This is a genomic window from Aeromicrobium phoceense, assembly GCF_013868155.1.
Lineage (GTDB): Bacteria > Actinomycetota > Actinomycetes > Propionibacteriales > Nocardioidaceae > Aeromicrobium > Aeromicrobium phoceense.
The window spans coordinates 2,312,188-2,423,766 of record NZ_JACEOG010000001.1 but is presented as its reverse complement, the minus strand read 5'-3'; the positions used below and the strand labels follow the sequence as shown (position 1 = coordinate 2,423,766).

Genomic DNA, 111,579 nt, shown 5'->3' with positions numbered 1-111,579 from the left:
GTGAAGGCCTCCGACGTCGTCATCACGATGGGCTGCGGCGACGAGTGCCCGTACTTCCCGGGCAAGCGCTACGAGGACTGGGTCCTGGAGGATCCGGCCGGTCAGGGCATCGACGCGGTGCGCCCGATCCGTGACGAGATCCGCGGCCGCATCGAGGAGCTCATCGCCTCCCTCGCGCCCGAGGAGTCGAACCGTGTCTGACGTCCGCAGTCTCATCATCATCGGCTCCGGCCCCTCGGGGTACACCGCTGCCATCTACGCCGCGCGTGCCAACCTCAAGCCGCTCGTGTTCGAGGGCTCCGTCACCGCTGGTGGCGCCCTGATGAACACCACCGACGTGGAGAACTTCCCCGGCTTCCCCGACGGCATCATGGGCCCGGCCCTGATGGACAACCTGCGCGCCCAGGCCGACCGCTTCGGCGCCGAGCTGGTGTCCGACGACGTCACCTCGGTCGACCTCACCGGCGACATCAAGACCGTGGCGCTGGCCAACGGCAACACCTACCGTGCCCACGCGGTGATCCTCGCGATGGGCTCGGGCTACCGCAAGCTCGGCATCCAGGGCGAGGACGCGCTCTCGGGCCACGGCGTCAGCTGGTGTGCCACGTGCGACGGCTTCTTCTTCCGCGGCAAGGACATCGCGGTCGTCGGTGGCGGCGACTCCGCCGTCGAGGAGGCGCTGTTCCTCACCCGCTTCGCGGACAAGGTCACGCTGATCCACCGTCGCGACGAGCTGCGGGCCAGCAAGATCATGGCCGACCGCGCCTACGCCAACGGCAAGCTCGAGTTCGCGTGGAACAGCGCCGTCGACCAGATCCACGGCGACGGCATCCTCGAGGGCGTCACGCTGCGCGACACCGTCACCGGGGAGACCCGCCGGCTCGACGTCAGCGGCCTGTTCATCGCGATCGGCCACGACCCGCGCTCGGAGCTGCTGACCGGACAGGTCGACCTCGACGACGAGGGCTACGTCCTCGTCCAGCCCGGTTCCACCGCCACCAACCTGCGTGGTGTCTTCGCCGCGGGCGACCTCGTCGACCACACCTACCGCCAGGCCATCACGGCCGCGGGCACCGGCTGCCAGGCCGCCCTGGACGCCGAGCGCTTCCTCGCCGACATCGAGGCGGGATTGGTGAACGCCTAGGCGTCAGGCGTCCAGCGCGCGGGCGAGAGTCGCCATCGCGCCGGGGACGAGGGCGTAGAAGGACCACTGCCCGCGCTTCGTCCGGGTCAGCAGTCCGGCCTTGACGAGGATCCCCAGGTGGTGGCTGACCGTCCCCTGGCTCAGGTCGAGCGACTCGTTCAGGTCGCAGACACACGCTTCACCCGTCTCGGTGGCGGCGATGAGGGACAGCAGCCGCAGGCGGCTGGGGTCGCCCATCGCCTTGAACCGGGCGGCGAGGCTCGTGGCCTCCGCATCGCTCAGGACGCCGCCGGTGACGGGGGAGCAGCAGCTCGTCGAGACCGGTTCGAGCACGGTGAGTTCGGTGGCCATGCCACTACCCTAGATCGTTCATTGACATTCTTCAATGAGGCGCTACAGTCGAGGCATCGACAATCGTCAATGTACGCGAGGAGCTTTCTGATGTCTGAGCTTTCCGACCTACCCGTCGTCGTGATCGGTGCAGGCCCCGCCGGCCTTGCGGCCGCCGCCCACCTGCGTGGCCGTGGAGTGGACTTCATCGTCCTGGAAGCGGGCGACGCCGCAGGTGCGGCCGTCCGGGAGTGGGGCCACGTGCGGCTCTTCTCCGCGTGGTCCGAGCTGATCGACCCCGCGGCCGAGAAGGTCCTGGCCGACGCCGGCTGGACCCCGCCTGACCCGAAGCGCTACCCCACGGGCGCCGACTGGGTGGCCGGCTACCTCCAGCCTCTGGCCGATGCGCTCGGTGGCTCGGTCCGCTTCAACACGACGGTGACGGCCGTGGCCAAGCAGTCGCGCGACCGCTTGGTGAGCTCGGGTCGCGACGAGGCCCCGTTCACCGTCCACGTCACCACGCCCCTCGGGGCCGAGCACCTCACCGCCCGTGCGGTGATCGACGCCTCCGGCACCTGGAGCGGTCCCAACCCGCTCGGCGGGGACGGCGTCCCGGCCATCGGTGAGCACGAGACAGCGGACCGCATCTCCTACCGGATCCCGAACCTCGGCAACGCTGGAGAGCTCGACCGCTACGCCGGAAAGCATGTCGTCGTCGCCGGGACGGGCGCTTCGGCGAAGGGTGCGCTGATCGGGCTCACCGCCCTGGCTAGGACGGCGCCCGAGACACGCATCACCTGGCTCGTCCGGCGCGCGAGCGTGGGGGAGGCGTTCGCCGGCAGCGGCCAGGACGAGCTGCCGGCGCGGGGTGAGCTCGGTCAGCAGGCCCAGGCGGCAGTCGAATCCGGACCCGTGACGACGATGAACGGCTTCCGGACATCGCGCGTCTCTCGGCAGGACGACGACAGGCTCACCATCGAGTCCTTCGACGGACAGATCGTCACCGACGTGGACGAAGTGGTCGTCCTGACCGGGTTCCGCCCCGACCTGCAGATGCTGTCGGAGATGCGACTGGACCTCGATCCGGTGCTGCAGGCACCTCGCGAGCTGGCGCCGCTGATCGACCCGAACGAGCACTCCTGCGGCACCGTCTACCCTCACGGCGCCAAGGAGCTCGCCCAGCCCGAGAGCGGGTTCTACCTGGTCGGCATGAAGTCCTATGGTCGTGCGACGTCCTTCCTCGCGCTGACGGGCTTCGAGCAGACGCGTTCGGTCGTCGCGGCCATCGCCGGCGACCACGAAGCCGCGGAGCGGGTGGAGCTGACCCTTCCCGACACCGGCGTCTGCGGTGGTGCCGGACTGTTCGACGAGGAGAGCGCCGAGGGCGGGAGCTGCTGCGCCGCCCCGGCTGCGCCTGAGCTCATCCAGCTCGGCAGCGCGACCACCTCATGAGCCAAGGAGACAGGACAGTGGACCCGTCGCACGAGTTGAACCGAGAGGCGATTGCGGCGGAGATCGCCTACGAGCACCAGGGCACGTTCTCACTCGACGAAGTCAGGGAATTCGTCGACCGCGCAGCCGAGTCGCTGTTGACCGACGCGAAGATCGCACGGCACGTCCCGCTGCTCGTCAGCCGCTACGCGCGCGAGCTCTTGGCGGCCTCGGCCCAGACGAAGGGACTGATTGCGAAGAAGGTTCCCGAGCTCCTGTTCGTCTGCGTGCAGAACGCTGGACGCTCACAGATCGCCGCCGCCATCGCCGCGCACCTGGCGCCGGGCAAGGTGCACGTGCGTTCGGCCGGGTCCCGGCCTACGGGCGAGGTCAACCCTCTCGCGGTCCAGGTGCTCGCCGAGCGCGGCATCGAGCTGGCCGAGGCGTACCCGAAGCCCCTCTCCGACGACGTGCTGCACGCTGCGGACGTCATCGTCACCATGGGCTGCGGCGACGAGTGCCCCTACTTCCCCGGCAAGCGGTACGAGGACTGGGGCGTCTCGGACCCCGAGGGCGCCACGCTCGAAGAGGCACGAGACATCCGGGACGACATCCAGCGTCGCGTCACGGATCTGCTCCGTGACCTCGCCGTCTGAGAGCCGAGGGGAGCCTGTCAGCGGCCGGTCTCGGGCCGCGGGTCACCATGGGGGAGTGAGAGACGACATCGCGATCCTCGGGATGACTCCCGAGGACTGGCCACAGGTGGAGGCCATCTACGCAGCCGGCATCGACGCCGGACACGCGACCTTCGAGTCAGTGGTCCCGATCTGGGAGTCGTTCGACTCCTCGCGGCTTCCCGACCACCGTCTCGTGGCGGTGCACGCCTCCGGGGCGGTGGCCGGATGGGCCGCCTGCTCGCCGGTGTCCAGCCGACCCGTGTACGCGGGTGTGGTTGAGCACTCGATCTACGTCGCGCCGCAAGCGCACGGCGGCGGGATCGGCGGTCTGCTCCTCGAAGCGCTCATCGAGTCCACGGAGGACGCCGGCATCTGGACCATCCAGTCGAGCATCTTCCCCGAGAACACGGCGAGCCTTCGCCTCCACGAACGCCACGGCTTCCGGACCATCGGCACCCGGACCCGCGTCGCGAAGGCCGTCGTCGGTCCCGCCGCAGGCAGGTGGCGGGACACCGTCCTGGTCGAGCGCCGGAGTCAGGTCGCGGGCATCGACTGAGCGACGGTCAGGCCGGCCGACGGTCGTTCGCGCGGTGCCGGTGATGGCGGCCGCTGCCGACCGAGCCGTGGGGCCGACGCCGGCAGTTGCCGAGGCTGGTCCGGTCCAGTCGCCGTACCCCACCACGAACAGTTGCGGCTCGCCGATCGCCTGCGTCCCGGAGGTGCCTCCGACAGCGATGCGTCCACCCTCGAGGCGCAGGCCCAACGGTCGCAGGTGACGGAGCTCCGGTCGGAAGCCGGTGCACCACATGACCGCGCTACACGGGAGAACCCGGCGGCGCGCTGCTACGCGAGTCGGGACCAGGTGTCACCAGCGTCCGTCGATTCGAAGATGACACCTTCCGCCGCCGCGTACCATCCAGCCGATGTCACCGTGAGCGCTTCGGGGGCACCCGGGAGCGAACCCTTCTTCGTCCACGACTGGCCAGCATCCCGGCTCACATGAACCTCCCCGGCGGCTGAGAGTCCCACGACGAGGTCCTCAGGAGCCCACTCGATGTACGCCAGTGGTGGCGCGACGACGGTTCTGGCGCGAGACTCTCTGGCTCCCGTGTACCGGAGGAGTTCGCCAGTGGGTGTCGTCGCGAGGTAATCGCGCGAACCTGGCGCCGACGCAACGTCGATAATCGGGCGCTGATCTACGGTCGACCAGCTCTTCCGGTCGCGTGTCACCAGCAGTCGACTGCTCACTCCGTTGTAGCCGACGAGGAACGTCTCGGTGCCATCGAGCGCATGGAAATCGGCTTGTCCTGCAAGAGAGGCGGGTGTCCAGGTCACTCCCGCGTCAATGGACTCAATCAGGCCGAGGTGCTTGGGAAGATCGCTTGCGAGATCGGGATGGCCACTTGCAACGAAGTGGCTCGGTCCAATCACGAGGAAACCCATCAGGTCGTGCCACGCCTCGCCGACCCGCCGCGGAGCGCCGTTCTCCACACGAAACAGGCCCAAGTGAGACGCTGCATACAGGGTCCCGTCGGAGGGATCGACGCCGAGCCCGTGAATGTGCCCCATCGCGGATCCCGACTTGGACTCGATTTGCGGTGACTCCTGACTACAGGCGGCAACAGCCATCAGGAGAAGAGCGCTTGTCGCGACTGTGCCCACTATGTGGCGGGGATGCGTCACTTGCTCCCACCGCGATGGTCGACGACATCAGAGAGTGCGCCTCGGGCGCTGCCAGCTTGGGGCGTCATTCAAGTCATCTCCTCGGTTCCTGGGCCAATACTTGGAAGTCAATACGAGGCAAGTAATGGTCCACCTGAGGTGCGATGAAGTTTCGCTCAAGCTTTTTGGTCCGTTCGACGCTTGATTTCGTCTGCAAGCGGAAGCCGCACCGCGAACGTCGCGCCACGGCCGACTCCGTCGCTGTGCACGGCGATGCTGCCGCCGTGTGCCTCCGCCAGCGCCCGCGCGATGCTCAGACCAATTCCGCTGCCCCCGTGCTGCCTGTCGCGCGCCGTGTCGACCCGGTAGAACCGATCGAAGAGGTGCGCCAAGTGTTCCGCTTCGATTCCCACACCGTTGTCAGAGACCGCGTACTCAACCCAGTGGCCTTGGCGGGTGCAGGTGAGGGTGACCTCCCCACCCGTGGGGGTGTGACGAAGCGCGTTGTCGAGGAGATTTCCTAGGACCTGGCCGATACGCTCTGCGTCCGCTCGGACCGTCACGTATGGGTCCGTCTGGGAACGCAGCCCAACGGACTTGGCGGCGTACTGGTCGGCAACCAGCTCGATGGCGTCCCGAGCCAGTACCGCCCCGTCGAGAAGGCGAGCTCTGATCTTCAGGTGCCCTTCCTGCGCGCTGGAGATCGTTCCGATGTCTTCGGCAAGACGGTGAAGTCGGCGGGTGCTGCGACGGAGGGTGTCGAGAGTGGGCGCGTCCAGTGCGCGGACGCCGTCCTCCACCGCTTCGAGGTGGGCGTCGATCGTAGCCAGAGGAGTGCGCATCTCATGGGCCAAATCAGACAGCATGCGGCGGCGCGCTGACTCGACTGCGTCGAGTCGTTCCGCCAGAGCATTGAAGGTTGCACTCAACATCGCGAACTCTCCACCCAGGCCTGGGTCGGGCACTCGTGAGTCGTACTTTCCTCCGGCAAGGTCTGCAGCCGATGCCGCCACAGGAGAGATTGACCGTCGGACCCGACGGCTGAGGTACCAAGAAACGGCCAGGGCAGCGATGAACGCTGCCATCAGAGCCACCACCAGGGAGATCAGCAACGCGGAAGCGAAGGCTTGCTCGACATGGTCTGTCTCTTCGCTCGCGTGACTCACACCGGCCTGTTGGAGATGGTCGTGGAAGATGCTGGGGGCGATCGCCGCGGCAACCAGCCAGGTCGTGAGTGCGCTGGCGATGAGGACGAGTGCTTGCGCCGCCATGAGCCTTCCGGCGAAACCGGCACCGGCACCGCGAGACGCGCGCCTGCTTCGCTTCAACCGACGTGTGAGGACCATTAGCCGGTCCCCATGCGGTAGCCCACCCCGCGGACGGTCCGGACGTACTTTCCCTCGCCCGGGTCGTCGCGCAGTTTCCGGCGCAGGTGCCCGATGTGGACGTCGACCAGGTGTTCGTCTCCGACCCACGTCTCTCCCCACACCTCCTCAATGAGCTGCCGTCGACTGAAGGCCATCTTGGGACGTCCCGAGAGGGCGGCGAGCACGTCGAACTCTGTCCTGGTCAACGCCACGAGTTCTCCTTCGAGCCAGACGTCACGACCAACCGGATCCACGCGAAGGGCCCCAAAGGTGCGTGCACCCTCGGATGTCTGCTGTCCTCCGAAGCCTCTCGGACGGCGCAGCATGGCTTGGATGCGCGCCGACAGCTCTCGAGGACTGAACGGTTTGGTGACGTAGTCGTCGGCTCCCACCGAGAGGCCGACAAGTGTGTCGACCTCGTCGGTACGAGCAGTGAGCATGACGAGGTAAGCATCGGAGAACGTCCGCACCTGTCGGCAGACCTCCACGCCGTCGAGCGAGGGCAGGCCGAGATCGAGGACGATGACGTCAGGGTCGACTTCACGCGCAGTCTGGACTGCTTCCACCCCATCGTGAACCACGACGACCTCGAAGCCGTCTCGTTGCAGGTAACCGCACACGATGTTCGCCAACTCGACCTCGTCCTCGACGACCATCGCCCGACGACCGGACATGGGTCGACTGGGGTTGGCGTCTGCAAGATGCGACCGGCTGCCCACCAACCCGTGCTCATTCATACACACATCGTCTCAGCCAAGGCGACGTCCCCGCGGTTCTCGTTCTGCCGCGGAGAGAACTTCAGGGAACCTTCATCAGATCGGCACCGTGGAAGTGGGGCAGGGAGCGGAGGCTGGTGTTGGCTTTCAAGAGCGGAGTTCATGATGATCGGGTTCAACGGCAAGTCCGCGTGGTTCCTTGCTGCGGGCGCGGCAGTCGTGGTCGTGGCATTCCTGATGGGCGCGCCGCCCCAGGGATTCCTGCTGATCCTGCTGCTCGCCTGCCCTCTGATGATGATGTTCATGATGCCGGGTATCCACGGGCGCGATGATTCGCACGGTGCAGAGAAGGACCCGCCGAAGCACGGCAAGTATGGTCGCGAGTGATGACACCTGGGGCGACTGAAGGGCCTAACCAGCGCGCCCCCGAGAACTGCTGAATCGCGTATCACGGGATTCGACCGGTGATCGTCCTTCTTTGACCTCCCGGACCATCATGTCGGTCTCTCCGTGGCGGGCACCCAGGACGGGATCGCAGCCGGCCGCTGCATCCTGCCGGTGGCTGCCGTGAAAGATCGCCATGATCCCGAGGACCGGGAGCGTCCAGAACACAGCCATGACGACGAGCATCGAAAGCCAGACGTCCCACCCGGAACCCGCGTGGCCATACCAGTCCATCATGGAGCTCATCTCCTTGTCACTCTTGCCATTCCAGTGTTTCTGGCCCATCCATCGATATCGGAGTCGATCAGATGAAGGTTCGCTCAAGAAGTGCCGGGACGCCGGGACCGAGCTCGGCCCTGCGATGTCCTGAAGGTTTGATGAAGGGTCTTCGAACACCCTTGTCAGATACCCCCCGGGGGTAAAGGATGGGATGGTCAGCAGATGCTGGAAGGCGGGTTCCGACGAAGGAGGGACTGTCCTGACACCGTCTTGGTGGCGCCCGTGGTTCACATCCCGAAGGCGAACCGTGGCGATTCGAATCCTCCCCAAGGAAAGCAGGACGATGACGATGCACACCCATTCCGCGCACGAGGGGCGCCGCCCACCGGCGCGCGGCGACGATCGCCGCAGCACCAGCGTGGTCCTGCAGATGGCCGGCGTCCGGTGGGCCAGCAGCAAGAGCGTGGCCGAGGCCACGCTGCTGCGTCAGCCCGGCGTTTTGGCTGTCGATGCCAATCCCGCCGCGCAGACGGTGACCGTCCGCTACGACCCCACCCGGACCACGCTCAGGGAGTTGCGCGACTGGATTCGAGAGTGTGGTTATCACTGCACGGGTCAGTCGGTGCCTCACCACATCTGTGAGCCGATGACCGAAGCGGAACATCCCCACGGTGCCGTCCACGGGGCCGGGGGACTTCCGTCGCATGACCACGCCAACGGGCACGACGGCCACGACGGCCACGACGGCCACGACGGGCACGACCGGCACGACCGGCACGGTGAGCACGCGGGCATGGGCTCGCCCAAGGCATCCCCGCATGACGCCATGGGGCACGGCGGGCATGGCTCCATGTCCATGGCGGACATGGTGCGCGACATGAGGAATCGATTCCTCGTCGCCGTGCTGTTCACCGTGCCGATCGTGCTGTTCTCGCCCATGGGCCGTGACATGCTCGGGTTCGATGTCCCGGCACCCTTTGGCATGCGCGACGACGTCTTCACCCTGATCCTGTCGCTTCCCGTCATGTTCTACTCGGCGTGGATCTTCTTTGACGGAGCTTGGCGGGCCTTGCGCGCACGGACCCTCGACATGATGGTCCTGGTTGCGGTCGCAGTCGGCGCGGGGTGGTTGTACTCGCTGGGAGTCACACTTACCGGTGGTGGCGGCGACGTGTTCTACGAGGCCGCTGCCATGCTCACCGTGTTCGTCCTGCTCGGCCACTGGTTCGAGATGCGAGCGCGAGGTGGCGCCAACGACGCCATCAGGACCCTTCTCGACCTGGCCCCACCCATGGCTCTGGTGATTCGGGATGGGGAACCGATCGAGATTGCCACGTCGGAAGTCCAGGTCAACGACCTCCTCCTTGTTCGTCCCGGAGCAAAGATCGCGACCGATGGCGTCGTCGAGGAGGGCAACTCACAGATCGACGAGTCGATGGTCACGGGCGAGAGCTTGCCAGTCGAGAAGGGTCCCGGTGATGCGGTCATCGGCGCCACGGTCAATGCCAGTGGAACGCTCCGGGTGCGGGCCACCAAAATCGGAGCTGACACAGCACTCGCCCAGATCGTCGCTCTGGTTCAGCAGGCCCAGAACTCCAAAGCGCCCGGACAGCGTCTGGCCGACAAGGCAGCTTTCTGGCTCGTTCTGGTCGCCCTCATTGGCGGCGTCGGGACATTCGTTGTGTGGCTGGCGGTCGGCGCATCCGTCCAGACAGCTCTCCTGTTCGCCATCACCGTCGTGGTGATCACCTGCCCCGATGCACTGGGTCTGGCCACCCCGACCGCGATCATGGTCGGCTCGGGACTTGGAGCCAAGCGAGGAATCCTCTTCAAGAACGCCACGGCAATCGAGACCGCCGCGCGTATCGACACCGTGGTCTTCGACAAGACAGGCACCCTGACCAAGGGGGAGCCCGAGATCACCGACGTCGTCGTCGACGGAATGGACCGAGACAGGGCATTGGCTCTCGCAGGCGCAGCCGAACGCGAATCTGAACACCCGTTGGCTCGCGCTGTGGTGAACTACGTCGACGCGGCAGATGTCCCCCGACTGCGGGCGACCGCGTTCCGCAATGTCACCGGGATCGGTGCACTCGCCGAGGTGGACGGCCACCACGTGGCCATCGGGAATCGGCGACTCATGGAATCGGAGAACATCGAGGTCGGCGAGCTCGGACAGCGCCGCGACCAGATCGCGTCCGGAGGCCGGACTGCCGTCTTCGTGGCGGTCGACGGTCGAGTCGTCGCCGTGCTCGGCATCGCCGACGCCGTCCGAGAGACCTCCGAGGCGGCGATCAGGGCCCTGCACGAGTCCGGGGTGGAGGTGGTGATGCTGACCGGCGACAACCGTGCCACGGCCGAGAGAATCGCCGCCGAGCTCGAGATCGACACGGTCATCGCCGAGGTGTTGCCCGAGGACAAGGCGATGGAGATCAAGAAGCTCCAGGCCCAGGGGCGCACCGTCGCCATGGTCGGAGACGGCGTCAACGACTCACCATCGCTCGTGCAGGCAGACGTGGGCATCGCCGTGGGTGCAGGTACCGACGTGGCCATCGAAGCCGCCGATGTCGTGCTGATGAGGTCCGATCCGCTCGACGTGCCAGTAGCCCTCACGATCGGACGCGGAACGCTGCGGAAGATGCGTCAGAATCTGGGCTGGGCCGTCGGATACAACACGGTCGCGCTACCCATCGCAGCGGGAGTGTTCGAGCCTGCGTTCGGCTTGGTACTTCGTCCCGAGATCGCAGCGCTGTCCATGTCCGGATCGAGCTTCCTGGTCGCAGTCAACGCGTTGCTCCTCAAGAAGCTGCGGCTGCCGACCCAGCCGGCTTCGGAGGAGCCGGTGCGAAAGGGCGCCGTGAAGGCGGGTGCGTGAATCGGGGCAGCAGCGCTACCCGGCGTGGCGCCGCTGACCCGTCAGGTTGTTTGACGATCGTCAACGCCGGCCAGCGGTGGCGGGCCACGGGTTCGGCCTGCACCCGTCGAGCGACTTGGTCTGTTGGAGCATGACAGGAGCCGGCGCGCCTGCCTTGGAGCAGGCCGCATGCGGAAGCCCGAACGCATGCCCCACTTCGTGGTTGATCAGGTAGCGGCGGTAGCCACGAAGATCCTTCTCGTAGGTTTGCGCTCCATTGACCCAGCGCCATGCGTTGAGAACGACCTTGTCCTTGTTGCGGCAGGAGAGCCGACCACCGGTGCCGAGCGGGGCACACAGGTCATCGGTCGTCCTCGGGGACGCGAGCAGGATTCTCACCTCGGCCGGGCCGTCCACCCGCTTCAGCTCATGCCCCACCGAGGCCCAGCTGCGGGGGTCGCCGAGCGTGTCGTCCACGATGCGCGCGACGGACTCTGGCTCGAAGGGCAGGCCCTGTTCGACCTCCACCCGGTAGGTGGTCCTCGTGGCCGAGAGAGGTCTCGCAGCCGCCAGGGTGGGGACGATCGTGAAGCGGCCAGAGGCATGCTCTGGGACCTGGACGCGATCGGCCGCGGCCGTACGTCGGCTGGCCGAGGGTCGTTCGAGCGGTGTATCAGAAGCGCGTTCGGTGGTTGGGAGCCGAGGCAAAGCGGTCGATTCCAGTCGAGCAGGGTCCGACGCGAGCGGGGTCTTCGGAACACCCGCGTCCAGAACAAGGACCGCAGCAGCGGACGTGAGCGCCGCAACGGCCAGCTTCGGGAGGTGAAGTGAGGACGGTCCTCTACGACGATTCTTGATTCTGGAACCTGTCACGGCCTCGCTCGATCTGGAACGGCGGCGTGCCGCCGGGCTGAGAGGGATGGATGACCCAGCGGCACGCCAGTCAACTGCCGTCGCCGTCGGTCACGGGCGGCTGAACTGCAGGGCCAGTTGTGGAACGGCGCCTCAAGAACCGAGGAGCTTCTTCATCTGATCGATCTCGGACTGCTGATCGCTGATGACCTTCTCCGCCATGGCGATCGCGTCTGCGTTCTCGCCGTCCTGCACCTCGGTCTCGGCCATCTCCACAGCACCCTCGTGGTGCTCGATCATCATCTGCAGGAACATCCGGTCGAAGTCGGCTGCAGACTCGCTCATGAGATCTTCCATCTGCGTCTCGTTCATCATTCCGGACATTCCGGTGTCATCACCGGATCCATGATTCATGTCCCCGTGATCCATCTCACCGCTTGGAGCATCCTCGCCCCACTCCTCGAGCCAGCCCTCAAGGGTCTGGATCTCCGGGCCCTGCGCGGCCTCGATCTCCTGCGCGATCGTCTTCACCTCGGCGCTCGAGGCACGCGTCTCAGCCATCTGGGCCATCTCGATCGCCTGCTCGTGGTGGGGGATCATCTGTTGAGCGAAGGTGACATCAGCATCGTTGAACTCGGCGGTGCTCTGGCTCGACGACGTGCCCTCGCCGTTCGCCTTGCCGCTCCCGGAGTCATCGCTGCACGCGCTCAGCGAAAGACTGACAGTCGTGAGCAGGGCGAATGCCGCCAGCTTCCTCTTCATCGGGTTCTCCATTCCTGGGCCGTCGTGGGTACATGAGTGAGTTTCCTTCACGGGCATGAAGATGGCCGGGCCCGTCTGCTCAAGATTCTCTGAAGACTCTCGGCACTGCGGTGAGTTCGACAAGCTTGGTAGACGGCATGAAGGGCGTGCATGCTCTCGGCGTACCCGGGTACCCATAACGCAACGATGCGGGCGCCGATCGGAGAGAGGGACGATCCCGCCGGAAAGGAAGTCATGACTCACGAAGAGATGCTCAAGGCCCACCCCAAGGAGCTGAGCGGATTCGACCTGGAGAAGTTGGCGGATTGCATTGCCGCCTGCTTCGAGTGTGCCCAAGCGTGTACGGCGTGTGCCGACGCGTGCCTGAGCGAGGGCATGGTCGCTGAACTGGCCACGTGCATTCGCACCAACCTTGATTGCGCCGACGTCTGCGTCACCACCGGCAAGGTCCTCTCGCGGCAGACCGGGTCTGACAAGACGGTGATCAAAGCGGTGCTGGAAGTCTGCGCGACGGCCTGCCAGGCTTGCGGAACCGAGTGCGCCAAGCACGCGCACATGCACGAGCACTGCCGCATCTGCGCTGAGGCTTGCAAGCGATGCGAGGAGGCATGCCGAGAGCTGATCGCGAGCCTCTGACCTTGTGGGTGGCACGAAAACCGGGGTGTCAGCCGGTCCAATCAGGCAATGAAGCTGTACTGACTTCCCCGCTGCTGATCGGGTCGAGAGCGCCGTTCCACTGACGGCCTTCTACCGACCGAACTGGCACGGGATACGTCGTGCAGAGCCGGAAATCGATCTTTGTACGTACTCATCGAGGTGCAGCCGATTGTCCTGGCGACGTCAGGCACGGGAACCCGCGACGCGGTCAGCGCTTAGTCTGCGGTGGGTCGATCTGCGGTGGTTCGGTCTCAATCAAGGATCTCATCGTCGTCACGAGGGATGACGAACTGGGCGAACTCGGTGGGGTGGGGGTACGGAAGAACGGACCAACGGAGATCTTGGACTGAGTCGATAGCCGCCGCGTCGGGCGCGTCCTGCTGCCGTGGGTCATCGATGGAGATGCATCTCGATGCACTGGGCTGCCTCGACGAGGAATTTAGCGACGCCCTAGGAATATCCAAATGCGACAGAATCGATCCCACTTCGCGGCCGACGCAAAGACCGGTTTGTTGTCCAAGTTCCGCTGCTGCGCGGCCTCCGCAAACGACTCCGGGTCCGCCGGAAAGTAGCACTCCTCGCGCCGGTCCACGTAACCAAAAGCCCCCAAAGCCAGACGCGAAACGTTCAGCAGCCTGGAGCTTCTCGCTGTGAGGCAGGCGTCGCGTAGTGAGTCGTTCGGGCAGCATCACGTCCTCGGAGACGCGCACCGGCAGACCGAAGAAACCGAGCGTGGCAGACCATTTCGGTGCGGCCGCGTCGTACAGCAACTTCGCCTTGGCGAGCTCTTCCATTGGGAGCACGACGAAAGCTGACGCAAATCTGAGTGACGTAAATGACGACCATCACACCATCAGAAAGGACCATCTCCATGTCATCGCATCACACGCAGAAGTCGTCCGACCCCAGCGAGCGCAGCGGGCGGGATAGGAAGCCTGACGAGCCGAAGAAGGACCAGGCGCACGAGCGGCGAATGTACCTCCGTTTCGGGCTGATGATCGCCACTTCCGCGGTCGTGATGTTCGTCCTGATGTACTCCAACGTCTTCGCCTTTGACCACGTGCGGTGGAGCGAGGAGCGCTTCTATATGGCGCTATTGATGGGCGGCGCCATGGCGTTGGTGATGTTCGCGTTCATGCGCAGCATGATGTACAAGAACCGCGCCTACAACCTCGTGCTCGTTGCGGTGGCGGTGCTGCTCTGTGCAGGTGGGCTGTACCTCTCGCGCTCGCAGGCGTTGGTTGACGACCGGGCGTACATGAAGGGCATGATCCCGCACCATTCGATCGCCATCTTGACCAGTGAGCGGGCCGACATCGATGACGTTCGCGTTCGAGAACTCGCCGATGGGATCATCAAGGCCCAGCGCAAGGAGATCAAGGAGATGGACTGGCTGATCGAGGACATCGAGGCGAACGGCAAAGTCACCACTCAAGAGGAGGCCGATCGGCGTCCCGTCCCAAGCTTTCAGGGAACCGCCGCCAGCCATCTGGAAGATGTCATCGATGCCCTCGTCATGGTGACTCTGCTGGCCGTCCCACATCCTTGACCACATGTGCCTGGCGACATGTGGGCACCGCGCCCCTTTTCGGTGTGCCATACGAGACTTCAGATCGGTGCACCCCGAGGGGGGCACACCTCGGGTGTAACGGTACTTAACCGAAGACAACGTCCGTGCAAAATTGCAGTCAGGATGCGGATTTCCCTGCAATGCCCAACGTGCGGTCCTCCGGTTCAAGTCGCCCCTCGGACACGACTACGGGTTGGTCGTGATCAGCGAAAACGCACCACGGGGTCACTTTGCGTTTTCGGCCGAGGCGGCACCATGGGAGCACGTGCAGACCCAAGCGCACCCGTTGACAGCTAGACGAGGGCGAAGGCCATCCGAGGTCGGATTTCACGGTCGATCTGAAACACACGCGCCGGCGCACTCGACCGATACATGTCCGCCTGTGGCCGCTTTGTGGCCTGATTGCCTCAACTCTCGTTGCAGGCTGTCGGGTATTGTCGGAACTGACCTGAGGGGATCATCCCTACCATTGGAGGGAATTCCGCAGTTCTCGGTACCCACCGTGTCGGCTCGTATGGACCGCGGACTCGACAGGGGGTCGCAGGTTCAAATCCTGTCAGCCCGACCGTGAGGTACCGGGAATTCCAGCGGAATTCCCGGTACCGGATTTGATCCTAGATCGCCAAGTGTCCACTCTTGTGTCCACATTGGATGCCAAGACCGCCCTCCCCGCCGCTTCCACATTCCGCACGGTCTTTCGTCGTGCCTGACGGAGTGCCGCGGTCGAGTGCGCCTGGGTGATGTTCAACCGACTCCCAAGCCTCTGACTTCGGAACCGCCGAACGCTCCATCAGGCGAGCACGCTGGGTAGCTGCCGGTGGTGATGACTCAGCAGCAGGCCCAGCAGGCCACGACACCGCCGCCCGAAGAGCGAGTCGAGAGCCGACACACACGGGCCGTAACGAATCGAGCCCGTACAAATTGAAGTTCGCCAGCTGCGGGGGCGACCAATTTCAGAACAGACCGTTCTCGTTGGCCGAGTGTGTCGAGATCACCTGCAGAACGTCCCAGTGCTCCACGATTCTGCCAGCCTCGTCGAGGCGAAAGATGTCGATCCCCGCGTAGTCGTCACTGTTCGGCCAGGTCTGGTGGCAGTGCAGGACCACGTAATCGCCCTCGGCGATCGCGCGAACGAACTTGACGTGCTTGCCGGGGTACTCCCTGGCCATGCGCTCGAAGTACTCGACGAACGCCTCCTTGCCGTCCCCGACGTGCGGATTGTGCTGGATGTAGACGTCGCCGGCGTAGGTCTCGAGTGCCTCGGCCGGCTTGCACTGGTTGAACATGAGGTCGTAGAACGCCCGCACGTTCCGCTTGTTGGCTTCGAGCCGAACGCTGTCGTCCATGGTCAGAAGATGACGACCGGCTTGATGGTGGTGCCATCGGCCGAGTCGGCAAAGCCCTGGTTGATGTCGTCGAGCGAGTACTCCGTGATCAAGGCGTCGATCGGGAAGCGGCCCTCGCGCCACAGCTGGATCAACTGGGGCAGGAAGGACTGCGGTACGGAGCTGCCCTGAACCACGGTCTTGAAGGTCCAGCCCTTCACGAGTGACGCGCCGATCTCGAAGCTGACTTCCGTGCCGGGTCGGGTGGCCGCGACGAGGGCGACGGTGCCTCGGACGGCGATGCCGTCGGCCGCGGCGCGAAGCAGTTCCGGCCGCCCCGTCGTGTCCACGACGTAGTCGACGCCAGCGCCGTTCGTGATCGAGGCCAGTGTCTGGCCCAGGTCTTCGGTGCGGGAATTGATGACGTGCGTGGCGCCCAGCTCACGGGCCAGCTCGAGACGGCTGTCGTGGATGTCGACCGCGATGATGGTCGCGCAGTCCCGGACCTTCGCGGCCATGATGGCCGCCGCTCCGACGGCACCCGCACCGAACACCGCGAGCGTTGACCCGATCTCCGGCTGGAGCTCGTTCAGGACGGTGCCCGCACCGGTGTTGAAGCCGCACCCGAGCGGGCCGAGATGCTCCAGGGGGACGTCCGCGGGAATCTTGACGACCGACTCCTCGACGACGTTCGCATGGGTGGAGAAGGAGGACTGCCCGAAGAAGTGGGAGGAGATCGCCTCTCCGTCGGCGCTCAGGGCAGTGCTGCCGTCCAGGCGCCGGCCGCCGAAGTCGGCCGCCATGAGGTTCTCGCAGTACGCCATCTCGCCGCGCCGGCAGCGCGTGCAGTGCCCGCAGTATGCGGCGGCGAGGACGACATGGTCGCCCGGCGCGACGCTGGTGACGCCGTCACCGATCGCTTCGACGATTCCGGAGCCTTCGTGGCCCAGGACCGCCGGGAGGGGTGTCGGATAGACGCCGTCCCGGACGATCGCGTCCGTGTGGCAGATGCCCACGCCGACCATGCGGACCCGAACCTCACCGTGCCGCAGTTCGTCGAGCTCGAGCTCCTCGATGGTGAGGGGCGCGCCCTGGCTGCGGGCAACTGCGGCTGTGACCTTCATGTGTGTGCTCCTTCGGTGGAAAGTCCCGCATCCTGCGCGGGAAGCGAGTGGGGAGTGATCGCCGTGGCTCGCGCCCGCCCGAACCGGCCGAAGAGCGTCAGTTCGAGGCGGAGCAGCTGGGGCACCGTCGCGTAGACCGTCACGGGAACCACGATCGCCGTCAGAACCAGGGCTCGCAACGGGGCCGGCCAGTCCGGGGCGACCCGGCCGAGCACGACCATGCCCGCTGCGACGAGGGGGTAGATCGCGACCCACGTGACCACGGCCCTGGTGTGGACCGATGCCACGCCCGGCGGGCGGTGGTGATCATGGTCTACCTCGTCGGCTGCGAGGGCCTGACCCTCGTGGGGGTGCTTCACGCGAGACTCCAACAAGTCGGTTGGTTACTGGATGAAGTCACTCTACGCGCACTTCCAACTGTTCTGTTGGATAGGCTGGCCCGATGGCGCACGATCCGGCACGTACACGCGAACGTCTCCTCTCCGCGGCGGTGGATGAGTTCAGCGCCCACGGCTATGCCGGCGCCCGGATCGAGAGGATCAGCGACGTGGCCGGGGTTAACCGGGAGCGCCTCTACTCCTATTTCGGGAACAAGCGAGGCCTGCTCGAGGCCGTCCTCGTCGAACGGCTCGCCACGGCACTGGACGCGGCGCCCGTCCGTGGCTCGGGGCCGGAAGCCGTCGCCGCGTTCGCATCCGACTTCTTCGACGCCTGCGTGACCGCTCCCGACCTGGCGCGACTCGTGGCGTGGGAGGGACTGGAGCTCCTCGAGCCCGTCGACCTCGGTCGACGCCGCGAGCGGGCGCGCCGCAAGGTCGAGGAGCTGCGTACCGCGGTGCCGGAGATGACCAGAGTCCAGGTCGAGGAGTTGCTCCTGACCGTCGTGACGCTCTGCTACGGGTGGGTCGTCGAACCCCACCTCAACGAGACGATCACGAGCGACGCTGTCGATGCGGCGCAACGACGGACCACAATCGCCCAGACCGCAGCGGCCCTGGCTCGCGTCCACGCGTCGGGCGTCCGTCGGGACGCCGGACCGGGCTGATCGGGCCACAATGGATCGATCGGCCGTGAGGCCAGACCCAGCGAGGGAGTACCGGACATGAACGAGTCGCGAGAAGTCGACCTGGTCGTCGTGGGTCTGGGCCCGGGCGGAGAGGCGTTGGCCACCGGAGCGGCGAAGGCGGGACTGACGGTGGTGGCCGTCGACAAGCACCTCGTCGGCGGGGAATGTCCGTACTACGGCTGCATCCCCACCAAGATGATGGTGCGCGCCGCCGACGCGCTCGCCGAGGCCCGTCGCGCCGACTCCCTGGCGGGGGCGGTGACCGTCCATCCGTCCTGGACGCCGGTGGCCGACCGCGTGTCGAATGACGCCACCGACGACTGGGACGACCGGGTGGCCGTCGAACGGCTCGAAGGTGCTGGGGCGACCGTGCTGCACGGTACCGCCCGGCTTGCCGGTGAGCGCGTCGTCGTCGACCTCGCGGACGGCACCGGTGGCACGCTCGAACTCCTGGCTGCCCGTGGCGTCGTCCTCAACCCGGGCACCGCGCCGGCCGAGCCTCCCGTGCCGGGATTGGAGGGAACGCCCTACTGGACGAACCGGGACGCGGTCCGGACGACCTCCGTGCCCGACTCGCTCGTGATCATCGGAGGCGGGCCCATCGGCTGCGAGCTCGCGCAGGTCTTCGCGCGGTTCGGCGCCGACGTGACCGTGGTGCAGCACGGCGGGCGACTCCTGCCGGCGGACGAGCCGGAGGCGTCTGCCGCACTGCGGGAGATCTTCGAGCACGAGGGCATTCGTGTGCTCACCGACACCGAGGCCGGGCGCGTCCAGTACGTCGACGGACGCTTCTCCGTCGAGCTGTCCGAGGGGGAGCCGCTCCGTGCGGGTCAGCTGCTCGTGGCTGCCGGACGCCGTTCCAACCTCGAGGGGATCGGGCTGGACTCCGTCGGGCTCGACCCCTCCGATCTGCAGGTGGACGAACGGCTGCGCGCCAAGGACGGGCTCTGGGTCCTCGGTGACGTCACCGGCCATGGGGCGTTCACGCACGTTTCGATGTACCAGTCGGCGATCGCCCTGCGTGACGTCCTCGGCGAGGATGGTCCGCCAGCCACCTACGAGGCCGTGCCACACACGACGTTCACCGACCCGGAGGTGGCCGGCGTGGGCCTCACCGAAGCGGCCGCCCGTGAGGCGGGCCTGAGCGTCCGGGTGGGTCAAGCCGACCTCGGCGCCTCATCGCGCGGTTTCACCCACGGCCCGGGCGGGGCAGGCCTGATCAAGCTGGTCGAGGACGCCGACAGGGGTGTGCTGGTGGGCGGCACCGTGGTGGGTCCTGCCGCCGGCGAGATCCTCGCCATGGTGACCCTGGCTGTCCACGCCGCGGTGCCGACGTCGACCCTGCGGACGATGATCTACGCCTACCCCACATTCCATCGCGCCATCGAGTCCGCCCTCGCCGACCTCGAAACCTGAGGTCGGCGATGGCGGATCACACCAGCCGCACGAGCTTCTTGTTCGCGAACTCATCTAGGCCGAAACGTCCGAGCTCGCGCCCGATGCCTGAGGCCTTCACGCCGCCGAACGGCATGTCGGGGGCGCTCTTGATTGTGGTGTTGACGCCGACCATGCCGACGTCCAGCCGGTCCACGACGTGCTGTGCCGCACCCTCGTCCCGGGTGAAGACGGCGCCCCCGAGGCCGAAGGGCGTGTCGTTCGCCAGCTCGATGGCCGCCTCGACGGAGGGGACGCGGTACAGCACGGCCACGGGTCCGAAGAGCTCCTCGTGGTAAGCGCGCATCCCCGGGACGACGTCGCTGATCACCGTGGCGGGGTAGTAGGCGCCTGAACCGTCGGGCACCATCGCGCCCACGTGGACGGTGGCGCCCTTGGAGACCGCATCCTCCACCTGCGCGGCGAGGTCGTCGCGCGCGGCGACCGAGGCCATGGGACCCAAGCGGGTCGACTCGTCGGTCGGGTCGCCGCCGACCCATTGAGACGCCTGGGCGACGAACTGGTCGACGAAGTCGGTCCACAGCGTCTGCTCGACGATGATGCGCTTCGAGGACGTGCAGGCCTGGCCGGCGTTGCCGAAGCGTCCCGCCACGGCGGCGGGGACCGCCGTCTCCAGGTCCGCGCCGGGCAGCACGATGAACGGGTCCGATCCGCCCAGCTCGAGGACGCACTTCTTGAGGTGTTGACCCGCCAGCCCGCCGATGATCCGACCGGCACGTTCGGATCCGGTGAGGGACACGCCCTGCAGCTCGTCACTGGCGATGAGGCTCGCCACCTGCTCATTGGAGGCGAAGATGTTCTGGTAGACGCCGTGGGGTGTACCGGCCTCGCCGATGAGCTCTTCGAGTCGGAGCGCCTGTTGCGGACAACTGCCCGCGTGCTTCAGCAAGATGGTGTTGCCCAGGAGGAGGTTCGGCGCCACGAAGCGCGCCACCTGGTAATAGGGGAAGTTCCACGGCATGACGCCCAACAGGGCGCCGATCGGCGCCGTTCGCACGACGGCGCGGCCCGCTCCGGCGATGTCGAGTTCCTCGTCGGCCATCAGATCGGGGCCCTGGGTGGCGTAGTACTCGTAGATGGACGCAGCCAACTCCACCTCGGCTCGGGCTTGGGCGACGGGCTTGCCCATCTCCAGTGTCATGAGATTCGCCAGTTCATCTGCGTGGGTGCGGTGGAGGTCGGCAACGCGCTGGATGACGGCGGTGCGGTCCTTCCCCGGCGCCCGGCGCCAGGTCGCGAACGCGGCGTGGGCTCGTTCGAGTGCGTCCCGTGCCTGTTCGTCGGTCATGGTGTCGAACTCGCGGACGACCTCTCCGGTGGTCGGATCGACGGTCGCGTACTGGGTCATGAGGTCCTCCGTGGAAGGCGGCCGGCCGGACGTGGGTCCGGCCGGCCGCTGGTGGGTCAGGCTGTGACGAACGCAGGCGCGTGCAGGGCGAAGCCGGGGAAGTCCTGCGCGGCCTCTGCGGCCAGGATCCCGCGGTACTCCTTGAGCCCGCCGAGGTAGAACATGACGGTCCGGCGCTTGCCCGGGATGTTCGCGCCGAAGATCCACGACGCCGCCTTGGGGAACAGCGTGGCGTCGGCGATGTCGGCGCACGTCTCGGTCCAGTCGTGCTCGATGTCCTTGCGGACCTCGAGCCAGGCGCCGGGCTGAGCAGCCAGCCGGCCGATCGTGTCACTGATCCACTCGACCTGGACTTCGATCGACGGCGGCAGGTTCGTGAACGGTCCGTTCGGTCCGAGGATCATGAACATGTTCGGGAAGCCGGTGGTGGCCATGCCGAGGTAGCTCGTCGGGCCGTCGGCCCAGTGGTCGGCCAGCAGCACGTCATCGCGGCCACGGATCTCGGTGCGCCGGTAGTTGCCGTCCACGGCGTCGAACCCGGTGGCCAGGATGATGACGTCGAGCTCGTGGAGCACGCCGTCGGCGGTGAGGATCCCCTCGGGGACGATGCGCTCGATGGGGTTCTCGTCGATCCGTTCGATCGAGACGTTGTCCCGGTTGAACGTCTCGTACAGGCCCGAGTCGCAGAGCGGACGCTTCGCGTACAGGTCGGTCGGCGTGAGGCGACGTGCCGTCTCGGGATCCTTGACGATCTGCGCGATCTTGCGGCGGATGAACGAGGCGGCAGCCTCGTTCGCCTCGGGATCGGTGGCGATGTCCCCGAAGGTCTCGAACATGAACCGGAAGCCGCCACCGTGGTTCCATGCCGCCTCGAAGACAGCCTCACGCTCCTCGTCGGAGACGGCGAAGGTCTCGGCGGTGCTCTCCACGAAGCCCATGGCCAGGCTCGACTCGCGGACCTGGTTCCAGTTCGCCTCGAAGTTGTCCACCAGTTCCTGCAGCTCCTGCGGCGTGTGCTCGCGGTTGCCCGCAGGAACGCTGTACTGCGGGGTGCGCATGAACGAGGTGAGGTGCTTGACGACGGGCGCGATCGCCGGGATGACCTGGCCGCCGGTCGATCCGTTGCCGATCACCGCGACTCGCTTCCCGGTCAGATCGAGGTCCTCGGGCCAGGCACCGGTGTGGGCCAGTCGGCCCGCGAAGGTGTCGATGCCGGCGATGTCCGGGACGTTCGTGGCGGACAACAGGCCCAGGCCGGTAACCAGGAACCGGACCGAGTAGGTGACGCCGCGGTCGGTCTCGACCGTCCATCGGCCGGTCGTGTCATCGAAGGCAGCGCGGGTCATCGCTGTCTCGAGGCGCGTGTGCGGCCGCAGGTCGTAGCGGTCGACCACGCCGTCGAGGTACTCCAGGATCTCCGGCTGGGTGACGAACTTGGTCTTCCAGGGCGTCTGGGCGTAGAGATCGCGGTCGAACGAGTACTGGTAGACGAAGCTCTCGGAGTCGGAGAGGGCTCCGGGGTACCGGTTCCAGTACCAGGTGCCGCCGACGCCGCCGGCCTTGTCGATCGCCACGGCGTCGAGGCCGAGTTCGTTACGGAGCTTGTGCAGGGAGTAGATCCCTCCGAAGCCGAGTCCCACGACGAGCGCATCGAGGCTCTGGACCGGGTCGCTGTTTGCGTCAGCCATGACGTGTTCTCCTTCATGTCGGTGACCGCCGGTGTGGCGTGGTTCACGTTCCACTCCATCGTGAGACGTCCGTCACTCCGGACGGTGTTCCAATCTGGAACACCGGAATTCGCTGTCCACTGCGAGGATTGATACCGGGCGGGTAAAGATGTGATCTCGACCCGGCATTGGAAATCACTGCGAATCAGGAGCATGGTGGTGAAGAGAACAGGAGGATGCCCGTGAGCGACCCCGTGCGTGATGCGCGAGACCAGCTGAAGCGGTCCGGCCTCACCGGAGCCGACCCGGACGCCGACCTCGTCCCGGACGTCATCACACGCAGCTGGCGCAGGTCCATCAGCAGCCGCGTCTCCGAGGACGGGCCGGCTCAGCAGACCCGCGAGATCGACCCCGAGTCGATCCTGCTGCGCGCCGCCGAGCCGGTGCTCGACCGCTGGCAGCACCAGCTGACCGACACGGGGACGACCTTGTTCGTCAGCGACCGCGCCGGCAGCATCGTGGCGCGCCGCGCCAGTGACCGCAGCGCGGAGAAGAGCCTGGACCGAGCGAACGCCGCCGAGGGCTTCGACTACTCCGAGGAGGTCGTCGGTACCAACGGGCTGGGGACGGCCATCGTGGAGAAGGGGCCCGTCCTGATCCAGGGCGCTCATCACTACAACGAGCTGCTGTCCGACATCACCTGTGCGGCCGCGCCTCTCTTCACGCCCACCGGCTCGGTCATCGGCGCGGTCTCGCTCGGAGGTCTGACCCGGGTCACCAATCCGCTGCTGATGTCGGTCACGCGCGAGATCGGCCAGCAGATCGAGGAGCGGCTCAGGGCCTCGTCGCGCCCGCAGGACCTCGCTCTGGCGATGTCCTTCATGCGGTACACCAACGCCCGTCGTCCCACCATCGTCCTGGACAAGGACTCCCTGCTCGCGAACACGCCCGGGCTTCCCTACGTGAGCGTGAGCTCGCACGTGATGCTGTGGGAGCTGTTGAACAGCCGAGCCTGGATCGACGGGCATCCGGTGCGGCTCCAGCTGCCGGAGGCGGGGGTGGAGGTCGTGGCGCGCCGGGTCGTCGAGGGAGCCCACACGCACTTCGTCGCGCACTTCGCCGACCTGGCGCCGGAGGAGGTCTCGGTGTTCGAGCCCGTCGAGTCCAAGGGACACCGCCCCGTCGGCACGGCGGTGGTGGTGGTCGACGGTCCTCGGGGCTCCGGACGGGCGATGGTCGCTCGCGACCGCCACGGTGTCCTTCGCCCCGGACGTGCACTCCACGAGATCTCGGCTCTCCCCGGGGTGGCGTGGGACCAGTTGCGTCGCCGGCTCGACGCTGGCGACGACGTCCTGTTGCGCCGGGTCGAGGAACTGAGTGACGTGGAGGCCGGACGACTCGGGACGGTCGTGCGCGAGCACCGCGCGGCAGTCATGGAGGGCGAGCGCTCGTCCGTGCTGTTCGCGACGATCCACGCCAGCGATGCCGCGGGCGCCGTGAGGGACGCCGTCGCCCAGGTCGACGCCGTGGAGCGGACCCGGCCGTTGTCCGAGAACCGTGAGCGCATCCCGGCGCTGGTCACCGACATCCTCGAACGAGTGGACAAGGACCGCCGACACACGCTCTCGCCCGCCGCGATGCAATCGCTGATGGCCTGGCGGTGGCCGGGGAACGTCAGCGAGCTGGTCGAGGTGCTGGGGGGCGTGGTGCGTGACGTGCGCACGTCGGTGATCGAACGCAAGGATCTGCCGGCGCGGCTGCAGCAGGCGCCGACCGGCCGCCGGCTCACACCCATGGAGGAGGCGGAGCGGGACGCGATCGTGCGAGCGCTGGAGGCATCGCACGGCAACCGCTCCGCGGCGGCCAGCCGACTCGGGATCGGGCGCACCACGCTCTACCGCAAGGTGCGTCAGCTGGGCATCGAGTCCGGCGAGGCCTCACTCTGACGTCGTCAGCTGGAGGACCTCGTCCAGCACCGCCCGCAGCGCCGCCCCGCGATCGTCGCGCCGCCACGCGACCCGGAGATCGACGTCAAGGGTCTCGTCCTCGAGGGGGACGAACGCGACGTGCGGATCGGCCGAGTTCTGCGCCACCGAGCGCAGGGTGAGGTGGCAGCCCACCTCCGCGCTCACCAGAGCCAACGCGGTCTGCGTGTCGGGCGCGAGCTGGACGACGTCGGCCACGAACCCGTTCTCTCGCGCCAGCCGACGCAGGCGGTCCGGCAGGACTGCTCCCTCGTGGGGCGGCAGCGACACGAACGGCTCGCGAGCCAGATCGCGGCTCGACACCGAGCGCATGCCCGCGAGCGCATGGGTGTCCGGGACGGCGACCACGAGCGCATCGGCCATGACCACCTCGGCCAGGATGTCGGGCGGGATGACGTCCCACCGGCCGAGGGCGATGTCGCTGTCGCCCTGGACGAGCTTGCGCATGGCGGGCTGGGCGAAGTTCTGGCTCGAGAGCTCCAGCTGGATCCCCGGTCTCTTGGACCTGACGACCCTCGCCAGCTGGGCGACGATCCGGTGCGTGGAGACCCCGGCGAAGGAGACCCGCACCAGGCCGATCTCGCCCTCGTCGGCGAACCGCACCGCGGCCTCCGCCTGACGCAACGCCTCCAGTGCCTCGCGGGCCGGGCTGACCAGCGCCTGTCCGCTGGAGGTGAGGCTCACCGAGCGCGTGTTTCGATCGAAGAGCTGGGTGGACAGCTCTCGCTCGAGCTGCTTGATGGTCCGGCTGAGCGGCGGCTGCGCCATGTGCAGTCGTTCAGCGGCGCGCCCGAAGTGCAGCTCCTCGGCGACGGCTAGGAACGCCCGGATCTGTTGGAAGTCCATGATCCCTCCGATCTATTCTTGTCCAGGTATCACAGAGTAGACGATTAAGTATTGGACTGAACCAAATGTTCGGGTGATCGTGGAGACATGTACTCCGGAAACCCCGACGTTCCCAGCGACGTCTTCGCCGACGTCCTGAAGCAGGTCGGCGACTTCGTCAAGCACCACGTCATGCCGCGTGAGCTCGAGATCATGGCCACGGACGCCATCCCCGAGGATCTCAGGAGGCGCGCCGCCGAGATGGGACTGTTCGGCTATGCCATTCCCCAGGAGTGGGGCGGTCTCGGTCTGGACCTCGTGCAGGACGTCGAGCTGGCGATGGAGCTGGGCTACACGTCCTTGTCGCTGCGCTCGATGTTCGGGACGAACAACGGGATCGCGGGCCAGGTGCTCGTCAACTTCGGCACCGACGAGCAGAAGGCGCGGTGGCTTCCGGCGATGGCTTCCGGTGAGGTCGTCGCGTCGTTTGCTCTCACCGAGCCGGGCGCCGGATCGAACCCGGCGGGCCTGCGCACCACGGCTCGACCGGATGGCGACGCGTGGGTCATCGATGGCGCGAAGTGCTTCATCACGAATGCGACGGACGCGGACCTGTTCGTCGTCTTCGCACGAACGGCGCCGGCCAGCGACGTGTCCCCGGGCATCTCGGTCTTCCTGGTCCCCGCCGATGCTGCGGGCATCGAGGTCGGAGCGAAGGACGCGAAGATGGGCCAGGAGGGTTCGCGGACGGCCGACGTCAGCTTCACGGGCGTGAAAGTCGGTGCCGACGCGCTCGTCGGCGGTGCCGGCGACGTGGGCTACAAGGCCGCCATGACGTCACTGGCGCGAGGCCGCGTGCACATCGCCGCCTTGTCGGTCGGTACGGCGCAGCGTGCATTGGACGAGTCGCTGGCCTACGCGGCGACAGCGACGCAGGGAGGCGAGTGCATCGGCGACTTCCAGCTGGTCCAGGCGATGATCGCGGATCAGCAGACGGGCGTGCTCGCCGGTCGTGCTCTCGTGCGCCAGACCGCGCTGGCCTGGGTGACGGGGGAGGACCGGCGGATCTCGCCCTCGGCGGCGAAACTGTTCTGCACCGAGATGGTGGGCCGGGTCGCCGACCTCGCCGTCCAGGTGCACGGCGGATCGGGCTACATGCGCGAGGTCGCGGTCGAGCGGATCTACCGCGACGTCCGACTCCTGCGTCTCTACGAGGGGACGAGCGAGATCCAGCGCCTGATCGTCGGCGGCGGACTGGTCCGTCAGGCGAAGCGAGACCTGTCATGAGGTTGCCTCTGGAGGGCGTCACGGTCGTGGCGGTCGAGCAGGCGGTCGCGGCTCCGTTGGCGACGCGTCAGCTCGCCGACCTGGGTGCCCGTGTGATCAAGGTCGAACGCCGCGACGGTGGCGATCTGAGCCGTGGCTACGACCACGTGGTGGACGGCACCGGGGCGCACTTCGTCTGGCTCAACCGCGGCAAGGAGTCCGTCGCCGTCGACCTCAAGACGGCCGAGGGCCGCGACATCGTCCGTCGTCTCGTCGACAGCGCCGACGTGTTCGTGCAGAACCTCGCCCCGGGCGCCGCGAAGCGACTGGGCCTGGGTACCGACGAGCTGCGCTCGAACCACCCCGAGCTGATCACTGTCGACCTGTCGGGATTCGGCACCGGAGGCCCGCACGAGCAGCGCAAGGCGTACGACATGCTCATCCAGGCCGAGGCGGGGCTGATCTCCATCACGGGCACTCCTGAGACCGCCGTGAAGACCGGCATCCCCACCGCGGACATCGCCTCCGGGCTGTACTGCGCCCAAGCCGTCCTTGCCGCGCTCCTGCGGCGGTGGCGGTTCGGTGAGGGAGCCAGCATCGAGGTGTCGATGCTGGAGGCGACCGTCGAGTGGCTCGGGCACGCGCTCTACACACAGATGTTCACCGAGTCGGCGCCGCCGCGGATGGGACTGGGCCACACGTCCATCGCTCCCTACGACGCCTTCCCGACGCGGGACGGTGAGGTCCTCATCGGGGTGCAGAACGACCGCGGCTGGCGGAGTCTGGTCCGTGACGTGCTGGACGCGCCCGAGCTCGCGGACGACCCACGTTTCGTGACGAACGTCGACCGGGTGGCTCATCGAGCCGCATGCGATGCTGCCGTCGCGTCCCACACCCGGCGCTGGGCGACCGACGACCTCATCACGAGCCTGGAGGCTGCAGGCGTGCCTGCGGCACAGGTGAAGCAGATGTCCGACGTGGTGTCCCACCCGCAACTGCGGGCGCGCGGACGCTGGCGCGAGGTCGCGACCGAGCACAGCGTCGTTCCGGCGCTCCTGCCGCCCGCGACGTTCAGTGACGTCGAGGCGGCGATGGGGGCCGTCCCTGCTCTCGGTGAGCACACGCGGACCGTGCTCCAGGGCCTCGGACTTCGCGACCAGCAGATCGACGAGCTCGTGAAGCACGAGATCGTCACATCGGATCCGCGCCTCCCCGCGCTGACCAGCTCCTAAGGAAGGTTCTTCATGCAGTCATTCATCATCGCGGCCGCTCGGACGCCGATCGGACGGTACGGCGGAACCCTCGCGCGCATCCGCCCGGACGACCTGGCCGCCACGGTCATCGCCGAACTCGTCAAGCGGGCCTCCCTCGACCCCGAGCAGGTCGACGAGGTCATCCTGGGCGCGGTGAATCAGGCGGGGGAGGACAACCGCAACGTGGCACGGATGGCCCTGCTGCTCGCCGGGCTGCCGGACACCGTGCCGGGCCTGACGGTGAACCGCCTGTGCGCCTCGAGCCTCTCCGCGATCGGCACCGCCCGACAGGCCGTGGCCGCTCGGGACGCCGACCTCGTGATCGCTGGCGGCGTGGAGTCGATGACGCGGGCCCCATGGGTCATGGAGAAGCCGCAGAAGGCCTGGGGCGGGCCGGGGGCGACGTTCGACACGGCGATCGGCTGGCGGTTCCCGAACCCACGCTTCAGCGCTGAGACGACATCGTCGATGCCTCAGACGGCCGAGAGGGTGGCCGAGCAATGGGGTCTCGAACGAGCGGAGCTCGACGAGTTCGCGCTGCGTTCCCACGAGCGTTCGGTCGCCGCCATCAAGGCGGGTCACTTCGCCGACGAGATCGTGGCCGTGGACGGCGTCGACCTGGACGAGGGCCCGCGCCCGGACACCACGCTCGAACGACTCTCCGCACTGCGCCCCCTACACGGACCCGGAGGTCTGGTCACGGCCGGCAACTCCAGCTCGCTCAACGACGGTGCGGCCGGCGTCGTCGTGGCCAGCGAGGCATACGTCGAGCGCCACGGCATCACTCCGCTGGCGCGGATCGCGGCCGTCGCCAACGCCGGCGTCCCGCCGGAGATCATGGGGATCGGTCCCGTGCCGGCCACCCGCAAGGCTCTGGACCGAGCCGGTTGGACCATCGACGACCTCGACGCGGTCGAGCTCAACGAGGCCTTCGCCTCACAGTCCATCGCGTGCATCCGCGACCTGGACCTCGACCCCGAGATCGTCAACGCCGACGGTGGCGCCATTGCGCTGGGCCACCCCCTCGGCGCCTCCGGAGCGCGCATCGTCACGACTCTGCTCGGACGCCTCCAGCGCACCGGCGGGCGGCGAGGCCTGGCCACCATGTGCGTGGGCGTCGGACAGGGCGTCGCCATCCTGCTGGAGCGGCCGTGAGCGCGGCGATCGCCGTCGAGCATCACGCCGACCGGGTCGTGGCGACCCTGAACCGACCCGAGGTCCGCAACGCCATCGACCTGCAGACGTCGGAGGAGCTCCATGAGCTCTGCGCCTGCCTCGAGAGCGACCCGAAGGTGCTGCTCCTCACCGGCGCCGGTGGGATCTTCGCCGCCGGGGCCGACATCAACCAGATGCGCGAGCGGCGCCGCGACGACGCCCTGCGCGGCATCAACTCGCGCGCCTTCAGCCGCCTGCAGCGGCTGCCCATGCCGACGATCGCGCTCGTCGACGGCTACGCACTGGGTGGAGGCGCGGAGCTCGCCTATGCCTGCGACTTCCGCATCGGGACGACGTCGGCCCGATTCGGCAACCCGGAGCCCGGCCTCGGCATCATCGCCTCCGCCGGCGGCACGTGGCGGTTGCGCGAGATCGTGGCCGAGCCCGTCGCGAAGGAGATCCTGCTCGCCGGCCGTGTCCTCGACGCGGACGAGGCGCGTCGTGCGGGTCTGCTCAACGAGGTGGTGGAACGTGACGAGCTGGTGCCGGCAGGGCACCGCTGGGCCGACCGGATCACCCGGCAGGTCCCGTTGGCTGTCCGGTTGACGAAGGCGGTGTTCCACTCGCCCCGCGAGGCGCACCCGTTCGTCGACGACGTCGCCCAGGCCGTGCTGTTTGAGACCGACGAGAAGTTCGAGCGGATGACCGCGTTCCTCGAGAGGAAGAAGACATCATGAGCGTCCCCACCACAGTCGGCGTCTACGGCGGTGGACGGATGGGTGCCGGCATCGCACACGCCTTCCTGCTCGCCGGCGCCCGCGTGATCGTCGTCGAGGCGAATTCGGGCGCCGCGGATGCCGCGAAGGAACGGGTGGCTGCGTCGCTGGAGAAGGCGCAGGAGCGCGGCGTGCTGTCCGCGCCGGCTGCAGACGTCCGCGCCAGGCTCAGCACCACCGTCGACGCAAGTGACCTCGAGGCCGCTGAGCTCGTGGTCGAGGCGGTTCCCGAGGACGTGGCGCTCAAGCAGCGGGTCCTTCGATCAGTCGCGGAGGTCGCCCCAGCCGCCTGGCTCGCGACGAACACGTCGAGCCTCTCGGTCGATGCGATCGGGGCGGCGCTCGGCGCGCCGAACCGGCTCATCGGCCTGCACTTCTTCAATCCCGTCCCCGCAAGCGACCTCGTGGAGATCGTCGTGGGTGCGAAGACCGACTGCAACCTCGTCGCCGCCGCCGAGACCTGGGTGAGCGCTCTCGGGAAGACGGCGATCACTGTCTCGGACACGCCCGGGTTCGCGTCGTCTCGACTCGGCGTCGCCATTGCCCTGGAGGCGATCCGGATGCTCGAGGAGGGTGTGGCCTCCGCCGGTGACATCGACACGGCGATGACCCTGGGCTATCGCCATCCTGTCGGTCCACTCCGGACCACGGACATCGTCGGACTGGATGTCCGTCTCGCGATCGCCGAGCACCTCGCTGCCGAGGTGGGGGAGCGGTTCACGCCTCCGCAGATCCTCCGCGACAAGGTGGCTGCCGGTGAGCTCGGCCGCAAGTCAGGGCGCGGATTCTTCTCGTGGTGAGGATGGTGCACCCCGGCGACACTCGCCGAGGCGCACCTTCCGAGCCGGTCAGGCGGTGTGCAGCTGGAACGCACCCCAGGACGCGCACAGTGGGGTCACGTGGTCATCCACGAACGCGACGTGTGCGGGGGCCTCGAGGTAGGAGCGCCACGCCTGCTCGTCCGCGAACTCCGCGACGATGCCGACCTCGGCGTTCCCGGGGTTGAGCCCCAGGTCCTGTCCCGACCGGAACGAGGCGACGCCGTCGATCTGGTTCGGCAGGTCGGCCATCGCCGCGACGAGTGCCTCGCGCTGCTCGGGGGTGGACGCGTCGGTGAAGGTCATGCTCCAGACGTGAGTGATCATGGTTTGCTCCTGGTGGTGTTGTCGGTCTGCCCGAGCCGTTGCGGCCGGGAAGCTGGGGGAGGGGTCAGGCGAGGTCTTCGGCCTCGAGCCAGTCGGCCGCGATCGACTTGGCGGGGCGCTCTTCCTCGACGCTCAGCTGATTGAGTCGCACGAGATCGTCGGCGCTCATGGCAGCGCTGATCTTGTCGATGACGGCCGCGGCGTCCTTGTCCACGTCGTCGCTGGCGATCGGGACGACGTGCGATGCCAGGAACAAGCCCTTGGTGTCCTCGAGGGTCACCAGGTCGTTCTCGCGGATCGACGGATCGGCGGTGTAGAGGATCGCGAGCTGGATGTCGTCGTCCGCGAGAGCCTTGACGGTGAGGGGGCCTCCACCGTCCTCGATCGGGGTGAAGTCCACGGAGACGCCGTAGGCGGACTTCAATCCCTTCGGCCCGTTCGGACGGCTCTCGCCCTCGGAGTTGCCACCCAGGGTGAGCGGATCGGTGACCTTCGCCAGATCGGCGATCGTGCTCAGGTCCCACTTCTCGGCGAACTCGCGGGTGACGACATAGGAGTCCTGGTCCGTTGCCGGCGACTGCTCCAGGGCGCGCAGGCCGTCAGGCGTGGCCTTCTGCAACGCCGCGTAGACGTCGTCGCTCAGCCGCGCCGGGGTCTTTGACTCCCAGTACTGCAGGAGCGGACCGGAGTACTCCGGGAACAGGTCGATGCTCCCGGACTCGAGCTCGGGGACGTAGGCCTCACGCTGACCGATGCGGAACTGCCGATCGACGTCGAGGCCCTCGGCCTCCAGCGCCTGGGCATAGATCTCAGCGACGATCTCGTTCGAGTAGTAGTCCTGGGAGCCGACGACGATGGTGTCGGAGCTGCCTCCGTCGTTCGCGAGCGGATCCGATCCGCCGCACGCACTCACGGTGAGGAGGGCAGCCAGGCCCGTGGCGAGGCCGAGGTTCAAGCGAGTGGAGTTCATGGTCTTCTTTCGGTCAGGCGCCCGGACGGGCGTCAACGGCGGGGCGGTGGGCAAGGAGAGTCATGCGTTGCTGGAGCGTGGCCAGGAGTCGGTCGAGCAGGAGCGCAAGTGCCGCCACGAGGAGGGCTCCCGCGAGCATCTGCGGGTAGTCGCGCGACTTGAGACCGGTGAACAGGTACCGGCCCAGTCCCGTGTCGGAGGTGTACGCGGCGAGCGTCGCGGTCGCGACGACCTGCAGTGTCGCGGCGCGCACTCCTCCCATGAGCACGCCGGCCCCGAGGGGGAGCTCGACGTCTCGGACGATCTGCCACTCGCTCATGCCCATGGCGCGGGCGGCGTCGACCGCGACCGGATCGGCGGCCTCGATCCCGGCGTAGGCGCCGGCAAGCAGCGAAGGCACGGCGAGGGCGACGAGCGCGAGCAGCGGCGCGCCGACACCGACCCCCATCAGCAGGGCGAGGAGGGTCAGCAGCCCCAGTGTCGGCACGGCTCGGACCGCACCGGCCAGTGCGGTCACGGCCCCGCGCCCGCGGCGCGTGTGGCCGACGAGCACGCCGAGCGGAACTGCCGGGACGGCAGCGATCAGGACAGCGGCCACGGTCACCGCGAGGTGCTGGGCCAGCCGGACGCCGACACCGTTCGATCCGGTCCAGCTCGACGGGTCGAAGATCCAGGCGAGTGCGTCGAGGAGGATGTTCACAGCGCCACCTCCTCCGTGACGGTGTGGGATCGGCGGCGGCCCTGCCACGGCGTGAGGGCACGGCCGACCGCCAGAAGTGTCCCGTCGAGCAGGAGAGCCAGAGCCATCGTCACCACGACGCCGGTGACGACCTCGCTGGTGATGCCGCGCTGGAATCCGTCGGTCAGGAGCGTGCCGAGACTGGAGATTCCGACGAGGGCGCCGATGGTCACGAGACTGACGGTGCTCACGGTCACCACCCGGATGCCGGATAGCAGCACAGGTACGGACAGTGGGAGGTCGACCCGCCAGAACATGGCACGCCGGCTGTAGCCCATGGCCCTGGCGGATTCGCGCACGCCCTCGTCCACCGCGACGAAGGCGTCCGTGGCCGTTCCGACCAGGAGGGCGGTCCCGTAGAGCGTCAGGGCGATGACCAGCGTGAGCGGCGATCTCAGCGGAATCCCGAAGACCACCGGTATCACGATCAGCAGGGGCAGGGCGGGAATCGCGTAAAGGACGCTGGCTAGGCCCAGCACGGACTGTCGCAGTCGAGGTCGGCGGTGCGCCAGCCGGCCCAAGGGGACCGCGAGCGCCACGCTCGCCACGATCGCCGGGACCGCGAGCGCCAGGTGCTGGAGCGTCAGTTCCACCACCCAGGACCAGTTGTTCTGCAGCCAGGTCATCGCAGGACACCCACGGGACGGCCCTCACCATCGACGACGAGTCGTCGGCCGTCGACGTCGACCGTGCGCAGGTTGCGGCCGGGCCGGTCCGCGCCCACGAAGTCGCGGACGAAGTCATCGGCCGGGGAGGCGAGAATGCTCTGTGGCGAGCCGGCCTGAGCGACGACGCCGCCGGCCCGCAGCACCACGACGTCGTCGGCGAGCCTGAACGCCTCGTCGATGTCGTGGGTGACGATCACGATCGTCTTGGCCAGCTCGGCCTGGATCCGGAGCATCTGGTCCTGCAGGTCGCGTCGCACGATCGGGTCGACCGCGCCGAAGGGCTCGTCCATGAGCAGGATGTTGGGGTCGGACGCCAGTGCGCGGGCGACGGCGACGCGCTGCTGCTGACCACCGGAGAGCTGGGCGGGGTAGCGCTGCGCCAGGGACTGATCGAGGCCGACCAGCGCCAGCAGCTCCGCAGCGTCGGAACGGGCGGCACGCCGCGACATGCCGTTCAGGACCGGCACGGTGGCGACGTTGTCGACCACGGTGCGGTGGGGGAGCAGCCCGCCGGCCTGTGGGACGTAGCCGATCCGCCGACGCAGTCGGACCTTGTCGAGCTCACGCACGTCCTCGTCGTCGATCAGGACCGCGCCCCGGCTGGGATCGACCATCCGGTTGACCATGCGCAGCAGCGTCGTCTTGCCCGAGCCGGACGACCCGACGAACGCGACCGTGCCGTGCGAGGGCACGTGATGGGAGAAGTCCGCGACGGCGACGGTGCCGTCGGCGTAGGTCTTTCCGACGTGCTTGAACTCGATTCCCACGCTTCCCCCTGAGTCGTGCCGATGGGCCTCGACCATTCTACCCCTCGAAACGAGATAACTCGAATCGAGGGTTTTCGTGTATCCTGACACCGTGATCGAGATGATGATCCTGGGTTTCCTCGCGGAGGGCCCGCTCCACGCCTACGAGCTGCGACGGCGCATGGAACGCCTGCACGGATACGCGCGCGCCATCAGCGACGGCACCATCTATCCCGCGCTGAAGCGGTTGCAATCGGCGGGCTTCATCGCCCGCGAGGAACCGGCACCGGGAGCGGGATCAGCGCAGCGCCAGACCTTCCGGCTCACCGCGCCCGGCCTGGCGGAGCTGCACGCCCGACTGCGCGACGCCAACGGCTACGACATCACCGATGGGGACCGCTTCTTCGTCGTCCTGGCCTTCCTGTCGCAGCTCCCCGACGTCGCCGACCAGCATGCCGTGCTCCGCCGCCGGCTCGACTTCCTCGACCAGCCGGGAGTGAGCTTCTTCTACGAATCCGACCAGCCGCTGGCCGCGGGGGACGTCGATGACCCGTACCGCCGCGGCATGCTGGTGTCGGCGCGCGAGACCAGCCGCGCCCAGCGACGCTGGATCCGTGAGTTGCTCGGAGAACATCATGGGTGAGCCGACCATGCGTGCCGTCGTGCTGGACGCACCCGGCCCCGTCACGAACCTGCACCTGCGCGAGCTGCCACTGCCCCTCCCAGCCCGGGGTTGGGTCCGCATCAGGGTCAAGGCGTTCGGCCTCAACCGTTCTGAGCTGCACACCCGGCTCGGGCTCGCCGAGGGTGTCACCCTCCCGCGGGTCCTGGGCATCGAGGCCACCGGCATCGTCGACCTCGCGCCCGGCGGCGAGTTCGAGGAGGGCCAGCAGGTCATGACGATGATGGGCGGGATGGGCCGGGTCTTCGACGGCGGCTACGCCGAGTACGCCTGCGTCCCGGAAGGCCAGGTCATCGCGTTCCACTCCGAGCTCGACTGGGCCGTCCTCGGAGCGGTGCCGGAGATGCTCCAGACGGCGTTCGGATCCCTGAGCGTGGGATTGGACATCCAGCCCGGCCAGACGCTGCTGATCCGTGGCGGAACCTCTTCGGTGGGCATGGCCGCTGCCGTGCTGGCGAAGCGCAAGGGCGTCAGGGTGCTCGCCACCACGCGCAATCCGGCGAAGGCCGAGTCACTGCGCGCGATCGGTGTCGATGATGTGCTGGTCGACGACGGCAACGTCGCGACCCAGGTTCATGCGCTGCTGCCCGACGGCGTCGACGCAGCCGTGGAGCTGGTCGGCACGCCCACACTGCCCGACACCTTGCGGGCCACCAGGGTCCACGGCACGGTGTGCTTCACCGGCATGCTCTCGAACGAGTGGTCCGTTAAGGACTTCTACCCGATCGACTACATCCCCCGCGGGGTGCGCCTGACCTCCTATGCCGGTGAGGCGGACGACCTGCCCGCTGACGTCCTCCGGGGGTTCCTCGAGGACGTCGCCGCTGGCCGTGCCCAGGTGCCCGTCGACCGCGTGTACGAACTCGGCGACATCCGCGAGGCGCACCAGCGGATGGAAGACGGTGCAGCCACCGGGAAGCTCGTCGTGCGCATCTGACTGACCGAATGGTGGACTCATTCGTCCCACCTCGGGAGCACCACCGGCCTCAGATCTTGACACTTTTTTCAGGCCGCGCGCATGCTGGCGAATGACGGTGAGCGAGCTTCTGGAACAGCCACCTCGCGCCGGTTCCCGAATCGACCGGCCCACCGCCGGTCAGGAGATTCGCACCACTGCAGGCCCGGCCGGACGCCCGGCGTCCCTGTACCCGGGGGCCGTCCAGCCTGGACCGTGACGCACCCCTTCAGAGGCACCCCAACGGGGTGTCTTGAGAACTTCGGGGGGGGTCCCGATGTACCACGCACCTTTGAAGAACACCCTGTCGCGCCTCTCGATCGGTCTCGTCGCCACCGCCTTGCTCGCATCAGGAGCGACGGCGGCCGTGACGGCCGAGGCAGCAGGCAACACCGCTTCCGCGGCATTGCCGAATGCCGGACCGATCGACGCCCGGTGGGCAGACTCACGCTCCGCCGAACGGCGAGCGCGAGCGCTGCTGCGCCGTATGACCTTGGACGAGAAGATCGACATGCTCCACGGCGAGGTCAACTTCTACTACGGCTTCTACAACGCACCGATCGAGCGCTTGGGCATCCCGGCCCTCACGATGGCTGACGGCCCGGCCGGAGTCCGCATCGCCAACCCCGACGTCAACGACCAGCAGGCGACCGAGCTGCCCTCACCGCTTGCGTTGGCAGCGACCTGGAACGCCGGACTCGCGCAGGAATACGGCGAGCGCGCAGGCGACGAGGCCCACCGCACCGGGCACAATGTGCTGCTGGCGCCGGCCCTGGACATCGCCCGGGTCTCCCAGGCCGGCCGCGCGTTCGAGGCATTCGGCGAAGATCCGCTGATCTCGGGCCGCATCGGTGGCGCCGTCATTCGCGGCATCCAGGAGAACCCCGTGCTGGCGGACCTGAAGCACTACAACGTCTACACCCAGGAGCAGAACCGCCTGATCGGCGGCAATGCGGTGGTCGACGAGCGGACCCTCCAGGAGATCTACACCCGCCCCTTCGACATCGCCATCCAGGAGGGCGATCCAGCGACCGCGATGTGCGCGTTCAACAAGGTCAACGGGACCTACGCGTGTGAGAACGACTACCTCCTCAACGAGATCCTCAAGGTGCAGCTCGAGTTCGAGGGCTGGGTCATGAGCGACTACGGGGCCACTCACAGCACCGTCGCGTCGATCCTCAACGGCATGGACCAGGAGATGCCCGGCGACTTCGGCGGCGACGACTGCTTCTTCTGTGCCCCACTGGCCGAGGCCGTGGATGCCGGCGACGTCCCCGTCTCCCGCATCAACGACGCGGTGATGAGGATCCTCAAGCCCATGTTTGCCCTCGGCCTGTTCGACGAGCCGGCGACGGTCCGTCCGCTGCCCGAGGAGGAGAACGGTGACTTCGCCCGAGAGGTGTCGGAGCAGGCGACCGTCCTGCTGAAGAACCGCCGCGGCACGCTGCCTCTGGACGACGACCTGGACTCGATCGCCGTGATCGGCGCGGACGCAGACCACGCCGTCCAAGGTGGCGGTAGCAGTCAAGTGCTACCGACCTACACCGTCAGCCCGCTCGAGGGGATCACCGAGCGCGCGGACGGGGCGACCGTGACTCACGCGCCCGGCAACGAACCGGTCACGTCCACGGCGTTGCTCCCCGGTCCGGATCCGATCCCGTCGGAGTTCCTCCGGTCCGCGCTGGACGACGAACCCGGTGTGCGCGTGGAGTACTTCGACAACCCCGGCCGGACGGGCACGCCCGAGCTCGACCGCACCGAGCCCTACGCCGGCATCTTCGGAGGGTTCTACCTGTTCGAGGGCTTCAACGCGGCGTCACCGCACTTCCCGAGGCAGTCGAACGAGAACACGTCGGGAATCCGCTGGACGGGAACCCTCACGGCACCGGTCACGGGAACGTACGAGCTGACCGTCACCACGAACGGGGCGACGACGCTCTACCTGGACGACGCACCCGTCATCACCACGGAGACCGCTCCAGAACCCACCGACCCCGGGGTCCACACCTACGAGGTGGACCTGGTCGAAGGGCAGGAGTACGACCTCCGTGCGGAGTTTTCGATCGGGGCCAGTGCGAGCACGGACTTCGGGTCCGCGTTCAAGCTGGGCTGGGTGCCGCCGGACGAGGTGGTGGAACCGAGCATCGCCGAGGCAGCAGAGGTCGCCGCCGACGCCGACGTCGCTGTGGTCTTCGCCCGCGACTACGCGAGCGAGGGTGGGGATCGTCCCAACCTCGACCTGCCCAACGCCCAGGACGACCTGATCCGGGAGGTGGCAGCCGCCAACCGGCGGACCATCGTGGTCCTCACCGCCAGCGCCGCTGTCCAGACCTCGGACTGGGAGGACGACGTGCGCGCCGTCCTGCACAACTGGTACGGCGGTCAGGAGCAGGGCAGTGCCATCGCGCGGATCCTCTTCGGAGACGTGAACCCGTCGGGCAAGCTGCCGCTGACGATTCCCGTGGACGAGGAAAGCACTCCGGTCAGTGACGAGGACCAGTACCCGGGTGACGGGCTCGACCAGCAGTTCTCGGAGGGGATCTTCGTGGGCTACCGCGGGTACGAGGAGCGCGGCATCGAGCCGAGCTACCCCTTCGGCCACGGTCTGTCCTACACGAAGTTCGACTACCGGCGACTCGTGCTCTCGTCGAACACCCGGGGGCGTGGGTCCGCCCGCGCGACCAAGTCGGTGAAGGTCTCCGTGGACGTCCGGAACGTCGGACGGCGCCGTGGCAGCGAGACGGTGCAGGTCTACGTGGGCAACCTGCCCACCCGTCGCGTCGACACGGCGGAGAAGGCGCTGGCCGGCTGGGCCAAGGTCGACCTCCGTCCGGGGCAGCGTCGACGGGTGACGGTGAACCTCGATCCGCAGTCGTTCTCGTACTGGGACACGGCTCGCGACCGGTGGCGCACCCCCGACGGGCGCGTGCCGATCTACGTGGGCTCGTCGTCCGACGACCTGCGGCTGGCTGGCTCCGTCCGGATCTCGGGAGGACGCAACAGGTAATCGGTAACGGCCTCAACCCGCGACCCTGTGCCCTTCTTGAGCGCGGGGTCGCGGCTCGTTCCTCGAGGAGGAGTGCAGACCAGGGCGCCCACGTGAACAGTGTCGAGTAGCACCCTTGAGCCGAACCGGCAAGCGGTGCTGGGTTGATGTTGCGTTCCTTCTCCGAAAGTGGCCATTTGGTGGCCGGATTGGGCCGGCGGTTGTCGCCGGTCCTCGGGGATCGTCGGGGGGGACCCAGAGGGGCCATCCCCACCGTTTGAGGGTGTTCCGCGGTTCTCGGTACCCAGCGTCGCGACTCGTACGGAGCTCGGCTTCGACAGGGGGTCGCAGGTTCAAATCCTGTCAGCCCGACCGTGTGATGTCTCAGGACATCGGAAACTCCCGGACCTGCATTTTGCAGGTTCGGGAGTTTTTTCATGTGGTTTTGTGTCGGGGTTGGTCGTCGCGGTCGGGGTTGATGATCAGGTCGCGGAGCAGTTCTCCGGTGGTGGCGTTGACGACTCTGACGTGGTGGTCGTCGATGAGCAGGGTGACGTGGGTTCGGGTGTGGGTTCGGCCGATGCCGATGTGGGGGAGTTTTCCGGCGATGCAGGTGTTCACGCGTGCATCGGGCGGGCAACGACGCTGGGCGTGCTGGGATCGCGACCGCGTGGCCGGCCGCGGTCTGTCTCCTTCTCGATGCGGAGAACTATAGGTAGCGGCAGACCTGCTCGGGACTGCACGTGTCGGGGTCCGGCTGCGCGGCGTCGTGCCTGAGTTCGGCAATAGTGTCATGCAGGGCGGTGAGCCGAGCGATCTGCTGCTCGATCTCGGCTAGGCGCTCGTCGAGCAGATCGCGCACGTGCTCACACGGCGCGGCGCCGTCATCGCGGATGTCGAGGATCTGGCGGATCTGAGCGAGGGTGAGTCCCGCCGCCTGGCCGCGGTGGACAAAGTCGATCCGGGCGACAGCGACGGGCGGGTAGTCCCGATAACCCGACGGCGTCCGATCGGCTGGGGGCAGCAGTCCCGACTCCTCATAGAAGCGGAGAGTCTTCGGAGTGGTCCCAGCCGCAGCGGCCAGTTCCCCGATGCGCATCGCGGTCACCTCTCGTTCGGCAGGAGCACGCTTGACCTTCCCCTGCACTGGAACGTCAAGTATGGCTGAACAGATCAGAAGAAGACCGAAGGGTTGAAGGAGACAGCAGCGATGCCTACGAAGTACGACCTTGCCATCATCGGATCGGGCGGCGGGGCGTTCGCCGCGGCGATCCGCGCGACCGCGCTGGGAAAGTCGGTGGTGATGGTCGAGCGCGGCACGCTCGGCGGGACCTGCGTGAACACTGGGTGCGTGCCGTCGCAGGCGCTCATTGCCGCGGCTGGCGCGCGGTACTCCGCCGCCGACGCCCCGGACCGTTTCCCGGGGATCTCAACGACAGCGGGCCCAATCGACATGCCCGCGCTGGTCGCCGGAAAAGTGGCGCTGGTCGAGTCGCTGCGGGGCGAGAAATACGCCGACGTTGCTGAATCCTACGGCTGGCCAGTGCGTCAGGGAGTCGCCGCGCTCGCGGGCTCGCCTGATGCGCCGGCGCTGAACATCACCGCCGCCGATGGGATGGCCGCGACCGTCGAGGCCGAGCACTACATGGTCGCAACCGGCGCTCGACCGTGGGTCCCGCCGATCGACGGCCTGGATAGCGCGGGGTACCTGACCTCGACCACGGCCATGGAGCTGCTCGAGGTCCCCAGGTCTCTCCTCGTCCTCGGCGGTGGCTACGTCGCCTTGGAGCAGGCCCAACTGTTCGCCCGACTCGGCTCCGAGGTCACGCTGCTGGCCCGCTCCCGACTCGCATCGAAGGAGGAGCCTGAAGTCTCCTGGGCGCTTGAGGACGTCTTCGCCGATAATGGCATCCGCGTCGTTCGCCGCGCGGTGCCCACCCGGGTGACCCGGGCCGCAGGGACCGGGCTGGTCGTGGTGACCGCGGACGTATCCGGCGTCTCGCAGGACTTCCGCGCCGACCAAGTCCTGGTAGCCCTCGGACGCCGCCCCGTCACCGACGGACTCAACCTCGACTCTGTCGGAGTCAAGACAGGGGAGTCCGGCGAGGTGGTCGTCTCCGACAGGATGCAATCCTCGAATCGGCGGATCTGGGCCGCGGGCGACGTGACCGGGCACCCCGAGTTCGTCTACGTGGCCGCCCACCACGGCACCCTTGTGGCCGAGAACGCGTTCCTCCACGTCGACCGGACCGTCGACTACTCTCGTCTGCCGCGGGTGACGTTCACCGGCCCCGCGATCGGCGCGGTCGGGATGACCGAGAAGGAGGCGAAAAGCGCGGGAATCCGCTGCGACTGCCGCGTCCTGCCGCTGCACCACGTGCCCCGAGCACTGGTCAACCGCGATACCCGTGGGTTCATCAAGATCGTCGTGAACGCCGACACAAGCGAGATTCTCGGCATCACTGCCGTCGCCAAGGACGCCGGCGAGCTCGCCGCCACCGGAGTCCACCTGCTCGGCAAGACCATCGCCGAAGTCGTCGACGCGTGGGCCCCCTATCTCACCATGACCGAAGGACTCCGGCTCGCCGCAAGAGCCTTCACCACCGACGTCTCACAGCTGTCGTGCTGCGCGTGAACGCGGTCGGCACTGGTACTCACAGGCGAGGGCGATGCCGCCGATGCGGACGGTTCTTGCGCTCGCGCAGCGGAAGGCTTGGCCGTACCCGCTGTCCCGGTCATCTCGGTGCCTCCGCCGAATTCGACTTGACCGAGCGTTCGATGGTACTCGACCCCGATACGCTCGGCATTCGCCTTGAGCCCGTTCGTCGCGTTCCAGCCGTTCTCGAGGGCAGCGCCGACGGCTCGCGTGCCGATGGCGTTGCCGAAGGTCCCGTCGCACGCTCGGCCGGCGGCGTGGTCGTTCGTCGCCGGCTCGCCCGGCCGCCAGCACGCCCACGACGAGCCCGGGAAGTGACTCTCGAGCTGAGCCGATCTCAACCAGAGACGAGGGTTTGCTCCGGTGAATCTCTTAGCGCGTGTCGTCCTCGGGTGGAAGGTTCTCGGCAATTCGCCGGCGGAGGATCGTCGTAGTCGAAGCCTGCCCGCGGGCACGCTCCTCCCGCCACATCAGGAGGGCTCCGGCCACCGCCCCCGTGACGATCACGAAGTCGGCGAAGTTCCCGATGAACAGATTGCCGTAGGCAAGGAAGTCCACGACGTGTCCACGGCCGAATCCTGGTTCGCGGAACAGCCGGTCGCTGGCGTGAGAGGCTGCAGCTCCGCCCAGCGCACCGACCACGAGCGTCCACCCGAGCTGCCGAACGCGAAACGCGAAAACCGTCGCGACGACCACAGCGGCGACAGAGACCAAGGCGAACACCCACGTGAACCCTTCGCCAAAGGAGAACGCCGCGCCCGGGTTGTACGCCAGTTGAAGGCCGAACAGGCTTCCAACCAACGGCGTCCGCTCACCCTCGATGAGGGTGCTCTCGGCCCAGCTCTTGGTCCACTGATCGACAAGAACGACGAGCCCGCCAAGCAGGAGGGCCGTCACCGCGAACCGCCAGCGACCCCCACGGCGCACCCCTTCGGCCGAATCCTGATTCGCCCTCGCCCTCGGTCGACGAGTCATCCGATGACCTCGAAGAACCGGGTGATGACCTCGGACTCGATCAGGATGAACAGGCCCAAACCAATGAAGACCGTGGGCACGAGCCAGTGCTCGATGCGCTCCAGTGCCTCAGTGACGACCTCGCGGGTTCCGATCAGTCGTCCAGCGGCGCACCAAACGGCGACGAGGACGAGGAAGACCGCAATCATGACCGCGACGTCGGCCGGGGCGCTGGTGCGAAAAATCGGCGTGTAGAGCGAGATGTTGTCAGCCCCATTGGCGATTGTTATCCCGGCGACACTCCAGAGCCCGGCTGCGAGGGTCAAATCGCTGTCCTCGCCGTTGCGCTTGCGAAGCAAACCGCGGATGAGCGTCCAGATGCCGATGCTGAGAGGGATCAGTCCGAGCAGTCCGACCCATTGATCCGGCACGATCGTCAAGCCGAGCGCGGCGACCACACTGATCGCGACAAGCGTGATGAATCCGACGTATTGCCCCCCGACGATCTGCCACGGGCGCGGACTCCCATTGCGGGAGGCGAGGAACAGCACGGTGAGCACCACGATGTCATCGATGTTGGTAGCCGCGAACAGGCCAATGGCCGAACCGACAGTCGTCAGCATCAGCCCTCCACTCGCGGCGCGGGAGTGCGGGCGGCGCGCAGCCCGTTGAGAATCACGATGACCTCCGCGATCTCGTGGACCAGCACAACGGCGGCCAGCCCCAAGACACCGAACAGCGCGAGTGGAAGCAGCGCGGCGATGATCAACAGCGACAGGATGATGTTCTGGTTGATGATGCGCCGTCCACGCCGCGCGTGTTCGAATGCCCGCGGGATGAGGCGCAGATCATGGCCAGTGAAGGCAACGTCGGCGGACTCGATCGCCGCGTCGGAGCCTGTCGCTCCCATGGCGATGCCGATGTCCGCGGCGGCGAGAGCCGGGGCGTCGTTGATGCCGTCGCCGATCATGGCGACCGATCCCGCTTCGGACAGCTCGGTGATCGCAGCGGCCTTGTCCTCGGGTCGGAGCTCGGCGCGGACATCGTCGATCCCGGCCTGCGCGGCGAGAGCTCGAGCGGTTCGAGCGTTGTCGCCGGTGAGCATGGTCACGCCCACTCGGTGATCGGTGAGGGTGCGCACGACGTCAGGGACTTCGGGGCGCAGCTCGTCGCGGACGCCGATCGCCGCGACCGGGACGCCGTCGCGGTGCACGATCACGACCGTCATGCCCTGCATTTCCAGATCCTCGACACGCGCGCCGAGCTCTCCGGCGTCGAGCCAGCGCGGGCTGCCGACAGTGATCTTCATCCCGTCGACGGTGCCATCGATGCCGTGTCCCGCCTGCTCGGTCACCTCCGCGGCCAGGGGAACGTCCTGGGCGGCCGCGGTGATCGCCGCAGCGAGCGGGTGTGTGCTGTGCTGCTCCAACGCGGCAGCCCACGCCAGTCCCTGAGCCTCGGTGATGCCTTCGACCACCAGGACCGCGGTGACGGCAGGCTCATTGCGGGTGAGAGTGCCGGTCTTGTCGACGGCGACGTGGCGGACGGTGCCGAAACGTTCGAAGGCCGCACCGGATTTGACGATCACGCCGAACTTGCTGGCCGCACCGATGGCGGCGACGACGGTCAGAGGGACGGAGATCGCCAGCGCACAGGGCGACGCCGCCACCAGCACGACGAGGGCGCGAGTGATCCACACGTCTGGGTCGCCCAGGATCGATCCGAGGAGCGCGACGAGCACAGCAAGGATCAGGACCCCCGGGACGAGGGGCCGCGCGATCCGGTCGGCGAGCCGGGCGCGATCGCCCTTTTCTGCCTGAGCCTGCTCGACCAGCTCCACGATCGTGGTGAGCGAGTTGTCAGTACCGGCCGCAGTGGTCTCGATCTCCAGCGCGCCAGCACTGTTGATCGCCCCGGCTGACACCGGGTCACCCGGCTCGACCTCGACCGGGATCGACTCACCGGTGATGGCCGAGGTGTCCAAGCTCGACCGTCCTGAGCGGACGAGTCCGTCCGTCGCGATCCGCTCGCCAGGTCGGACCATCATCACGTCGCCGACGACCAGATCCTTGGCTTGGACCTGCTCCGCGACACCGTCACGGAGCACCGTCGCCGTCTCGGGCACGAGCTTGAGCAACGCCCGCAACCCTCCGCGCGCCCGGTCCATCGCCTTGTCCTCCAAGGCCTCCGCGATCGAGTACAAGAACGCCAGCGCCGCGGCCTCCTCGACGTAGCCGAGAATGACAGCGCCGATCGCGCTGATCGTCATCAACAGCCCGATCCCGAGCTTGCCCTTGAACAGGTTTCGGATCGCGGCAGGGGTGAAGGTCGAGGCGCCCAGCAGTAGGCCGACCCAGAAGAGCGCCAGGGCGGGTGTCTCGGCCCCGGACCGCTCGGCGACCAGGCCGAGGAGGAATGCCAGACCCGAGAAGACCGGCACCATGACTCCGCTGTCCTTCCACCACGGTCGCTCCGACTCCTCGAAGTCCTCGCCCGTCATGGCGACGGAATCGTGCTCGCATCCACACGCCGCGCTCATGCGCCCGATCCCGACTCGCAGCAGCCCACCACGGTGCACGTCGAGTCGACGCACGGCGCGTGAACGTCCACAGCCAACGTCACGTCCACCAGGGCGACGAGGGCGGCGGTGAGATGGGGATCGGCAATCTCATAGCGTGTCTGACGCCCCTCGGCCTCAGCCACCACGATGCCGCAGTCGCGCAGACACGTCAGATGGTTCGAGACGTTGGATCGAGTCAGCTCCAAGTCGCGCGACAGCACGGCGGGATAGCTCGGTCCCTCGAGGAGAGTCATGAGGATGCGGGAGCGCGTAGGGTCGGCCATGGCACGGCCAAGCCGGTTCATGACGTCGAGTCGCGTAGCAATGGTCAGCACTCGCTGAACTATACACTGAGCGCTGACCATTGGCGAAGGTCCGCGCGAGTCACGGGACGATGTGCCGGGCAATCAGTCGAGCGTCCGTGCCCACGCCTCCGAGCAGAGCTGAGCCCCTGTTGCGAAGCCATGAGTCTCCGAGGACGTACAACCCCCTGATCGGAGTTCGTCCGTCCTGCTGATCAAGAGTGCCGTCCTCGCCGACGACCGCTTCGGGCAACCACCCGAACCCGTTGCGATAGCCAGTAGCCCAAATCACCGATTCGAATCTGCGCTCGACGCCGTCGGCGAACGCGATCCTGTCGCGGTTCCCATCCACCGCACGAGGCAGAAGGTGGACGCCTCTCGAGGCCAGGTCGACCAGGCCTGGGCCCACCACCAACTCGCGCCCCGAGATGCGGCGTCCGATGCGACCGTTGGACGGCACCGAGAGCACCCCCGTCAGTTGCAGCCATCTGAAAAGGTCGACTCCGAGCAGCCGGTGCGGAAGGCGCGGTCGTGGAGAGCCTTGGGCGATCGACACACATCGATGAGCCGAGAGCTCCCTGGCGATCTGGATCCCGGTATTTCCGGAGCCGACGACGAGGACCGGACCGTCGGAGAGTTGGTCAGGGTTCCGGTAGGCGTCGCTGTGGAGGTTGGCTCCGTCTACGACTGTGTCGTTAGCGAAGTCGGGGTACTGGGGGATCGCGAAGGGCCCGGTCGCCGCCACGACTGCGCGAGCGCGCAACGATCCCGTCGACGTTTGAAGGACCAGGGAGTCGTCCCGCTGCGGGTGGACGGAAACGGCGCGCGTATCCCACTTTGGCTCCACGCCCAGGCTCGCGCGGTAGAGGTCGAGGTAGTCGGCGACATCTTTCGATGACGGGTAGCGCCCCTGAGCCCCTGGCATCCGAAGCCCAGGAAGGTGAGAGTGCCAAGCCGGCGTGAACAGGGTGAGTGAATCCCAGCGGCGACGCCAGGAAAGCGTCTGGGCGGATCCTGCGTCCAGGATTACGAAGTCCTCGGCTGGTCGGAGACCCCGCTCGAGCAACGCATGTGACATCGCGAGTCCCGCCTGCCCTGCCCCCACGATGGCGACGGGAAGCGACTCCGACGGGGACGTTGGTGACACTACGACTCCTCCTGGACTGGCGATACCGGGCGCAGCTACTATTCAACATAGTAGGCGCCACGTCGCGCCGGTCAGAAACTACACGCTTGAGTGAATTCATAATTCTATGTACTATCAGCTCATGAACGTTGCAACCTCGACCGCTCTGGATGCGCTCGCTCGATTCGGTCACGCCCTGTCCGATCCCACGCGCGCCAAGATCCTCATGTCTCTGCGTGAATCATCGGCGTTCCCTACGGATCTGGCCGATGCGTTGGACGTGAGTCGACAGTCGATCTCGAACCACTTGGCGTGCTTGCGGGGTTGTGGGCTGGTGGTCGCGGTACCTCAGGGGCGCCGCACCCGGTACGAATTGGCCGATCAGCGGCTGGGTCACGCGTTGGGCGACTTGCACGAGCTCGTCCTGGCAGTCGATCCCGGCCACGGTGTCAGCGGCGATGCCGGCGTGGAGAGTGGTCGGTGATGGGCGCGGGTCACGGCCACGGTGCTGCAGGTCACGCCGGCGGTCGCCACCGGTGGCGCTTGGCGGTCGCCTTCGTGCTGGTGTTCGCGTTCTTCCTCGTCGAGTTGGTCTTCGGTCTCATGTCGAACTCGTTGGCCCTGATCTCCGATGCCGGGCACATGTCCGCCGACGTGGTGGCCTTGGGGGCCGCGCTCGTAGCGACGCGGATCGCGACGCGGCTGGACACCACGGGCCGCAAGACCTACGGCTCCTACCGGGCCGAGGTCTTCGCCTCAGGCTTCACCGTGCTGATCATGCTCGGCGTGGCGGCGTATGTCGTCATCGAGGCCATCAGTCGAATTGGCGACGCTCCTGAGGTTGCCACCGGGACGATGCTCGTGGTGGGAGCCCTCGGTTTGGTCGTCAACATCGTCTCGATGCTGCTTCTGCGCGAGGGATCGCGCGAGTCCCTGAACGTCAAGGGTGCGTACTACGAGGTGGTTGCCGACGCTGCGGGAAGCGTCGGTGTGATCGCCGCGGGCATCCTGGTGGCCGTCAGTGGACAGCCCATCTGGGACACGCTCGTCGCCGTGGCGATCGGCATCTTCGTTGCCGTACGAGCGGTGGTGCTTGGCCGACAGGTGCTGGCCGTCCTCGGCCAGCATGTCCCCGAAGGCATCGTCGTAGACGAGGTAGTCGAGACGCTCGAAGCACTACCAGGCGTCGCAGGCGTGCACGATCTTCACCTCTGGACCCTCACGTCCGGCATGAACGTCGCGACCGCGCATCTCGTGGTGGAGAAGGGCTCTGACGGGCAGTTGGTCCTGACCAAGGCCCAGGGAGTCCTGGCCACCACCTATGGGATCGAGCACGCCACGCTGCAGACGGAGCTGGCCCCCACTCAGCAGTGCGAGGAAGTGAGCTGGTGAGGATCCCACTCGAGATCATGATGAAGCAGGGGATCAATGCGGACGGGAGCGAACCCATCGGCTGGCTGGCCGGTATCTACACCCTGGGGCTGTTCATACTGGTGGGCTTGCTTCTCTGGTCGTTCGTGAGGACGATGCGGCGAGCCCAGCAGCCGTGGCTCGGCGAACGTGCGACCGACCCTGGGCAGACCGTCGATCAAGGCTGAAGTCACGGCTCACGCCGTCGTGCTGCGGAACCACACGCCGCGATCGGCGACCAGGTCACCGCACATCAACGTCACTCAGTGCGGGGGCTGATGGGGGAGGCGAGGGGGTTCATTCGCTGGTCGCCCGCTGGCGACGCCGGTCGCGCCCGATCGCCCAGAGCAAGACCGACAGCGGGAGAAGGAAGAACAGGCTGACACCCACGCCGATCAGAATCGCCGTGGTTCGGAAGTCGTCCCCGTCCTCGTCCACGGTCGAGGAGGATTCGCCCTTCGGAGTCTCACTCGCAGGGGAGCTCGCATCACGTGAGCTCGGGGTCGGGGGAAGCGGCGCCCTGAAACGGACGTTGCCGTCCACGGGGTGCCCGTCGGCCGAGATCACTCGGTACGCCACATCCCACGCCACATCGCCCGAGCCCGGGGGAGCGGTCGGCAATCTTGCGTCCGAAAGGTCAACCGAGACCGTCGGCCCGCTCGTCGACGGATCCAACACCAAGACTTGCTGCGGTGACGTGCCGATCGTGAGGCTCACCTTGGAGAACTCCTTGGACATCGGGTCGGTGAACTGCAACTGAATGCGGTCGGGAGTCGTCTGCACGGTGGAGTCGTCCGCCGGATCGGACGAGGTGAGGCCCGTGTGCGCCTGCGCTGACGGGGCAGGAGCGAGCACGAGGAGCGTAACGAAGGCTGCGGTCACTGTACGGACCAGCCACGTACCCCGCCGAGTGCCGGGGAGAGCCTTGCGAGATCGGGCGGAGAGCGGGGCCCTGTGTTGGGTGGTCACGGTTCTTCCTTGAGTCCAGGCGCGCCACGCAGCCATCGGGGCCAGGTGGGCATCGATGTCGCGGGCTTGCAGATGATCTACTAAGAACCATAGTTCATCGGTAAGGGCGTGACCCCACCCGGGGAGGAGCCGTTCCTCAGCGGCCGGAGGGCGAGGGACTGATCGTCGCCCCGGAATCAGACGCCTCCGGCGCAGCAACGACGCCTGTGCTGGAACAGCAGTCGTGCGATTCGCTGAGGCCTCCAGGAATGAGCGACAGGACGACCGGCGTCGTGCCGAGAAGCAGAATGGATGTGGCAAGAATCGTCTGAGCGGTCCGTCCGAGCGGCTCATGGGGGCGCATCAGCCGTCGGGCTCGCAGGATGACATCGGAGCCGGTCGCTGAGAGTCCGTTCGCCGTGGGCACTCGTTGGTTCGTGATGGCCAGCTGATAGAGGGCATCGGCCAACGATCTACGCTCGTCGGCCCTGACAGCATCGTCGGCCTGTAGTTCGGCGAGTAGCGCGAGCTGTTCGTGTGCCACCCGGAAGAAGCCGACGCGCGGAAACGCCCGGTTCAGTGCCCGAGCACGTGCCACGAGTCGAGCATGCCGCGAGTTCAGGTGGGCGTGCTCGTGCCGAAGCACGAGGTCCAGCTGGGCAACGGTGAGCGCTGCGCGTGCACCTGTGGTCACCACGACGGTGTCGTGCGTTCCGGCGCGGCGATTGCCCGGGAGGCAGTAGACGGCGGCGGCCTCGTGGTCGACGCTGAGGACTCCTTGGTGTCCGGGCTCTGCCACCAACGCAAGGTCTGCCAGGTGATCGCGGTGGGCGCGCAGGTCGGCCCGCCGCTGAGACCAGAGCGTCGACGTCATGCGCCAGGCGAGGAGGCCCAAGATCGCCAAGCTCACGGTGGTGAGAGTCGCCCGCCCCGGGTGCGCGGACTGGCGTTGCAGTTCGATCACGCATGCCCTCGCGAACTCGGCGAGAGCGGCGGCAGCTGAGAGGCCCGGCATGGTGAGGGCCATCATGCCCAGCACGAATGAGACGGTCACGGCCGCGATGGCGACCTGCCACACGGCGATGCCTAAGCGGGGCGCGCGATGCAACCAAGTCGCCGAGGGCAGCGCATACTGGCACGCCATCAGCATCGTGGCGAAGAAAGTCAGCAACAGGGCCGCGCCGATCACTTCGTGCCGTCCGGCCTGGTTCGTTCGGGGTTCGTGACCGCATCCCGCAGGGCGTCGAGTTCGGAATCGTCGAGCTGCTCGATGAATCGCATCAGGACGCCCGTTCGGTCGCCCCCGTCGGCAAGGACGTTGCCCAGAAGGGCGGCCGTATGGTCCTCGCGGCTGGCGGAGGCCGTGTACAGATACGCCCGGCCCTGGCGCTCGCGTCGAAGCAACCCCTTGGTGAAGAGGTTGTCCATGACCGTCATCACCGTGGTGTAGGCGATCTTTCTGTCGGCGGCCAAGGAGCTGTGAATCGAACGAACCGATCGCGGTTCACCGCTCGACCACATCACCTGCATGATCGTTCCCTCGAGTGGACCCAGTCCGTGCATCCGATCTCCTCCAGTACGAACTCCCATCGTAGTGGCGGCCAGCGACGTGTGAAGCGGCCAGGTTCCCGTGCCGCGTCACCTGGTCCGGGCCGCGCGGGTGGGCAGACACCAGCCAACTAAGATGCCTAGTAGATCGGCGCCACTCCGCGGCGCCGCTGCCCTAGACGTGAAGGAACTTGCCATGGTGGCGCACTCGGTCGGTGAGACCGTTGCATTCGGTCCTCTTCTGATCGCGATTCCCATCGCCCTGTTGGCGGGTTTGGTCTCGTTCCTCAGTCCGTGCAGTCTGCCTCTCGTGCCGGGCTACCTCGCCTACGTCAGCGGCGCCGCTGGGGCCGAAGTGGTGGGTCCAGACGCGCGCCGCCGATCAGTCGTCGTGATGGGAACGACTCTCTTCGTACTCGGGTTCGCCGCAGTCTTCACCTCCTACGGGGCCCTCGTAGGGGCGCTCGGAAGCAGCCTGCTGGACTACCAGGATGCGCTGGTTCGCGTGCTCGGGATCTTCACACTCATCCTGGGCCTGCTGTTCGTCGGCGCGCTTGACTCGGTCCCGTCTCTCTCCAGGACCTTTCGTCCGAAGTTCCAGCCTCGGATCGGACTCGCTGGTGCGCCTCTCCTCGGCGTCATGTTCGGGATCGGATGGACGCCCTGCATCGGACCGACGCTCGCCGCGGTGCTGACGATGGCGACGACGTCGGGGACGGCCGGCCGGGGAGCACTCCTGTCATTTGCCTACAGCGTCGGCCTTGGCTTGCCATTCGTCCTTGCAGCCGTGGGTGTGAGCCGGGCGATGCGGGTGTTCCAATTCGCCCGGAAGCACACCGTGGCGATCACCCGCTTCGGGGGCGTGATGCTGATCGGTCTGGGCCTCTTGCAGGTCACCGGCCTGTGGGGAGATTTCTTGGTGGACATGCGTGGCTGGATCGGGACGTGGCAGACGCCCCTGTGATCGTGCGGCCGAGAGGCTGGCCTGCGCGTTCCGCCGAAGGCGAACGCGTGAGGGGAACTCGAGTCAACTCAGATGAGCGTCGACCAGTAAGACCAGAAGCGGGCGCCGATCAGTCCCAACACGAACAGGAACGCGACCAGCAGGGCGGGCGCGTGCCACACCTCGGCCCAGCGCGTGACTCGAGCCACAGCCACTCGTTCCCCGAAGATTCGTGCTCGGGCATTTCGAAGCGTGAGGTACCAGAACGTAGGAATGATGACGGCCCACACTGCCATGCAGTACGGGCAGAGCGCGCCGATCCGGTAGAGGCTCTGGAACACCAGCCACAAGACGAAACCCATGCCCGCCGTGACGCCAACCTGTAGTCCCACCCAGAACCAGCGCCGGAACTCAGCGCCCGCGAGCATCGCCGCGCCGGTGGTCATCAGAACTGGAAATGCCGCGACGCCCAGGATCGGGTTGGGGAAGCCGAACACCGCGGCCTGAGCTGACTCCATGATCGAGCCGCAGCTCAACACCGGATTCAAGCTGCACGACGGGGTGTAGGCGGGATTCTCGGCGAGCTCGAACCGTTCGACGAGAAGGACCGCTGAGGCGAGCAGGCCGATGGACCCGCCGACCAACAACAGCCATGCCATCGCCGTCTCGCGCGTTGACGACCCGTGCTCGGCGCCGTTCACCTCGCCAGTGCCTCGTCGATCACCTGGGTAAAGTCCTCGACGCGTTGCGGCTCAAAGAGCTCTCCGTCGACGTAGAACGTCGGAGTGCCGCGAACGCCGAGCTCGATACCGTCATTGATGTCGCGCTGCACTCGAGCCTTGACCGCGTCAGATCCGTAGTCCGTATCGAACTGGCTCATGTCCAGACCGATGTCTTCAGCAAAGCCGCGGAAGAGCTTGTCGTGCGGTTCCTGGGCCTCGCCCCAGGTTGACTGCGTCTCGTACATCTTTCGGTACATCTGCTCGAACTTGCCTTGACGAGCCGCCGACTCGACGGCCCATGCGGCGCGCTCCGCATTGAAGTGACCCGGCAACGGGAAGTACCGAGCAACGAAGGTCACCTCACCCGCGTACTTCTCTCGGAGGTCCTCCACGATCGGGTACGCGGCACCACACGCCTCGCATTCGAAGTCGAGAAACTCGACGAACGTCACATCGCTGGAGCCCTTCTTCCCGAGCACATGGGCGTCGGTCCGGCTCAGAGCCTCTTGCACCTGTGCGTCATCCGCGGTCGGATCGCTGGAATCGTCGCCCGCCGAGGTCATGAACACGCCAGCCAGTGCGGCGATGACGACGCCGGCGATGACTGCGGCGATCTTGGTCTGTCTGGTCAACTGCTCGCTCCTTGGACTGGGCGCATTACTATCGCCAATAGTAAGTCGTCCCACACGGCAACTCAGGCGGGGATCGCCTCAGTGTGCCGTCAGCTCGATTGCAGGTGCCAGGAACGTGATGTCCGAGGTCGTCGGTCTTCTCCTGCTCTCTGGGGCCGCGGTCTCGGCGTGGCGCGCCACGCATCGCACGCAAGCGTCTCTCCTCCTCCCTGGCCGGCGGGACGCAGCACGTCGGCGGCGACCACGCCCCGGCGCGCGGCGAAAAGTGCGAAGGCGCAGTGGGCGGTGGCTTTCTCTGTCGACCGTCTTGTTCCTGGCCGGTGCGATCGTCCTCGGTAACGCGGTCGATGGGTTGGGTGCGAAGGATGCGACCCGTGCTAGCGAAACGGCCGGAGCGGCTCAACCGCGCCCGGCGGCGACAACCCCAACGCCGGGCCGTGGTTCAGCTGAGACCGACGCGCCGGCGAGCCGCACCTCCCGCGACGGCGACAGGACCCCGGGCGCGGCCCCGCCGATTCCCGAGTCTGGAAGCGGGAGGTTCTCCGTCGCTGGCGTTGAGCCCGCTACGCCAGATGGTTCCGGTGGGGAGCTCACCTATTCGGTCGAGGTCGAAGAAGGTGTCCCGTACTCGGCGAACGACGTGGCCCGGTTCGTCGATGATGTGCTGTCCGACGGTCGTGGATGGACGTCGGTGACCACCGAGAAGTTCCGGAGAGTCGCCAAGGGCTCGATGCTCCGGATTCGACTCGCCACTCCCACAACGACCGATCAGCTTTGCAGACCGCTGGACACGGGCGGACGGTTGTCATGTCGCAACGGCGAGATGGTTGTCCTGAACGCGTGGCGATGGGCCCATGGCGCAGAGGCCTACGGATCCGACCTCGTTCGCTACCGCACCTACCTCGTCAATCACGAATTCGGTCACGCCCTCGGAAACGGCCATGATTCCTGCCCGGGCGTCGGTGAGACCTCACCCGTCATGTCCCAGCAGACGAAGGGCCTCGATGGATGTCTCGCGAACCCGTGGCCCACGGCGGCGGATGGTAAATAAGGCGCGACGCGGTGAGCATGCGGACGAACTACTATGGATTTTAGTAGTTTGTATTCCTAGGAGTGGGCGTTCAACTTCCCCCCCCCGTCGTGGACGCCCACTCCGCCGAACATGACACGAACCCGCACTGTCACGGTCACCACGACGTGTTCACTTTTCAGCGACCTTCCTAAAGTCCATCGAGGGACATCTCGAAGGCTAGATTCGCGCCCGCCGACCTCCTCGAGCGGATCTCCATGCTCCGCGCCGAACGCGCCGCCCTGATCGACCAACACCGCCGTGACCTCGCCGGCGTTGTCCTGGCCAAAGCTGCCCTCAAGGACGAGCAGCTGGTCGACCGGCTCACCAACGAGACCCGAGCGATGGGGGAGAGGTTCCTGCAAGTCCGCCGATGGAACGTCGACGAGCAAGGCACCGTCCGTGCCTGGGCACCCGTCGTAGCGACCGCAGCCGCCGAGCTAGATGCCTAACTGACTATGAGTGCTGGCCAAGAGGCTCGCGAAAGCCCGCAACGGCACGCGACACGGCGTCGGCGCTGCGTTCCGAGAAGGGCCGGACTTCGAGCGACCGTCCAAACGCCGGCGTATGTCCAGTACTGACTGGTTAGTCCACCGACTCGCCCTGGGTCACGGTAACGATCAGGCTATGTCCGATGGGCGTCTTCCCGTCCGCTTCGTACACCGTTTCGATCCACTCGCCCTTGTCATTGAGTTGTGATGCAGTCTGATGGGCCGCTTCCTGGGGAGTCTTGGGGTCGGGCAGGAAGATCTCACTGGCCCTGATGAATCCCTTCTCGCCCTCGTCCGTCTCGCCCGGGGTGAGGTCGGGAAGGTTCTGGGCCACGCGGTCAGCATCGTTGGGGACCCCGACCGTGAGCCCGTACTCGTTCACAGGCCAGGACTGGGTTGTCGGCATCGGGGGCGCCGGCGTCGTCGGCGACGCTGCCGACTCGGCAGGGCTGTCCGAGCCGGATGCAGCGGAGGCGACGACTGACCCGCCCGCGACCAGACCGCACAGTGCCGCTGACCCGATGATCACGCCTGCTCGGCGTTTCGAAATACGCATGATGCTGACTCCTTTCCCAACTTCCTTAGAAGACCAGATTCGGAGAACGCAGAGCGGCGACGGTCACATAGCTGCCGGTGCTCTCCAAGTATCGACGGCCGTAGTCCTCGCCGTGGAAGGCATTGCCGAGAGCGCAGGCCGCCACGCCTGAGGCCGTGCGGCCTTGGCTCGTCGAGATGCTGGTGGTGGTGGAGGTGTTGTATTCGTACACGCTCGCCGCGTTCCCGCACCACGTTCCGCCCGAATACAGGTAGGCCGCCGCCGTGACGTACCCGGAGGGCACGGTCTTAGCCGGGTTGGACCCTGAACAGCCTTGGAAGTTCGCGGTCTGAACCCCGCCGCGCCTCATGTCGTCGTTGAGCGAGGAACGGACCAACGCGCACGAACCCGAGTGACCGGCGACCGTCTTCCACCCTCTCTTGGCGCTCACCGCGTACGCGGGAGGAGCGATCAAGCCCAGTAAGAACGGCGATCGCGGCGACAATGAGCGACGGTGGGACATCATGCGCTCCCGCGGCTGGAATCGGGAAGAATGTGCCAATTAGAGCCATTGTTCTCCCGGCGCCGGCGACTGTCAACGAGTAGCGGATAGGAGCAGGCCATGAACGATCTCAGCGGTGAGGATTCCGCCGTCGACGTCGCCGGCGGAATCGGTCGGACCACGAGCGCGGTTGCTGCCCAGGGAGCCCGTGTCCTGGCGGACCGACTGCGCGAGCGCCTAGAGGCGATCCGGGGGGCGAAGCTCGAGGAGGCTCAGCGGCTCGGTGCGATCTGGGACGCCGATCGGGCGGCTGCGGGGGCTCAAGTTGAGGTGGCGCGCGAGATCTCCGGCGTCACGGATGAGGACCTGCGGCTGACCGTCGAGGCGTGGAAGACGGCCGACGGCTGGGCACAGGTCGATCCGGAGTTCGTCGACGACGAGCGAGAGCTGCGCCGTCAGCTGCAGGAGCGCTGGGGCGTCGACGTCGACCGCCCGGACATCCGGCGTTGCGGGCCGGCGTGGCGCGCCCGATTCACGTCTACCGGCTGGAAAATGCCTCTGCGGCCGTTGAGGGGGCATTGTCGTCGGTGCTGGAGTTGAGCACGGCGCCGCGCCAGCGCCATGGCAGCGTCCTGCGCTCTGCCGCCGCAGGGTGGAGGCTGAGCGCCGAGGAACTCCGTGACCATCGCCGGAGTCTAGCGGCTTAGTAGGTGCTCATTGCTCAGGGTCCAACGCGTGGTGGGCGATGATTCGCTCGATCTCCGCCTCGTCGCCGGTGTTATCGCGTACGAGCACTCGGACGCCGGGACCGCCCCGGGCGGGCTGGTGACCCCGAAGCCTGCTTGAGGAGGGCCGCCGCGACCGTGCGCCGTACTGGCCCTCGCCGAGCTGCACATCGACTGTGACTGCGTCATGCGACGACGTCGGCGGTCCAGATGTCGATACCCCCGGAACTCGGAGATGGACAGCCACGACAACGGAGGCCGCGACACTTCCGGATCGCAGGTTTTCGCGCCGGTTCGACTTGAGCGTGCATTGTGAGTAACGCTCGGCCTGGAACCCCGGTAGGATCCGTTCGAGGAGCCCGGGGTAAGGAACGTCGTGGCAAGCGAATGAGTGTTCGGGTAGAGGGTTCACCGGTACCGCCTGGATGAGCCCGGACTCATCCCGACTGTGGCCGCTTTGTGGCCTGATCGGCCCAGCGTTCGTTGTGGGTAGTCGGGTATCGGCGGAGGTGACCTAGAGGGATAATCCCTACCATTGGAGGGAGTTCCGCGTTTCTCGGTATCCATCGTCGCGTCTCGTATGGAGCGTGGCTTCGACAGGGGGTCGCAGGTTCAAATCCTGTCAGCCCGACAACGGAAAGCCCCGGGAGACCGGGGCTTTCGTCATTTTTCACGACCTCCACGCCTCCAGAGTGAGAACACCCGCCGCGTTCGTCGCCTACGCTGGCGCGCAGTCGGACCGGGGGAAGGCGAGAGGATGATCGGCAGTGACTGTCGCTGTTCTGGTGGCTGGTGATCTTCGTGAGTGAAGCCGACGTTCGTGTCCCTGCAGTGGCTGTCCTGTCGCCATTGTTCGCCGCCGCGTCCGTTCTCGGCCTCTTCACCATGGCGCCGCAGGACGTTCTGGGATGGGCGTGGGTCGCCGCTGCCGTCACGGCCCTCGCTACGGCCGTGACCGTGAAGCGGACGGCCGCTCGCCTGTGCTTTGGCGTGGCGGCGTTGCTCACGGGATATCTGGCGTGGCTGGCGCTCGGGCCACGAGGCGATGAGGAGTTCGTGTACCCCTTTGCCGTCCTGCGCTGGTTCGCGGTGGTCGGCGCGGTCTACGGGTTCTCGTTCATCTCGTTGCTCGTCAAAAGGGACTCTGACCCGAGGGCCTGAAGCCTACCGACCGGCATGCCATCATCGATCGGCTCGCCTCCCTGCCCTGGGAGGTGTGGGCGAACGTCGAGCTGACGACCGACAGCGGGCTGGTCACGTACGACGTGGACGGCCCGTTCCCGCGGGCGTAGCGTGCGGTGGAGAGGCCGGGGAGGGTGAGGCGTGATGCCGGCACGGGAGCCGATTCCACGTGAGGTGCGGATCCGCGACGAGCCGCGCCGTCCCGAGGACGATCCGACGCTCGGCGTCACCCTGACGAGCGTCGCCCCGGAGCGGCCCGCCCGCCACCGTCTCGTCACGGTGGGCGACTCGCTGGTCCAGGGATTCATGAGCGGTGCGATCCACCGCACCGATCTCAGCTGGCCGGCGATCATCGCCTTCGAGCTCGGACTGAGCGCCGAGGAGTTCACCTTCCCGACGTACGAGTGGCCCACGGGTCCGGGCGGGCTACCGGTCGACCTGGAGCGGCTCGCGCGCGAGTTCGACCGGCGGTTCGGCAGCGGCCTGGACCTCCTGGAGGCCGTCCGGGCGGCTCCTTGGCTCCGTGACCGGATGGACGACATGGAGGACCACTGGGAGCGCGGCGCGGGGTCGCGGGAGCCGGAGGACGGGAGCCCGTTCCACAACACCGGCGTCCACAGCTGGGACGTGCTCGACCCCGTCGTGACCACCGAGGCGAGGGTCGAGAGGCTGCTCGCGACGAAGCCGTCTGACGACTTCCTCGCCCAGCTCGTGGAGCACCACCCCGCGCGTGCCGCGTGGCCGATCCTGCACCGTGCTTCGGGTGGTGACTCCGGCCGGACGGTGCTCGACTCGGTGGCCGACCTCGCTGCCGGCGAGGGTGTCGAGACGCTCGTCGTCGCGCTGGGCTCCAACAACGCTCTCGGAACGGTGGTCTCGCTGGACATCGCGTGGACCCCCGACTCCTACGCCGAGATGACCCTCGAGCAGCGTCGTGACACCCGGGCCGGCTCGAACCTATGGCGTCCCAGCGCGTTCCGCGCCGACTGGGCGGACCTCGTCGCACGACTCCGGACGATCGAGGCGCAGCACGTCGTCGTGACGACCATCCCGTCGGTCACGATCGCGCCGCTCGCCCGCGGCACCCACGAGAAGGTGCGCCCTGACTCCCGCTACTTCCCGTACTACACGCGTCCCTGGATCACCGACGAGGACTTCGACCCTCGGCACGACCCGCACCTGACGGAGGACGACGTCCGCGCCATCGACTCGGCCATCGACGCGTACAACGAGACGATCATCGCGTCGGTGCGTGCGGCGCGCGAGGACGGACTCGACTGGTACCTCTTCGACATGGGTGGCCTCCTCGACCGGCTCGCCACCCGCCGCTACGTGGAGAGTCCCTGGGCGCGGCCGGCCTGGTGGGAGCAGTACGAGCTGCCCGCGGCACTCCAGCGGCTGGACCCCGTGCCCACCACGCGGTTCTTCCGCGCCGGACCCGAGGGCCGCACCGACGGAGGGCTGTTCTCGCTCGACGGCGTCCACCCGACGACGATCGGCTACGGGATCCTCGCCCAGGAGGTGATCCGGGTGCTCCGCCTCGCGGGCGTGGAGTTCTTCGACCGTCACGGCAAGCGCCGCGCGGATCCGATCGAGATCGACTTCGACCGGCTCCTGCGCGAGGACACGCTCGTGTCCGATCCGCCCGCGTCGATCACCAGCACGCTCGGCCTGCTCGGCTGGCTCGACGGCCGGCTCGGCTGGGTCACCCGCTTCCTGCCATGAAGTTCCGCTCCGTCCTGCCGTTCGCCGACCGCGTCGACGCGGGCCGGCAGCTGGCGCGGCGTGTGCGCCACCTCGCCGCGCCGGACGTCGTCGTGCTCGGCCTGCCACGCGGGGGAGTGCCGGTCGCCTTCGAGGTCGCGCGGGAGCTCGGCGCGCCGCTCGACGTCATCGTCGTGCGCAAGCTCGGCTACCCCTTCCGGCCGGAGCTGGCGATGGGCGCGATCGGCGAGGACGGCTGCGAGGTGCTCGACCGAGCGGAGGTCGCACTCCACGGGGTCACCGACGAGCAGGTCCGGGCGGTCGAACGCCGGGAGCGCGAGGAGCTCGAGGCCCGGGTCCGGCGACTGCGGGGCGATCGCCAGCGGATCGACCTCACCGCTCGTACGGCGCTGATCGTCGATGACGGCATCGCGACCGGGGCGACGGCCCAGGTGGCTTGTCGGGTGGCGCGACTCCAGGGTGCGGCGCGCGTCGTGGTCGCAGCGCCCGTCGCGCCGGCCTCGGCTGCCGAGGAGCTCGATGCCGCCGACGCCCTGGTGGTGGTCGAGTCGCCCGAGCCCTTCGGGGCCGTCGGCCGCTGGTACCGCCGCTTCGAGCCCGTCACCGACGAGGAGGTCGCCGCACTCCTGAACGCATGACGAGGGCCCCGGGTCGCCCCGGGGCCCTCGTGATGCCTCGTGTCACTTCACCTCGGACCGCAGGAGCGCCCGGGTGCCGATCAGTAGCGGGACGACCAGCCAGACGACCGCCGAGACGCCGAGCTGCGCCCACATCTCACCGGTGAGGCTCTCGTCGAAGAGCCGCATCGTGGCCCAGTTCAGGTCGAACCACGCGCCGTTGTCCGCCCACCACTGGTTCGTGCTGGCCAGGGCGCTGGACGCGCCGGGCAGGACGAGGGAGTAGACGAAGTACGCGACGATCGCGCCGGGGGAGTTGCGCAGGACGATGCCCAGCATCAGGCCCATCAGCATCCCGATCTCGTTGGCGAGGATGATCTGGGCGAACTCGCCCACCGTGATCGTCCACGTGGGGTCGACGCCGGCGATCGTCGTGCCGACGACGTTGCCGACCGCGCCCACGGCGCCGGCGATCAGCATCGAGACGGCGCCGATGACCACCGTGATGACGGCCTTCGCCGCCAGCACGCGACCACGGTGGGGGACCAGCGTGAACGTCGTCAGAGCCGTCCGCTGGCTCCACTCGCTCGAGACCGCGAGGATCGCGATCATCGGCAGGATGACCGACATCGGGGCTCCGACCGCACTGGCGAAGTGCTCGTACGTCAGGTCCTCGGCGTCGACGAAGATCAGCGTCGCCACGGTGGCGATCACCGAGAGCAGGACGACGCTGGCCATCAGCCAGAAGCCCGACCTCGTGTCGAACATCTTGCGCAGCTCGACGCGCAGGATCCGTGTGAACGGGATCCGTGCGGGCACGGTGCGCGGCTCGCGGGGCGCGATCCCGGTGGTGCCGGGAACGATCGTGGTGCTCATGCTGCTGCTCCTTCGGTGCGGTGCTGGACGTCGTCGCGCTGGGTGTCGGCGGTGAGGGACAGGAACATCTCCTCGAGGCGGGCGCCGTCCGCGGCACGCAGCTCCAGGAGGGGGATGCCCGCGTCGAACGCGACGGTGCCGACGGTGGTCAGGTCGGCCTCCGCGAGCACGGCGCCGCCCGAGCTCGGGGTGGCGGTGATGCCGGCGGTCTGCAGGGCCGTCGCCAGGGCGGCTCCGTCCGCGGCCCGGGCGAGGGTGCCGGCGCTGGCCAGCAGCTCGTCCTTCGTGCCCTGCGCGACGATGCGGCCGTTGCCGATGACGACCAGGTCGTCGGCGATGACCTCGATCTCGTGGAGCAGGTGCGACGAGAGCAGCACCGTGCCGCCGTCGTCCGCGAAGCCCCGGAGCAGGTCGCGCATCCAGCGGATGCCGGCCGGGTCGAGGCCGTTGGCGGGCTCGTCGAGGATCAGCACCTCCGGATCGCCCAGCAGGGCGGTCGCGATGCCGAGCCGCTGGCGCATGCCCAGGGAGTAGTTGCGGACGCGGCGACCGGCCTCGTCCGGGGTGAGGCTGACTCGCTCGAGCATCGCGTCGACGCGGGAGCGCGGCAGGCCCATCGTGAGGGCGGCTACGGTCAGGATCTCGCGGCCGGTGCGGCCGGCGTGCTGGGCCGAGGCGTCCAGGAGGACGCCGACCTCACGGCCGGGATCGGGGAGGTCCTCGAAGCGGCGACCGAGGACGTGGACGTCGCCGCTGCTGGGCGGCGTGAGTCCGACCATGACGCGCATGGTGGTGGACTTGCCGGCGCCGTTCGGCCCGAGGAAGCCGGTGACCCGGCCCGGCGCGGCGATGAAGGAGACATCGTCCACGGCGGCGTGCGAGCCGTAGGACTTGGAGAGGGATTCGACGGTGATCATGTCGAGAAGCGTCGCGGTCCGGACCCCTCCGGCACATCGGGCGCGACCCCGAAGATCGCCCTGACGTGACCCTGAGCACCCCCGGGGGCCGACTCCGGTGTTCCTCAGGGCACGCGTGTCGCCGAGCCGCTAGCGTGCGGGCATGACTGTGCGAGAGCGAGCCGTCGTCGCCGGCTGGAACGGGTTCATCGGGCACCGGCTCGTCGAGGACCTCACGGAGCGCGGGTACGACGTCGCACGCGTGGGCCGCAGCGGCCCGGACGCCACGTGGTCGGACCCCGCCGGGCTCGCGCGACTGGTCGACGGTGCGGCGCTGGTGGTGAACCTGGCCGGCAAGAGCGTCGGCTGCCGCTACACCGACGCGAACCGCGACGAGATCCTCCGGTCGCGGGTGGAGACCACCCGACAGCTGCGGGAGGCGATCGCGGCTGCCCACGAGCCGCCACGGCTCTGGCTCAACGCCAGCACCGCGACGATCTACCGGTACGCGATGGACCGTCCTCAGACCGAGTCCGACGGTGAGCTCGGCTCGGGGTTCTCGGTCGACGTCGCGCGCAGCTGGGAGGACGAGCTCTTCGCCGGCGAGCTGCCGGGAACCCGCCGCGTGGCACTGCGGATGGCGATCGTGCTGGGCGGTCCGGCGTCCGACCTGCTCGGACGCGTCGCGCGGCTGGGCATCGGCGGGCCGCAGTACGACGGGCGCTGGTTCCAGCACCGGCGCTACCGGGGGATCGGGACGAACCCGACCGGCGGACCGGTGCCGATGCACCACTCGCGCGGCCGGCAGAGGTTCTCGTGGATCCACATCGACGACGTCCTCGCGTCGATCCGGTTCATCGAGGAGCACGCCGGCATCGAGGGCCCGGTGAACCTCTCGTCGCCGAACCCGAGCGACAACCGCACCCTCATGGCCGAGCTGCGCCGGACCGTCGGCATGCCGGTCGGCCTGCCCGCGACGCGGTGGATGCTGGAGCCCGCGATGTGGGTGCTGCGGAACGAGTCCGAGCTGCTGCTCAAGAGCCGCTGGGTGCTGCCGGAGCGACTCCAGTCGGCCGGCTTCACGTTCCGCTGGCCCGACCTGCGGCCCGCGCTGGACGACACCGTGGGATCGAGGAGGGTCCATGGGGCGCCCGACGAAGGATGACGCCTACCGGCTCGGCCGCCGGACCTACCTCAACGGCGAGCGGTTCGACCTCGGGCGGATGGCCGACGAGCTCGGCGTGAACCGGGTGACCCTCTACCGCTGGGTCGGCACCAAGGAGCAGATGCTGGTCGACGTCACGTGGCAGCTGACGGACCTGACCCTGCGCCAGGAGTGGGAGAAGGCGAAGGACTCGCCCGGCCCGCGGGTTCCCGCCGTGATCGGAGGGTTCCTGCGAGCGATGTTCTCCTGGCCCGAGGTACGCCGGTTCAACGAGGAGAACAACGCGTTCCTGATGCGGGTGATGACGACGGCGGAGTACGGGTTCCACGCACGGCTCGTGGGCGCGGTCCGCGGGTACGTCGAGCGTGACGTGGCCGAGGGACGCACGACGGACACGGTTCCCGCGCAGGACCTGGCGTACGCGTGCGTGCGCCTCGTGGAGTCCTACGTCTACCTGCCGAGCATCACCGGCGCGCCTCCCGCGCCGGAGGCAGCCCAGCGCGTGCTCGAGGCGCTGCTGCGGCCCTGAGCGCGAGCCTGAACACCAGGGATGCAACAGAACTATTGTCATGTTGCATTCGTGGTCCTATGCTCCTGGCAAACGTGACCTACGCCACAGAGGTGCTCCCATGACCGTGACCCCCGAACGATCCACCTACGCCCTGCCCGGCCGACTCGGCGACGAGACGCGCGGGCCCCGGACCGACGACCGGTTCCCGCCCGCGATGGTCGAAGCCATGGCGGCCTTCGGCCTCGATGCCGTGGCCGTCCCACCGCCGGTGTCCGCCGACGACGACCTCGAGACCGTCCTGGCAGCGGTCGGTGCCGCCCACGAGGGATTCCAGGCCGTCTACGACTCGATCCCGATCGACCTCCCGGGGGACCGGGACGATGTCGAGACGTCCACCGAGACGATCATCGGTGTCGACGGCAACGAGATCGTGCTGCACATCTTCCGGCCCGCAGGCGTCGACGGACCGCTGCCCGGTGTCGTCTACACCCACGGCGGCGGGATGACGATCATCAGGACCGACAACCGGCTCCACCGTCGGTGGTGCACCGACGTCGCCGCCTCCGGGTGCGTCGTCGTCATGGTCGACTTCCGCAACGCGTGGACCTCCGAGGGCCACCACCCGTTCCCCGCGGGCGTCGAGGACTGCCTCGCGGGGGTGCTGTGGGCCGACGAGAACCGCGAGGCGCTCGGTCTGAGCTGCCTCGTGGTGCAGGGGGAGTCCGGCGGCGGCAACCTGGCCATCGCCACCACGCTCCTCGCGAAGAGTCGCGGCCGGGTCGACGCGATCGACGGCGTCTACGCCTGCATCCCGTACATCAGTGGCGGCTACTCCTGGGACCGCGACCGGCGTCTCGCCGAGCTGCCGTCGCTCGTCGAGAACGACGGCTACTTCATCGAGACCGCGGGGATGGCGCTGCTCGTCCGTGCGTACGACCCGACGGGTGAGCACGCCGAGGACCCGCTCGCCTGGCCGTACTTCGCGACCGAGGACGACCTCCGCGGGCTGCCGCCCTTCGTGGTCTCGGTCAACGAGCTCGACCCGCTGCGCGACGAGGGCGTCGCCTTCGCGCGAAAGCTCGCGCGCGCGGGCGTCGACGTCGCGGCCCGCGTCAACCTCGGGCTCATCCACGGCGGCGACGTGATCTTCCGTCAGTGGCTGCCGGGGCCGCAGGAGGCCGCCGTCCGGGATGTCGCGGGGTTCGCGGTCGACCGCGCGCGGCGCAAGGCGGCGGATGAGGGCTAGGTGAAGACCTCGGCCCAGGTGAGCCTGACCGTACGACGAGGGCCGGCGCCCACCTCACCTTCGTGGGATGAGGACGGGGGCCGGCCCGCGGCCTAGCGTCGGGGATCGTCCGGACGTACGGGAGGCCACGGTGAACGTGCTCGCGGCAGTCGGGGCGCTGACTCTCCTCACGGCGGCTGCGGCGGCGCTCATGCTCTTCGCGCGCACCCGGGCGCCCGAGGGCAGCCACTTCTCCGACGGCGACAGGGCCTCAGGTGTCTTCGGCGCCGTCGCCACGGGCTTCTCCGTGCTGCTGGGCTTCCTGATCTTCCTGGGCTTCAGCTCGTACGACGCCTCCCGCCAGGGTGCCGAGACCGAGGCCGTCCTCGTGCTGCAGCAGGCGCAGACCGCGCAGTTCATGGCACCCGCCGTCGCGGCGGACCTCTCGGGCGAGCTCGTCTGCTACGCCCGATCGGTGGCCACCACGGAGTGGGACACCCTGGACGAGGGCCGCCTCGGTGAGCGGGTGAACCCCTGGGGTGCCGAGCTCTTCCTGACCATGGTCGACGTCACGCCAGGGACCGAGACCCAGCAGTCGGCCTACGACCGGTGGATGGACCAGACGGCCGCCCGCGAGGATGCTCGCTTGGCACGGGTGCACGGCGCCGAGGGGATCGTCCCGCTGCCCCTGTGGATCGCGCTGGGCGTGCTCTCGCTGGTCCTCCTGGGATTCATGCTGCTGTTCGCCGACCCGGCCGAGGGGGTGGGAACCCAGGTGGCCCTGATCGGCAGCGTCACCGTGGTCATGGGAGCGCTGGTGCTGCTGCTGATCTTCTTCGACCACCCGCACGGAAGCGGCGTCGGGCGCCTCCAGCCCACCGCGATGGAACGCACCCTGCGCCTGCTCGACACCGAGTTCGAGGTGGCGGACGTCGAGGTGACACCTCCCTGCGACAGGCGCGGCCGGGCGCTGTGAGAGGCGGAAGCCACTCATCCCTTCTGGGTGATGGCCGTCCCCGCTGCGGCGCGGACGATGGACTGCGGAGCGAGGGGAGCAGACCCATGGACGGTGTGCTGTCGACGCGCGGTCCCGTCCGGCTGAACCTCCTGTGCGCTGGCTCCTTCGTCTGTGGCGGCTCGCTCTTCGCCGCCGGTGCGGCCCTGGCACAGCTGGGTCCCGAGGATCCGACCGTCGCCACGGTGACGTACCTCGTCGGCGGGGTCTTCTTCAGCCTCGGCGGCTACCTGTCGGTGCTGCTCGCCGGCCGAGCCCGCTCCCGGGCCCGGCTCAGCGCGGTGGTCCTGTTCGTCGGGACCCTGTTCTTCGCCGTCAGCCTCGTGGCCGCCTTCGCGGACGGACTGACCCCGCGTCAGTCGAACGGCTGGATCTGGATCCCCGACATCATCGGCTGCCTCTGCTTCCTCGCATCGGGGCACCTGGCCCTGGTCGACGTCGGCGACGGACGGTGGGTCGTGCGCCCCGGTGTCCTGACGTGGTGGGTCGCGGCCGTGAACCAGCTCGGCTCGGCGTTCTTCTTCCTCGCCGGACTCGCCGCCTTCACCCGCCCCGCGACCGACCAGCTGGTCAACGTGGGGCTCGTCAACTGGGGGACCTTCGCCGGCGCCGTCTGCTTCGTGGGCGGCGCGATCCTCCAGGCCCTCGACACACCCACCTCGAAACGAACGGACGGTCTGGTCACATGACACTCGACGAGAAGCAGGCAGAGTCGCTCTACGGCAATCGCTTCCTGACGGAGCGGGCCCCCGCCACCGTCTTCCCGGCGAGCGGGATGCGTCCGCCCGACGCGTTTCGGCTGCTCGAGGAGGACCTGAACCTCGAGGGCGATCCCCAGCGCAACCTCGCCACCTTCGTCACCACCTGGATGGAGCCCGAGGCGCAGCGGATCATCGCCGAGAACCTCCACCGCAACTTCATCGACCACGCCGAGTACCCCGTCTCGGCCGAGATCGAGCAGCGGTGCGTGCGCATGCTCGCCGATCTCTTCAACGCGCCCGGTGAGACCACCGGCTGCCGGACCCAGGGGTCGTCGGAGGCGATCATGCTCGGCGCCCTGTCGCTCAAGTGGAAGTGGAAGCAGCGCCGGGAAGCCGAGAACGCGTCGACCGATCGCCCGAACCTCGTCTTCGGCGCGGACGTCCACGTCGTCTGGGAGAAGTTCTGCCGGTACTTCGACGTCGAGCCCCGGATCGTCCCGCTCGCCGAGAACAAGTACACGATCGGCCCCGACGACGTGGCGCCGCACCTCGACGAGAACACGATCGGCGTCGTCGGCGTGCTGGGCACGACGTTCACCGGGCACATGGACGACATCGCCGGGATGAACCAGCTGCTCCTGGACCTCAAGTCGGAGCGTGGCCTCGACATCCCGATCCACGTGGACGGGGCCAGCGGCGGGTTCGTGTGGCCGTTCCTCTACCCCGACACCGCCTGGGACTTCCGGCTGGAGCAGGTCAGGTCGATCAACGTCTCCGGGCACAAGTACGGCCTGGTGTACCCCGGCATCGGGTGGCTCGTCTTCCGTGAGACCTCCGACCTGGCCGAGGACCTCGTCTTCTACGAGAACTACCTCGGCAAGACCGACGCGACCTTCACGCTGAACTTCTCGACCGGCGCGTCCATGGTGCTGGCGCAGTACTACAACTTCGTCCGCCTCGGTCGTGACGGCTACACCTACGTCATGCAGCAGATGAAGCAGAACGCCACCGCCCTGGCCGAGAACCTGCAGGCCGGCGGTCGCTTCGAGGTGATCGGTGCCGACCTGGAGCAGCTGCCGCTCGTGGCGTTCCGGCTGCACGGTGACCACGAGGGATACGACGAGTCCGACGTCTCGTGGCAGCTCTCGGCGGAGCGCGGCTGGATGGTGCCGGCGTACACGCTTCCCCCCAACGCGGAGAAGGTGAAGATCATGCGAGCCCTGGTGAAGGAGACGATGAGCCGCGAGCAGGTCGAGCGGCTCACCCTCGACATCGCCGAGGCGTGCACGACACTCGACGCGAAGGGCGGAGCGCACCACCGGGAACGGGCGCAGACGAAGATCGGAACCGGCTTCTGAGCGCCGCGGTCAGGAGGCGGAGTGGGCCACGGGAGCCTGCTCCGTGAGTCGCCGCAGCAGGGCTCCGAGCTGGAGGTCGGCGGTCTCGGCGTGCTCCGGGTGCCACTGCACGCCGGTGATCGGGGCGGACTCGTGCACCACCGCCTCGACGACGCCGTCCGCCGCGCGTGCCGCGACGACCAGGCCGTCCGCGACACGGTCGACCGCCTGGTGGTGGGCACAGCGCACGTCCTGCGATGCGTCCACCGCGGCGCCGAGACCGTCGTGCGTCACGGTGACGCGGTTCCGGACGAAGTGGTCGTCGCCCTCCGCGCGGTGCCGGTGCGACGAGGCGAGGTGCTGCACGAGGGTGCCGCCCAGTGCGACGTTCAGCACCTGGAGCCCGCGGCAGATCCCGAGCAGTGGCGTTCCCGCGGCGAGGCACCGGTGCACGGCGTCGACGTGGGCCCGGTCCGCGTTCGGCTCGTGGTGTCCCGAGCCCGGGTACGTGGAGGGTCCGCCGTAGAACGACGGATCGACGTCCTCGCCGCCCATGAGGACGACCGCGTCGGCCCGGTCGACGAGCTCCACCGTGACCTCGGGAGGGAGCTCGGCCGAGGCGACCGGCACGACGTCCCACCCGAGCTCCGCGGCCACCCGGAGGGTGGGCGCGTTCAGCGCGTCGAGGGCGACCTGGAAGGCGGGGTCGTGGGGTCGCCGGGTGCGCAGGTGCAGCACGGCGAGGAGGGGCCTCGCCGGCGTGGTCGAGCTCGTCACGTCGACAGCGTAGGCGTGCTGGAGTCCCAGGTGCGGAGCGAGGGCCGGTACGTCAGCTCGACGGTCCGGCCGTCGAAGGTGCGGGTGCCGACCAGCTCAAGGTCGAAGTCGGCGGCTCCGCCGAGGACCGGCCGCTCACCGGTCTGACCTGGTGATCACGGGAAAGACCGTCAGCTGCACGACGTCCACGAGTCCGGCAGCCAGCAGCGCCGAGTTCAGCGACAGACTGCCGTGCGAGCGCAGCGGTACGTCGGACTCCTCCTTGAGCCGCGTCACGACGTCGACGGCGTCGCCCCGGGCCATGGTCGCCTCGACCCAGTCGGCTTGGGGATCGACGGAGGACGAGACCACCGTCGCGGGCATCCGGCGCATCCGTCCCACCCACGAGTCCTCGATATCGGGCCACTCCTGCGACGCGGCGAACATCTCCACGAACTCCCGGAAGGTGGTGCCGCCGAAGACCATGCGCGCCTCGTCGGAGTAGAGGCGATCGCGGTGCTGGACGAACTCGGGCCCCTGCTTGCCCCAGTAGCCGCCCCAGTCGCCCGGCGGTCGGTAGGAGCCGTAGCCGTCGACGCTGGCGAAGACGTCGAAGGTGTAGGTCGCGGTCATGGTGCCTCCGGTGGTGCGTTCCTGCCTCCGAGTGTGCGCCCGGCGCACCGTCACGGCCAGCCCCGCCTCTGGCAGCATGGTCACGTGCCCCAGCCCCGCGTCGTCGCCGTCAGCCGCGATGACCAGCACCGCTTCAGCAAGGTGCCTGTCGACTCGATCACCCTCGTGGCCGGCCACGGGGTCGAGGGCGATGCCCATGCCGGCGCCTTCGTGAAGCACCGCTCCCGGGTCAAGCGCGACCCGCAGCAGCCGAACCTGCGCCAGGTCCACCTGATCCACGCCGAGCTCTTCGACGAGGCCCTCGCCCAGGGCTACGAGCTCGGTCCCGGGGACCTCGGCGAGAACGTCCTCACCGAGGGCGTCGACCTGCTGGGACTGCCCACCGGGACGCGGCTGGACTTCGGCGGGCCCGTGGTGCGGCTCACCGGGCTGCGCAACCCGTGCGTCCAGATCAACCGGTTCAAGCCCGGGCTGGTCAAGGTCGTGCTGGCGAAGGACGACGGCACACCGGCCGGACGCCCGGTCGGCACCTCGGTGCCCACGGTGATCAGGAAGGCCGGCGTCATGGCGGTGGTGGAGTCCGGCGGCGACGTCGTCCCGGGCCGTCCGATCACCGTCACCCTTCCGGCCGAGCCGCACGCACCACTCGCCCCGGTCTGACTAGTCCTGCACGAGCCGGGCGGGGAACCCGCCCGTCGCGATCGGACCCCATGACGTCGGCGTGATCCGGATGAGGCTCTTGCCCTGGTCGACCATCGCCCGGCGGTACTCGTCCCAGTCGGGGTGCTCGCCGGAGATGTTCCTGAAGTACTCCACGAAGGCGTCGAGCGCCTCGGGCACGTCGAGGACCTCGGCCGTCCCGTCGACCTGGACCCAGGCGTCGTTCCACTCGTCGGACAGGACGACCACGCTGACCCGCTCGTCCCGGCGGGCATTGCGGGTCTTCGCGCGCTCGGGGTAGGTCGAGATCACGAGTCGCCCCGCGTCGTCCACGCCTCCGGTGACGGGGGAGGCCTGGGGACTCCCGTCGGAGCGATGCGTGATGAGGATGAACCGGTGCCGGGGACGGACGAACTCGAGCAGCTCGTCGAGGTCGACCCGGGTGGTGGTGGCGATGGAGGGCATGGGATCACGCTACGCCCGGCACGACGGGCAGGGTTGACGGATCCACCCTCCGGTGTCACGTTGAAATGAGGCACTAGGAGACATCATGCGCAGAGTCCTCGCCCTGGTTTTCACCGCCGTCCTGATCCTGACGATCGGCATTCCCGGCGCGGCCGGCGCGCACCCGAGGCCCTCTCCTCGTCCCGGCGCCCCCGGCATCGGCGACCTGTACTTCCCGACGGACGGGAACGGCGGGTACGACGTCGGTCACTACGACCTCGACATCGCCTACGATCCCCCCACGGACCGCTTACGGGGCCGCGCCACCATCTCCGCACGCACCACGCACGCGCTTTCAGCGTTCAATCTCGACCTCAACGGCCTGACGGTCACGAGCGTCAGGGTCGACGGCCGTCCGGCCCGCTGGCGCCACGTGGGGGACGAGCTGACGGTCATCCCGCGTCGTGCCCTCGCGAAGCGGGCCCGCTTCCACGTCGTCGTGACGTACGGCGGCGTCCCGCTCGTGCTGGACGAGCCCGCACTCGGGCGGGCCGGCGTGTTCCCGACCGACGACGGAGCCCTGATCGTCGGCCAGCCCCACGTGGCCGACACCTGGTTCCCGGTCAACGACCACCCGCTGGACAAGGCGAGCTACCGGTTCCGGGTGACGGTGCCCCGGGGGCTCGAGGCGGTCGCCAACGGCCGTCTGGCCGGAGTGAGGCGGCACGGCCGCACGCAGACCTGGACGTGGGTCGCCCGGGACCCGATGGCCTCGTACCTGGCGACCGCGACGGTCGGCCAGTTCAACCTCGACCACCGGCGCGTCGCCGGCATCGACTACTGGGACGCGATCGATCCGGTCCTCTACGAGCAGCCCGAGCCGCGCACGGGGGAGCGCTACGCGATCAACGGCGGCGAGAACTCGGCCTACCAGCGGCTGAGCCGGGTCATCGACGTCCCGGCGGCGGGCGGTGAGCTCTCGTTCCACGTCGCCCGCGACACCGAGCCGGGATGGGACCACTTCTTCGTCGAGGCGCGCCCGGTGGGCACCGAGGACTGGACGACGCTCCCCGATGCGAACGGCCACACCACGCGGGAGGTGGGCAACGCCTGCCCGGGCTGGCTCACCCTGCACCCGTTCCTCACGCACTACCAGACCGATGACGGTGCGGGTGGCTGCACGGCCGAGGGCACCACGGGGGAGTGGCACGCGGTGAGCGGTGCCAGCGACGGCTACGAGCAGTGGAGGCTGGACCTGTCCGCCTACGCCGGTCGGTCGGTCGAGGTCGCCCTGTCCGTCGTGGGCGACGAGTCGGTGGCCTACAACGGTGTGTACGTCGACGACGTGGTCGCGCCGGGTGGCGCGGGCTCGACCTCGTTCGAGGCCGACGCCGATCCGCTGGACGGCTGGGCGGCGACCGGTGCACCTGCCGGCAGTCCCGGCAACGCCAGCGACTGGCGCACCGCCACGGAGTCGGCGGGTCCGTCCACGGGCGAGAACGCCGAGGAGGCGCTGGCCCGCGAGCCCGAGATCATCGACTTCCTCGACGACATCCTCGGTCCGTACCCGTTCGGCGAGTCCGGGGGGATCGTCGACGACGACCCGGGGCTGGGATTCGCGCTGGAGAACCAGACCCGGCCGATCTATGCGCAGGGCTGGTTCACCTCGCCCGGCGACAACACGTCGGTGGTCGTCCACGAGCTCGCGCACCAGTGGACTGGTGACGACCTGGCGCTCGAGGCCTGGCAGCACATCTGGCTCAACGAGGGCTTCGCCAGCTACATGGAGTGGCTCTGGTCGCAGGACGGTGGCGGGGCCTCGGCCCAGGAGATCTTCGACTTCTACGCCGCCATCCCCGCCGACGACCCGTTCTGGGCGACGGTGATCGGCGATCCGGGCCCTGAGCACATCTTCGACGGGCCGGTCTACGACCGAGGCGCGATGGCCCTGCACGCGCTGCGCCTGGAGATCGGCGACGGCGACTTCTTCCGCCTGCTCAGGCGCTGGACGGCCATGCAGGCGGGGGGCAACGTGCGGACGGACGAGTTCACCTCGCTGGCCGAGCGGGTGTCGGGCGAGGACCTCGACGCCTTCTTCACCGCGTGGCTGTTCACTCCGGAGAAGCCCGCAGGCCTCCCCGAGGCGGCAGCGTTGCGCGGGAGCCCGTCGGGCGACCTGGCCAAGCAGCTGGCCCGACCGGAGGTGCACCGATAGTCCCGGCCGCAGGGGCCGTCGTGGTGGACGACGGCCGCATCCTGCTGGTCCGCCGTGGCCGTGAGCCGGGCCGCGGGCTGTGGTCGGTGCCTGGCGGCAGGGTCGAGCCGGGGGAGTCCCTCGAGGCCGCCTGCGCCCGCGAGGTGCTGGAGGAGACCGGCCTGACGGTGACGGTCGGCCCCGAGCTCTGGGTCGTCCGGCTGCCCACCGGCGACGGTCGCGAGTTCGAGATCCACGACTTCGCCGCCACGGTGACGGGCGGAGCCCTGCTGGCCGGTGACGACGCGGACGAGGCGGCGTGGTTCCCCTTGGGGGAGCTGGGCACCCTGCCGCTCGTCGACTCGCTCCTCGACCACCTGCGCCGTGCGGGCCTAGGGTCGTGACAACCCGCTCGACATCATCACCGGAGGTGGCCCGTGGCCCCGATCGTCCGAGTCCAGAACTTCATGCTCTCCCGCGACGGGTACGGCAGTGGAGAGGGCCAGAGTCTCGAGCGGCCGTTCGGGCATGCCGATCCCGCAGTCCTCGCCGGCTGGATGCTGGCCACGGCACACTGGCCGGGCCGGACCGAGCCGGGCGGCAGCCGCGGGCTCGACGACTACTTCACCCGCGACTTCGGCAACAACATCGGCGCGGAGATCATGGGGCGCAACAAGTTCGGGCCGCAGCGTGGGCCGTGGGAGAACCACGACTGGCAGGGCTGGTGGGGCGACGAGCCGCCGTTCCACACCCCGGTGTTCGTCCTGACCCATCACGAGCGCCCGTCGTTCACGCTGGGCGACACCACGTTCCACTTCCTGGAGGCCACGCCCGAGGAGGCGCTGGCCCGCGCGATGGAGGCCGCGGACGGCAAGGACGTGCGCATCGGTGGAGGCGTCGCCACGGTGCTCGAGTTCCTCGCGGCCGACCTGATCGACACGCTGCACGTCGTCGTGGTGCCCACCGAGCTCGGTCGCGGCGAGCGCCTGTGGAACGCGCCCGAGGACCTGCTCGACCGCTTCCACCTGGAGCAGGTGCCCAGCCCGAGCGGCGTGGCGCACCACCTGTTCTGGCGCCGCTGAGTCAGCCCGCCCGGGAGATCGTGAAGGCGCACAGGAAGCCGATCGTCGCCAGCAGGCCCACGTAGAGATGCGTGCGCTCGAAAGCCTCGGGGATCATCGTGTCGGCCACCATCGCCAGGATCGCGCCGGCGGCGCTCGCGGTGATGGCGGCGATCGTGGTGGGCGAGGCGTCGTCGAGCAGGAGGCAGCCGGCCATCGCGGCCAGGCCGCTGGCGAGCGCGATCGAGCCCCAGACGCCGAACACGTACCGGGCCGATCGGCCGCTGCGCTTCATGCCCGCGGCGCTGGACAGTCCCTCGGGGAGGTTCGAGACGAAGATGGCTGCCAGCACGGGCACTCCCACGCCGCCACCGCTCACGAGCGAGAGACCGAGCACCACCGACTCGGGCACGCCGTCGAGCAGGGCGCCGATCGCGATGGCCGTCCCGCTGCCCGCCTGCTCCTCCTCGGACGCCTGCTCATCGCCGGAGCGCTTGCGGTGGCGGGCGCCGTACCGCGCCAGCACGAGGTTCGCCGCGACGTAGACGAGCGCGCCCACGAGGAACCCGAGCACCGTGGGCGTGAGTCCGCCCAGCTCCTCGGCCTCGTCGACCAGGTCGAAGGCCAGGGCCGAGATCAGCACGCCGGCGCCGAACGCCATGATCGAGGCCACCACCCGGCGCGGCACATCCACGAGCCACGCGACGGCCGCGCCGATCACCAGGGCACCGCCGGCCAGCAGGCCCCACAGGCCCGCCTCGACCCAGAGCGGCACGTCCATGCCCCGATGATGTCAGCCAGGGCGCCCGGGTGAGCCGTTCCGGGCGCATGATGAAACGCAGAAACCGGAATCGGTGCCGTATCAGCCTGCAACGCCGGGCGCTCGTCATCGGTGAGCGAGGAGGTGGACGTCATGTCCGTCGACTACTACGTCGCCTGGTGGAACCTGGAGAACCTCTTCGACGAGGAGAAGGCACCCGCGACGCGTCGCACCGAGAAGCTCCGCCGGACGATCGGGAACGACCTCGTGGGGTGGACCCGCACCCTGCGCAACCGCAAGATCGACCAGCTCGCCTCCGTGATCGCCCAGATGAACGACGGCGCCGGACCCGATCTCCTCGGCGTGTGCGAGGTGGAGAACCGGTTCGTGCTGAACCTCCTCGTGGCCAACCTGGAGAAGCGGCTGCCGGGACGCCACTACGGGATCGCCCACGCCGACACCGACGACGCCCGCGGCATCGACGTCGCGTTCCTGTACGAGACGTCGGTGCTCGAGGTCCCCCCGAACGAGACGTTCTTCCACGTCGTCATGCGCCGCAACGCCACGCGCGAGCTGGTGCAGGTGAACTTCCGCACCACCCACGGCGCCAGGACCTGGGCCGTCTTCGGCAACCACTGGCCGTCGCGCAGCGGGGGTCAGTTCGAGTCCGCCGGCTACCGCCACATCGCGGGAGAGACCCTCGCCTACTTCCACGAGCGGGTCCTCGAGGTGCACGGTCCCGAGACGCCCGTGATCGTCCTCGGCGACTTCAACGACGAGCCCTTCGACACCTCACTCGTGCAGCACGCGCTCAGCACGCGTCAGCGCAACCGCGTGACCGGTGCGGAGATCCCGCTGCTGTGGAACCTCGCGTGGCCGCTGGCCGGCGGCAGGTCGGGGCAGCCGGACGGCACCTTCTACTGGCAGAACCAGCCCAACATGCTCGACCAGGTGCTGGTGAACCGCGCGATGACGGGTGACGCACCCCTGCGGGTGGACGAGGCCTCGGTGGAGATCCTGAGGTTCCCGGGGACGTCGGACGACGGACCGTACCCGCGCCCCGTGCCGTTCGGGGGGATGGGCCACCCGGTGGACGAGAACGGGTTCTCCGACCACTTCCCGCTCGGGATGCGCGTCACCGAGGCCGACTGAGCGGCGTCAGTTCCCCTTGCCCTTCCCCTTGTTCTTGCCCTTCGCCTTGCCGTTGTTGCCCGAGTTCCCGTTGCCCTGGTTGCCGGTGTTGCCGTTGCCACTTCCCGAGGACGAGCCTGCGTCCCCGGAACCGGAACCGGAGCCGGTCGGGGCGGGGGCCGCCACGGGGGCCACGGCGACCGACAACGTCACGGTGGAGCCGTCGGGCAGTCGCCCGGACTTGTCCACCGCCACCACGTCGCCGGTGTCACCGGCACGTGTGACGTCGTCGCGCGCCACGACGAAGCCGCGACGCTCCAGCACCGCGGCCGCCTCGGGGAACGGCTTGCCGATGAGGCTCTTCGCGGAGATCCGCACCTTGCCCGAGGCGACCGACAGCGTGACGGGCGCGCCGTCGGTGCTCTCGGTGCCGGGGGAGGGGGACTGCTCGACCACCTCGCCCTTCGGCGTGCCGGCCACGTCGACGATCTCGGTCCGCGACGTCAGTCCTTCGTCCTCGATGCGGTCGGCGGCGGCGGCCGCCTGGAGGCCGACGACGTCCGGAACCTCCGGCGCGCCGCCGAACAGCAGCTCGCGGCCGCCCAGCAGCAGCGCCGCGACGAGCACGACCGCGCCCACTGCGGCGTAGGCACCCACCGGGCGTCGCCGGCGCGGGGCGACGACAGCCTTCTGCGTGGCGGTCGCGAGGGGGACGCTCGTCCCGACGGCCGCGCGCGCGGGCCGTGGCACCTCGAAGGTCGCGGGGAGGTCGATCGAGGAAGCAGCTCCGATGGCGGCGGCGCGGCGAGCCACGTCGCCCGCCGACGCCGGGCGGTCCGCGGGGTCCTTCGCGGTCATGGCGGTGATGAGCTGCTGGACCTCCGTGGGCACGGAGTGATCAAAGGGGGGCAGCTCGTCGTGCAGCTGCGCCATCGCCGTGGCGATGTGGGTGTCGCGACGGAAGGGCGACCGGCCGGTGAGGCAGTGGAACGCGACCACGCCGAGGGCGTAGACGTCGGACTGTGGCGTCGCGCTCCTGCCGCGCACCTGCTCGGGGCTGATGTAGTCGGTGGTGCCGACGAGGGAGCCGGTGTCCGTCAGCGGCTCGCTCGTGTCGGCCTGCGCGATCCCGAAGTCGACGAGGACCGTCCGCCCGGCCGGGGTCAGCATGATGTTGGCCGGCTTCAGGTCGCGATGGACGATGCCGGCGTCGTGAGCCGCCTGCAGTCCGTCGGCGACCTGCTCCACGACGGACATCACCTGCTCGGGCGGCATCGGGCCGCGCTCCCTCAGCAGCTGGCTCAGGGAGTGCCCCTCGACGTACTGCATGACGATGAACGTGGACCCGGCCGGCGTGGAGTCGTCCTCGACGTAGTCGAAGACCTGGGCGACGCCGGGATGGTGGATCGACGCGGCGAGATGGGCCTCGCTCCGCATGCGCGCGCGGCCGACGTCGTCGCCGCTCTGGTCGCCGCGCAACACCTTGACCGCCACGGTCCGCCCCAGCACGGTGTCCGTGGCGCGGTGGACCGCTCCCATCCCGCCGGAGCCGACGACCGCGCCCAGCGTGTACCGCTGATTGAGTCGCACGTCCATGTCTGAACCCTAGGTCGGCGCAGGACCGCCCGCATGCGCGAAGTCCAGTAGGGTGAGGACGTAGATGCTGGAAGGGACCTGGAGGTGGGTTCCGACGGAGAGGCAGGACGCATGACCACGGAATCTTCCCCGGGATCATCCGTGCCTCCCGAACGATCCGAACGGCCCGAGCACGACCCGCTCAACCTCGCGCACACCGTCCTCGCGCTCCACGAGGCCGCCGACAGCGAGGAGACGCTCGAGCGCGTCGCCCACTACTCCCGCTCTGCGATCGGCTGCGACGACGCCGGCGTGATGCTGCTGCTCGGCCGGCACCAAGTCGACACGGCCGGCGCCACGAGTGACACCGTGGCCAGGGCCCACGAGCTCCAGATCAAGCTGGACGAGGGGCCGTGCCTGGCCGCCCTCGAGCACAGCGAGACGATCTACCGCGTCGAGGACACCCTGTCGGACACCCAGTGGCCCCGGTGGAGTGCGGCCGTCGCCGAGCTCGGCTACCGCAGCGTGCTGAGCGTCCCGCTGGCCACCAAGAGCCGCCGTTACGGCTCCCTCAACGTCTACGCGTTCGAGCCGAGGGCCTTCGACCACGACGACATGGCAGTCATGACGATCCTCGCGCGTCACGCCTCGACGTCACTGGCGGCCAACCTCGACATCGAGGGACTGCGCCGGGCGGTCGACGCCCGCAAGCTCATCGGCATCGCGATGGGCATGATCATGGAGCGCTACGGCGTCGACGCCGACCGCGCCTTCGACGTGCTGCGCCGGCTCTCCCAGTCCGAGAACATCAAGCTGCGCGACGTCGCCCGCCAGGTCGTCGAGCAGCGGGGTCTGCCCAGCGACTGAGGTCGCATGCGCTCCCGCTCCGGTGGGTACGTGATGGACAGCGGCTCTGTTGAGACACCAGCAGCGCCGCGCCAGCATCATCAGCCGCTCGCTGAACTATCCTGAGGTCGTGGAACCACATCGTCCGACGGGTCGCAGGTCGATTCCGGCGGCCGCGATCGGGACGGGGGGCTCCCAGATGACCGAGACCTACGATCACGTGATCTCCCGGCTCGCGGCGATCCTCGCCGCCCTTCAGGACGTCGAGCCCATGATCGAGCGGCTCTGCGAGGCCGGGCGTCGGATGCTCAACGCCGACGGTGCCGCCATCGTCCTTCCGGCCGAGTCCGACCTGCGCGTCACGGCGTGCGCCACCGACGAGCTGGCCGCGACGCTCGAGGACGTCCAGAGCGTGGTCGGGCAGGGCCCCACCCCTTCCGCCCTGGACTCGGGCGACGTCATCAGCGCCGAGGTCTCGAGGAGCGGCGACGGGGTGTGGCCGCTGTTCCACGAGCGGGTCCGGCAACTGGGGTTCGTGGGCGTGCTCACGGCCGTCCCCCTGATCTTCGAGCACCACACGGTGGGCGTCCTCAGCGTGCACCGGAAGGCTCATGACAAGACCGACGCCGCGGTCTACCGCTTCCTCGGCGCGGCGCTCGGCGCGGCGCTGCTGGAGGATCCGGCCAACGCTCTCGGCGGTACCTCCCAGGAAGACGCGTGGTCCTCGCAGGCGAAGGTCCACCAGGCCACGGGCATGGTCATCGCCCAAGTGGGGGTACGACCCACGGACGCCATCGCGCTGCTTCGGGCGCAGGCGTTCTCGGCAGGAACCACGTTGCTCGAGGTGGCTGAGCACGTCCTCGAACGCCAGATCAACTTTCGGAACTTCACGGTGGAGGGTGACTGACATGGACACCAGCGGCGCCGCTCACGCATTGGCGCGAGTATCAGCAGAGCTCACCGACGTCCACAACGTGGCGGGGGGCCTCGTGGTCCTGCTGCGCAGCTGCGGCACGTTCCTGGACACGCAGGCCACGGGCCTGCTGATCGAGAACGCCCGAGGTGAGCTCGAGCTCCTGTCGTCCTCCACCCACGGGGCCGCCGAGCTCGAGGTCCTGCAGGCCCAGCTGGACGAGGGTCCCTGCATCGACGCCCACGCGAGCGGCGAGGCGGTCCAGGCCGCGGGCCTCGAGGAGTGCCAGCGCCGCTGGCCGGCGTTCGGTCAGGCGCTGGAGAAGGGCGGCTACGGGTCGGTCCACGCCTCGCCCGTTCGCTGGCAGGGCTCCGTCATCGGCGCGATGGGGGCGTTCCGTCGCTCCGACCGTGCCTTCGGGGACGACGAGCAGGTCTTCTCGCAGGCCTTCGCAGATCTCGCGGCCGTCATGATCGTCAGTCTCGACGAGGTGTCCGGGGCCGATCTCCGGGCCCGCCTGGACGAGACGCTCGCGAGCAGGATCTCGATCGAGCAGGCCAAGGGAGTGCTCGCCGAGCGTCAGGGACTCTCGATGGAGGACGCGTACGAGCGGCTCCTCGACGGCGCAGCCGAGGCCGGCCGCCCGCTCACCGAGTGGGCCGGCGCGATCATCGCGGACGCGCAGGGGCGGTCCTGAGCGCTCCGGTCGGTCGCGTCCCCGAGTCCGGTCAGGTGCACTCGGTCCGTGCCGCGCTGAAGTCCCCCCGCCTGCTGCGCACCGAGGTCCTGGCCGGTCTCGTGGTCGCGCTGGCCCTCATCCCCGAGGCGATCTCCTTCTCGATCATCGCCGGCGTCGACCCGCAGGTCGGCCTGTTCGCGTCGTTCACGATGGCCGTGACGGTGGCGATCCTGGGCGGCCGCCCAGCGATGATCTCGGCGGCCACCGGCGCGGTCGCTCTCGTGGTGGCGCCCGTCATGCGCGACCACGGATTCGACTACCTCATCGCCACCGTCATCCTCGGCGGGCTCATCCAGATCGTGCTGGCGGTGGCCGGCGTCGCGCGACTCATGCGCTTCATCCCTCGCTCGGTGATGGTCGGCTTCGTCAACTCCCTGGCGATCCTCATCTTTCTTGCGCAGATCCCGCACCTGGTCGACGTCCCGTGGCTGGTCTATCCGATGGTCGCCGCGGGACTGGTCGTGATCGTCCTGCTCCCGCGGATCACGAACGTGGTTCCGGCGCCGCTCGTCGCGATCGTGGTCCTCACCGCCATCACCGTCGTGGCCGCGCTCAACGTGCCGAACGTCGGTGACGAGGGCGAACTGCCCAGCAGCCTGCCCGCGCTCTTCACCCCCGACGTGCCCTGGACGCTCGAGACCCTGCGGATCATCGCTCCCTACGCGGTGGGGATGGCTCTTGTCGGCCTGATGGAGTCGCTCATGACGGCCAAGCTCGTCGACGACATCACCGACACCCACTCGGACAAGACGCGCGAGTCGTGGGGCCAGGGCGTCGCCAACGTGGTCACCGGCCTCTTCGGTGGCATGGGCGGCTGCGCCATGATCGGCCAGACGATGATCAACGTGAAGGCGTCGGGTGCACACACACGGATCTCCACGTTCCTCGCGGGCGTCTTCCTGCTCGTCCTCGTGGTCGGCTTCGGCGACGCCGTCGCGACGATCCCGATGGCCGCGCTCGTGGCGGTGATGATCATGGTCTCGGTCGGCACGTTCGACTGGCACAGCGTCGCCCCGGCCACGCTGCGCCGGATGCCGCGCAGCGAGACGCTCGTGATGGTGGTGACCGTCGCGGTGGTCGTGGCGACGGAGAACCTCGCGATCGGCGTGGTCGCCGGTGTCGTGGTCGCCTCGGTGCTGTTCGCCCGGCGGGTGGCCCACTTCACCGAGGTCGTCGACGTCGCCCAACCCGATCCGGAGACCCGCGTCTACAAGGTCGTGGGGGAGCTGTTCTTCGCCTCCAGCAAGGACCTCGTCTACCAGTTCGACTACGCGGGCGATCCGCCGAACGTCGTCATCGACCTCTCCGAGTCGCACATCTGGGACGCCTCGAGCGTCGCGGCCCTCGACGCGATCGAGACGAAGTACGCGGCCAAGGGCAAGACGGTGACGATCCGCGGCCTGAACGAGGCAAGCCGCGAGCGCCACGGCCGGCTGGCCGGGCACCTCGACGCGGGGGAGTGACTACTCGCCGTGGCCCCGGCCCACCATGCGCGGTCCGGTGAGCCGGCGCTCCAGCCGGTCCGTCTCGCGCTTGAGCGGCTGAGCGATGTACTGGCCCAGGATCACGCCCGACGCCAGCGCGAGCGCCGTGGCCAGCGCGGACGCCAGCTCCAGCACCCCGTCCTGGTCCTGCGCGAGCTGCGCCAGCCCACGGTAGATGTCCAGGCCCGGCAGCAGGGGCACGAGGGCCGGCACGACGACGACCAGGGGCGGCACCCGGAACCGGCCCGCCGCGAGGTGGCACACGGCCCCGATCGTGACGGCTGCGGCCGCGGCTCCCCAGGTCCGGCCGACCGCCGTGCTGTCGACCGCCAGCAGGACGGCCTGGCCCAGGCCGCCCACGATCGCCACGGCCAGGAGCGCCCGCAGCGGCGCGTACGAGGAGTAGGCGTACGCCGACGCGGCCAGGGCCGCGCCCACCACCGTGATGCCGGCCTCGGCCAGGCCGACCGATCCCACGGCGACGTTCACGAGCTTGACCCCGAGCAGGTCACCGAGGGTCAGGCCCGCCCCCACCCCCGCGATGATGCCCAAGGTGTTGAGGAAGGCGTCGATGACGCGCGCCGCCGCCGTCACGGGGAAGCCGGTGAGCGCGTCCTGGGTGGCACCCAGGATGCCGACGCCCGCCAGGAGCATCACGATGCCCGACGTGACGACGCGTGACGGATTCACGTCGAGCGCCGTGGCGGACGCGACCACGGCGACCAGCGTGGCGACGAAGCCGCCCGCCGCGTGCTGGTAGAAGGCCGGGATCCGCTGCGGCGGCAGCAGCCGCTGGGTCGCATCGATGCCGCACGCGGCGATGAACGCGAGCAGGCAGACCAGCGCATCGCCGCCGAGGGTGAGCGCGATGCCGACGCCCATGACACCCCAGCCGACCGTCACCGACCACCGCTTCCGCCCGTGGCCCGTCGACACGATGCGGGCCACGCGCTCGTGCGCCTCGTCCCGGGTGATCTCGCCCGCGATCAGAGCGGACACGGTGTGGTCGACGTCGGTGAGGTCGGCGTAGTCGACGGGGCGGCGGTTCAGCCGACGGACCTGGAGGGCGGCCGGCTCGTCGCGGCGCGGTTGGTGACGCAGCGTGAGCTCGACGAACGTCACGTCCGCCGAGACGTTCCGCACCCCACAGGCGTGGGTGACGTCCAGCATCGTGGCGGTCACGTCCGCGGCCCCCGCCCCCGAGGACAGCAGGACCTCGCCGATCCGCAACGCGAGGTCCAGCGTCTTGTAGACCTCGCGCCGTTCGGTCATGCGAAGCGCTGGAGGAAGAGGGCCTCCGACAGTGCCATGGACGCGATCTCGGTGGGGTCGACGCTCTCGTTGGGGGCGTGGATGAGGGCCTGGGGCTCCTCCACGCCCATCAGGACGATCTCCGCGTCGGGGTACAGCTCGGCGAAGACGTTGCACAACGGGATCGAGCCGCCCTGTCCGAGGTGGGTCATCTCCACGCCGTAGGCCTCCTGCATGGCGCCGGCCAGCGCCCGGTAGGCCGGACCGTCCGTCGCGGCCTGGAAGGGTGATCCCGTGGCCTCGGTCTCGACGCTGCAGTGCACGCCCCACGGGGTGGCCGCGCCCAGGTGTGCGACGAGCCGCGACTCGGCCTCCTCGGGCGTGATGCCCGGCGGGATCCGCAGATTCAGCCGTGCCGACGCCTTCGGCACGATCGCCGCCGCCGAGCCGACCACCGGCGGGCAGTCGATGCCGAGGATGGTCAGCGCGGGCCGCGCCCACAGCATGTCGGACACGCTCCCGCTGCCGAGCAGCGAGACACCGTCGAGGACCCCCGCGTCGGAGCGGAACTGGTCGTCCGGGTAGGGCGCGCCCGTCCACTCCTGGGTGTTCTCCATCCCGTCGACGACGGTGTCCCCGTCCTCGTCGCGCATGGTCGAGAGAGCCTGCACCAGCGCGGCCAGCGCGTCGGGGGCGGCACCGCCGAACATGCCGGAGTGCAGCTCGGTGGTCGCCGACTCCATCGTCACCACGACGTTCACCATGCCGCGCAGGCTCACCGTCGCCGCGGGCCGGCCCACGGCGGCGTTCCCCGTGTCGCAGACCAAGATCGCGTCGGCCCGGAAGAGCTCGGGATTGGCCTGCACGAACTCCTCGAGCCCGCCGGTGCCCTGCTCCTCCGACCCCTCGACCACCAGCTTGAGGTTGACGGCGAGGTCGTCGCCGAGGGCGCGCAGCGCGGTCAGGTGCATGAGGATGTTGCCCTTGCAGTCGGCGGTGCCTCGGCCGTACCAGCGGCCGTCCACCTCCGTCATCTCGAACGGGGGAGTGCGCCACGCCTGCTCGTCGACGGGCGGCTGCACGTCGTAGTGGGCGTAGAGCAGGACCGTCGGCGCGTCCGGCCGGGACCCGGCGCGAGACCCGACCACCGCCTGGCTGCCGTCCGCCGTCTCCTCCAGACGTACGTCGAACCCCACGCCGGCGAACCTGTCGCGCACCCAGGCCGCCGCCCGTTCGCACTCCTCGGGCGGGAACTGACGCGGGTCGGCGACGGACGGGATGGCGACGAGCTCGGCCAGCTCGTCGTGCACGTCGGCCATGAGATCGGTGATGCGCTGCTTGAGGTCCATGTCTCAGTCGCCCACGTGGTCGTCGGTCTTCAGGTCCTCCACGAACTCGCGGAACTCGTCCAACTCGTCGGGGCAGTAGACCTCCATGATGAGCAGCTGTCCCTGCACGGCCCGGCTGTCGGCGATCACCGGGCGCGTGCCCGGTCCCGTCGCGCCGTTCGTCAGCATCGAGTAGAACGTCGCCCGGCGCAGGGCGCCGTTCGGGTCGTCGCACACGGAGCCCCCGTCGTCACCGAGAACGCGCACGATCCGGTCCCGGTCCGGAGTCTGCGTGACCCCGGCCTCCTCCAGCGCCGTGATCAGCTCGTCGGCCCTGTCCTGGGCGCGGTTGCTCTCGCGGACGTCCTCGAACAGCAACACGGCGACGATGGCGGCGCCGGCGAGGAGCACGCAGGCCGTGATGTAGATCCACGACCTCTCCCGTGAGCTCTGGTTCTCGGTGTGGGTGCTCATGACGCGATCACCTCGTCGGGCTCGGGCTGCTTCCAGGAGGGCTTGCGGAAGCGGTAGAAGAGGAACGGCACGAGCAGGCCGAGGCCCAGCGCGCCGCCGCCGACGACCGCGAAGTAGACGCCGGAGTTGCCGGACGCGAACTGCGACGGCGGGATGAAGCCGACGAGCAGTGCCGCCAGCGAGGCCGCGAAGCCGACGCCGCACATGCCGACCAGCATCGGGGCGCGGTAGCCGCGTGGGTGGTCAGGATGCTTGCGTCGCAGCTGGATCGCCGCCACGAACATCAGCAGGTACATGATCAGGTAGACCTGCGTGGTGATGACCGAGAAGATCCAGTAGGCACTGGAGACGTCGGGGATCAGCGCGTAGGCCAGGCCGATCACCGTGGTGACCAGGCCCTGCACGACCAGGATGTTCTGCTGCACGCCGTTCTTGTTCAGCTTCTGCAGGAACGGCGGGAGGTAGCCCTCCTGACGCGAGATCAGCAGCAGGCCCTTCGAGGGGCCGGCGAGCCAGGTGAGCATGCCGCCGAGCGACGCCGTGACGAGCATGATGCCGACGATCGGGGTCAGCCACGACCAGCCGAAGTTCGCGAACACCGCGTCGAACGCCTGCATGACGCCGGCGGTGAGCGACAGCTCCTCCGCGGGCACGATCCAGGCGATCGCCAGGGCCGGGAGGATGAAGATCGTCAGCACCAGGCCCATGGCCAGGAACATCGACTTCGGGAACTCCTTGCCCGGGTTCTTCAGCGAGCTGACGTGCACCGCGTTCATCTCCATGCCCGAGTAGGACAGGAAGTTGTTCACGATGAGCACGAGGCTCGAGAGCCCCGCCCAGGCCGGCAGCAGGTTGTCCGCCGACATCGGCGCGGCCGACTCGTTGCCCTGGCCGAGGAAGACGACGCCCAGCAGCACCAGCACCACACCGGGCACGAGCGTGCCGATGATGAGGCCACCGCTGGCCAACCCGGCGACGCCCTTCGTGCCGCGCGCGGAGACCCACACGCCCGACCAGTAGACGACGATGATGACGGCCGCGGTCCAGACGCCGCTGCTCGCGAGCGCCGGGTTGAACACGTAGGCCAGGGTGCTGGCCACGAATCCCAACAGGCTCGGATAGTAGAAGATCGTCATCGCGAACTGGCACCACACGGCGAGGAAGCCCATGGGCTTGGAGATTCCCTCGGACACCCACTTGTAGATGCCGCCCTCCCAGCCCGACGCCAGCTCGGCCGAGACCAGCGACGTGGGGAGCAGGAAGACGATCGCGGGCAGCAGGTAGAGGAAGACGCAGGCCAGGCCGTAGACGGCCATCGTGGGCGCCGCACGGAGGCTGGCCACCGAGCTGGTCGTCATCATCGCCAGGGCGATCCAGGAGATCCACTGGGTCGTGGTGGCCTTGGCGCGTGCTGCCTTCACGGGAGCACGGTCGGCGGGGATGTCGGCGGTACTCACGGCTCACCCCGGGGCACTGCTGTGGTCGTCATGTTCCGAGTCTCGCGACGCGGGAGCGAGCGTTCCTCACCCCTGGCGGGTGACGTGAGGTCACTCCACGACGGCCAGGGAGCGGTCCGTGGTGTTGAGCCGACGGCCGCCGGAGGGGGTCACGGTGACGATGTCCTCGATCCGCACGCCGAACCGTCCGGCCAGGTAGACGCCCGGCTCCACCGAGAAGCACATGCCCTCGACGAGAGGCTGCGCCTCGCCCTCGATCATGTAGGGCGGCTCGTGGGTCGTGGTGCCGATGCCGTGACCGGTGCGGTGGATGAACTGCTCGCCGTACCCGGCATCGGTGATCACGCGGCGCGCAGCACGGTCGACGTCCTGGCACGCGACCCCGGGGGCCACCGCCTCGAAGCCCGCCTGCTGGGCCTGACGGACGACCTCGTGGACCTCCCGCACCAGGTCCGAGGGCTCCCCGACGGACACGGTGCGGCTCGTGTCCGAGCCGTAGCCGTGCATGAGGCCCCCGAAGTCCAGGACGACGGCGTCACCCTCCTCGATCGTCCGGTCGCCCGCCTCGTGGTGCGGGTTGGCGCCGTTCGGACCGGATCCGACGACCGTGAAGTCGACCTGTTCGTGGCCGAAGTCGCGCAGCAGCCGGGCCAGGTCGGCGGCCACCTCGGTCTCCTTGCGTCCGGCGAAACGCACGCTCAGGATCTCCCCGTACGTCGCGTCCGCGGCGGCGCCAGCGGCCTCCAGCCGGGCGAGCTCGGCCTCGTCCTTCACCGCGCGCAGCATCGGCAGTGCCTGCGTGAGGGAGCGGAACGCGACGCGGGGGACCGCGTCCTGGAGCCCGAGCAGGTGCAGCGCCCACGCCGAGTCGGAGATGCCCAGGAGGCTCGACCCGCCGATCAGCGCCCCGGCCTGCGCGAACGGGTCGTCCCCGTCGGCCCAGTCGACGAAGCGCAGGGCACCCGCCCCGTCGGCGCCCTCGGCGTCGGGACGCTCGAGCATCGGGACCATGAGCGTCGGCTCGCGGTCCGCGATCAGCACCAGCGTGGTGAGTCGCTCGGTGATCGCCGTGGGCCGGTACCCCGTCAGCCAGACGAGCTCGGGGCCCGGCATCACGAGCATCCCATCGAGTCCCGCCCGGTCGGCCTCGTCGACGGCGTGGCGCATCCGTGCGGCGTAGACGTCGGCGGTGAAGGGCTCCGGGGCGGCCGGGACGGTCATCGTCCGGTCCCCACGCCCGCCGTCGCCGAGGTCGGCAGCGTGTGGAGGGCGGCGGCGGCCGAGGCGGCGGCGTCGTCCAGCGTGCCGGCCGGGGGACGGTGCCGCTTCATCACCAGGGCCATGAGGACGCCGAGGAAGCTGAAGATCGCCATCAGCCACGCCGCGCCCGCCAGGCCGGCCGCCAGCGCATCGGCCTGGGCGGCGCCGTCGGCGGTGCGGTTCGCGATCACCGTGCCGTAGATGGTGGCCGCAAGCGCGGTGGCCACGGCAGCTCCGACGTAACGGGCCATGTTGGAGACGCCGGAGGCCCCACCCACCTGGCTCTGGGGCACCGCGGCCGTCGCTGCCGACGAGGCCGGGCCGTTCGACAGGCCCATGCCGACTGCGATGAGCACCAGGGGCAGCAGGAACGCCATGTACTTCCAGTCGGCGTCCGTGAAGCCCACGATGACGAAGCCGATCGTGGTGAGGAGGAACCCGACGCCGATGGTCTGCCGGCCCCCGAACTTCGCGGCCAGCTTGGGCACGAGCGGAGCGACGACCACGAGGCCGATCGTGGCGGGCAGCGTGGCCAGGCCGGCCTCGAGCGGGCTGAAGTTCAACGTGGCGGGGTCCTGGAAGTACAGGCTCAGCAGGTACATCAGGCCGTTGATCGTGCCGGCGCCGATGAGGATCGCGATGGTCGAGCCGACGAGGACCCGGTTGCGCAGCAGCGCGAGGTCGAGCAGCGGGACGGCGACGCGGCCCTCGACGACGATGAACGCGTAGCCGGCTGCGATCGAGACGGCGAAGCAGCCCAGCGTGGCCGCGGACAGCCAACCCCAGTCGCCGCTCTTGGTGAACGCGAAGATGAGCGGTGTCAGGGTGGCGGCGATCAGCACCGTGCCGGCGTAGTCGATCGACCGTGGCCGGTCGGGGTCCCGCGACTCGCCCACCGTCAGGAAGGTCAGCACCATGCAGACCACGGCGACGACGGCATCGATCCAGAACAGCCCCTGCCACCCCGTGAAGTCGACGAGGAGCCCGCCGAGCAGCGGCCCGGCCGCCGCGCCCACGGCGGCGGCCGCGCCCCACAGGGACACGGCTCTCAGCTGTTCCTCTCCGTCGTTGGCGACCGACAGCAGGCTCAGGCCGCACGCGAGGATCGTCGCGCCCGCCGCGCCCTGGATGACCCGGCCCGCGATGACCATGCCGCCGGACTGGGCGAGCGCGATGATGACGCAGGAGACCACGAACAGCAGCAGGCCCAGCTGGAAGACCCGCTTGCGACCGAAGACGTCGCCCAGCGAGCCGGAGGTGACGATCACGGCGGCGCCCACGAGCGAGTAGCCGGTGACCGCCCATTGCAGGTCGGTGACCGACATGCCGGTGTCCTCGGAGATGGCGGGCAGCAGGATGCTGACCGCGGACGTGTTCGCGTTCACCACGAGCGTCGAGATGCAGGTGGCGGCGAGCACGCCGCCCGCGCGGGTGCTCACGGCAGCTCGGTTGTCCATCGGGCTCTCTTCCGTCAGGGTTCGCGGGGCTCGAAGTGCCCCAGGGTGTCGTCCCCGGCCTCCACCACGCCGTAGCTCGACTCGGGGATCGCGTTCCACGCCCCGGCGAGATCGCCGAGCGGCTCAGAGACGACCACGCGCGTCTCGTCGTCGAGACCGGCGAAGACGGGATTCTCGGGGTACAGCTCTCGCAGGGCCGAGAGCGCCGAGCTGACGTAGAGGGTGCGGCTCTGGCCCACCGTCGAGTAGCGGAAGCCCCAGAGCCGTTCGCCGTCGGTGGTCGCGACGGTCATCTGCATCGCGTCGGGCACACCGTGCCGGCGGGCGACGGCCTCGACGAACCCGACCATGCGCTCCACGGCCGCGACGGGATCGTCACGCAGGCCGAAGGTGAGCGCCAGGAAGAACATGACCTCGGAGTCGGTCGACCCGGCCATCGCCGGGTACAGCTCCGGGTCGACGGCGAGGACGAGGTCGCGCTTGAGGGTGTGGAAGTCCCGGATGGCCCCGTTGTGCACCCAGAGCCAGCGGTCGTACCGGAACGGATGGCAGTTGGACTGCTGGACGGGGGTGCCGGTGCTGGCCCGGATGTGGGCCAGGAAGAGCCCCGACGACGTGGAGCGCGCGAGCTCGCGCAGGTTCAGGTCACCCCAGGCCGGCCCGACGCCACGGAAGAGGACGGGCACGTCGCTGCGTCGGGCGCCCGGCAACGAGGACGAGTCGTCGATGCCGTACCAGCCGATCCCGAAGCCGTCGCCGTTCGTGGTCTCCACGCCCATGCGCGAGTGCTGGCTCTGGTCGATCAGCGAGTGCACGGGCTTGTAGAGCAGCTCCTCCAACAGGATGGGACTGCCCGAGTACGCCAACCATCGACACATGGCAGCCTCCTTGGGGAACGCCTCGGTCTCCTCGGCAGCGTGTCCCACGGTGACGGCGTGCCGCCTCATCCCACGAGGATGAGGCGGCCTCCAGGGGCGGTATCCACCATGAGTTCATGCTCACCGTCGGCGTGGAGGAGGAGTTCCTGCTCCTCGATCCCGCCGGGGAGGTCGTCGCTGCGGCCGCCGACGTCGTGCGGCGGGTCGCCGACGACCGGGTGAAGCCCGAGCTGATGACCTACCAGGTCGAGACGGCCACCGACGTCTGCACCGACCTCACGACGCTCGAGAGCCAGCTGCTGGAGCTCCGCCGTCGCGTCGCCTCGGCGTGTGACGGGAGCGGGGTCCGCCTGGCGGCGGTGGGCACGCCGCCGGTGGGGAAGCCGGGCCTCGAGTTCGTGACGGACTCGCCGCGCTACCGCGCCCTGGCTGCGCGGTTCCCGGACGCCGTCGCGGGCGGGGGCACCTGCGCCTGCCAGATTCACGTGGGCGTTCCCGACCGCGACCTGGCCGTGCGGGTCCTGGGGCGCCTGCGGCGATGGCTGCCGACCCTGTTCTCCCTCGGCACGAACTCCCCGGTCCTGGGCGGTCGCGACACCGGGTGGAGCAGCACCCGGTACGTCCGGCAGCTGTCCTGGCCGACCTTCGCCCCACCCGAGCCGTGGAGCAGCGCCGAGGCCTACGACGTGGCGGTCGCGCAGCTCGTCGACCGAGGTGATGCGGTCGACGCGCGCAGTGTCTATCGCCTCGCTCGCCTGTCGCCGCGGTACCCGACGATCGAGATCCGCGTCGCGGACACCTGCCTCGACGCGGCCGACGCCGCGATGCTCGCGGGGATCTGCCGAGCCCTCGTGACGGTCCTGGCCTCCGACATCGAGGCCGGACGCCCCGACCTGCCGGTCTCGGACACCGCGCTGCGGTCGGCGCTGCTGTCCGTCGCGGTGGACGGCCAACTGCCCACCACCGGACCCGAGGAGGTGACCCGGGCGGTCCTCGTCACCGGTCTGATCCGAACGATCCTGTCCGGCCTGAGCGACTCCGCGGAGATCGACCTGGTGCTGGCCGGTCTCGAGCGCATCCACCGGTACGGTACGGGTGCCGAGCGCCAGCGGCGGCTCCTGGCGACGTCGCCGGATCTCGGTGGCTTCGTCGGCGCCGTGGTGGCGGCCACGATCGAGGACGGAGCGACACGATGAACGAGGAGCACAGGAGTCACGGAAGCCGCATGCGGCTGGCCCGACGCCTCGCTGCCCTGCATCCCTCCGGGATGATCCACGGCGCGCTCGTCATGGGCGCGACCCTCGCGCTGCTGAGTCACAAGACCGCGGCCGAGGTGAGCCTGCTCGGCGCCGGCGGCGTCCTCACGATCTACTGGCTGTCCCACGCCTACACCCACGCGCTGGGCACGGGGATGGACGGCGACCCCGACCACCTGGCGCTGCGCCTCGGTCGCAGCATGCGCCACGAGGGGCCGGTGTTCTGGGGCGGGCTGCCCCCGCTGGTGGTCTGCGCGGTGGTGCTGGCCGCGGGTGGCCAGGTCGCGACCGCGATGCTGGCCGGCCTGTGGGTCACCGTGGTGCTGATGGCGGGCTACGGCTACCTCGCCGCCCACCAGGCCGGGGTGTCGGGCTGGCGGGCCGGCGCCGAGACGGCGTTCGCCGCTCTGCTGGGCCTGTTCATGGTGGCTCTCAACACGCTGCTGCACTGACCGAGCGGTGACGGGTCACGCCTTCGCGGTGCGACGGCTGCGGAGCACGAGCTTCACGATCTCCTCCACGACCACGAGCGAGGCGGCGAGACCGATGCACGTGCACCACTGCTCGAACGTCATCGCGGTGGTGCCGAAGATGCGCTGGAGGAAGTCCAGCGAGGTGATGAGGACGATCGCGAGCAGCGCGATGCCGTACCGGCGCAGCTGGGTCACCGCGGGCACGGCGTCCCGGTCGAAGATCGTGTTCTCCTGGTCGCGGCTCAGCAGCGCACCGGCCAGGTGGAACAGCGAGAGCGTCGTCAGCAGCATCGTCGCGCCCAGTAGGGCGTCCTCCCAGTCGGCGCCGATCTGGTAGGCGGCGAGCGATCCGGCCGTCATCACGGCGCCCTGGATGCACAGCCGGATCCAGTTCGCCCGCGACAGCACGGGCGCACCGACGGGGCGCGGCGGGCGGGCCATCAGCCCGCGCGCCGGCTGGTCGAAGCCGAGCGCGATCGCCAGCGGGATGTCCACGACCATGTTCAGCCACAGGATCTGCAGCGGGTTCAGGGGAGCGCCGTCGGCGATGCCGATGACCCCGGCGACGAGGAACACCGCGATGTAGGCCACGAGCGTCGACATCTGGAAGCGCAGGTACTTGAGCAGGTTGTCGTACAGCGTGCGGCCGTACGAGACCGCCTCGACGATTGTGGCGAAGTTGTCGTCGGTCAGGATCATGACGGCGGCCTCCTTGGAGACCTCCGTGCCGGTGATCCCCATGGCGACGCCGATGTCGGCCGTCTTCAGCGCGGGCGCGTCGTTGACGCCATCGCCGGTCATGGCGACGACCTCCCCTTTCTGCTGCAGCATGCGGACGAGTCGCACCTTGTCCTCGGGCGCCACGCGGGCGACGACGCCGATGTCGTCCAGGCGGCCCATCAGCTCCTCGTCCGACATCGCCGCGAACTCCGCGCCGGTCACGGCCTGCCCGGTGATGCCGAGCTCCTTCGCGATCGCCGCGGCGGTGGAGGCGTGGTCACCGGTGATCATCCGCACGCGGATCCCGGCGTCGCGGCACTCGGCGATCGCGGCCCTCGCCTCGGCCCGCGGCGGGTCGACGATGCCGACCATCGCGAGCAGCGTCAGGTCGTGCACGTGCTGGATGAGGTCGCCACCGGCGCGCACGACGCCCGGATCGAGATCGCGCTGGGCGACGACCATGACCCGCTCGCCGGCAGCGGCGATCCGGTCGTTCGCCTCGAGCGCGAGGTGACGGTTGTCGTCGGTGATCGGCACGACGGATCCGTCCGGACGGCGCAGGGTGGTGGCCCGGTCGATCAGCACGTCCGGGGCGCCCTTGACGTAGCAGCGCACCACCGCCGAGCCGTCGTCGGCGGTCATCTCGTGGAAGGTCGCCATGAACTTGTACTCGGAGTCGAACGGGACCTCGGCGACGCGCGGGTGGGCCGCCCGGGTCTCGGTGATGTCGAGGCCGCCCTTCGCGCCCAGCACGATCAGTGCGCCCTCGGTGGGATCGCCGATGAGGCCCTCCCCGTCGAGCACGGCATCGGCGCACAGCACCATCGGCAGCAGATAGGGGGCGAGGTCGAAGGCGCCGCTGCCGACGTGGCTGATCTCGCCGGTGGTCGCGTAGCCCTCGCCCGACACGGTGAACCGGTGGTGGCCGGGGATGACGAGCTCGCGCGCCGTCATCTTGTTGAGCGTCAGCGTCCCGGTCTTGTCCGAGCAGATCGCCGAGGTCGAGCCCAGCGTCTCCACGGCGGGGAGGCGCTTGACGATGGCGTGACGGTTGGCGATCTCGCGCGTGCCCATCGAGAGCAGGGCCGTCACGACGGCGGGCAGGCCCGTCGGAATCGCGGCCACCGCCAGCGCCACGCCGGTGATGAACAGGGTGTCGAACGACTCCCCGCGGGCCAGGCCCAGCAGCAGGACGAGCAGGAGAGCGATGCCGGCGATGCCCGCGATGATCTTCGACAGCGAGTCGAGCTGCTTCTGCAGCGGCGTCTTGCCGATCGAGGTGCCCGCCAGCAGGTTGGCGATGTGGCCGATCTCGGTGGCCATCCCGGTGGAGGTGACGATGAACTCGCCGCGGCCCCGGGTGACGGCCGTGTTCATGTAGACCATGCAGGTCCGATCGCCGAGGGGCACGTCGGTGCCCTCGACCGGGCGGTCGGACTTGCCGACGGGGAGGCTCTCGCCCGTGAGGGCGGCCTCCTCGATCTCCAGCGTCGCGGCCAGGGACACCCGGCCGTCCGCGGGGATGCGGTCGCCGGCCTCGACCAGGACGATGTCGCCCGGGACCAGCTGCTCCGCGTCGACCTCGATCGCGCGATCGTCACGGCGGACCCGGGCGATCGTCTTCATCATCTGCGACAGGGCCTTGACGCTTGCCTCGGCCTTGGCCTCCTGGCGCAGCCCGATCACGGCGTTGAAGACCGTGAGACCCGCGAGCACCACCGTGGTGCCGGTCTCCTGGGTGACGACCTGGTTGATGAGCGCCGCGGCGAGCAGGATGACCTGCATGAAGTCCTGGTACTGCCGCAGGAAGGCCCGCCATCCCGGCTCGGCCGTTCCCTCGTCCAACCGGTTCGGACCGACGCGGTCGAGCCGGGCCGCGGCCTCCTGCTCGCTCAGTCCCGTCGCCGGGACGACGCCCAGCGCCAGCGCCACGCGGGAGGCCTCGGCTCCGACCGGATCGAGGTCGGTGGGCAGCAGGTCGGTCGTCGTGCGCTGATCCGTGGTCATGGGGTCCTCCCGTCGCCGCGAACGAGGTCGCGGGGCTGCACCGTTCGCCCGAGCATGGGCGCGGCGCCTGCCCGGCGCCTCACCCGCGACGGGTGAGGGCGCCGCGGCAGGACCGGCTACGCGTTGCGCAGCTCGTCACCGTGCACGATGACGGCCCAGATCACCAGGAGGCTGATCGTGACCATCAGGACCGACCAGAACGGGTAGGCGGCCATGAAGGCGAAGTTCACGATGACGCTCAGCATGGCCACCAGGACCGCCACGATGCGGGCCCAGGTGGCGCCCGACATCAGCGAGAGGCCGGCGAGCGCGACGATGATGCCGCCGATCAGGTGGGCCCAGCCCCAGGCGGTGTAGTCGGCGTTGACGACCAGGCCGCTGCTGGCGACGACGAAGTACTCGTCCTTGAACAGGGCCACGAGGCCGGTGATCGCGTGCAGGACGCCCAGGAGCAGGAGCATGAACGCGGCGAAGTAGACCCAGCCGGCCCAGCCGGAGACGGACGACGGCTGGACGGTCTGGTAGTCGGAGGAGGGGGTGGTGGCGGGCCCGGCGGGCTCTGCGGTGCGGGACATGATGGTGCCTTTCTGGTGAGGCTTCCTCCAGTCTTGGAGCCTCCGCGAGCCGCCTGCCTCACCCCTCACGGATGATCCGCTCACCGGCCCATGGGCGCTTGCATGTCAGGAAGGACCACACGGCCCCGGCCGAAAGGTCGCCACCGACGTGACAAGGACGCAGCGACATGACCACAGCGCGCACGACCCCACGCAGCTCCGGGGGAGCAGCCTTCGGCCTCATCGCATTCGCCGCGGTGATGATGATCATCATGGGCATCTTCCACGTCTACATGGGAGTCGTGGCCATCGCGAAGAGCGAGTTCTACGTCAAGGCGCCGGACTACCTCCTCGAGATCGACGCGTCGACATGGGGCTGGATCCACCTCGTCGCCGGCGTGATCATCGTCCTCGCCGGATTCGGGATCTTCTCCGGGAAGGGCTGGGCCCGCGGGGTCGGCATCGCCCTGGCGGCGGTCAGCATGATCGTGAACTTCGCGTTCATCCCGTACTACCCGATCTGGTCGCTCCTCGTGATCGCGATCGACGTGTGCATCATCTGGGCGCTCGTGGACCGGGGGACCGAGTTCGGGCCACGGAACGACTCCTCCCGCGGCCTGATGTGAGGGACGGCAGAACCACGACCGCACGGAGGCCCGCATGAGCATCGATGGCGACCCGGGCTCCCGGGTGTCCGGCCGGACCGTCTCCGGCGTCCTCACGCTGGTCGTCGGTATGGCTGCGCTCACGATCGTGCTCGGCGGCGTGCACGCCGTCTCCGGCCTGATCGGACCCGTCTTCCTGGCGTTGGTGCTCACGGTCACCGTGCACCCGATCCGCCGGCGCCTGGAGAAGACCCGGCTGCCCGAGTGGGCGGTCTCGCTCACGATGCTCCTGTCGGCCTACCTGCTGATCGTCCTGATGACGCTGGCGCTGATCGTGTCGGTCGCGCAGCTGGCCGCCCTGCTCCCGAAGTACACGGCCGACATCACCTCCACCATCGAGGAGACCCTCACGGGCCTCGAGCAGCTCGGCGTCGACCAGGCGCAGATCGACAAGGTCGTGCAGGCGCTGGATCCCTCGCAGCTCGTCGGACTCGTCGGCTCCCTTCTCGCCGGGGCGCTCGGTGCCCTGACCGACGTGTTCTTCCTCTTCACGGTCCTGCTGTTCATGGCGTTCGACACCAACGGCGCCCGGGAGAACCTGAGGATCCTCGGGTCGCGCTTCGGCGATCTCGTCGAGGCGCTGGCGCACTTCGCACGCGGCACGCGCACCTACATGGCCGTGGCGGCGATCTTCGGGCTCATCGTGGCCGTCATCGACGGTGCCGCGCTCTACGCCATCGGGGTGCCCGGCGCGTTCGTGTGGGCCGTCCTGGCCTTCGTCACGAACTTCATCCCGAACATCGGCTTCGTCATCGGCCTCGTCCCGCCCGCGGTCATCGCGCTGCTGGAGGACGGGCCGGGCCTCATGCTCGCCGTGATCGCCATCTATTGCGTCGTGAACTTCGTGATCCAGTCGATCATCCAGCCGCGGATCGTGGGGGAGAGCGTCGGACTTTCGCCGACGCTGACCTTCCTGTCCCTCGTCTTCTGGGCCTGGCTGCTGGGGCCGGTCGGGGCGCTGCTGGCGGTGCCGCTCAGCCTGCTGATGAAGGCCCTGCTGGTCGAGGCCGATCCCCGGCTGTCGTGGGCGCTGCCGCTGATCTCGGGGCATCCGTCTCCTCGGGACGACGGCGATGATGAGCCACGGGGTTGACGAGGACGGGTCGCCGCTCGCGGGCGTGCTGGAGCGCCGCGTCGACGCGGTCGTCACCCGTCTGCCCGCGTGGGCCAAGGGGCCGGTGGACTGGTTCCTCTCGTCGTGGATCGGGCGGACGCTCCTGCGGGTGGCCGGCGCGTGCGTGCGTGTGGAGATCTTCGACCGGGCCATGACGATCGCGGCGCAGTTCTTCAGCTCGATCCTGCCGCTGCTCATCGTCGCGGTGACGTTTCTGGGAGCCGGCTCCGACCAGATCTCCGACGTCGTCGGGGCGACGGGATCGTCCGAGGAGCTGATCGACGAGGCCGTGCGCGGCTCGAGCGAGGCGGCCTTCGGGGTGGCCGGGGCACTGCTCGTCCTGGTCTCGGCGACCAGCCTGTCGCGTGCGCTGACCCGCGCCTTCGCCGTGGTCTGGCAGGTCGACCGGCCGCGGATGACCCTGCGTTCGACCTGGCGGTGGTTCGCCGTGGTCGTGGTTCTGCTCATGGCCGTGGTCGTCGTGCAGAACCTGACCCAGCGCGCCGGGGTGTTCCCGCCGCGGTTCCTGTGGCCCGCGGCGCTCTCGCTGGCCACCGACGTGCTCGTCGCGGTCTTCGTGCCCTGGGTGCTGCTGGCCGGGCGGGTGGCCGCGCGGTGGATGGTCCCGGGAGCCGTGGTCTTCGGCGTCGTGATGATGGTGGTCCGGCCCGCCGCCGACGTGTGGCTGCCGTGGGCCCTCGACGTCAGCGCCGAGCGGTACGGGCCGATCGGCATGGCGTTCACGTACCTGGCGTGGCTCTACATCGTGGCCTTCGTCTTCATCGGGACCGCGGTGATCGGCCAAGTGGTGGTGAGCGACCGCGGCCGAGCCGGGATCTGGCTGCGCGGTGACCACGGACTCACCCAGGAGGCATGATGCCCGCCACCGCGGACACCGCAAGACTCGCTGGAGCGGAAGGAAGATCCCGATGACCCAGGACACCGTGCAGGAACCCCATGCGCCCCTCGATCCCCGAAGGCCCGACGACACGTCGCGCGGCCGCTCGGTGGCCGCCGTGCTGTGCCTCGTGCTGGCCGCAGTGCTCACCACGCCCGCGGCGATCGCCTACTGGGGCCAGCGCACGCTCAACGACGGCGAACGGTACGTGGAGACCGTGGGCCCGCTCGTCCAGTCGCCCGAGGTCCAGGAGGTGCTCGCCACCCGGGTGACGACCGCCATCACCGACCAGGTCGACGTCGAGAGCCTGCTCGAACAGGCCTTCGCGGGCCTCGCTGACGAGGCACCGCGGCTCGAGCTTCTGGCCGCGCCCCTGTCCGCCGCCGTCAACGGGGCCATCGAGCGGCAGGTGCGGGCGTTCCTGGCGTCCGACGCGTTCGAGGACATCTGGCTGCGCCTGAACATCCGCGCGCAACAGGCGTTCCAGCGGATTCTCGAGGGTCGCGACGAGGGAGCGGTGTCGTTGCAGGGTGACGACGTCGTTCTGGACGTCTCCGAGGTGATCGACGAGGTCAAAGCCCGACTCGTCGACCGGGGGATCACCTTCGTCGAGAACGCGCCGATCCCCGAGACCGACCGGCAGATCGTGCTGATGGAGGCGCCTCGCGTGCAGCAGCTGCGGACGATCTACGCCTTCAGTGACCCGGTGGCGCGCTGGGCGCTGCCGGTCGTCGGTGCCCTGTACCTCGGAGCCATCGTCCTGGCCAGGCGCCGGCCGCGCATGACCGTCGCCGTCGGTGTCGCCATCGCGGTGAACGCGTTCGTGCTGGCCATCGCGCTCGCCATCGGCAAGCAGCTGTTCGCCGACGCACTCGCGGAGACGTCGTTCGGGCCGGCGAGCACCGCGTTCTACGAGACCCTGCTGGCCTACCTCGAGCAGGGACGCCAGGTCGTCCTGCTGCTCGGCCTGACCCTGGTGGTCGCCGGCTGGTTCGCCGGGACGACCCGCTCCGGGATCGCCGTGCGCCGAGCGGTCGGTGGAGGCCTGGAGCAGGCCGGGGCCACCGTCCTGGGGGAGCGGCTCGGCCTCGGCTGGCGGTGGGTCACGGAGAACGTCGCGTGGCTGCGGATCGTGGCCGTCGGCCTCGCCGTGGTCGTGCTCGCCTGGGGCAACGACATCTCACCCGAGCGGTGGTGGTGGTCCCTCGCGCTGGCCCTCGTGCTGCTGGCCGTGCTGCAGGTGCTGGCGGGTGCCGGGCGCGTGGTCAGGCCGCAGGATCCGGCCGCTCGTCCCGGGCCGACAGTCCCCGCTTAGCCGCCGAGGCGAAGATCCTCACCACGGCGCCGAGGACCACCAGGTCGAGGATCATCTGCACGGTGACCGCGATGCGCATCGCCTCGGAGTGCGCCACGATGTCGCCGAAGCCGACCGTGACGAAGGTCGAGACGGTGAAGTAGAGGGCATCGGTGCGGTCGAGCTGCTGGCTGAACGCGTCAGGGTCGCCCAGCGACGCCGAGAGGTACCCGCGCGCGAAGATCAGCAGGAAGACCGGGATCGCCAGGGCCAGAGCCTCCACGGCGCGGATCACCGGGAAGTCGGACCGCACGATGATCGGCACCTGGATCGCCACCACGCCGGCGAAGACGCCCAGCGAGACGAAGAACCACGGCAGATCGGTCCCGGCCTCCTGGGCGGGCACCAGGTAGTAGGCCGTGACGAGCACCGTCACGGCCACGACGACGCGCGCGGTGGCGCGCCGGACGAGGGCCCAGGCCTCGCGTCGGGCGGGGTCAGGCCGCGGGCGGATCATGGCTCACATCTGAGCGAGGATCCGTGCCTTCTGTGCGGCGAACTCCTCGTCCGTCAGCGTGCCGGCCTCGTGGAGACGGCCCAGGTCGCTCAGCAGGGCGATCGGATCTCCCGCGGGGGCGGCGGGAGCAGCTTGCGGGGAGGGAGGGCGGCCTCGTAGGCGGGCGGCGCCTGCCGCCCAGCGCGACGCCTGCCGGCGCGACACGCGGTTCGAGACGGCGGTGGCCGTCCCGGCGATGGCCGCCGTTCGGGCGACGCCCCTGATGAGTCCTGGCATGGTCCTGCTCCGTTCGGATGGGTGGGGTTCGGTGGATCTCAGCTGGCTGCTTCGGCGGCGTCCAGCGCCTCGGCGAGGTCGTCCAGCGGGATGAACCCCGCCGCGACCAGTTCGGCACCACTGCGCCGCAGGGCACTCACGAACGGTGCGGCCCAGCGGTTCTCGTAGAGCAGCACCGCGGCGGCGCTGCCCGGGGTGAGGACGTTGCCCGCCTCGCGGAGGTCGTCCTCGCCCAGCAGGTCCGAGGACGCTCCCTCGAAGATGGCCAGGTCGAGCTCGCCGTCACCGTCGAGGTCGGCGATCGCCAAGGCGCTGATCGTGCCGTCCTCCGCCTTCATCACGAAGGCCAGGTCCAGGACCCGGACGGTCCCGCGTTCGGTGAGCGCGACCAGCTCGCGCAGGCCCTCACCGGTCATCTTCGCGCCGGGATACTCCACGACCAGGTAGCCGACCGGTCCCCATTCGACCTCGTCCATGACGATGCCGCCTTCCCTTGTGACTGAAGGACGCGCGGTGGTGCGCGTCCCGCTCACGGTAGGAGCCGCGCCCCCACCGGGGCCTCATCCTGCGGGGACGAACCGGGACCCTCACGCAGCGCCGTGCCCGCCACGAACTCATCTGGTCGTGACGATGAGAAGCAGTGGTGAGACGAGCCACACTGCATCCAGGAGAGCACCGGTCTGGAGGTCGGCTCATGACGAAGGAACGCCCGCAGAAGCAGGTGTTCGAGGTCCGGATCGAGGGCAGCGTTCCCGACGACGTCCTGCTCGAGCTGACGGACATCCAGGTCGTCACCCGCGAGCTGCGCACCTCGGTGCGGGCCAGCATCCGCGACCAGGCCGAGCTGCACGGCTTCCTCGCCCTCCTGCGCACGTACGGGCTGGAGGTCGTCGAGGTGCGGCGGATCGTCGTCCCCGAGCAGGGCTCCGGCGAAGACCAGACGGAGGGAGAACAGCCGTGACCGACCGCGACACGCCTGCCATGGAGTTCGAGCTGACGATCGACGGAGGACTCGGGCCCGTCCTGCAGAACGCGCTCGGGCCCGAGTGCGAGACACGCACCCGCACCTACACGACGCTCCTTGCTGAATCGACCACCGACCTCGGAACCCTGCTGGCAGCGCTGCACGAGCACGGTCTGCGGATCGAGTCCGTCTTCGTCGTGGGACCGCCCGCCGCTAGTCTCTGAGCATGACTGGAGACCCGGCAGCGTCCGGGGCGGGAGTCAGCCGCAGCACGATCATCGAGGCCGCGCGTGCCGGGTCCTACCGGGTCGTCGGCGTGACCGCCCCGGCCGGCTACGGCAAGTCCATCCTGCTGTCCCAGTGGGCCGCAGCCGAGCGCCGCGTCGTCGCGACCGTGAGGCTCGACCGCTCCGACGACGACGTGGAGCAGCTGCTGAGCGTCCTGGCGACCGCGTTCTTCGATGCGGTGCGCACGCCCGAGTCGTCCCGGACGACCACGGCCCCCGGTGCCTGGGTGGTCGGGGCCCACCGGCTCGCCGCGGCGATGAGCGCCTGCCGGCGACCCTTCGTGCTCTTCGTCGACGACGTCCAGGTGCTGCGGTCGCCCTCGTGCCAGGAGGTCCTGCGCATGGTGGTCGCGGCGGTGCCCTCGGGCTCGCAGGTCGTCACGGCGAGCCGGCACTCCCAGCCCCACCTGTCGCGGCTGCGGGCCGGCGGAGACGCCGCGGAGCTCACGAGCCGCCAGTTGGCGTTCGGCCCCCGGGAGGCACGCGCCCTCTTCGCGCACGCGGGCGTCGAGCTCGACCGGGAGGAGGCCGAGCGTCTCGTCACCACCACCGAGGGGTGGCCGGCGGGCATCGCCCTCGCCGCGCACGGGGGTCTGCCTTCTCCCTCCTCCGTCCGCGGCGACCACCGGGCCATCGCGGACTACTTCGATGCCGAGGTCCTGGCCCCGCTGACTCCGGCGCTCCGCGAGTTCCTGCGACAGTCCGCGATCCTCGACCGCCTGGGCGGGGGCGTCTGCGATGCCGTTCTCGGGCGCCGGGACTCGGCCGCGCGGCTGCGCGAGGTCGAGTCCACCGTCCTGTTCGTCACGCCCGTCGGGCCCGGCCGGAGCTGGTACCGCCATCACCGGCTCTTCCAGCAGTTCCTCGTCGCCGAGCTGCAGCGCGAGGACACCGAGGTCGTCAGGGACCTGCACGGTCGCGCGGCCGGCTGGTTCGAGCAGTCCGGAGCTCCCGAGGTCGCCGTGGAGCACCTGCTGACCACTCACGAGCACGACCGCACCGCCGAGCTCGTGGCATCGACAGCACCCGCATCGCTGGGTGCGGGCGAGATCGCCACCGTCCAGCACTGGCTCACCGCGCTCGGGGACGAGCAGATCGCCGCCCATCCGCGTCTCGCCGTCGTCCAGGGCTGGGTCGCGACCCTGACGGGACGTCCCGCCGCCGCCGAACGCTGGCTGGCCCACCTCGAAGGGCAGACCCTCGAGGCCGAACGGGCCCCGGAGGTCGCGATCCTGCGTTCGGCGATGTGCCCCGACGGCCCGGACCGCGCCCTGAAGGACGCCCGACTCGCCGTGCAGGGCTTCGAACGATGGAGCGGCCGGCGCACGGTGGCACTCGCGCTGCGCGGCGAGGCCCACCTGCTGCTCGGCGAGTCCGACGAGGCCGTGGAGTGCCTCGAGCGGGCGGCGCTCGAAGCGCAGGAGGAGGGCCGCCACGACGTCGTCATGGGCACGCGGGCGACCCTCGCCTGGATCGCGATGGACCGCGGCGCCTGGGACGAGGGGGCCGATGACGTGCGCGGCTGTCTCGCGGCACTCGCGGCGATGCGGTCGGCGCTGCATCCCTGGGCACTGCTCGCCCACGCCGCGTCGGCGCGGGGGCACCTGCGCCGCGGCGACTCCGCGTCCGCCCTCCGGGACCTCGAGTCGGCGGTCGCCGCGCGAGGGGTGAGCACCTACGCCCGGCCCTTCCCCGCGGTGAAGGGCCGCCTGGAGGCCGCGAAGCTGCTCTGGGCCACGGGGGACCACGCGGGCGCTCGCGCCCTGGTGCGCGAGCTCCACGACATCTTCCGGGAGCGCCCCGACCTGGGTGTGCTGCGTGGCGAGTTCGACGGGTTCATCGAGATGATGCAGGGCGGACCCGAGCCGGGTCGCGACACCGTCACCGCACCGTTGACGCCGGCGGAGCTGCGCGTGCTGCCGTACCTGCAGACGCACCTGACCATCGCCCAGATCGGTGAGCGGCTGTTCGTGTCCCGCAACACGGTGAACTCCGAGATCGCCTCGATCTACCGCAAGCTCGGGGTGTCGAGTCGTGGCGACGCCGTCACGAGGGCGACCGTCCTGGGCCTGCTCAGCGAGTGACGGACCTCATCAATCCCAGGCATCACACGGGCTTCATACGATTCGTGTGATCTGACGCCGATTCGCGGTCACTAGCGTGCTGGCAGGGGAGGCGAAAGTTATGGTGACACGCGCTTCGAACGACCCGTCCGATCATGATCCGCCTCGCTATCCGCCCTCCTACGGGGGATGGCCCGGAATTCCCGAACGCCCGCGCCAGTTCGTCTCCCGGCCACGACTGCTCGACCGGTTCGACAGCGAGCCGACCGCAGCGCTGACCCTCGTCAGTGCTCCCGCGGGGACGGGCAAGACCGCCCTCGTCGCCGACTGGGCCTCCACCCGCGTGCCCGGACGGCTGGAATGGATCACCTTCGATCCTGGTGACGTGCTGTGGCCGTCCTTCACCGAGGCCCTCGAGCGGCTGGGGATCGCGGTTCCACCGTCATCACCGCCCTCCGACGAAGCGGGTCTGGATCCACAGCTGCGCCGCGACCTGGCCCTCGCGATCGCCTCCACGTCCGATGCCGTCACCCTCGTGATCGACGGCTACGAGGTGAGCTCGTCGAGCGTCGCCACCGACCTCGACTTCCTGCTCCGACACTCCGGGCGTCGCCTGCGCCTGGTGCTGCTGACCCGGTCCGATCCCGTCCTGCCGCTGTACCGGTACCGGCTGGAGGAGTCGATGACCGAGATCAGGATGGCCGATCTCGCCCTGGACGACCACGAGGCGGCCGGGCTCCTGAGCCAGATGGGCGTGACCCTCACGAGCGAGTCGGTGCACGAGCTCAACGCCCGTACACGCGGTTGGGTCACCGGCATGCGCTTCGCGGGAAGGCTGCTGCTCGACCACGACGACCCGGACGCCGACATCGGCCAGGTGATGGGGGAGAGCGGCAGCATCGCGGAGTACCTCATGGGCGAGGTCCTGGCCGATCTGTCGCCCCGTGACCTGGACCTGCTGATGGCGCTGAGCGTGCCCGACGTCATCGAGCCGGGACTGGCACCCACCCTGGCCGGCGACGGCGCCGACCGGGCGCTGTCGTCGCTCGCGCACGTGAACGTCTTCCTCGAATCCGTGCCCGACCATCCCGAGCACTACCGCTTCCACCCGTTCCTCCGAGACCTGCTGCGGGCCGAGCTGGGCTACCGGTCGCCGGAGACCTGGAGGCTGCTCCAGGGCAGGGCCGCGCGGTGGTACGCCGCACGGGGGACGCTCGCGACGGCAGCTCGCCACCACGCGTCGATCGAGGCGTGGGAGGACGTCGCCCGGCTCGTGGCCGATCACGATGCGTGGGCGGAGCTGCTCCTGGCCGACCCGACCCACCCGCTCGTCCAGGTCGTGCTCACCGTGCCGGCCGACGTCGAGGCACCCGCGGCCGTCCTGGTCCGTGCGACGCTCGCACTGGCCGAGCGCGACGAGGAGCGGTTCGACGCCGAGATGGCCCGATTCGCCGTCGATGGCGAGGGGAGTCTCGACCCCGACCTGGAGCGAGCACGGGCACTGCTGCTCGCACTCCGCGGTCGCGAGGTGCCCGACCCGGTCCGGGCACGTGCCCTGGCCGACACCGCGGAGGAGGCGAAGCGGGACCACACACGTCGCGACTCGGCGCTGGTGCCGCTCGCGCTCGCGACCAAGGGCATCGCCCAGGTGCGTCAGGGGCTCACGGCGGACGCGCGGTTCAGTCTTCGCGCGGGCGCCGTGGCCGCCGATCGCAGTGGCTCGGCTCCGCTGATGGTCGAGTGCCTCGGGCTGCTGGCGCTCGTCTCGTGCTGCGAGGGAGACCTGACACCTGCCACGTCCGCCGCGGCGCACGCGGTCCGTGCGGCCCGCGAGGCCGGGCTCACCGTCGAGGACCGGTCCGGGGCCGCGGAGATCGCGCTGGCCTGGGTCGCCGTCGAGCACTTCGACCTGCGCGCGGCCACCGATCACCTCCAGGCGGCCGAGTCCTCGCGCTCCGTCCTTTCCGATCCCGCCTCGCGCACGCTCCTCGCGCTCGTGAGGTCGAGGCTCCGCGCCGCTCAGGGCGACCGAGGTGCCGCCATCAGTGGCGTCACCGCCGCCCTCGACGGACTCCCGGATGCCGATCGCTGGCTCGCCGCGCGCCTGCGCGTCGAGCTCGCTGCGTGGCTCGTCGCCCGGGGCGACGAGCAGTCCGCCCGGGACGCGGTGGAGGGCGTGGACGAGCCCTCGGTCTCCGCTGCCCTCGCGCTTCTGCGGGCGCAGGTGGACCTCGCCGCGGGCCACGACGTGTGCGCGGCCGTCGCGATGGCGGAGGCGCGCGACCCCGCAGCCCCCGTCGCCGTTCGCGTCGCCGCGTCACTCGCGGAGTGCGCACGGCTGCTGCGTGGCGGAGCCGGAGCGCAGGCCCAGCGGGCGGTGACGGAGGCGTTGGTCCTCGCCCGCCCGATCACCCTCCGGCGGCCCTTCCACGAGGCCCCGGCGCCGGTGCGCCAGCTCGTGCTCCAGGACCGACAGCTCGCTGCGGCGCACGCCTGGCTGTTCGATCGGTCCGGCGCGCCGATGAACCGTCCAACGACCCGACGGCCGTCGGAACCGGTCGAGCGGACCGCGCCGGTGGAGCAGCTGACCGAGAAGGAGACGGAGGTCCTGGGCCACCTCGCCGCGCTCCTCACGACCGAGGAGATCGCCGCGGAGATGTACATCTCGGTGAACACCGTGCGGACCCACGTCCGGAACATCCTGCGCAAGCTCGGCGTCTCCCGCCGCAACGCCGCGGTCCGCATCGCTCGCGAGCTCGAGCTGCTCCCGCGCTGACTCCGATCCTCCCTCGAGGTCACCTGCTCACTGCCGCGCCAGCACGATGCGCAGCATCTCCTCGGGGGAGAGGTGATGGTCCGCGTCCTGGGCGTCCTCGCCGACCGCGATCTCCACCCAGTGCACCTCGCCGCTGAAGTGGTTCGGCACGGGATAGTCGTCGGCCACCAGCGCACCGTCCTCGCGTCCGACATCGCACGTGTCGTCCGCGGAGAAGATCATCGCGGCGGTGGCGTCGACCCTGCCCTCGCCGACCTCCTCCCCGTTCACGTACAGGCGAACGGTGCCGCCCTTGCCCAGGCCCGGACCCTCGTAGTCGAACTCCATCCGCACCTGGTGACGCCCGGCGGACAACCTCGTCTCGCTGCCGACGTAGAAGCGATGGATGCCGAACAGGTTGTAGCAGTACCGCAGGCAGCCGTCCTTCACGTACAGGGTCCAGCCGCCGATGCTGCCACCCTGGGCGATGATCACGCCGTGGGCGTCGTCCTCCACCGTGACCTCGGCCGTGACGGCGTGGGACGCGTTCTTGATGCTGACCACCGAGTGCTCGGAGAGACGTCCCATCCCGGCGTAGAGCCGCTGACGGTTGCCGCGGACGAGTTGGGGCCGGCCGCTCACCTCCGGCGACAGGCGCTCCGCTGCTCGATCGTCCAGCGGCAGCACCTGGTGGCGCACCGCCTCGATGAGGAAGAGTCGTTGCAGCTCGTGCAGCTTCTCGGGGTGCGTCTGTGCCAAATCCTCGCTCTGGGTCCAGTCGGTGTTCGTGTCGTAGAGCTCCCAGACGTCGTCGTCGAAGGCGGGCACGTCCTCGCCGATCAGCAGCCACGGGGTCTTGTGCCGCGTGACGGCGGTCCACCCGCGGTGGTAGACCCCGCGGTTGCCGAACATCTCGAAGTACTGGGTCTCGTGCCGGTCCGCGGCGGTCCCGTCGTCGAACGAGTACCGCATGGAGACCCCCTCCATCGGCGTCTGCTGCACGCCGTGGACGAAGGTGGGCTCGGCCAGCCCGGCCGCCTCGAGGATGGTCGGGGCGACGTCGATGACGTGGGCGAACTGGGAGCGCACGGCTCCGGCGGCCGTGAACCCGCGCGGCCAGTGCACGATCGCTCCGTTGCGCGTGCCGCCGAAGTGCGAGGCGACCTGCTTGGTCCACTGGTACGGGGTGTCCATCGCGTGGGCCCACCCCACCGAGTAGTGGCTGTAGGAGTCGGGGCCGCCGAAGTCCGCCAGCTTCGACATGAGGAACTCCGGTGTCTCCAGCGCGGCCGCACCGTTGAAGTTGATCATCTCGTTGTAGGTGCCGTTCATGGTTCCCTCGGCCGAGGCGCCGTTGTCTCCGATGATGTAGTAGATCAGCGTGTCCTCGAACACCTCGAGGTCCTCGAGCGCGTCCAGGAGCCGGCCGACGTGGTGATCGGTGAACTCGAGGAAGGCGGCGTAGACCTCCATCTGGCGGCGCAGCACCGGCTTGAGCTCGTCGGGCATCTCGTCCCACGCGGGGATCTCGGCCGGGCGGGGCGTGAGCTGCGCGTCGGCGGGGATGACGCCGATCTGCTTCTGCTGCGCGAAGATCTCCTCGCGCAGGACGTCCCAGCCCGCGTCGAAGCGCCCGGCGTACTTGTCGATCCACTCGGCGGGCACGTGGTGAGGAGCATGCGTGGCGCCCGGGGCGAAGTAGGCGAAGAACGGCTTGTCGGGCATGAGCGACTTCTGCCGCCGCATCCACCCGATCGCCTTGTCGGTCATGTCGCCCATGAGGTGGTAGCCGTCCTCAGGAGTGCGGTCGGGCTCCACGGGGGTCGTGCCTTCGTAGAGCGCCGGGTAGAACTGGTGCGCCTCGCCGCCGATGAACCCGTAGAAGTACTCGAAGCCGCTTCCCGTGGGCCAGTTGTCGAACGGGCCGAGCGGGCTCGTCTCCCACACCGGGACCTCGTGGCACTTCCCGAACTGGGCCGTGGAGTAGCCGTTGAGCTTGAGGATCTCCGCCAGCGGCGCACAGGTGTTGGGACGTCGCGAGTCATAGCCGGGTGCGGAGGTCGCGATCTCGGTGATGCCGCCCATGCCCACCGTGTGATGGTTGCGGCCGCTCAGGAGGGCGGCCCTCGTCGGTGAGCACAGCGCCGTCGTGTGGAACCGGTTGTACTTCAGCCCGGCCGAGGCGAGGCGTTCGGCGTGAGGCGTCGCGATGACGCCCCCGAAGGCACTCGAGGCACCGAACCCGACGTCGTCGAGCAGCACGACCAGTACGTTCGGCGCGGTGCTGGGCGGGCGGATGGGCCTGATGGGCTCGTGGCGCGTGTCCGGGTCCTTGGCGTCGTAGGTGACCAGCCCGACGGGTGCCCGATCCGGCACCGGGAGCACATCGCGTCGCATGGCGTCCTCGTTCGGTTGCATGGGCAGACCCGTTCCGTCGGGGACCACCCGCGTGCGGCGGTCGATGACTGCCATCGTGTCCCCGCAGGACCGGGGTCTCGTCATCCACCTGGGATGATTCGACGCCGCGGTCGGGCGTCCGAGGATGGCACACATGAGCCACGAAGGCCTCGCACCCTGCTGCGTCCCGGGGCTTCCGGGGGCGTCCTCGAAGCACCGCGACGTCGAGCTGCTCCCACCCGTCGGGGGTCCTCGGGGCGTGCGGCAGGTCAGCGTCCCGGGCGGCGTGACCTCGATGGGTGACCCGTTCGGCGACGGGGACCCGAACGACGGCGAGACGCCCGTCCACCCGGTGCGGCTGCACGACTTCTCGATGGACGCCACCGCCGTGACCAACGACGCCTTCGCGGAGTTCGTCGACGCCACCGGCCATGTCACCGACGCCGAGGACCTGGGGCTGTCCGCGGTGTTCGAGGCGTCGTTCGCGGGCGACCCGCGCGACGTGCTCGGACGCGCGGCCCGCACACCGTGGTGGCTGGTCGTGGAGGGAGCCACCTGGCGTGCACCGGAGGGTCCCGGCTCCGACCTCTCCGACCGTGGGGACCACCCCGTCGTCCAGGTCTCGTGGAACGACGCGCGCGCCTATGCCGCCTGGGCCGGAAAGCGACTGCCGAGCGAGGCCGAGTGGGAGTACGCGGCGCGCGGTGGGACGGAGGGCCGGCGGTACCCGTGGGGTGACGAGCTGAAGCCGAGCGGCGAGTGGAGGTGCAACATCTGGCAGGGCGTCTTCCCGTCGATCAACCACGGTGACGACGGCCACCTGGCCACGGCGTCGGCAGCGGCCTTCGAGCCGAACGGGTACGGACTGCACCAGATGGTGGGCAACGTCTGGGAGTGGTGCGCCGACTGGTTCGACGCGCGTTACTACGAGGAGTCGCCCCCGACCTCACCGACGGGACCCGTGTCCGGGACGGCCCGGGTCATGCGTGGCGGGTCCTTCCTCTGCCACGACTCCTACTGCAATCGCTACCGCGTGGCCGCACGCTCTCGCAACACCCCGGACTCGGCGTCCGGCAACCTGGGCTTCCGCTGTGCCAGCCGCGCCGAGGGGCCCGAGTCGCCCTAGAGTCGAGCCGTGAGCCTCGCACTGCCTCCCGTCGGTTTCGGAACGTACAAGCTCAACGGCCTGAGCGGCGTGGACGCGGTCGTCTCCGCGCTGCACACGGGCTACCGCCTGCTGGACTCGGCAATGAACTACGAGAACGAGGGCGCAGTCGGCACCGCCGTCCGCCGCTCCGGCGTCGACCGTGACGAGGTCGTCGTCACCTCGAAGCTCCCCGGTCGGCACCACGCGTACGACCTCGCGGTGACGTCCATCGAGGAGAGCGTCCTGCGCACGGGCCTGGACCACCTCGACCTCCACCTCATCCACTGGCCCAACCCGTCGCGCGACCTCTACGTCGAGGCGTGGCAGGCGCTGGTCGACGCGCAGCAGCGCGGTCTCGTGTTCCACATCGGCGTCTGCAACTTCCTGCCCGAGCACCTCGACCGGCTCGAGCGGGAGACGGGGGTCCTTCCCGCGGTGAACCAGATCGAGCTGCACCCCTACTTCCCCCAGGTCGACGCTTTGGCGCACCACCGGGAGCGAGGGATCGTCACCCAGGCGTGGAGCCCTCTCGGCCGCAAGAGCGACCTTCTCGAGAACCCGGAGGTCGTCGACGTCGCCCGCCAGCACGGGATCACCCCGGCGGAGGCCGTGCTCGCCTGGCACGCCGCGGTGGGCACGGTGCCGTTGCCGAAGGCCTCGTCGGTCGAACGACAGCGGCAGAACCTGGCCGCCGTGGAGCTCGAGCTCGACAGGGCTGCGGTGGAGCGGCTGACGGCGCTGGGCCGTCCCGACGGGCGCCTGTTCGACGGGGATCCCGCCACCCGCGTCGAGGACTGAACGGGACCCACACCATGACGACGCCGCGCGCCGTGATGCTGGTCGTCCTGGCCGCCGTGCTGGTGCGACTGCCGTTCCTCGCGGTCCTGCCCGGACCGGACGAGGCGGGTCTGCTCCTGGTCGGTGGGCAGTGGGACCCCGGGGACTCGCTGTACGGCGACTTCTGGGTCGACCGGCCTCCGCTGCTGATCGCGTGGGCCGAGCTCGCGGCACGCACCGGGGGAGTCGTGGCCCTGCGCCTCGTGGGCCTGGTGGCGGTCGTCCTGACGGTCGTGGCGTGCGCCGCTGCCGCGGGTCGCCTGGCCGGCCCCCGCGCCGCCCGCTGGGCCGCGGTCACGGCGGCGATCCTCACGGTGAGCCCCTGGCTCGGTGCCGAGCGGGTCAACGGCGAGCTGCTCGCCGCCCCGTGGATCGCTGCGGGGATCTACGCGGCGGTGCGCGCCGTCGAGGACCCCAGACCGCGATGGGCCCTCGCCACGGGAGCGGCACTCGCGGGTGCCGTCCTCACGAAGCAGAACCACGCGGACGGCGCTGTCTTCGCGCTGGTCCTGCTGGTCCTGACCGTCACGGCGGGAGGTCTCCGAGCCCGCGAGGCCGTGCGACTGGCCGCCTGGGCCCTCGCCGGTGCCGTCCTGCTGGCCGTGGCGGCGGTCCTGGCCGCGTGGGCCCGTGGCACGGACCCGGTCCAGCTCTTCGACGCGCTCTTCGCGTTCCGCCTCCGAGCCGCCGACGTGATGGCCAACGACCCTCCGGGTGCCAAGGGCGGCCGGCAGGCCGAGATGCTGGGCCGCGCCGCGCTCGGCGGTCAGCTGATCCTCGTGCTCGGCGTCCTCCTGGGTCCGCTCGCCGACCGCTTCCGGTCACCCGCGGCCCTCGCCGCCGCGGCGGCCCCCGCGTTCGGCTGCCTCTCGGTGCTCGCCGGTGGGAGCTGGTGGAACCACTACCTCGTCGAGCTGGCCGCACCCGTCGCCGTCGGAACCGGCCTGATCGCGGCTCGCACCCGGATCGTCGTCCCCGCCGTCCTCGGGTACTCCGCGGTGGCCGCGGTGATCGGCGCGATCGTCGTGCTGCCGGCCGTCGACACGGTGGACGGACGCGTCGGGGCCGGCCGGATGATCGCCGCGTCCGCCGAGGTCGGCGACACGGTCGTCAGCGCGTGGGGCCGCCCGGACCTCGTCCTGGCCTCAGGACTCGACTCGCCCTACGCACACCTGTGGAGCCTGCCGGTGCGCACCGACGACTCCGCGCTCGAGGAGTTCTCCCGCGTCGTCTCCGGCGACGACGCACCGACGTGGCTCGTGATGAACGGGTCGCTGAAGGGTTGGGGGATCACCAGCGGTGCCGCGGATCGGATCGTCGACCGACGGTACCGCCGCCTCACCGGCGTCTGCGGACTCGACGTGCTGCTGCGCCGCGACGTCCAGCGGGTCACACCGACCGTGCCGGACGACGTCCGCTGCGAGCCGCCCACCGTGCTGCGCTGACGCGAGTCACGTGTCGAGGCGTCGGTCCAGCCACGTCAGGGCGGCCAGGCACACCGCGACCAGCAGGGCGATGCCGGCGCAGGCGATCGCCACGTTCGTCACTCCCGAGGTCCCGACGTCCAGGAACGGGTAGGGGTACCAACCGGTCGTCCACCCGACCAGCAGAGTGGCCACGAGCCAAACGACGGGCCAGGCGAAGGCCACGAGCGTCGCGCGACCATCGATGCGGCCGCGTGGGCCGAACACCACCCAGCCGACGACCGCCAGGGCCGGCACCGCCAGGTGCAGCAGGCGGTCGGCCACGAGGCTCGCGCCGTCCAGCTCCAGCAGCGGACGCAGCAGGAAGAAGTGCACGAGTCCCGTGACCGTGATGCCCATGACTCCGGCGAGGCGCAGCGCACGCCACCACCGACCGTCGGCCCGAGGATCGCGCACGAGGACGATCACCGACACGAGGACCAGCAGGTTGCTCTGGATCGTGAAGTAGGCGACGAACCGCGCGAGTCGGATGGGCAGGTCCGGGCGCTCGGTCTCGACCAGGACGGAGGCGCCGCTGAGGACCAGCCCCAGCTGGAGGAGCAGGGCCACGAGTGCGGTCGCGGCGGTCAGTCCGTGCCAGGCGCGCGGCAGCGCGACGGATCGTGCGGATCGCGTTGCGTCCACCGGGGGTCCCTCGCTCTCGGTCTGCGGCGCCGAGGCCGAGTGGACCGTCGATGCTCATGCTTCGGCCCGAGTCTGGCAAAGCGCCGGGGAAGTCGTGCCTCCGGGATGCGTGCAACCGCATGACGATCCGGGACGGACGCCCGATGATGTTCAGGTGACGTCCGAACCCGTGGTCCGCGCGACAGCCCTGACGAGGGTCTTCGACGACCGCGTCGCCGTCTCCGATCTCGACCTCGTCGTGGGGAGGGGGCGGGTGCTCGGCGTCCTCGGGCCCAACGGCTCGGGCAAGTCGACGACCGTGCGGATGCTGACCGGCCTGCTCCGGCCGACCTCGGGCACCGTGGAGCTCTTCGGCGAGGCCGTGACTCCCGAGTCGGCGCCGCGACTGCGTGCGCGGATCGGCGTCCAGACCGAGGCCAACCTCTACCACCGGCTGACCGTCGCGGAGAACCTGCGCACGTGGGGTGCGCTGCACGGACTCAGTCCTGCCGCCACCGAGCGGCGTCTGTCCGAGGTGCTCGAGGTCGTCGGCCTGTCCGACCGCCGTGACAGTCCCGTCGGCTCGCTCAGCAAGGGCCTGCGTCAGAAGGCCAAGATCGCGCGGGCCCTGCTGCCGGGGCCGGAGCTGATCTTCCTCGACGAGCCGACCGCGGGCCTCGACCCCGAGGCGGCCCTCGACGTGCTGGGTCACCTCGCGAAGCTCCGCGCCGACGGGGACACGACGATCGTCCTGTGCACCCATCAGCTGCACG

At 69.1% G+C, this 111,579-nt stretch carries 113 protein-coding genes (2 of these 113 cut by a window edge); 60 read left to right on the top strand and 53 right to left on the bottom strand.

The window, feature by feature from the left end; all coding sequences use genetic code 11:
* Both H1W00_RS11760 and trxB read left to right on the top strand, forming a co-directional pair.
* A protein-coding gene (locus H1W00_RS11760) for an arsenate reductase ArsC (RefSeq protein WP_146825623.1) crosses the window boundary here: on the top strand, positions 1-201 show its 3' end. It extends 219 nt beyond the left edge of the window; 201 of the gene's 420 nt are visible here — the last part of the coding sequence; its start codon lies beyond the left edge, outside the window; its stop codon occupies positions 199-201.
* The gene (gene trxB / locus H1W00_RS11755) at positions 194-1,144 is read left to right on the top strand and encodes a thioredoxin-disulfide reductase (protein ID WP_181755868.1); all 951 of its coding nucleotides are present in this window, start codon (positions 194-196) and stop codon (positions 1,142-1,144) included. The genes H1W00_RS11760 and trxB overlap by 8 nt, the downstream gene beginning before the upstream one ends.
* 3 nt (positions 1,145-1,147) lie before the next feature.
* Here trxB and H1W00_RS11750 read toward each other — a convergent pair whose 3' ends face one another.
* Positions 1,148-1,495, bottom strand: coding sequence for an ArsR/SmtB family transcription factor (locus tag H1W00_RS11750; RefSeq protein WP_087623248.1), 348 nt, complete (start codon positions 1,493-1,495; stop codon positions 1,148-1,150).
* A 90-nt stretch (positions 1,496-1,585) separates the two neighbouring features.
* On the opposite strand from H1W00_RS11750, the gene H1W00_RS11745 reads away from it, so the two are divergent.
* From H1W00_RS11745 to H1W00_RS11735, 3 genes are read left to right on the top strand one after another with little or no spacing between them, the layout of a single operon-like run.
* Positions 1,586-2,926: an FAD-dependent oxidoreductase gene (locus H1W00_RS11745; protein WP_181755867.1), complete on the top strand. Its 1,341-nt coding sequence runs from the start codon at positions 1,586-1,588 to the stop codon at positions 2,924-2,926.
* Between the two features lie 17 nt (positions 2,927-2,943).
* A complete protein-coding gene (locus H1W00_RS11740) occupies positions 2,944-3,561 on the top strand; it encodes an arsenate reductase ArsC (protein ID WP_286928684.1) in 618 nt (205 codons plus the stop codon).
* Positions 3,562-3,616: 55 nt separating this feature from the next.
* Positions 3,617-4,138, top strand: a complete 522-nt coding sequence (locus H1W00_RS11735; RefSeq protein ID WP_286928686.1) for a GNAT family N-acetyltransferase — start codon at positions 3,617-3,619, stop codon at positions 4,136-4,138.
* Positions 4,139-4,425: 287 nt separating this feature from the next.
* Here the strand turns inward: H1W00_RS11735 and H1W00_RS11730 are convergent, their stop codons facing one another.
* The 3 genes from H1W00_RS11730 to H1W00_RS11720 all read right to left on the bottom strand — a co-directional run bounded on the left by H1W00_RS11730 (position 4,426) and on the right by H1W00_RS11720 (position 7,267).
* On the bottom strand, positions 4,426-5,265 hold the full coding sequence (locus H1W00_RS11730) for a F510_1955 family glycosylhydrolase (protein WP_181755865.1): 840 nt from the start codon (positions 5,263-5,265) through the stop codon (positions 4,426-4,428).
* Positions 5,266-5,420: 155 nt separating this feature from the next.
* Positions 5,421-6,515: a sensor histidine kinase gene (locus tag H1W00_RS11725; RefSeq protein ID WP_241732848.1), complete on the bottom strand. Its 1,095-nt coding sequence runs from the start codon at positions 6,513-6,515 to the stop codon at positions 5,421-5,423.
* Positions 6,516-6,589: 74 nt separating this feature from the next.
* Positions 6,590-7,267 carry a winged helix-turn-helix domain-containing protein gene (locus tag H1W00_RS11720; protein WP_181755863.1) on the bottom strand — a complete coding sequence of 226 codons (678 nt, stop codon included), beginning with the start codon at positions 7,265-7,267 and terminating at the stop codon, positions 6,590-6,592.
* A gap of 222 nt (positions 7,268-7,489) precedes the next feature.
* On the opposite strand from H1W00_RS11720, the gene H1W00_RS11715 reads away from it, so the two are divergent.
* Positions 7,490-7,714 carry a DUF2933 domain-containing protein gene (locus tag H1W00_RS11715; protein WP_181755862.1) on the top strand — a complete coding sequence of 75 codons (225 nt, stop codon included), beginning with the start codon at positions 7,490-7,492 and terminating at the stop codon, positions 7,712-7,714.
* A gap of 619 nt (positions 7,715-8,333) precedes the next feature.
* Positions 8,334-10,865, top strand: coding sequence for a heavy metal translocating P-type ATPase (locus tag H1W00_RS11710; protein WP_241732847.1), 2,532 nt, complete (start codon positions 8,334-8,336; stop codon positions 10,863-10,865).
* Between the two features lie 60 nt (positions 10,866-10,925).
* Here the strand turns inward: H1W00_RS11710 and H1W00_RS11705 are convergent, their stop codons facing one another.
* Positions 10,926-11,717 carry a DUF3152 domain-containing protein gene (locus H1W00_RS11705; RefSeq protein WP_181755861.1) on the bottom strand — a complete coding sequence of 264 codons (792 nt, stop codon included), beginning with the start codon at positions 11,715-11,717 and terminating at the stop codon, positions 10,926-10,928.
* Between the two features lie 132 nt (positions 11,718-11,849).
* Complete coding sequence (locus H1W00_RS11700) at positions 11,850-12,458, bottom strand: DUF305 domain-containing protein (protein ID WP_181755860.1); 609 nt, start codon at positions 12,456-12,458, stop codon at positions 11,850-11,852.
* Positions 12,459-12,692: 234 nt separating this feature from the next.
* Between H1W00_RS11700 and H1W00_RS11695 the strand changes: the two genes are divergently transcribed.
* Both H1W00_RS11695 and H1W00_RS11690 read left to right on the top strand, forming a co-directional pair.
* Positions 12,693-13,094, top strand: coding sequence for a four-helix bundle copper-binding protein (locus H1W00_RS11695; protein WP_181755859.1), 402 nt, complete (start codon positions 12,693-12,695; stop codon positions 13,092-13,094).
* Between the two features lie 856 nt (positions 13,095-13,950).
* The gene (locus H1W00_RS11690; protein WP_241732846.1) at positions 13,951-14,664 is read left to right on the top strand and encodes a DUF305 domain-containing protein; all 714 of its coding nucleotides are present in this window, start codon (positions 13,951-13,953) and stop codon (positions 14,662-14,664) included.
* A gap of 974 nt (positions 14,665-15,638) precedes the next feature.
* Here the strand turns inward: H1W00_RS11690 and H1W00_RS11685 are convergent.
* Genes H1W00_RS11685 through H1W00_RS11675 form a run of 3 tightly spaced genes read right to left on the bottom strand, consistent with a single transcriptional unit; the run spans position 15,639 to position 17,493 of the window.
* Entirely contained in the window at positions 15,639-16,031 is a 393-nt protein-coding gene (locus H1W00_RS11685) for a nuclear transport factor 2 family protein (RefSeq protein ID WP_181755858.1), read from the bottom strand.
* A gap of 2 nt (positions 16,032-16,033) precedes the next feature.
* Positions 16,034-17,134: an NAD(P)-dependent alcohol dehydrogenase gene (locus tag H1W00_RS11680; RefSeq protein ID WP_181755857.1), complete on the bottom strand. Its 1,101-nt coding sequence runs from the start codon at positions 17,132-17,134 to the stop codon at positions 16,034-16,036.
* On the bottom strand, positions 17,131-17,493 hold the full coding sequence (locus H1W00_RS11675; protein WP_181755856.1) for a putative antibiotic biosynthesis monooxygenase: 363 nt from the start codon (positions 17,491-17,493) through the stop codon (positions 17,131-17,133). The genes H1W00_RS11680 and H1W00_RS11675 overlap by 4 nt, the downstream gene beginning before the upstream one ends.
* A gap of 83 nt (positions 17,494-17,576) precedes the next feature.
* Between H1W00_RS11675 and H1W00_RS11670 the strand changes: the two genes are divergently transcribed.
* Positions 17,577-18,179, top strand: coding sequence for a TetR/AcrR family transcriptional regulator (locus tag H1W00_RS11670; protein WP_241732845.1), 603 nt, complete (start codon positions 17,577-17,579; stop codon positions 18,177-18,179).
* A 57-nt stretch (positions 18,180-18,236) separates the two neighbouring features.
* The gene (locus H1W00_RS11665; protein ID WP_181755854.1) at positions 18,237-19,616 is read left to right on the top strand and encodes a dihydrolipoyl dehydrogenase family protein; all 1,380 of its coding nucleotides are present in this window, start codon (positions 18,237-18,239) and stop codon (positions 19,614-19,616) included.
* 16 nt (positions 19,617-19,632) lie between these two features.
* Here the strand turns inward: H1W00_RS11665 and H1W00_RS11660 are convergent, their stop codons facing one another.
* Both H1W00_RS11660 and H1W00_RS11655 read right to left on the bottom strand, forming a co-directional pair.
* A complete protein-coding gene (locus H1W00_RS11660) occupies positions 19,633-21,003 on the bottom strand; it encodes an NAD-dependent succinate-semialdehyde dehydrogenase (protein WP_181755853.1) in 1,371 nt (456 codons plus the stop codon).
* A gap of 56 nt (positions 21,004-21,059) precedes the next feature.
* A complete protein-coding gene (locus tag H1W00_RS11655) occupies positions 21,060-22,691 on the bottom strand; it encodes a flavin-containing monooxygenase (protein ID WP_181755852.1) in 1,632 nt (543 codons plus the stop codon).
* A gap of 221 nt (positions 22,692-22,912) precedes the next feature.
* Between H1W00_RS11655 and H1W00_RS17090 the strand changes: the two genes are divergently transcribed.
* Entirely contained in the window at positions 22,913-24,616 is a 1,704-nt protein-coding gene (locus H1W00_RS17090; protein ID WP_181755851.1) for a helix-turn-helix domain-containing protein, read from the top strand.
* Here the strand turns inward: H1W00_RS17090 and H1W00_RS11645 are convergent.
* Positions 24,608-25,501: a LysR substrate-binding domain-containing protein gene (locus H1W00_RS11645; protein ID WP_181755850.1), complete on the bottom strand. Its 894-nt coding sequence runs from the start codon at positions 25,499-25,501 to the stop codon at positions 24,608-24,610. The genes H1W00_RS17090 and H1W00_RS11645 overlap by 9 nt on opposite strands.
* 87 nt (positions 25,502-25,588) lie before the next feature.
* On the opposite strand from H1W00_RS11645, the gene H1W00_RS11640 reads away from it, so the two are divergent.
* Genes H1W00_RS11640 through H1W00_RS11620 form a run of 5 tightly spaced genes read left to right on the top strand, consistent with a single transcriptional unit; the run spans position 25,589 to position 30,730 of the window.
* Entirely contained in the window at positions 25,589-26,767 is a 1,179-nt protein-coding gene (locus tag H1W00_RS11640) for an acyl-CoA dehydrogenase family protein (RefSeq protein WP_181755849.1), read from the top strand.
* Positions 26,764-27,978 carry a CaiB/BaiF CoA transferase family protein gene (locus H1W00_RS11635; RefSeq protein WP_181755848.1) on the top strand — a complete coding sequence of 405 codons (1,215 nt, stop codon included), beginning with the start codon at positions 26,764-26,766 and terminating at the stop codon, positions 27,976-27,978. The genes H1W00_RS11640 and H1W00_RS11635 overlap by 4 nt, the downstream gene beginning before the upstream one ends.
* A gap of 12 nt (positions 27,979-27,990) precedes the next feature.
* Positions 27,991-29,154 carry a thiolase family protein gene (locus tag H1W00_RS11630; protein WP_181755847.1) on the top strand — a complete coding sequence of 388 codons (1,164 nt, stop codon included), beginning with the start codon at positions 27,991-27,993 and terminating at the stop codon, positions 29,152-29,154.
* Positions 29,151-29,891 (top strand): enoyl-CoA hydratase-related protein, encoded by a 741-nt coding sequence (locus tag H1W00_RS11625; protein WP_206680015.1) that lies wholly within the window; start codon positions 29,151-29,153, stop codon positions 29,889-29,891. Before H1W00_RS11630 ends, H1W00_RS11625 begins: the two co-directional genes overlap by 4 nt.
* On the top strand, positions 29,888-30,730 hold the full coding sequence (locus H1W00_RS11620; RefSeq protein WP_181755845.1) for a 3-hydroxyacyl-CoA dehydrogenase family protein: 843 nt from the start codon (positions 29,888-29,890) through the stop codon (positions 30,728-30,730). Before H1W00_RS11625 ends, H1W00_RS11620 begins: the two co-directional genes overlap by 4 nt.
* A 48-nt stretch (positions 30,731-30,778) precedes the next feature.
* On the opposite strand, the gene H1W00_RS11615 is transcribed toward H1W00_RS11620, so the two are convergent.
* The 5 genes from H1W00_RS11615 to H1W00_RS11595 all read right to left on the bottom strand — a co-directional run bounded on the left by H1W00_RS11615 (position 30,779) and on the right by H1W00_RS11595 (position 34,213).
* Complete coding sequence (locus H1W00_RS11615; RefSeq protein ID WP_181755844.1) at positions 30,779-31,075, bottom strand: Dabb family protein; 297 nt, start codon at positions 31,073-31,075, stop codon at positions 30,779-30,781.
* A 64-nt stretch (positions 31,076-31,139) separates the two neighbouring features.
* Positions 31,140-32,045 (bottom strand): ABC transporter substrate-binding protein, encoded by a 906-nt coding sequence (locus H1W00_RS11610; RefSeq protein WP_181755843.1) that lies wholly within the window; start codon positions 32,043-32,045, stop codon positions 31,140-31,142.
* A gap of 13 nt (positions 32,046-32,058) precedes the next feature.
* The gene (locus H1W00_RS11605) at positions 32,059-32,745 is read right to left on the bottom strand and encodes an ABC transporter permease subunit (RefSeq protein WP_181755842.1); all 687 of its coding nucleotides are present in this window, start codon (positions 32,743-32,745) and stop codon (positions 32,059-32,061) included.
* Positions 32,742-33,410 carry an ABC transporter permease gene (locus tag H1W00_RS11600; protein ID WP_181755841.1) on the bottom strand — a complete coding sequence of 223 codons (669 nt, stop codon included), beginning with the start codon at positions 33,408-33,410 and terminating at the stop codon, positions 32,742-32,744. The genes H1W00_RS11605 and H1W00_RS11600 overlap by 4 nt, the downstream gene beginning before the upstream one ends.
* Positions 33,407-34,213 carry an ABC transporter ATP-binding protein gene (locus H1W00_RS11595; protein WP_338072905.1) on the bottom strand — a complete coding sequence of 269 codons (807 nt, stop codon included), beginning with the start codon at positions 34,211-34,213 and terminating at the stop codon, positions 33,407-33,409. The genes H1W00_RS11600 and H1W00_RS11595 overlap by 4 nt, the downstream gene beginning before the upstream one ends.
* Positions 34,214-34,319: 106 nt before the next feature.
* Here H1W00_RS11595 and H1W00_RS11590 point away from each other — a divergent pair, with 106 nt between their 5' ends.
* The 3 genes from H1W00_RS11590 (at position 34,320) to H1W00_RS11580 (ending at position 38,842) form a co-directional block, all read left to right on the top strand.
* Positions 34,320-34,841 carry a PadR family transcriptional regulator gene (locus tag H1W00_RS11590; protein ID WP_194956520.1) on the top strand — a complete coding sequence of 174 codons (522 nt, stop codon included), beginning with the start codon at positions 34,320-34,322 and terminating at the stop codon, positions 34,839-34,841.
* Complete coding sequence (locus H1W00_RS11585) at positions 34,813-35,817, top strand: zinc-binding alcohol dehydrogenase family protein (RefSeq protein WP_206680014.1); 1,005 nt, start codon at positions 34,813-34,815, stop codon at positions 35,815-35,817. Before H1W00_RS11590 ends, H1W00_RS11585 begins: the two co-directional genes overlap by 29 nt.
* A gap of 505 nt (positions 35,818-36,322) precedes the next feature.
* Positions 36,323-38,842, top strand: a complete 2,520-nt coding sequence (locus tag H1W00_RS11580) for a glycoside hydrolase family 3 C-terminal domain-containing protein (protein ID WP_206680013.1) — start codon at positions 36,323-36,325, stop codon at positions 38,840-38,842.
* Positions 38,843-39,256: 414 nt separating this feature from the next.
* Here H1W00_RS11580 and H1W00_RS11575 read toward each other — a convergent pair whose 3' ends face one another.
* Positions 39,257-39,442 carry a hypothetical protein gene (locus H1W00_RS11575; RefSeq protein WP_181755837.1) on the bottom strand — a complete coding sequence of 62 codons (186 nt, stop codon included), beginning with the start codon at positions 39,440-39,442 and terminating at the stop codon, positions 39,257-39,259.
* Positions 39,443-39,530: 88 nt separating this feature from the next.
* The gene (locus tag H1W00_RS11570; protein ID WP_181755836.1) at positions 39,531-39,920 is read right to left on the bottom strand and encodes a heavy metal-responsive transcriptional regulator; all 390 of its coding nucleotides are present in this window, start codon (positions 39,918-39,920) and stop codon (positions 39,531-39,533) included.
* A 111-nt stretch (positions 39,921-40,031) separates the two neighbouring features.
* On the opposite strand from H1W00_RS11570, the gene merA reads away from it, so the two are divergent.
* Complete coding sequence (gene merA / locus H1W00_RS11565; protein ID WP_181755835.1) at positions 40,032-41,456, top strand: mercury(II) reductase; 1,425 nt, start codon at positions 40,032-40,034, stop codon at positions 41,454-41,456.
* On the opposite strand, the gene H1W00_RS17210 is transcribed toward merA, so the two are convergent.
* From H1W00_RS17210 to H1W00_RS11535, 6 genes are all read right to left on the bottom strand, one after another.
* Complete coding sequence (locus H1W00_RS17210) at positions 41,375-41,932, bottom strand: VldE C-terminal domain-containing protein (protein WP_476692247.1); 558 nt, start codon at positions 41,930-41,932, stop codon at positions 41,375-41,377. The genes merA and H1W00_RS17210 overlap by 82 nt on opposite strands.
* Positions 41,850-42,374 (bottom strand): signal peptidase II, encoded by a 525-nt coding sequence (locus tag H1W00_RS11555; protein WP_206680012.1) that lies wholly within the window; start codon positions 42,372-42,374, stop codon positions 41,850-41,852. Before H1W00_RS11555 ends, H1W00_RS17210 begins: the two co-directional genes overlap by 83 nt.
* 74 nt (positions 42,375-42,448) lie before the next feature.
* Entirely contained in the window at positions 42,449-43,054 is a 606-nt protein-coding gene (locus H1W00_RS11550) for a cadmium resistance transporter (protein ID WP_146825579.1), read from the bottom strand.
* Positions 43,054-44,970 (bottom strand): heavy metal translocating P-type ATPase, encoded by a 1,917-nt coding sequence (locus H1W00_RS11545; RefSeq protein ID WP_181756274.1) that lies wholly within the window; start codon positions 44,968-44,970, stop codon positions 43,054-43,056. Before H1W00_RS11545 ends, H1W00_RS11550 begins: the two co-directional genes overlap by 1 nt.
* Positions 44,967-45,326: a Cd(II)/Pb(II)-sensing metalloregulatory transcriptional regulator CmtR gene (gene cmtR / locus H1W00_RS11540; RefSeq protein ID WP_181755832.1), complete on the bottom strand. Its 360-nt coding sequence runs from the start codon at positions 45,324-45,326 to the stop codon at positions 44,967-44,969. Before cmtR ends, H1W00_RS11545 begins: the two co-directional genes overlap by 4 nt.
* A 49-nt stretch (positions 45,327-45,375) precedes the next feature.
* Positions 45,376-46,398 carry a flavin-containing monooxygenase gene (locus H1W00_RS11535; RefSeq protein WP_338072889.1) on the bottom strand — a complete coding sequence of 341 codons (1,023 nt, stop codon included), beginning with the start codon at positions 46,396-46,398 and terminating at the stop codon, positions 45,376-45,378.
* Positions 46,399-46,561: 163 nt separating this feature from the next.
* Here H1W00_RS11535 and H1W00_RS11530 point away from each other — a divergent pair, with 163 nt between their 5' ends.
* Genes H1W00_RS11530 through H1W00_RS11520 form a run of 3 tightly spaced genes read left to right on the top strand, consistent with a single transcriptional unit; the run spans position 46,562 to position 48,017 of the window.
* The gene (locus H1W00_RS11530) at positions 46,562-46,903 is read left to right on the top strand and encodes an ArsR/SmtB family transcription factor (protein WP_206680011.1); all 342 of its coding nucleotides are present in this window, start codon (positions 46,562-46,564) and stop codon (positions 46,901-46,903) included.
* 59 nt (positions 46,904-46,962) lie between these two features.
* Complete coding sequence (locus tag H1W00_RS11525) at positions 46,963-47,811, top strand: cation diffusion facilitator family transporter (RefSeq protein ID WP_476692246.1); 849 nt, start codon at positions 46,963-46,965, stop codon at positions 47,809-47,811.
* Positions 47,808-48,017, top strand: coding sequence for a hypothetical protein (locus H1W00_RS11520; RefSeq protein WP_181755828.1), 210 nt, complete (start codon positions 47,808-47,810; stop codon positions 48,015-48,017). The genes H1W00_RS11525 and H1W00_RS11520 overlap by 4 nt, the downstream gene beginning before the upstream one ends.
* A gap of 109 nt (positions 48,018-48,126) precedes the next feature.
* Here the strand turns inward: H1W00_RS11520 and H1W00_RS11515 are convergent, their stop codons facing one another.
* From H1W00_RS11515 to H1W00_RS11505, 3 genes are all read right to left on the bottom strand, one after another.
* On the bottom strand, positions 48,127-48,711 hold the full coding sequence (locus H1W00_RS11515) for a copper resistance CopC family protein (RefSeq protein ID WP_181755827.1): 585 nt from the start codon (positions 48,709-48,711) through the stop codon (positions 48,127-48,129).
* A 223-nt stretch (positions 48,712-48,934) separates the two neighbouring features.
* Positions 48,935-49,966, bottom strand: a complete 1,032-nt coding sequence (locus H1W00_RS11510; RefSeq protein ID WP_181755826.1) for a M56 family metallopeptidase — start codon at positions 49,964-49,966, stop codon at positions 48,935-48,937.
* Positions 49,963-50,340, bottom strand: coding sequence for a BlaI/MecI/CopY family transcriptional regulator (locus H1W00_RS11505; protein ID WP_181755825.1), 378 nt, complete (start codon positions 50,338-50,340; stop codon positions 49,963-49,965). Before H1W00_RS11505 ends, H1W00_RS11510 begins: the two co-directional genes overlap by 4 nt.
* 166 nt (positions 50,341-50,506) lie before the next feature.
* Here H1W00_RS11505 and H1W00_RS11500 point away from each other — a divergent pair, with 166 nt between their 5' ends.
* Positions 50,507-51,289, top strand: coding sequence for a cytochrome c biogenesis CcdA family protein (locus H1W00_RS11500; RefSeq protein WP_338072888.1), 783 nt, complete (start codon positions 50,507-50,509; stop codon positions 51,287-51,289).
* A gap of 68 nt (positions 51,290-51,357) precedes the next feature.
* Here the strand turns inward: H1W00_RS11500 and H1W00_RS11495 are convergent, their stop codons facing one another.
* Complete coding sequence (locus tag H1W00_RS11495) at positions 51,358-51,969, bottom strand: vitamin K epoxide reductase family protein (protein WP_338072887.1); 612 nt, start codon at positions 51,967-51,969, stop codon at positions 51,358-51,360.
* A complete protein-coding gene (locus tag H1W00_RS11490; protein ID WP_241732843.1) occupies positions 51,966-52,622 on the bottom strand; it encodes a DsbA family protein in 657 nt (218 codons plus the stop codon). Before H1W00_RS11490 ends, H1W00_RS11495 begins: the two co-directional genes overlap by 4 nt.
* Between H1W00_RS11490 and H1W00_RS11485 the strand changes: the two genes are divergently transcribed.
* Both H1W00_RS11485 and H1W00_RS11480 read left to right on the top strand, forming a co-directional pair.
* Positions 52,552-53,673 carry a DUF3152 domain-containing protein gene (locus tag H1W00_RS11485; protein ID WP_338072886.1) on the top strand — a complete coding sequence of 374 codons (1,122 nt, stop codon included), beginning with the start codon at positions 52,552-52,554 and terminating at the stop codon, positions 53,671-53,673. The two genes, H1W00_RS11490 and H1W00_RS11485, sit on opposite strands and share 71 nt — an antisense overlap.
* 236 nt (positions 53,674-53,909) lie before the next feature.
* Positions 53,910-54,143 (top strand): hypothetical protein, encoded by a 234-nt coding sequence (locus tag H1W00_RS11480; RefSeq protein ID WP_181755823.1) that lies wholly within the window; start codon positions 53,910-53,912, stop codon positions 54,141-54,143.
* 133 nt (positions 54,144-54,276) lie between these two features.
* Here the strand turns inward: H1W00_RS11480 and H1W00_RS11475 are convergent, their stop codons facing one another.
* Together H1W00_RS11475 and H1W00_RS11470 are read right to left on the bottom strand one after the other, a co-directional pair.
* Positions 54,277-54,516 carry a hypothetical protein gene (locus tag H1W00_RS11475; protein ID WP_181755822.1) on the bottom strand — a complete coding sequence of 80 codons (240 nt, stop codon included), beginning with the start codon at positions 54,514-54,516 and terminating at the stop codon, positions 54,277-54,279.
* 247 nt (positions 54,517-54,763) lie between these two features.
* Positions 54,764-54,949, bottom strand: a complete 186-nt coding sequence (locus H1W00_RS11470; protein ID WP_181755821.1) for a hypothetical protein — start codon at positions 54,947-54,949, stop codon at positions 54,764-54,766.
* Positions 54,950-55,339: 390 nt separating this feature from the next.
* Between H1W00_RS11470 and H1W00_RS11465 the strand changes: the two genes are divergently transcribed.
* From H1W00_RS11465 to H1W00_RS11450, 4 genes are all read left to right on the top strand, one after another.
* A complete protein-coding gene (locus H1W00_RS11465; protein WP_181755820.1) occupies positions 55,340-55,819 on the top strand; it encodes a hypothetical protein in 480 nt (159 codons plus the stop codon).
* Between the two features lie 926 nt (positions 55,820-56,745).
* Positions 56,746-57,105, top strand: coding sequence for a hypothetical protein (locus tag H1W00_RS11460; RefSeq protein WP_181755819.1), 360 nt, complete (start codon positions 56,746-56,748; stop codon positions 57,103-57,105).
* A 165-nt stretch (positions 57,106-57,270) separates the two neighbouring features.
* Positions 57,271-58,851, top strand: coding sequence for a hypothetical protein (locus H1W00_RS11455; RefSeq protein ID WP_206680010.1), 1,581 nt, complete (start codon positions 57,271-57,273; stop codon positions 58,849-58,851).
* Positions 58,848-59,489: a phosphoribosyltransferase gene (locus tag H1W00_RS11450; protein WP_206680009.1), complete on the top strand. Its 642-nt coding sequence runs from the start codon at positions 58,848-58,850 to the stop codon at positions 59,487-59,489. Before H1W00_RS11455 ends, H1W00_RS11450 begins: the two co-directional genes overlap by 4 nt.
* A gap of 42 nt (positions 59,490-59,531) precedes the next feature.
* Here the strand turns inward: H1W00_RS11450 and H1W00_RS11445 are convergent, their stop codons facing one another.
* Together H1W00_RS11445 and H1W00_RS11440 are read right to left on the bottom strand one after the other, a co-directional pair.
* Positions 59,532-60,344: an ABC-2 transporter permease gene (locus tag H1W00_RS11445; protein WP_181755818.1), complete on the bottom strand. Its 813-nt coding sequence runs from the start codon at positions 60,342-60,344 to the stop codon at positions 59,532-59,534.
* Positions 60,341-61,261 (bottom strand): ABC transporter ATP-binding protein, encoded by a 921-nt coding sequence (locus H1W00_RS11440; protein WP_181755817.1) that lies wholly within the window; start codon positions 61,259-61,261, stop codon positions 60,341-60,343. The genes H1W00_RS11445 and H1W00_RS11440 overlap by 4 nt, the downstream gene beginning before the upstream one ends.
* 142 nt (positions 61,262-61,403) lie before the next feature.
* Between H1W00_RS11440 and H1W00_RS11435 the strand changes: the two genes are divergently transcribed.
* From H1W00_RS11435 to gad, 6 genes are all read left to right on the top strand, one after another.
* A complete protein-coding gene (locus tag H1W00_RS11435; protein WP_181755816.1) occupies positions 61,404-62,405 on the top strand; it encodes an epimerase in 1,002 nt (333 codons plus the stop codon).
* Positions 62,383-62,934, top strand: coding sequence for a QsdR family transcriptional regulator (locus H1W00_RS11430; RefSeq protein ID WP_181755815.1), 552 nt, complete (start codon positions 62,383-62,385; stop codon positions 62,932-62,934). The genes H1W00_RS11435 and H1W00_RS11430 overlap by 23 nt, the downstream gene beginning before the upstream one ends.
* Before the next feature lie 100 nt (positions 62,935-63,034).
* Complete coding sequence (locus tag H1W00_RS11425; protein ID WP_181755814.1) at positions 63,035-64,162, top strand: alpha/beta hydrolase fold domain-containing protein; 1,128 nt, start codon at positions 63,035-63,037, stop codon at positions 64,160-64,162.
* 130 nt (positions 64,163-64,292) lie between these two features.
* Positions 64,293-65,117: a bestrophin-like domain gene (locus tag H1W00_RS11420; protein WP_181755813.1), complete on the top strand. Its 825-nt coding sequence runs from the start codon at positions 64,293-64,295 to the stop codon at positions 65,115-65,117.
* A gap of 86 nt (positions 65,118-65,203) precedes the next feature.
* A complete protein-coding gene (locus tag H1W00_RS11415) occupies positions 65,204-65,845 on the top strand; it encodes a hypothetical protein (protein WP_181755812.1) in 642 nt (213 codons plus the stop codon).
* Positions 65,842-67,215 (top strand): glutamate decarboxylase, encoded by a 1,374-nt coding sequence (gene gad / locus H1W00_RS11410; protein ID WP_181755811.1) that lies wholly within the window; start codon positions 65,842-65,844, stop codon positions 67,213-67,215. The genes H1W00_RS11415 and gad overlap by 4 nt, the downstream gene beginning before the upstream one ends.
* A gap of 9 nt (positions 67,216-67,224) precedes the next feature.
* Here gad and H1W00_RS11405 read toward each other — a convergent pair whose 3' ends face one another.
* Both H1W00_RS11405 and H1W00_RS11400 read right to left on the bottom strand, forming a co-directional pair.
* On the bottom strand, positions 67,225-67,971 hold the full coding sequence (locus H1W00_RS11405; RefSeq protein WP_181755810.1) for a gamma-glutamyl-gamma-aminobutyrate hydrolase family protein: 747 nt from the start codon (positions 67,969-67,971) through the stop codon (positions 67,225-67,227).
* Positions 67,972-68,106: 135 nt separating this feature from the next.
* Positions 68,107-68,583: a dihydrofolate reductase family protein gene (locus H1W00_RS11400; protein ID WP_241732842.1), complete on the bottom strand. Its 477-nt coding sequence runs from the start codon at positions 68,581-68,583 to the stop codon at positions 68,107-68,109.
* A gap of 84 nt (positions 68,584-68,667) precedes the next feature.
* Here H1W00_RS11400 and H1W00_RS11395 point away from each other — a divergent pair, with 84 nt between their 5' ends.
* Positions 68,668-69,243 carry an MOSC domain-containing protein gene (locus tag H1W00_RS11395; protein WP_181755809.1) on the top strand — a complete coding sequence of 192 codons (576 nt, stop codon included), beginning with the start codon at positions 68,668-68,670 and terminating at the stop codon, positions 69,241-69,243.
* Here H1W00_RS11395 and H1W00_RS11390 read toward each other — a convergent pair whose 3' ends face one another.
* Entirely contained in the window at positions 69,244-69,708 is a 465-nt protein-coding gene (locus H1W00_RS11390; RefSeq protein ID WP_181755808.1) for a PPOX class F420-dependent oxidoreductase, read from the bottom strand.
* A gap of 85 nt (positions 69,709-69,793) precedes the next feature.
* On the opposite strand from H1W00_RS11390, the gene H1W00_RS11385 reads away from it, so the two are divergent.
* From H1W00_RS11385 to H1W00_RS11375, 3 genes are read left to right on the top strand one after another with little or no spacing between them, the layout of a single operon-like run.
* On the top strand, positions 69,794-71,902 hold the full coding sequence (locus tag H1W00_RS11385; RefSeq protein WP_181755807.1) for a M1 family metallopeptidase: 2,109 nt from the start codon (positions 69,794-69,796) through the stop codon (positions 71,900-71,902).
* Positions 71,899-72,285 carry an NUDIX hydrolase gene (locus H1W00_RS11380; RefSeq protein ID WP_181756268.1) on the top strand — a complete coding sequence of 129 codons (387 nt, stop codon included), beginning with the start codon at positions 71,899-71,901 and terminating at the stop codon, positions 72,283-72,285. Before H1W00_RS11385 ends, H1W00_RS11380 begins: the two co-directional genes overlap by 4 nt.
* Positions 72,286-72,318: 33 nt before the next feature.
* A complete protein-coding gene (locus tag H1W00_RS11375; RefSeq protein ID WP_181755806.1) occupies positions 72,319-72,963 on the top strand; it encodes a dihydrofolate reductase family protein in 645 nt (214 codons plus the stop codon).
* A 1-nt stretch (position 72,964) separates the two neighbouring features.
* Here H1W00_RS11375 and H1W00_RS11370 read toward each other — a convergent pair whose 3' ends face one another.
* Entirely contained in the window at positions 72,965-73,723 is a 759-nt protein-coding gene (locus tag H1W00_RS11370; RefSeq protein ID WP_194956260.1) for a ZIP family metal transporter, read from the bottom strand.
* Positions 73,724-73,855: 132 nt separating this feature from the next.
* Between H1W00_RS11370 and H1W00_RS11365 the strand changes: the two genes are divergently transcribed.
* Entirely contained in the window at positions 73,856-74,854 is a 999-nt protein-coding gene (locus tag H1W00_RS11365) for an endonuclease/exonuclease/phosphatase family protein (protein ID WP_181755805.1), read from the top strand.
* Between the two features lie 6 nt (positions 74,855-74,860).
* Here H1W00_RS11365 and H1W00_RS11360 read toward each other — a convergent pair whose 3' ends face one another.
* Positions 74,861-76,429 carry a protein kinase domain-containing protein gene (locus H1W00_RS11360; protein WP_181755804.1) on the bottom strand — a complete coding sequence of 523 codons (1,569 nt, stop codon included), beginning with the start codon at positions 76,427-76,429 and terminating at the stop codon, positions 74,861-74,863.
* A gap of 141 nt (positions 76,430-76,570) precedes the next feature.
* Between H1W00_RS11360 and H1W00_RS11355 the strand changes: the two genes are divergently transcribed.
* The 4 genes from H1W00_RS11355 to H1W00_RS11340 all read left to right on the top strand — a co-directional run bounded on the left by H1W00_RS11355 (position 76,571) and on the right by H1W00_RS11340 (position 80,369).
* Positions 76,571-77,275, top strand: a complete 705-nt coding sequence (locus H1W00_RS11355; protein ID WP_181755803.1) for an ANTAR domain-containing protein — start codon at positions 76,571-76,573, stop codon at positions 77,273-77,275.
* A 178-nt stretch (positions 77,276-77,453) separates the two neighbouring features.
* On the top strand, positions 77,454-78,161 hold the full coding sequence (locus H1W00_RS11350) for a GAF and ANTAR domain-containing protein (protein WP_181755802.1): 708 nt from the start codon (positions 77,454-77,456) through the stop codon (positions 78,159-78,161).
* A 1-nt stretch (position 78,162) separates the two neighbouring features.
* On the top strand, positions 78,163-78,864 hold the full coding sequence (locus H1W00_RS11345) for a GAF and ANTAR domain-containing protein (protein WP_181755801.1): 702 nt from the start codon (positions 78,163-78,165) through the stop codon (positions 78,862-78,864).
* 35 nt (positions 78,865-78,899) lie between these two features.
* Complete coding sequence (locus H1W00_RS11340) at positions 78,900-80,369, top strand: SulP family inorganic anion transporter (protein ID WP_338072884.1); 1,470 nt, start codon at positions 78,900-78,902, stop codon at positions 80,367-80,369.
* Here H1W00_RS11340 and H1W00_RS11335 read toward each other — a convergent pair whose 3' ends face one another.
* The 7 genes from H1W00_RS11335 to H1W00_RS11305 all read right to left on the bottom strand — a co-directional run bounded on the left by H1W00_RS11335 (position 80,370) and on the right by H1W00_RS11305 (position 88,564).
* Positions 80,370-81,662 (bottom strand): threonine/serine exporter family protein, encoded by a 1,293-nt coding sequence (locus tag H1W00_RS11335; protein WP_181755800.1) that lies wholly within the window; start codon positions 81,660-81,662, stop codon positions 80,370-80,372.
* Positions 81,659-82,990, bottom strand: a complete 1,332-nt coding sequence (locus tag H1W00_RS11330) for a dipeptidase (protein ID WP_181755799.1) — start codon at positions 82,988-82,990, stop codon at positions 81,659-81,661. Before H1W00_RS11330 ends, H1W00_RS11335 begins: the two co-directional genes overlap by 4 nt.
* A 3-nt stretch (positions 82,991-82,993) precedes the next feature.
* Positions 82,994-83,443 (bottom strand): hypothetical protein, encoded by a 450-nt coding sequence (locus tag H1W00_RS11325; RefSeq protein ID WP_181755798.1) that lies wholly within the window; start codon positions 83,441-83,443, stop codon positions 82,994-82,996.
* Positions 83,440-84,900 (bottom strand): glutamate/gamma-aminobutyrate antiporter GadC, encoded by a 1,461-nt coding sequence (gene gadC, locus H1W00_RS11320; protein ID WP_181755797.1) that lies wholly within the window; start codon positions 84,898-84,900, stop codon positions 83,440-83,442. The genes H1W00_RS11325 and gadC overlap by 4 nt, the downstream gene beginning before the upstream one ends.
* A 90-nt stretch (positions 84,901-84,990) precedes the next feature.
* Positions 84,991-86,121 (bottom strand): aminopeptidase P family protein, encoded by a 1,131-nt coding sequence (locus H1W00_RS11315; RefSeq protein WP_181755796.1) that lies wholly within the window; start codon positions 86,119-86,121, stop codon positions 84,991-84,993.
* Complete coding sequence (locus H1W00_RS11310; protein WP_338072883.1) at positions 86,118-87,599, bottom strand: MFS transporter; 1,482 nt, start codon at positions 87,597-87,599, stop codon at positions 86,118-86,120. The genes H1W00_RS11315 and H1W00_RS11310 overlap by 4 nt, the downstream gene beginning before the upstream one ends.
* A 32-nt stretch (positions 87,600-87,631) precedes the next feature.
* Positions 87,632-88,564, bottom strand: coding sequence for a class II glutamine amidotransferase (locus tag H1W00_RS11305; protein ID WP_206680008.1), 933 nt, complete (start codon positions 88,562-88,564; stop codon positions 87,632-87,634).
* 47 nt (positions 88,565-88,611) lie between these two features.
* Here H1W00_RS11305 and H1W00_RS11300 point away from each other — a divergent pair, with 47 nt between their 5' ends.
* Positions 88,612-89,691 (top strand): carboxylate-amine ligase, encoded by a 1,080-nt coding sequence (locus H1W00_RS11300; protein ID WP_181755794.1) that lies wholly within the window; start codon positions 88,612-88,614, stop codon positions 89,689-89,691.
* A gap of 29 nt (positions 89,692-89,720) precedes the next feature.
* Positions 89,721-90,203 carry a hypothetical protein gene (locus H1W00_RS11295; RefSeq protein WP_181755793.1) on the top strand — a complete coding sequence of 161 codons (483 nt, stop codon included), beginning with the start codon at positions 89,721-89,723 and terminating at the stop codon, positions 90,201-90,203.
* 15 nt (positions 90,204-90,218) lie between these two features.
* Here the strand turns inward: H1W00_RS11295 and H1W00_RS11290 are convergent, their stop codons facing one another.
* Entirely contained in the window at positions 90,219-92,951 is a 2,733-nt protein-coding gene (locus H1W00_RS11290; protein WP_181755792.1) for a cation-translocating P-type ATPase, read from the bottom strand.
* A 116-nt stretch (positions 92,952-93,067) separates the two neighbouring features.
* Positions 93,068-93,526, bottom strand: a complete 459-nt coding sequence (locus tag H1W00_RS11285) for a DUF7144 family membrane protein (protein WP_181755791.1) — start codon at positions 93,524-93,526, stop codon at positions 93,068-93,070.
* 167 nt (positions 93,527-93,693) lie between these two features.
* Here H1W00_RS11285 and H1W00_RS11280 point away from each other — a divergent pair, with 167 nt between their 5' ends.
* Genes H1W00_RS11280 through H1W00_RS11265 form a run of 4 tightly spaced genes read left to right on the top strand, consistent with a single transcriptional unit; the run spans position 93,694 to position 97,497 of the window.
* A complete protein-coding gene (locus H1W00_RS11280; protein ID WP_181755790.1) occupies positions 93,694-94,131 on the top strand; it encodes a DUF7144 family membrane protein in 438 nt (145 codons plus the stop codon).
* Between the two features lie 34 nt (positions 94,132-94,165).
* Complete coding sequence (locus tag H1W00_RS11275; RefSeq protein WP_181755789.1) at positions 94,166-95,263, top strand: AI-2E family transporter; 1,098 nt, start codon at positions 94,166-94,168, stop codon at positions 95,261-95,263.
* Complete coding sequence (locus H1W00_RS11270; RefSeq protein WP_181755788.1) at positions 95,247-96,161, top strand: YhjD/YihY/BrkB family envelope integrity protein; 915 nt, start codon at positions 95,247-95,249, stop codon at positions 96,159-96,161. Before H1W00_RS11275 ends, H1W00_RS11270 begins: the two co-directional genes overlap by 17 nt.
* Positions 96,162-96,213: 52 nt before the next feature.
* Complete coding sequence (locus H1W00_RS11265; RefSeq protein WP_181755787.1) at positions 96,214-97,497, top strand: hypothetical protein; 1,284 nt, start codon at positions 96,214-96,216, stop codon at positions 97,495-97,497.
* Here the strand turns inward: H1W00_RS11265 and H1W00_RS11260 are convergent.
* The 3 genes from H1W00_RS11260 to H1W00_RS11250 are packed head-to-tail and all read right to left on the bottom strand — an operon-like array spanning position 97,448 to position 98,745.
* Positions 97,448-97,993 carry a potassium channel family protein gene (locus H1W00_RS11260; protein WP_181755786.1) on the bottom strand — a complete coding sequence of 182 codons (546 nt, stop codon included), beginning with the start codon at positions 97,991-97,993 and terminating at the stop codon, positions 97,448-97,450. The genes H1W00_RS11265 and H1W00_RS11260 overlap by 50 nt on opposite strands.
* 3 nt (positions 97,994-97,996) lie before the next feature.
* Entirely contained in the window at positions 97,997-98,269 is a 273-nt protein-coding gene (locus H1W00_RS11255; protein WP_181755785.1) for an SHOCT domain-containing protein, read from the bottom strand.
* 38 nt (positions 98,270-98,307) lie between these two features.
* Positions 98,308-98,745: a DUF6325 family protein gene (locus tag H1W00_RS11250; RefSeq protein WP_181755784.1), complete on the bottom strand. Its 438-nt coding sequence runs from the start codon at positions 98,743-98,745 to the stop codon at positions 98,308-98,310.
* Positions 98,746-98,963: 218 nt separating this feature from the next.
* Between H1W00_RS11250 and H1W00_RS11245 the strand changes: the two genes are divergently transcribed.
* From H1W00_RS11245 to H1W00_RS17085, 4 genes are all read left to right on the top strand, one after another.
* The gene (locus tag H1W00_RS11245) at positions 98,964-99,230 is read left to right on the top strand and encodes a hypothetical protein (protein ID WP_181755783.1); all 267 of its coding nucleotides are present in this window, start codon (positions 98,964-98,966) and stop codon (positions 99,228-99,230) included.
* Positions 99,227-99,457, top strand: coding sequence for a hypothetical protein (locus tag H1W00_RS11240; RefSeq protein ID WP_181755782.1), 231 nt, complete (start codon positions 99,227-99,229; stop codon positions 99,455-99,457). Before H1W00_RS11245 ends, H1W00_RS11240 begins: the two co-directional genes overlap by 4 nt.
* 2 nt (positions 99,458-99,459) lie before the next feature.
* On the top strand, positions 99,460-101,604 hold the full coding sequence (locus H1W00_RS11235) for a winged helix-turn-helix domain-containing protein (RefSeq protein WP_181755781.1): 2,145 nt from the start codon (positions 99,460-99,462) through the stop codon (positions 101,602-101,604).
* Between the two features lie 103 nt (positions 101,605-101,707).
* Positions 101,708-104,359, top strand: a complete 2,652-nt coding sequence (locus H1W00_RS17085) for a winged helix-turn-helix domain-containing protein (RefSeq protein ID WP_181755780.1) — start codon at positions 101,708-101,710, stop codon at positions 104,357-104,359.
* A gap of 27 nt (positions 104,360-104,386) precedes the next feature.
* Here H1W00_RS17085 and H1W00_RS11225 read toward each other — a convergent pair whose 3' ends face one another.
* A complete protein-coding gene (locus tag H1W00_RS11225) occupies positions 104,387-106,810 on the bottom strand; it encodes an arylsulfatase (protein ID WP_276568729.1) in 2,424 nt (807 codons plus the stop codon).
* 79 nt (positions 106,811-106,889) lie between these two features.
* Between H1W00_RS11225 and H1W00_RS11220 the strand changes: the two genes are divergently transcribed.
* The 3 genes from H1W00_RS11220 to H1W00_RS11210 are packed head-to-tail and all read left to right on the top strand — an operon-like array spanning position 106,890 to position 110,164.
* Positions 106,890-107,861, top strand: coding sequence for a formylglycine-generating enzyme family protein (locus H1W00_RS11220; protein ID WP_181755779.1), 972 nt, complete (start codon positions 106,890-106,892; stop codon positions 107,859-107,861).
* 9 nt (positions 107,862-107,870) lie between these two features.
* Complete coding sequence (locus tag H1W00_RS11215) at positions 107,871-108,680, top strand: aldo/keto reductase (protein ID WP_181755778.1); 810 nt, start codon at positions 107,871-107,873, stop codon at positions 108,678-108,680.
* 14 nt (positions 108,681-108,694) lie between these two features.
* On the top strand, positions 108,695-110,164 hold the full coding sequence (locus H1W00_RS11210) for a glycosyltransferase family 39 protein (protein ID WP_181755777.1): 1,470 nt from the start codon (positions 108,695-108,697) through the stop codon (positions 110,162-110,164).
* Positions 110,165-110,170: 6 nt separating this feature from the next.
* Here the strand turns inward: H1W00_RS11210 and H1W00_RS11205 are convergent, their stop codons facing one another.
* Positions 110,171-110,827, bottom strand: coding sequence for a Pr6Pr family membrane protein (locus H1W00_RS11205; protein ID WP_181755776.1), 657 nt, complete (start codon positions 110,825-110,827; stop codon positions 110,171-110,173).
* A gap of 154 nt (positions 110,828-110,981) precedes the next feature.
* On the opposite strand from H1W00_RS11205, the gene H1W00_RS11200 reads away from it, so the two are divergent.
* Positions 110,982-111,579, top strand: the 5' portion of a protein-coding gene (locus tag H1W00_RS11200) for an ATP-binding cassette domain-containing protein (protein ID WP_181755775.1). 251 nt of this gene lie beyond the right edge of the window; the window shows 598 of its 849 coding nt (coding positions 1-598); it begins with the start codon at positions 110,982-110,984; the stop codon falls past the right edge of the window.

Excerpts from the sequence above, each read along its gene's own strand:
- H1W00_RS11750 (WP_087623248.1), bottom strand. The coding sequence starts at position 1,495 with ATGGCCACCGAACTCACCGTGCTCGAACCGGTCTCGACGAGCTGCTGC.
- H1W00_RS11745 (WP_181755867.1), top strand. The coding sequence starts at position 1,586 with ATGTCTGAGCTTTCCGACCTACCCGTCGTCGTGATCGGTGCAGGCCCC.
- H1W00_RS11725 (WP_241732848.1), bottom strand. The coding sequence starts at position 6,515 with ATGGCGGCGCAAGCACTCGTCCTCATCGCCAGCGCACTCACGACCTGG.
- H1W00_RS11720 (WP_181755863.1), bottom strand. The coding sequence starts at position 7,267 with ATGGTCGTCGAGGACGAGGTCGAGTTGGCGAACATCGTGTGCGGTTAC.
- H1W00_RS11715 (WP_181755862.1), top strand. The coding sequence starts at position 7,490 with ATGATGATCGGGTTCAACGGCAAGTCCGCGTGGTTCCTTGCTGCGGGC.
- H1W00_RS11710 (WP_241732847.1), top strand. The coding sequence starts at position 8,334 with ATGACGATGCACACCCATTCCGCGCACGAGGGGCGCCGCCCACCGGCG.
- H1W00_RS11700 (WP_181755860.1), bottom strand. The coding sequence starts at position 12,458 with ATGAAGAGGAAGCTGGCGGCATTCGCCCTGCTCACGACTGTCAGTCTT.
- H1W00_RS11695 (WP_181755859.1), top strand. The coding sequence starts at position 12,693 with ATGACTCACGAAGAGATGCTCAAGGCCCACCCCAAGGAGCTGAGCGGA.
- H1W00_RS11690 (WP_241732846.1), top strand. The coding sequence starts at position 13,951 with ATGACGACCATCACACCATCAGAAAGGACCATCTCCATGTCATCGCAT.
- H1W00_RS11685 (WP_181755858.1), bottom strand. The coding sequence starts at position 16,031 with ATGGACGACAGCGTTCGGCTCGAAGCCAACAAGCGGAACGTGCGGGCG.
- H1W00_RS11680 (WP_181755857.1), bottom strand. The coding sequence starts at position 17,134 with ATGAAGGTCACAGCCGCAGTTGCCCGCAGCCAGGGCGCGCCCCTCACC.
- H1W00_RS11670 (WP_241732845.1), top strand. The coding sequence starts at position 17,577 with ATGGCGCACGATCCGGCACGTACACGCGAACGTCTCCTCTCCGCGGCG.
- H1W00_RS11665 (WP_181755854.1), top strand. The coding sequence starts at position 18,237 with ATGAACGAGTCGCGAGAAGTCGACCTGGTCGTCGTGGGTCTGGGCCCG.
- H1W00_RS11660 (WP_181755853.1), bottom strand. The coding sequence starts at position 21,003 with ATGACCCAGTACGCGACCGTCGATCCGACCACCGGAGAGGTCGTCCGC.
- H1W00_RS11655 (WP_181755852.1), bottom strand. The coding sequence starts at position 22,691 with ATGGCTGACGCAAACAGCGACCCGGTCCAGAGCCTCGATGCGCTCGTC.
- H1W00_RS11645 (WP_181755850.1), bottom strand. The coding sequence starts at position 25,501 with ATGGACTTCCAACAGATCCGGGCGTTCCTAGCCGTCGCCGAGGAGCTG.
- H1W00_RS11640 (WP_181755849.1), top strand. The coding sequence starts at position 25,589 with ATGTACTCCGGAAACCCCGACGTTCCCAGCGACGTCTTCGCCGACGTC.
- H1W00_RS11635 (WP_181755848.1), top strand. The coding sequence starts at position 26,764 with ATGAGGTTGCCTCTGGAGGGCGTCACGGTCGTGGCGGTCGAGCAGGCG.
- H1W00_RS11630 (WP_181755847.1), top strand. The coding sequence starts at position 27,991 with ATGCAGTCATTCATCATCGCGGCCGCTCGGACGCCGATCGGACGGTAC.
- H1W00_RS11620 (WP_181755845.1), top strand. The coding sequence starts at position 29,888 with ATGAGCGTCCCCACCACAGTCGGCGTCTACGGCGGTGGACGGATGGGT.
- H1W00_RS11615 (WP_181755844.1), bottom strand. The coding sequence starts at position 31,075 with ATGATCACTCACGTCTGGAGCATGACCTTCACCGACGCGTCCACCCCC.
- H1W00_RS11610 (WP_181755843.1), bottom strand. The coding sequence starts at position 32,045 with ATGAACTCCACTCGCTTGAACCTCGGCCTCGCCACGGGCCTGGCTGCC.
- H1W00_RS11600 (WP_181755841.1), bottom strand. The coding sequence starts at position 33,410 with ATGACCTGGCTGCAGAACAACTGGTCCTGGGTGGTGGAACTGACGCTC.
- H1W00_RS11590 (WP_194956520.1), top strand. The coding sequence starts at position 34,320 with ATGATGATCCTGGGTTTCCTCGCGGAGGGCCCGCTCCACGCCTACGAG.
- H1W00_RS11580 (WP_206680013.1), top strand. The coding sequence starts at position 36,323 with ATGACCTTGGACGAGAAGATCGACATGCTCCACGGCGAGGTCAACTTC.
- H1W00_RS11570 (WP_181755836.1), bottom strand. The coding sequence starts at position 39,920 with ATGCGCATCGGGGAACTGGCCGCTGCGGCTGGGACCACTCCGAAGACT.
- merA (WP_181755835.1), top strand. The coding sequence starts at position 40,032 with ATGCCTACGAAGTACGACCTTGCCATCATCGGATCGGGCGGCGGGGCG.
- H1W00_RS11550 (WP_146825579.1), bottom strand. The coding sequence starts at position 43,054 with ATGCTGACGACTGTCGGTTCGGCCATTGGCCTGTTCGCGGCTACCAAC.
- H1W00_RS11545 (WP_181756274.1), bottom strand. The coding sequence starts at position 44,970 with ATGAGCGCGGCGTGTGGATGCGAGCACGATTCCGTCGCCATGACGGGC.
- H1W00_RS11530 (WP_206680011.1), top strand. The coding sequence starts at position 46,562 with ATGAACGTTGCAACCTCGACCGCTCTGGATGCGCTCGCTCGATTCGGT.
- H1W00_RS11505 (WP_181755825.1), bottom strand. The coding sequence starts at position 50,340 with ATGCACGGACTGGGTCCACTCGAGGGAACGATCATGCAGGTGATGTGG.
- H1W00_RS11485 (WP_338072886.1), top strand. The coding sequence starts at position 52,552 with ATGAACACGCCAGCCAGTGCGGCGATGACGACGCCGGCGATGACTGCG.
- H1W00_RS11480 (WP_181755823.1), top strand. The coding sequence starts at position 53,910 with ATGCTCCGCGCCGAACGCGCCGCCCTGATCGACCAACACCGCCGTGAC.
- H1W00_RS11465 (WP_181755820.1), top strand. The coding sequence starts at position 55,340 with ATGAACGATCTCAGCGGTGAGGATTCCGCCGTCGACGTCGCCGGCGGA.
- H1W00_RS11455 (WP_206680010.1), top strand. The coding sequence starts at position 57,271 with ATGCCGGCACGGGAGCCGATTCCACGTGAGGTGCGGATCCGCGACGAG.
- H1W00_RS11450 (WP_206680009.1), top strand. The coding sequence starts at position 58,848 with ATGAAGTTCCGCTCCGTCCTGCCGTTCGCCGACCGCGTCGACGCGGGC.
- H1W00_RS11445 (WP_181755818.1), bottom strand. The coding sequence starts at position 60,344 with ATGAGCACCACGATCGTTCCCGGCACCACCGGGATCGCGCCCCGCGAG.
- H1W00_RS11440 (WP_181755817.1), bottom strand. The coding sequence starts at position 61,261 with ATGATCACCGTCGAATCCCTCTCCAAGTCCTACGGCTCGCACGCCGCC.
- H1W00_RS11435 (WP_181755816.1), top strand. The coding sequence starts at position 61,404 with ATGACTGTGCGAGAGCGAGCCGTCGTCGCCGGCTGGAACGGGTTCATC.
- H1W00_RS11430 (WP_181755815.1), top strand. The coding sequence starts at position 62,383 with ATGGGGCGCCCGACGAAGGATGACGCCTACCGGCTCGGCCGCCGGACC.
- H1W00_RS11425 (WP_181755814.1), top strand. The coding sequence starts at position 63,035 with ATGACCGTGACCCCCGAACGATCCACCTACGCCCTGCCCGGCCGACTC.
- H1W00_RS11415 (WP_181755812.1), top strand. The coding sequence starts at position 65,204 with ATGGACGGTGTGCTGTCGACGCGCGGTCCCGTCCGGCTGAACCTCCTG.
- gad (WP_181755811.1), top strand. The coding sequence starts at position 65,842 with ATGACACTCGACGAGAAGCAGGCAGAGTCGCTCTACGGCAATCGCTTC.
- H1W00_RS11400 (WP_241732842.1), bottom strand. The coding sequence starts at position 68,583 with ATGACCGCGACCTACACCTTCGACGTCTTCGCCAGCGTCGACGGCTAC.
- H1W00_RS11390 (WP_181755808.1), bottom strand. The coding sequence starts at position 69,708 with ATGCCCTCCATCGCCACCACCACCCGGGTCGACCTCGACGAGCTGCTC.
- H1W00_RS11385 (WP_181755807.1), top strand. The coding sequence starts at position 69,794 with ATGCGCAGAGTCCTCGCCCTGGTTTTCACCGCCGTCCTGATCCTGACG.
- H1W00_RS11370 (WP_194956260.1), bottom strand. The coding sequence starts at position 73,723 with ATGGACGTGCCGCTCTGGGTCGAGGCGGGCCTGTGGGGCCTGCTGGCC.
- H1W00_RS11365 (WP_181755805.1), top strand. The coding sequence starts at position 73,856 with ATGTCCGTCGACTACTACGTCGCCTGGTGGAACCTGGAGAACCTCTTC.
- H1W00_RS11360 (WP_181755804.1), bottom strand. The coding sequence starts at position 76,429 with ATGGACGTGCGACTCAATCAGCGGTACACGCTGGGCGCGGTCGTCGGC.
- H1W00_RS11350 (WP_181755802.1), top strand. The coding sequence starts at position 77,454 with ATGACCGAGACCTACGATCACGTGATCTCCCGGCTCGCGGCGATCCTC.
- H1W00_RS11345 (WP_181755801.1), top strand. The coding sequence starts at position 78,163 with ATGGACACCAGCGGCGCCGCTCACGCATTGGCGCGAGTATCAGCAGAG.
- H1W00_RS11335 (WP_181755800.1), bottom strand. The coding sequence starts at position 81,662 with ATGACCGAACGGCGCGAGGTCTACAAGACGCTGGACCTCGCGTTGCGG.
- H1W00_RS11330 (WP_181755799.1), bottom strand. The coding sequence starts at position 82,990 with ATGGACCTCAAGCAGCGCATCACCGATCTCATGGCCGACGTGCACGAC.
- H1W00_RS11325 (WP_181755798.1), bottom strand. The coding sequence starts at position 83,443 with ATGAGCACCCACACCGAGAACCAGAGCTCACGGGAGAGGTCGTGGATC.
- H1W00_RS11315 (WP_181755796.1), bottom strand. The coding sequence starts at position 86,121 with ATGACCGTCCCGGCCGCCCCGGAGCCCTTCACCGCCGACGTCTACGCC.
- H1W00_RS11305 (WP_206680008.1), bottom strand. The coding sequence starts at position 88,564 with ATGAGGCGGCACGCCGTCACCGTGGGACACGCTGCCGAGGAGACCGAG.
- H1W00_RS11300 (WP_181755794.1), top strand. The coding sequence starts at position 88,612 with ATGCTCACCGTCGGCGTGGAGGAGGAGTTCCTGCTCCTCGATCCCGCC.
- H1W00_RS11295 (WP_181755793.1), top strand. The coding sequence starts at position 89,721 with ATGCGGCTGGCCCGACGCCTCGCTGCCCTGCATCCCTCCGGGATGATC.
- H1W00_RS11290 (WP_181755792.1), bottom strand. The coding sequence starts at position 92,951 with ATGACCACGGATCAGCGCACGACGACCGACCTGCTGCCCACCGACCTC.
- H1W00_RS11285 (WP_181755791.1), bottom strand. The coding sequence starts at position 93,526 with ATGTCCCGCACCGCAGAGCCCGCCGGGCCCGCCACCACCCCCTCCTCC.
- H1W00_RS11280 (WP_181755790.1), top strand. The coding sequence starts at position 93,694 with ATGACCACAGCGCGCACGACCCCACGCAGCTCCGGGGGAGCAGCCTTC.
- H1W00_RS11275 (WP_181755789.1), top strand. The coding sequence starts at position 94,166 with ATGAGCATCGATGGCGACCCGGGCTCCCGGGTGTCCGGCCGGACCGTC.
- H1W00_RS11270 (WP_181755788.1), top strand. The coding sequence starts at position 95,247 with ATGAGCCACGGGGTTGACGAGGACGGGTCGCCGCTCGCGGGCGTGCTG.
- H1W00_RS11265 (WP_181755787.1), top strand. The coding sequence starts at position 96,214 with ATGACCCAGGACACCGTGCAGGAACCCCATGCGCCCCTCGATCCCCGA.
- H1W00_RS11260 (WP_181755786.1), bottom strand. The coding sequence starts at position 97,993 with ATGATCCGCCCGCGGCCTGACCCCGCCCGACGCGAGGCCTGGGCCCTC.
- H1W00_RS11255 (WP_181755785.1), bottom strand. The coding sequence starts at position 98,269 with ATGCCAGGACTCATCAGGGGCGTCGCCCGAACGGCGGCCATCGCCGGG.
- H1W00_RS11250 (WP_181755784.1), bottom strand. The coding sequence starts at position 98,745 with ATGGACGAGGTCGAATGGGGACCGGTCGGCTACCTGGTCGTGGAGTAT.
- H1W00_RS11245 (WP_181755783.1), top strand. The coding sequence starts at position 98,964 with ATGACGAAGGAACGCCCGCAGAAGCAGGTGTTCGAGGTCCGGATCGAG.
- H1W00_RS11235 (WP_181755781.1), top strand. The coding sequence starts at position 99,460 with ATGACTGGAGACCCGGCAGCGTCCGGGGCGGGAGTCAGCCGCAGCACG.
- H1W00_RS11225 (WP_276568729.1), bottom strand. The coding sequence starts at position 106,810 with ATGGCAGTCATCGACCGCCGCACGCGGGTGGTCCCCGACGGAACGGGT.
- H1W00_RS11220 (WP_181755779.1), top strand. The coding sequence starts at position 106,890 with ATGAGCCACGAAGGCCTCGCACCCTGCTGCGTCCCGGGGCTTCCGGGG.
- H1W00_RS11210 (WP_181755777.1), top strand. The coding sequence starts at position 108,695 with ATGACGACGCCGCGCGCCGTGATGCTGGTCGTCCTGGCCGCCGTGCTG.